The 115,343-nt window shown below is 49.0% G+C and carries 97 protein-coding genes (2 of these 97 running past the window's edge); 29 read left to right on the top strand and 68 right to left on the bottom strand.

Going from position 1 to position 115,343, the window contains the following annotated elements; translation table 11 throughout:
- The 3 genes in view from pstB to M0415_RS02120 are tightly spaced (at most 59 nt apart) and all read right to left on the bottom strand, a layout consistent with a single transcriptional unit that may run on beyond the window.
- A protein-coding gene (pstB, locus tag M0415_RS02130) for a phosphate ABC transporter ATP-binding protein PstB (protein ID WP_011623310.1) crosses the window boundary here: on the bottom strand, positions 1–185 show its 5' end (the start). Its footprint begins 634 nt before the window's first position; the window shows 185 of its 819 coding nt (coding positions 1–185); its start codon is at positions 183–185; its stop codon lies off the left edge, out of view.
- A 33-nt stretch (positions 186–218) separates the two neighbouring features.
- Entirely contained in the window at positions 219–1,877 is a 1,659-nt protein-coding gene (gene pstA / locus M0415_RS02125; RefSeq protein ID WP_011623311.1) for a phosphate ABC transporter permease PstA, read from the bottom strand.
- A gap of 59 nt (positions 1,878–1,936) precedes the next feature.
- Complete coding sequence (locus M0415_RS02120; protein ID WP_249555838.1) at positions 1,937–4,195, bottom strand: ABC transporter permease subunit; 2,259 nt, start codon at positions 4,193–4,195, stop codon at positions 1,937–1,939.
- A 199-nt stretch (positions 4,196–4,394) separates the two neighbouring features.
- Between M0415_RS02120 and M0415_RS02115 the strand changes: the two genes are divergently transcribed.
- Positions 4,395–4,895: a glycine cleavage system transcriptional repressor gene (locus M0415_RS02115; protein ID WP_011623313.1), complete on the top strand. Its 501-nt coding sequence runs from the start codon at positions 4,395–4,397 to the stop codon at positions 4,893–4,895.
- Positions 4,896–4,955: 60 nt separating this feature from the next.
- Here M0415_RS02115 and M0415_RS02110 read toward each other — a convergent pair whose 3' ends face one another.
- Both M0415_RS02110 and M0415_RS02105 read right to left on the bottom strand, forming a co-directional pair.
- Positions 4,956–5,843: a DMT family transporter gene (locus M0415_RS02110; RefSeq protein WP_041408810.1), complete on the bottom strand. Its 888-nt coding sequence runs from the start codon at positions 5,841–5,843 to the stop codon at positions 4,956–4,958.
- A 94-nt stretch (positions 5,844–5,937) separates the two neighbouring features.
- Positions 5,938–7,098: an alpha/beta hydrolase gene (locus M0415_RS02105; RefSeq protein WP_249555839.1), complete on the bottom strand. Its 1,161-nt coding sequence runs from the start codon at positions 7,096–7,098 to the stop codon at positions 5,938–5,940.
- 245 nt (positions 7,099–7,343) lie between these two features.
- Between M0415_RS02105 and M0415_RS02100 the strand changes: the two genes are divergently transcribed.
- Together M0415_RS02100 and M0415_RS02095 are read left to right on the top strand one after the other, a co-directional pair.
- Complete coding sequence (locus tag M0415_RS02100; RefSeq protein WP_249555840.1) at positions 7,344–8,168, top strand: DUF2797 domain-containing protein; 825 nt, start codon at positions 7,344–7,346, stop codon at positions 8,166–8,168.
- A gap of 246 nt (positions 8,169–8,414) precedes the next feature.
- The gene (locus M0415_RS02095; protein ID WP_249555841.1) at positions 8,415–8,987 is read left to right on the top strand and encodes a hypothetical protein; all 573 of its coding nucleotides are present in this window, start codon (positions 8,415–8,417) and stop codon (positions 8,985–8,987) included.
- A gap of 125 nt (positions 8,988–9,112) precedes the next feature.
- Here the strand turns inward: M0415_RS02095 and M0415_RS02090 are convergent, their stop codons facing one another.
- Both M0415_RS02090 and M0415_RS02085 read right to left on the bottom strand, forming a co-directional pair.
- Positions 9,113–9,511: a VOC family protein gene (locus M0415_RS02090; protein WP_249555842.1), complete on the bottom strand. Its 399-nt coding sequence runs from the start codon at positions 9,509–9,511 to the stop codon at positions 9,113–9,115.
- A gap of 230 nt (positions 9,512–9,741) precedes the next feature.
- Entirely contained in the window at positions 9,742–10,344 is a 603-nt protein-coding gene (locus M0415_RS02085; RefSeq protein WP_249555843.1) for a DUF4136 domain-containing protein, read from the bottom strand.
- A 315-nt stretch (positions 10,345–10,659) separates the two neighbouring features.
- Here M0415_RS02085 and M0415_RS02080 point away from each other — a divergent pair, with 315 nt between their 5' ends.
- Together M0415_RS02080 and M0415_RS02075 are read left to right on the top strand one after the other, a co-directional pair.
- Entirely contained in the window at positions 10,660–11,253 is a 594-nt protein-coding gene (locus tag M0415_RS02080) for a LysE family translocator (protein WP_011717623.1), read from the top strand.
- A 27-nt stretch (positions 11,254–11,280) separates the two neighbouring features.
- Positions 11,281–11,829 carry a DUF1415 domain-containing protein gene (locus M0415_RS02075; protein WP_249555844.1) on the top strand — a complete coding sequence of 183 codons (549 nt, stop codon included), beginning with the start codon at positions 11,281–11,283 and terminating at the stop codon, positions 11,827–11,829.
- Between the two features lie 73 nt (positions 11,830–11,902).
- Here the strand turns inward: M0415_RS02075 and M0415_RS02070 are convergent, their stop codons facing one another.
- Positions 11,903–12,376, bottom strand: a complete 474-nt coding sequence (locus tag M0415_RS02070; RefSeq protein WP_249555845.1) for an NTF2 fold immunity protein — start codon at positions 12,374–12,376, stop codon at positions 11,903–11,905.
- Positions 12,377–12,744: 368 nt separating this feature from the next.
- Here M0415_RS02070 and M0415_RS02065 point away from each other — a divergent pair, with 368 nt between their 5' ends.
- A complete protein-coding gene (locus tag M0415_RS02065) occupies positions 12,745–14,310 on the top strand; it encodes a S8 family serine peptidase (RefSeq protein ID WP_249555846.1) in 1,566 nt (521 codons plus the stop codon).
- A 68-nt stretch (positions 14,311–14,378) separates the two neighbouring features.
- Here the strand turns inward: M0415_RS02065 and M0415_RS02060 are convergent, their stop codons facing one another.
- From M0415_RS02060 to M0415_RS02030, 7 genes are all read right to left on the bottom strand, one after another.
- Entirely contained in the window at positions 14,379–15,209 is an 831-nt protein-coding gene (locus M0415_RS02060) for an SseB family protein (protein WP_249555847.1), read from the bottom strand.
- A gap of 230 nt (positions 15,210–15,439) precedes the next feature.
- Positions 15,440–16,726: an acetyl-CoA hydrolase/transferase family protein gene (locus M0415_RS02055; RefSeq protein ID WP_249555848.1), complete on the bottom strand. Its 1,287-nt coding sequence runs from the start codon at positions 16,724–16,726 to the stop codon at positions 15,440–15,442.
- A 237-nt stretch (positions 16,727–16,963) separates the two neighbouring features.
- Complete coding sequence (locus M0415_RS02050; RefSeq protein ID WP_249555849.1) at positions 16,964–18,085, bottom strand: ABC transporter permease; 1,122 nt, start codon at positions 18,083–18,085, stop codon at positions 16,964–16,966.
- Positions 18,075–19,016, bottom strand: coding sequence for an ABC transporter ATP-binding protein (locus tag M0415_RS02045; RefSeq protein WP_249556610.1), 942 nt, complete (start codon positions 19,014–19,016; stop codon positions 18,075–18,077). Before M0415_RS02045 ends, M0415_RS02050 begins: the two co-directional genes overlap by 11 nt.
- Positions 19,017–19,111: 95 nt before the next feature.
- Positions 19,112–20,053 (bottom strand): HlyD family secretion protein, encoded by a 942-nt coding sequence (locus M0415_RS02040; protein WP_425383138.1) that lies wholly within the window; start codon positions 20,051–20,053, stop codon positions 19,112–19,114.
- Between the two features lie 71 nt (positions 20,054–20,124).
- Positions 20,125–20,823 carry a TetR/AcrR family transcriptional regulator gene (locus M0415_RS02035; RefSeq protein WP_249555851.1) on the bottom strand — a complete coding sequence of 233 codons (699 nt, stop codon included), beginning with the start codon at positions 20,821–20,823 and terminating at the stop codon, positions 20,125–20,127.
- 167 nt (positions 20,824–20,990) lie between these two features.
- Entirely contained in the window at positions 20,991–21,338 is a 348-nt protein-coding gene (locus M0415_RS02030) for a hypothetical protein (protein WP_023267442.1), read from the bottom strand.
- A gap of 498 nt (positions 21,339–21,836) precedes the next feature.
- Between M0415_RS02030 and M0415_RS02025 the strand changes: the two genes are divergently transcribed.
- From M0415_RS02025 to M0415_RS01995, 7 genes are all read left to right on the top strand, one after another.
- On the top strand, positions 21,837–22,694 hold the full coding sequence (locus M0415_RS02025) for a lipase family protein (protein ID WP_088210687.1): 858 nt from the start codon (positions 21,837–21,839) through the stop codon (positions 22,692–22,694).
- 10 nt (positions 22,695–22,704) lie between these two features.
- A complete protein-coding gene (locus M0415_RS02020; RefSeq protein WP_249555852.1) occupies positions 22,705–24,033 on the top strand; it encodes a DUF4785 domain-containing protein in 1,329 nt (442 codons plus the stop codon).
- A gap of 417 nt (positions 24,034–24,450) precedes the next feature.
- Entirely contained in the window at positions 24,451–27,702 is a 3,252-nt protein-coding gene (locus M0415_RS02015) for an nSTAND1 domain-containing NTPase (protein ID WP_249555853.1), read from the top strand.
- Between the two features lie 17 nt (positions 27,703–27,719).
- Complete coding sequence (locus tag M0415_RS02010; RefSeq protein WP_249555854.1) at positions 27,720–28,097, top strand: DP-EP family protein; 378 nt, start codon at positions 27,720–27,722, stop codon at positions 28,095–28,097.
- 335 nt (positions 28,098–28,432) lie between these two features.
- Positions 28,433–29,452: a sensor domain-containing diguanylate cyclase gene (locus M0415_RS02005; RefSeq protein ID WP_249555855.1), complete on the top strand. Its 1,020-nt coding sequence runs from the start codon at positions 28,433–28,435 to the stop codon at positions 29,450–29,452.
- A gap of 60 nt (positions 29,453–29,512) precedes the next feature.
- A complete protein-coding gene (locus M0415_RS02000; RefSeq protein ID WP_249555856.1) occupies positions 29,513–32,203 on the top strand; it encodes an FAD-binding oxidoreductase in 2,691 nt (896 codons plus the stop codon).
- 175 nt (positions 32,204–32,378) lie between these two features.
- Entirely contained in the window at positions 32,379–33,275 is an 897-nt protein-coding gene (locus tag M0415_RS01995; protein ID WP_249555857.1) for a DMT family transporter, read from the top strand.
- A gap of 128 nt (positions 33,276–33,403) precedes the next feature.
- Here the strand turns inward: M0415_RS01995 and M0415_RS01990 are convergent, their stop codons facing one another.
- Positions 33,404–34,996 (bottom strand): ABC-F family ATPase, encoded by a 1,593-nt coding sequence (locus M0415_RS01990; protein WP_083757913.1) that lies wholly within the window; start codon positions 34,994–34,996, stop codon positions 33,404–33,406.
- A gap of 475 nt (positions 34,997–35,471) precedes the next feature.
- Entirely contained in the window at positions 35,472–37,733 is a 2,262-nt protein-coding gene (locus M0415_RS01985) for a heavy metal translocating P-type ATPase (RefSeq protein ID WP_249555858.1), read from the bottom strand.
- Between the two features lie 137 nt (positions 37,734–37,870).
- On the opposite strand from M0415_RS01985, the gene M0415_RS01980 reads away from it, so the two are divergent.
- A complete protein-coding gene (locus M0415_RS01980) occupies positions 37,871–38,260 on the top strand; it encodes a MerR family DNA-binding protein (protein WP_011717642.1) in 390 nt (129 codons plus the stop codon).
- Between the two features lie 102 nt (positions 38,261–38,362).
- On the opposite strand, the gene M0415_RS01975 is transcribed toward M0415_RS01980, so the two are convergent.
- The 11 genes from M0415_RS01975 to M0415_RS01925 form a co-directional block, all read right to left on the bottom strand.
- The gene (locus M0415_RS01975; protein ID WP_249555859.1) at positions 38,363–40,396 is read right to left on the bottom strand and encodes a S9 family peptidase; all 2,034 of its coding nucleotides are present in this window, start codon (positions 40,394–40,396) and stop codon (positions 38,363–38,365) included.
- A gap of 58 nt (positions 40,397–40,454) precedes the next feature.
- Positions 40,455–40,697, bottom strand: a complete 243-nt coding sequence (locus M0415_RS01970; protein WP_011717644.1) for a hypothetical protein — start codon at positions 40,695–40,697, stop codon at positions 40,455–40,457.
- A gap of 207 nt (positions 40,698–40,904) precedes the next feature.
- Positions 40,905–41,663, bottom strand: coding sequence for an SDR family oxidoreductase (locus M0415_RS01965; protein ID WP_249555860.1), 759 nt, complete (start codon positions 41,661–41,663; stop codon positions 40,905–40,907).
- A 19-nt stretch (positions 41,664–41,682) separates the two neighbouring features.
- The gene (gene mmsB, locus M0415_RS01960; RefSeq protein WP_249555861.1) at positions 41,683–42,585 is read right to left on the bottom strand and encodes a 3-hydroxyisobutyrate dehydrogenase; all 903 of its coding nucleotides are present in this window, start codon (positions 42,583–42,585) and stop codon (positions 41,683–41,685) included.
- Positions 42,586–42,685: 100 nt separating this feature from the next.
- Positions 42,686–43,837 carry an enoyl-CoA hydratase/isomerase family protein gene (locus tag M0415_RS01955; RefSeq protein ID WP_220053462.1) on the bottom strand — a complete coding sequence of 384 codons (1,152 nt, stop codon included), beginning with the start codon at positions 43,835–43,837 and terminating at the stop codon, positions 42,686–42,688.
- Complete coding sequence (locus M0415_RS01950) at positions 43,837–44,610, bottom strand: enoyl-CoA hydratase (RefSeq protein WP_011623346.1); 774 nt, start codon at positions 44,608–44,610, stop codon at positions 43,837–43,839. Before M0415_RS01950 ends, M0415_RS01955 begins: the two co-directional genes overlap by 1 nt.
- A gap of 64 nt (positions 44,611–44,674) precedes the next feature.
- Positions 44,675–45,832 carry an acyl-CoA dehydrogenase family protein gene (locus M0415_RS01945; RefSeq protein ID WP_011717648.1) on the bottom strand — a complete coding sequence of 386 codons (1,158 nt, stop codon included), beginning with the start codon at positions 45,830–45,832 and terminating at the stop codon, positions 44,675–44,677.
- Between the two features lie 163 nt (positions 45,833–45,995).
- Positions 45,996–47,495: a CoA-acylating methylmalonate-semialdehyde dehydrogenase gene (locus M0415_RS01940; protein ID WP_249555862.1), complete on the bottom strand. Its 1,500-nt coding sequence runs from the start codon at positions 47,493–47,495 to the stop codon at positions 45,996–45,998.
- A gap of 132 nt (positions 47,496–47,627) precedes the next feature.
- Entirely contained in the window at positions 47,628–48,818 is a 1,191-nt protein-coding gene (locus tag M0415_RS01935) for a thiolase family protein (RefSeq protein ID WP_249555863.1), read from the bottom strand.
- Between the two features lie 404 nt (positions 48,819–49,222).
- Positions 49,223–50,164 carry a homoserine O-acetyltransferase MetA gene (gene metA / locus M0415_RS01930; RefSeq protein WP_089067435.1) on the bottom strand — a complete coding sequence of 314 codons (942 nt, stop codon included), beginning with the start codon at positions 50,162–50,164 and terminating at the stop codon, positions 49,223–49,225.
- Positions 50,165–50,233: 69 nt separating this feature from the next.
- Positions 50,234–50,668, bottom strand: a complete 435-nt coding sequence (locus M0415_RS01925) for a YbaY family lipoprotein (protein WP_109285326.1) — start codon at positions 50,666–50,668, stop codon at positions 50,234–50,236.
- A gap of 117 nt (positions 50,669–50,785) precedes the next feature.
- Here M0415_RS01925 and M0415_RS01920 point away from each other — a divergent pair, with 117 nt between their 5' ends.
- Positions 50,786–51,529 (top strand): SDR family NAD(P)-dependent oxidoreductase, encoded by a 744-nt coding sequence (locus tag M0415_RS01920; protein WP_039978355.1) that lies wholly within the window; start codon positions 50,786–50,788, stop codon positions 51,527–51,529.
- Positions 51,530–51,614: 85 nt separating this feature from the next.
- On the opposite strand, the gene ompW is transcribed toward M0415_RS01920, so the two are convergent.
- The 7 genes from ompW to phhA form a co-directional block, all read right to left on the bottom strand.
- Entirely contained in the window at positions 51,615–52,271 is a 657-nt protein-coding gene (ompW, locus tag M0415_RS01915; protein WP_249555864.1) for an outer membrane protein OmpW, read from the bottom strand.
- Positions 52,272–52,737: 466 nt separating this feature from the next.
- Positions 52,738–53,334 carry a nucleotidyltransferase family protein gene (locus M0415_RS01910; RefSeq protein ID WP_249555865.1) on the bottom strand — a complete coding sequence of 199 codons (597 nt, stop codon included), beginning with the start codon at positions 53,332–53,334 and terminating at the stop codon, positions 52,738–52,740.
- 98 nt (positions 53,335–53,432) lie between these two features.
- Positions 53,433–54,083: a maleylacetoacetate isomerase gene (gene maiA / locus M0415_RS01905; protein ID WP_249555866.1), complete on the bottom strand. Its 651-nt coding sequence runs from the start codon at positions 54,081–54,083 to the stop codon at positions 53,433–53,435.
- Positions 54,084–54,167: 84 nt separating this feature from the next.
- On the bottom strand, positions 54,168–55,154 hold the full coding sequence (locus M0415_RS01900) for a fumarylacetoacetate hydrolase family protein (protein WP_011717657.1): 987 nt from the start codon (positions 55,152–55,154) through the stop codon (positions 54,168–54,170).
- Positions 55,155–55,492: 338 nt separating this feature from the next.
- Positions 55,493–57,031, bottom strand: a complete 1,539-nt coding sequence (tyrR, locus tag M0415_RS01895) for a transcriptional regulator TyrR (RefSeq protein WP_011717658.1) — start codon at positions 57,029–57,031, stop codon at positions 55,493–55,495.
- A gap of 275 nt (positions 57,032–57,306) precedes the next feature.
- Positions 57,307–57,645, bottom strand: a complete 339-nt coding sequence (locus M0415_RS01890) for a 4a-hydroxytetrahydrobiopterin dehydratase (RefSeq protein ID WP_069454624.1) — start codon at positions 57,643–57,645, stop codon at positions 57,307–57,309.
- Between the two features lie 82 nt (positions 57,646–57,727).
- On the bottom strand, positions 57,728–58,543 hold the full coding sequence (phhA, locus tag M0415_RS01885; protein WP_249555867.1) for a phenylalanine 4-monooxygenase: 816 nt from the start codon (positions 58,541–58,543) through the stop codon (positions 57,728–57,730).
- 323 nt (positions 58,544–58,866) lie between these two features.
- Here phhA and galU point away from each other — a divergent pair, with 323 nt between their 5' ends.
- From galU to M0415_RS01855, 6 genes are all read left to right on the top strand, one after another.
- Positions 58,867–59,775, top strand: coding sequence for a UTP--glucose-1-phosphate uridylyltransferase GalU (gene galU, locus M0415_RS01880; RefSeq protein ID WP_011717661.1), 909 nt, complete (start codon positions 58,867–58,869; stop codon positions 59,773–59,775).
- Positions 59,775–60,788, top strand: a complete 1,014-nt coding sequence (gene galE / locus M0415_RS01875; protein WP_249555868.1) for a UDP-glucose 4-epimerase GalE — start codon at positions 59,775–59,777, stop codon at positions 60,786–60,788. The genes galU and galE overlap by 1 nt, the downstream gene beginning before the upstream one ends.
- A 74-nt stretch (positions 60,789–60,862) precedes the next feature.
- Complete coding sequence (gene napF / locus M0415_RS01870; RefSeq protein ID WP_249555869.1) at positions 60,863–61,348, top strand: ferredoxin-type protein NapF; 486 nt, start codon at positions 60,863–60,865, stop codon at positions 61,346–61,348.
- 93 nt (positions 61,349–61,441) lie between these two features.
- Positions 61,442–61,885, top strand: a complete 444-nt coding sequence (locus tag M0415_RS01865; RefSeq protein WP_249555870.1) for a bactofilin family protein — start codon at positions 61,442–61,444, stop codon at positions 61,883–61,885.
- A 155-nt stretch (positions 61,886–62,040) separates the two neighbouring features.
- Positions 62,041–63,018 (top strand): LysR family transcriptional regulator, encoded by a 978-nt coding sequence (locus tag M0415_RS01860; protein ID WP_249555871.1) that lies wholly within the window; start codon positions 62,041–62,043, stop codon positions 63,016–63,018.
- 424 nt (positions 63,019–63,442) lie between these two features.
- Positions 63,443–65,731, top strand: coding sequence for an OmcA/MtrC family decaheme c-type cytochrome (locus tag M0415_RS01855; RefSeq protein WP_249555872.1), 2,289 nt, complete (start codon positions 63,443–63,445; stop codon positions 65,729–65,731).
- 93 nt (positions 65,732–65,824) lie between these two features.
- On the opposite strand, the gene M0415_RS01850 is transcribed toward M0415_RS01855, so the two are convergent.
- The 9 genes from M0415_RS01850 to M0415_RS01810 all read right to left on the bottom strand — a co-directional run bounded on the left by M0415_RS01850 (position 65,825) and on the right by M0415_RS01810 (position 78,955).
- The gene (locus M0415_RS01850) at positions 65,825–66,520 is read right to left on the bottom strand and encodes a DUF2982 domain-containing protein (RefSeq protein ID WP_249555873.1); all 696 of its coding nucleotides are present in this window, start codon (positions 66,518–66,520) and stop codon (positions 65,825–65,827) included.
- A gap of 4 nt (positions 66,521–66,524) precedes the next feature.
- On the bottom strand, positions 66,525–67,223 hold the full coding sequence (locus tag M0415_RS01845; RefSeq protein ID WP_249555874.1) for a YdcF family protein: 699 nt from the start codon (positions 67,221–67,223) through the stop codon (positions 66,525–66,527).
- A gap of 143 nt (positions 67,224–67,366) precedes the next feature.
- Entirely contained in the window at positions 67,367–68,287 is a 921-nt protein-coding gene (gene mak, locus M0415_RS01840; protein WP_011623368.1) for a fructokinase, read from the bottom strand.
- 62 nt (positions 68,288–68,349) lie between these two features.
- Complete coding sequence (gene cysQ / locus M0415_RS01835; RefSeq protein WP_249555875.1) at positions 68,350–69,156, bottom strand: 3'(2'),5'-bisphosphate nucleotidase CysQ; 807 nt, start codon at positions 69,154–69,156, stop codon at positions 68,350–68,352.
- A gap of 347 nt (positions 69,157–69,503) precedes the next feature.
- The gene (locus tag M0415_RS01830) at positions 69,504–70,613 is read right to left on the bottom strand and encodes an SDR family oxidoreductase (protein WP_425383155.1); all 1,110 of its coding nucleotides are present in this window, start codon (positions 70,611–70,613) and stop codon (positions 69,504–69,506) included.
- A 37-nt stretch (positions 70,614–70,650) separates the two neighbouring features.
- Positions 70,651–71,409 (bottom strand): phosphatase, encoded by a 759-nt coding sequence (locus tag M0415_RS01825; RefSeq protein WP_249555877.1) that lies wholly within the window; start codon positions 71,407–71,409, stop codon positions 70,651–70,653.
- 75 nt (positions 71,410–71,484) lie between these two features.
- Positions 71,485–74,733 carry a DEAD/DEAH box helicase gene (locus M0415_RS01820; RefSeq protein ID WP_249555878.1) on the bottom strand — a complete coding sequence of 1,083 codons (3,249 nt, stop codon included), beginning with the start codon at positions 74,731–74,733 and terminating at the stop codon, positions 71,485–71,487.
- Between the two features lie 184 nt (positions 74,734–74,917).
- Positions 74,918–76,741, bottom strand: coding sequence for a DUF885 domain-containing protein (locus M0415_RS01815; protein ID WP_249555879.1), 1,824 nt, complete (start codon positions 76,739–76,741; stop codon positions 74,918–74,920).
- Positions 76,742–77,008: 267 nt separating this feature from the next.
- On the bottom strand, positions 77,009–78,955 hold the full coding sequence (locus tag M0415_RS01810; RefSeq protein WP_249555880.1) for a monovalent cation:proton antiporter family protein: 1,947 nt from the start codon (positions 78,953–78,955) through the stop codon (positions 77,009–77,011).
- Positions 78,956–79,125: 170 nt separating this feature from the next.
- On the opposite strand from M0415_RS01810, the gene dgcS reads away from it, so the two are divergent.
- Complete coding sequence (gene dgcS, locus M0415_RS01805) at positions 79,126–80,016, top strand: diguanylate cyclase DgcS (protein ID WP_249555881.1); 891 nt, start codon at positions 79,126–79,128, stop codon at positions 80,014–80,016.
- A gap of 50 nt (positions 80,017–80,066) precedes the next feature.
- Here dgcS and tilS read toward each other — a convergent pair whose 3' ends face one another.
- The 17 genes from tilS to rpsB all read right to left on the bottom strand — a co-directional run bounded on the left by tilS (position 80,067) and on the right by rpsB (position 99,897).
- Complete coding sequence (tilS, locus tag M0415_RS01800; RefSeq protein WP_249555882.1) at positions 80,067–81,464, bottom strand: tRNA lysidine(34) synthetase TilS; 1,398 nt, start codon at positions 81,462–81,464, stop codon at positions 80,067–80,069.
- Between the two features lie 77 nt (positions 81,465–81,541).
- Positions 81,542–85,018: a DNA polymerase III subunit alpha gene (dnaE, locus tag M0415_RS01795; RefSeq protein ID WP_011717679.1), complete on the bottom strand. Its 3,477-nt coding sequence runs from the start codon at positions 85,016–85,018 to the stop codon at positions 81,542–81,544.
- A 117-nt stretch (positions 85,019–85,135) separates the two neighbouring features.
- The gene (gene rnhB, locus M0415_RS01790; RefSeq protein ID WP_249555883.1) at positions 85,136–85,765 is read right to left on the bottom strand and encodes a ribonuclease HII; all 630 of its coding nucleotides are present in this window, start codon (positions 85,763–85,765) and stop codon (positions 85,136–85,138) included.
- Positions 85,765–86,922, bottom strand: a complete 1,158-nt coding sequence (lpxB, locus tag M0415_RS01785) for a lipid-A-disaccharide synthase (protein ID WP_011717681.1) — start codon at positions 86,920–86,922, stop codon at positions 85,765–85,767. The genes rnhB and lpxB overlap by 1 nt, the downstream gene beginning before the upstream one ends.
- Before the next feature lie 116 nt (positions 86,923–87,038).
- Positions 87,039–87,809: an acyl-ACP--UDP-N-acetylglucosamine O-acyltransferase gene (gene lpxA, locus M0415_RS01780; protein WP_011717682.1), complete on the bottom strand. Its 771-nt coding sequence runs from the start codon at positions 87,807–87,809 to the stop codon at positions 87,039–87,041.
- Positions 87,806–88,270, bottom strand: coding sequence for a 3-hydroxyacyl-ACP dehydratase FabZ (gene fabZ / locus M0415_RS01775; RefSeq protein WP_041412686.1), 465 nt, complete (start codon positions 88,268–88,270; stop codon positions 87,806–87,808). Before fabZ ends, lpxA begins: the two co-directional genes overlap by 4 nt.
- A 32-nt stretch (positions 88,271–88,302) precedes the next feature.
- On the bottom strand, positions 88,303–89,328 hold the full coding sequence (gene lpxD, locus M0415_RS01770) for a UDP-3-O-(3-hydroxymyristoyl)glucosamine N-acyltransferase (protein ID WP_086902376.1): 1,026 nt from the start codon (positions 89,326–89,328) through the stop codon (positions 88,303–88,305).
- Between the two features lie 3 nt (positions 89,329–89,331).
- Positions 89,332–89,829, bottom strand: a complete 498-nt coding sequence (locus tag M0415_RS01765; protein ID WP_011623384.1) for an OmpH family outer membrane protein — start codon at positions 89,827–89,829, stop codon at positions 89,332–89,334.
- Positions 89,830–89,894: 65 nt separating this feature from the next.
- On the bottom strand, positions 89,895–92,375 hold the full coding sequence (gene bamA / locus M0415_RS01760; RefSeq protein WP_249555884.1) for an outer membrane protein assembly factor BamA: 2,481 nt from the start codon (positions 92,373–92,375) through the stop codon (positions 89,895–89,897).
- 31 nt (positions 92,376–92,406) lie between these two features.
- Positions 92,407–93,777: a sigma E protease regulator RseP gene (gene rseP / locus M0415_RS01755; RefSeq protein ID WP_249555885.1), complete on the bottom strand. Its 1,371-nt coding sequence runs from the start codon at positions 93,775–93,777 to the stop codon at positions 92,407–92,409.
- A 50-nt stretch (positions 93,778–93,827) separates the two neighbouring features.
- Positions 93,828–95,018: a 1-deoxy-D-xylulose-5-phosphate reductoisomerase gene (gene ispC, locus M0415_RS01750; protein WP_249555886.1), complete on the bottom strand. Its 1,191-nt coding sequence runs from the start codon at positions 95,016–95,018 to the stop codon at positions 93,828–93,830.
- A 4-nt stretch (positions 95,019–95,022) separates the two neighbouring features.
- The gene (locus tag M0415_RS01745) at positions 95,023–95,880 is read right to left on the bottom strand and encodes a phosphatidate cytidylyltransferase (protein WP_011623388.1); all 858 of its coding nucleotides are present in this window, start codon (positions 95,878–95,880) and stop codon (positions 95,023–95,025) included.
- A 20-nt stretch (positions 95,881–95,900) separates the two neighbouring features.
- Positions 95,901–96,728 carry a polyprenyl diphosphate synthase gene (gene uppS, locus M0415_RS01740; RefSeq protein WP_011623389.1) on the bottom strand — a complete coding sequence of 276 codons (828 nt, stop codon included), beginning with the start codon at positions 96,726–96,728 and terminating at the stop codon, positions 95,901–95,903.
- 82 nt (positions 96,729–96,810) lie between these two features.
- Positions 96,811–97,368, bottom strand: a complete 558-nt coding sequence (gene frr, locus M0415_RS01735) for a ribosome recycling factor (RefSeq protein ID WP_011717689.1) — start codon at positions 97,366–97,368, stop codon at positions 96,811–96,813.
- 30 nt (positions 97,369–97,398) lie between these two features.
- Positions 97,399–98,127, bottom strand: a complete 729-nt coding sequence (pyrH, locus tag M0415_RS01730) for a UMP kinase (protein WP_089067413.1) — start codon at positions 98,125–98,127, stop codon at positions 97,399–97,401.
- 70 nt (positions 98,128–98,197) lie between these two features.
- Complete coding sequence (gene tsf, locus M0415_RS01725) at positions 98,198–99,049, bottom strand: translation elongation factor Ts (RefSeq protein ID WP_011623392.1); 852 nt, start codon at positions 99,047–99,049, stop codon at positions 98,198–98,200.
- Between the two features lie 119 nt (positions 99,050–99,168).
- Entirely contained in the window at positions 99,169–99,897 is a 729-nt protein-coding gene (gene rpsB, locus M0415_RS01720; protein WP_011071784.1) for a 30S ribosomal protein S2, read from the bottom strand.
- A gap of 308 nt (positions 99,898–100,205) precedes the next feature.
- Between rpsB and map the strand changes: the two genes are divergently transcribed.
- The 4 genes from map to M0415_RS01700 all read left to right on the top strand — a co-directional run bounded on the left by map (position 100,206) and on the right by M0415_RS01700 (position 105,076).
- Complete coding sequence (gene map, locus M0415_RS01715) at positions 100,206–101,003, top strand: type I methionyl aminopeptidase (RefSeq protein ID WP_041408815.1); 798 nt, start codon at positions 100,206–100,208, stop codon at positions 101,001–101,003.
- A 68-nt stretch (positions 101,004–101,071) separates the two neighbouring features.
- The gene (gene glnD, locus M0415_RS01710; protein WP_089067412.1) at positions 101,072–103,657 is read left to right on the top strand and encodes a bifunctional uridylyltransferase/uridylyl-removing protein GlnD; all 2,586 of its coding nucleotides are present in this window, start codon (positions 101,072–101,074) and stop codon (positions 103,655–103,657) included.
- 18 nt (positions 103,658–103,675) lie between these two features.
- Entirely contained in the window at positions 103,676–104,500 is an 825-nt protein-coding gene (dapD, locus tag M0415_RS01705; protein ID WP_011623395.1) for a 2,3,4,5-tetrahydropyridine-2,6-dicarboxylate N-succinyltransferase, read from the top strand.
- A gap of 222 nt (positions 104,501–104,722) precedes the next feature.
- A complete protein-coding gene (locus tag M0415_RS01700; RefSeq protein ID WP_089067411.1) occupies positions 104,723–105,076 on the top strand; it encodes a DUF3718 domain-containing protein in 354 nt (117 codons plus the stop codon).
- Between the two features lie 152 nt (positions 105,077–105,228).
- On the opposite strand, the gene M0415_RS01695 is transcribed toward M0415_RS01700, so the two are convergent.
- From M0415_RS01695 to M0415_RS01680, 4 genes are all read right to left on the bottom strand, one after another.
- Entirely contained in the window at positions 105,229–107,157 is a 1,929-nt protein-coding gene (locus M0415_RS01695; RefSeq protein WP_342190447.1) for an HD domain-containing phosphohydrolase, read from the bottom strand.
- Between the two features lie 208 nt (positions 107,158–107,365).
- The gene (purU, locus tag M0415_RS01690) at positions 107,366–108,181 is read right to left on the bottom strand and encodes a formyltetrahydrofolate deformylase (protein WP_023267379.1); all 816 of its coding nucleotides are present in this window, start codon (positions 108,179–108,181) and stop codon (positions 107,366–107,368) included.
- A 216-nt stretch (positions 108,182–108,397) separates the two neighbouring features.
- Complete coding sequence (locus tag M0415_RS01685; RefSeq protein ID WP_249555888.1) at positions 108,398–109,879, bottom strand: PTS transporter subunit EIIC; 1,482 nt, start codon at positions 109,877–109,879, stop codon at positions 108,398–108,400.
- Positions 109,831–110,295, bottom strand: coding sequence for a flavodoxin (locus tag M0415_RS01680; RefSeq protein WP_249555889.1), 465 nt, complete (start codon positions 110,293–110,295; stop codon positions 109,831–109,833). The genes M0415_RS01685 and M0415_RS01680 overlap by 49 nt, the downstream gene beginning before the upstream one ends.
- A gap of 123 nt (positions 110,296–110,418) precedes the next feature.
- On the opposite strand from M0415_RS01680, the gene M0415_RS01675 reads away from it, so the two are divergent.
- Positions 110,419–110,592: a hypothetical protein gene (locus M0415_RS01675; RefSeq protein ID WP_086902369.1), complete on the top strand. Its 174-nt coding sequence runs from the start codon at positions 110,419–110,421 to the stop codon at positions 110,590–110,592.
- Positions 110,593–110,724: 132 nt separating this feature from the next.
- Here the strand turns inward: M0415_RS01675 and truC are convergent, their stop codons facing one another.
- Both truC and M0415_RS01665 read right to left on the bottom strand, forming a co-directional pair.
- A complete protein-coding gene (gene truC, locus M0415_RS01670) occupies positions 110,725–111,579 on the bottom strand; it encodes a tRNA pseudouridine(65) synthase TruC (protein ID WP_249555890.1) in 855 nt (284 codons plus the stop codon).
- Positions 111,566–111,886 (bottom strand): YqcC family protein, encoded by a 321-nt coding sequence (locus tag M0415_RS01665; protein ID WP_220056133.1) that lies wholly within the window; start codon positions 111,884–111,886, stop codon positions 111,566–111,568. Before M0415_RS01665 ends, truC begins: the two co-directional genes overlap by 14 nt.
- 146 nt (positions 111,887–112,032) lie before the next feature.
- On the opposite strand from M0415_RS01665, the gene M0415_RS01660 reads away from it, so the two are divergent.
- Both M0415_RS01660 and M0415_RS01655 read left to right on the top strand, forming a co-directional pair.
- Positions 112,033–113,046, top strand: a complete 1,014-nt coding sequence (locus M0415_RS01660; protein WP_249555891.1) for a DUF3549 family protein — start codon at positions 112,033–112,035, stop codon at positions 113,044–113,046.
- On the top strand, positions 113,043–113,429 hold the full coding sequence (locus tag M0415_RS01655; protein WP_249555892.1) for a DUF3301 domain-containing protein: 387 nt from the start codon (positions 113,043–113,045) through the stop codon (positions 113,427–113,429). The genes M0415_RS01660 and M0415_RS01655 overlap by 4 nt, the downstream gene beginning before the upstream one ends.
- 1,654 nt (positions 113,430–115,083) lie before the next feature.
- Here the strand turns inward: M0415_RS01655 and M0415_RS01650 are convergent.
- Positions 115,084–115,343, bottom strand: the 3' portion of a protein-coding gene (locus M0415_RS01650; protein ID WP_089067401.1) for an Mpo1-like protein. 46 nt of this gene lie beyond the right edge of the window; only the last 260 of its 306 coding nucleotides appear in the window; its start codon lies off the right edge, out of view; it ends in the stop codon at positions 115,084–115,086.

Here is a 115,343-nt window from a genome sequence, read left to right as displayed (position 1 = left end):
CAACCGCTGGGGCCGATAAACGCCGTAACTTGCTTCTTCGGGATCTTCATCGACACGTTAAACAGCGCTTGCTTGTCGCCATAGCGCAGGTCTAAGTTGCGGATCTCCAGTGCGGTATCGTTCTGGCTCAAGTTTGCTAAGTCAAAGTTGTTGGTTTTCATGGCTGTCGAATCTATAGAAATCATATTCAGTCCTAATACTTTCAGGATAATCGCTGATTAATGCTCAAGCGAACGATATTTTTCACGTAAGTGGTTACGCACACTAATCGCGGTTAAGTTCAGTGCCACAATCACTGTTACCAGCAAGAAGGAGGTGGCGTATACCAGAGGACGTGCCGCTTCAACGTTAGGACTCTGGAAGCCCACATCATAAATATGGAACCCTAAGTGCATGAATTTACGTTCTAAATGCACAAACGGGAAGTTTAAGTCCAGTGGCAATGTCGGTGCTAATTTCACGACACCCACCAGCATTAACGGTGCCACCTCACCCGCTGCGCGGGCCACGGCTAAAATCAGACCCGTCATGATCGCAGGGCTTGCCATCGGGATCACAATCCGCCACAGGGTTTCGGCCTTAGTCGCGCCCAGTGCCAAACTGCCTTGACGCACTGCGCTAGGAATACGGCTTAAGCCTTCTTCGGTCGATACAATCACCACTGGCAGGGTCAGAATCGCTAATGTCAGCGCCGACCAAATCACCCCTGGTGAACCAAAGGTGGGTGACGGTAAGGCTTCGGCGTAAAACAGTTGGTCAATCGAGCCACCCATCATGTATACGAAGAACCCTAAACCAAACACCCCGTACACAATCGATGGCACACCCGCTAAGTTGATTACCGCAATGCGGATCATCTTAGTGATTGGGCCTTTCTTGGCATATTCGTGCAGGTAGATTGCGGCAATCACCCCGAATGGCGTCACGATAATCGCCATCAACAGCACCATAAACACGGTACCGAAAATCGCAGGGAACACGCCGCCCTCGGTGTTGGCTTCGCGTGGGTCGTCGCTGACAAAGCGGCCAAGCCCGACAAACCATTTGCCGATTTTACCCATCAAGCCTAAGTGGTTGACGTAGGTGACATCGAGAACCGAATCCAGCTTAAGTTCAACCTCAACACCACGCATATCGCGCACGATAACAGAGTCGCGAGCCGCTTCATCACGCAGGGCAAACAGCTCTTTTTCAAGCACATGGTATTCTTTTTGGAGCGCTTCCTTCGCGGCCGCTAACTCCAGCTTACGACTATCGGTCAGCTCACCATCTAACTCGTAACGGCGCTCTTTTAAACGCAGTTTCTCGATGTTGTAGTTAATCGCACCAATATCTTGTTTCTGCAATGATAACGCTTTGTCAGACAGGGCAACGGCACGATCGATATGCTCCATTAAAGAGGATTCAAGCGCATCGTTTTTCAGCTCTAAGCGTTTACCGTTTTCAATTACGGCCACTGGGTAGCCATAAAAGTTACCGTTTTTAGCACGCTCGAGCATGGCCACATCGGCAGGCTCGCTACGGCTGATAATGTCTGTTGCTAAAATCCAACGGAAATCTAAGCCCACAAACTCACGGTTACCGGTTTTCACTAAGTAACGCGTCACAAACTCACCGGGTGGCTGTTTAAACACGTGGCCCGCGGCGGTTAAACGTTCGGTCGGCACTTCTTCCCTATCGTAAATCTCACCGATTAAGGTTGAACGCGCACCTGTGTTATCTTCGAGTTCCCATTGATAAATCGTTGCAGGCCAAAAGTAGCTTAATCCGCGCCATGCAATGAGCAGTAACAGGCCTAATACTGCAATCAAACTGATGCTCACCGCGCCACCTGTCATCCAAATCCATGGCGAGCCTGATTTTACCCACTTACCCATTGCACAAACCTCTCAAGGTCATTGGCGAAATAGTATTTAGTATCATTATCTTATCTCCATTACAGCGAGCTATAGCGGTCACGCAGACGCTGTCTTACCACTTCGGCAATCGTGTTAAAGAAGAAGGTAAATACGAACAGAACGAAGGCCGCGAGGAACAGCACACGGTAGTGCGAGCTGCCAATCGCCGACTCTGGCATTTCCACCGCGATGTTAGCCGCCAGCGTACGCATACCTTCAAACACGCTCCATTCCATGATGGCGGTGTTACCCGTTGCCATCAGTACGATCATGGTTTCACCCACAGCGCGGCCAAGACCCATCATGACCGCAGAGAAAATCCCTGGGCTTGCGGTCAACAGCACAACACGAGTCAGGGTTTGCCAAGGCGTCGCACCCAGCGCCAAACTGCCGTTGGATAAATGGCGTGGCACAGAGAAAATCGCGTCTTCGGCAATCGAGAAAATCGTTGGAATAACCGCAAAGCCCATGGCGATACCCACTACCAGCGCGTTACGTTGGTCGAAGGTGATGCCTAATTCGTTAGTAATATATTGACGAGTGTTGCCATCGAACAGCGCCACTTCGATCATCGGGCTGATGGCAAAGGAGAACCAACCCACAAAGCAGATAACCGGAATGAGCATCAGCTCTTGATAGACTTCAGGCAGACGTTGTTTCCAAGTACCGGGTAATTTGCTCCAAGAGTAAGCCGACACCAGAATCGCCGTCGGCAGCAGTACCAGCAGCACTAAGATGCCCGGCAAGTGCTCTTCAATCAGCGGTGCTAACCAAAGTCCGGCGAGGAAACCTAAGATAACCGTTGGTAAGGCTTCCATAATTTCAATCGTTGGCTTAACAATGCCGCGCACCTTTGGCGACATAAAGTAAGCAGTGTAGATGGCGCCCGCAATCGCTAATGGCACGGCGAACAGCATGGCGTAGAACGCCGCCTTCATTGTGCCGTAGGCCAATGGCATTAAGCTGAGTTTGGCTTCAAAGTCATCGCTACCCGAGGTGGATTGCCACACAAACTTAGGCTCAGGGTAACCTTCGTACCACACCTTATTCCACAGCGCGCTCCAAGACACTTCTGGGTGCGAGTTTTCCACGTGGAAGATATTCAGTTGCTTGTTCGCTTCAACCACTAGGCCGTTAGAACGGGGGCTAAAGCCCATCACACCTGGGTTTTTAAGGTCAAACTTTTCATCAAACAGTTCGCGCTCACTGGTGGTGTACAGGAGTGATAACTCACCCTCTGGGCTCACCACGGCAAAGCTTTTACGGTAGAACTCAGAGGCAATCGAGGCCACTGGCGCTAAGTCGGTAAACTCACGGATCTCTTTGTATAAACGGCCTTTTGGACCATTCACTTGGAAGTACTGAGTCACCACACCAGAGTCGTAGCTCACCAGAATCGAGCTGGCACCGGCAAGTAAGGCAATGTTGTTAACCTTAGACTTTTCGTTTTCCGCATCAATCACCTGCATTAAATCCAGGCTCTCAACATCACGGATATTGTAGATAAACACCTTGTTGCCCATTTGCAGCATCAATTGGCGTTGGTCTGGCGTCATCAACTGGTGTGCAACTTTTTTAGGTGCATCGGGCAGTAGTGCGCCAGTGGTCGTCCATTCCACCTCTTCGGTCATCATGTTTTCTTGACCTTCGAGACGGCTTAAACGCCAAGCACCATTATCATCTTGGTAGGCGAAGCTGATTTTATCGTTGCTGTAACTAAAGGCTAAATGATGGATAGCGCTGCCCGATTCATCGATAGTGATCGGCGCTTCACCCGCGCTGTAACGCAGTTTTGGGGTAATGAGGCGCTTGTTATTAGGGTAACTTAAGCCAAACTCAATCCCTACGATTAAGGCTTGACCGTTACTTAACCCCAGTGCGAAGCGTTGCTCACTCGGCGCGGCAATCGCGGCGCTGGTTACGCTCACACCCGCAGGTAATGGCGGTGTAAAACTGGAGAGTAAGCTGCCATCGGCAACAGTGTAGAAATCCACCTGGCCATCGGCGGCCACGCGATACATAACCTCATTTTGCTCGTCGGCGCCAACCATCAGGGTCGCGACTTCAGCATGTTGATAACTCACGCTTTTTACGGAAGTCACATCCGCGCTGTCGAAAATGGGTTTAATCACGTACAGCAAATAGAAGAAGATCAACAATAAGGCGACAAACACCATAGTGCCGCCAATCGTGACCCCAATTTGAGCCGCTTTATCCTTAAATGCCCTGCGACTTGAACGTCCGCCTTTCAGCATACTTTGCGGCGCAGAACCAGGTTGAATGACCTGACTTTCCATTAAGAACCTCTATTATTAAAGCCTGTGAGTTTTTTCGCTAGGAATTGCGAAATGCTATGCTTACACTGTTTGAGCATAAACTGAGCAATAACAACACCCTTCATTCTAAGTGCGTTGAATTATATGACGCAAAGATGACAGTTGTGTTACACCCGATTTTAAAACAGGTGCCTTTTACAAAAAATAGGAGTCAGTCGCCATGCTACGATATTTAATCACGCTTCAAGCACCTGATAGAAAAGGATTAGTCGAGCAAATCGCCCATGCCGTGAGTCGCCATGGCGGCAACTGGTTAGACTCAGAGTTGCGCCATATCGACGGGATCTTTGCCGCCATATTGTTACTCGAGGTGCCTTCCCTGAAAATGGATGAGCTGATTGAAGCCTTGGAATGTATCGACGGCCTCACCCTCACCTATTCAAAAACCTCGGTCGCCCTCAAACCCGTTAAGCGGCTCACCTACAGCCTAGTGTCCTACGACAGACCCGGATTAGTGCTGGATATTTCCAATCGCATCACCGCACTTGGTATCAATATCGAACAGTTTAGCAGCCAGTTTGAGACAGCAGGCCATACAGGTATCGCCCTGTTTCGCGCCACCATTGGCTTGGGCCTAACCGATCTTGCCCAAGAGGAACAGTTAGTGCAGTCTCTCTACTCCCTCGGTGATGACTTAGTGCTGGATAAACTCAGCCGTTAACCCTCAACCCCTTCAACAAAAAACGCCGCGGGCACTCCCAGCGGCGTTTTTTATGGCAAGCTAACTGACTTTCTGGTGCCGAGACTTTATTAAATAGCGCAGCGGCACTTGGGAAATCAACATCCCCAGCAGCATCAAGCCGCACCCAAACAAGGCGCGCAGTCCTAGGCTTTCACCAAGGAACAGAATACCGCCGATGGCGGCAAACACGGTTTCTAAACTCAAAATAATCGCCGCGTGCGCAGGATGAGCATGCTTTTGCGCCAGCACCTGTAAAGTGTAGGCAATACCCACTGAAATCAGCCCCGCGTAGGCCAGTGAGCCCCAAGCAGCAATCACCTTATCGACAGTCGTGACCTCAATGGCCGCCGACACCAGCAGGCTTAATACGCCGCATACCAAAAATTGCATCATGGCGAGTAACACGGGCGAAATCCGCTTGGCAAAATGATCCACCGCCAAAATATGCATTGCCCAAAACAGTGCGCCAATCAATTGCAGCGTATCGCCATAACCGAGGTGAAAGCCGTCTTTAATGCTTAAAAAATACAGCCCCACCACGGCGATACCACAGCCTACCCAAGTATTGGCGCCGGTAGCATGTTTCAGGGCTAAGCCCAATATCGGCACTAACACGATATAAAGCCCAGTGATAAAGCCCGCGTTAGCGGCCGTGGTATAAAGCAGTCCTACCTGTTGTAGCGATGCGCCAGCAAATAACAGTCCGCCCACCGCAACACAACCAATGGCAAAATCTTTGGGCGTACCGAGATGAATTTTCCCCTGCCGAGCCAAGTACCACACCAGAGGAACGAGTGACACAGTACCAATTAAGAAACGTAGCCCGTTGAATGCAAAGGGCGATAAATGCTCCATCCCTAAGGTTTGGGCGACAAAACCAAAGCCCCAAATGGCGGCGGCGAGCAGGAGTAAAAAATTGGCTGGCAAGATACAGTCTCTATGATTAAAAAGGATGACAAGATTACCCAGATGCCGGGCGCTTGTCCAAATCTGTTGCGATACTGTTAGCGTTTAAACCGTGCTACTGGCGAGTCTTGCATTGTAGGCTTTTGGCCTGACTCAAGATTTCATTTAAAAACACTGAGTCTGATTGCTTTGCCAACAGCACCGCTTTATTGGAAGCATCAATCGCGAGGGCGGTTTGACCATCAAGATCGTAGGCGGTTGCTAAGCTATCCCAGAGCACCTCAGACATAGGAAACACCTTTGTCCCTTCCAGTAAAATCTCCACACCCCACGCCGTTTTTTGCTCATAGCTGGCCTTGAGACCATAGACATTGTACTGCTGGGCAGAGAGCGGAAACTCATAGCCGAAGACCGCCGTTTGCTGGTGATAGAACTGCTTTAATGCCTTTAGCGGCATCACCGCGATTTCGGGCACCGCATTCCAGCCCGCAAACAGCGTCTTTAAAGCCGCAACATTGCCGATAAGCGGGGTGCTGTCATGGGTTTCTTCGGGGAAGCGTTTATCAAACCATTGCAACATTTGGGTTGAAGGAGGCTTCACTGACGGGCTATTTCCCAAGGTATTTTGCAATTGGGTGATTTGGGCTGCAAAGGCGCTGGCCATCTCATTGGGTTCACTGGCGATACTCAAAAACCAGCGCATGGGTTTTGTCCGTTTGGCAACGGCTAGCTTAGCGGACTCCTGTACGAGCCAATTATTGTCCCACCAAAGGCTCGGGCTGATGGATATCGCCGCATTAAACCGAGTGTCAGGCGTCAGAGCCACATAACTGCTGAATAGCCCAGCCATAGAGTGTCCCGACAGTATGTGGTAATCGGCAATGCGATATTTCTGGCCCAAACTGCTGAGTAGTTCTGTTTCTAAAAACTGCCTGTAGTTCTCTGCTCCACCACTTCGGTCTTTGAACTGTTCTAATTGGGTCGGCGTAAACGACTTTAAGCGATTATTCGAGCTGACACCCACGACAATCAGTTCAGGGATAATGGCATAGCTACTTAAAAAGCCGACATTCGCGGCAATATGCTCAAATTGTGTTGAGCCATCCAAGACAACTAAAACGGGATAACGAAAATCGTTGGAATGGCCATAGGTATCGGGGAGTTTGATTTGTAAGTTAATGGCATCATTCAATATTTCAGAATGGATCTGCATCTTGTCTGCCTGCGCCATCACCTGCATCGACAGGAAAAAAATCAGTCCTAATACCATCCGCATCGTTAACCTCCCTGAATAATGGCTGCTAAGTTACTGGTTTTTATCAATACAATCAATTTATTAACATAATTACGCCTCCAAAAAGCCCTGATTAGCCACATATTGCAGTCAGGCTCTCAATCGAGAATTCCTATCTAAACTCGGCGGGATAATCTTGTATACTGCACACCACGCAATGACGAATGCATAAGTGCGCTGGGATGTCTTACCAACTCCAGTGACACCATAAAAAACTAGGAACACCTATGTTAGGAACGCTAAAAAAGCTGTGCGCACACTTAGATGAGGCGCAACAAGTACAGTATCAACTGGTTGTTGGCGACGACTTGCTGCCACTGAATCCCTTAATTGGCAAGCCGCTGACCCTGACCCACACAGGTAACATCTTCTGCTGTAACTGCGGCAAAAAGACCAAAAAAAGCTATTCGCAAGGCCATTGTTTTGTGTGCATGCAAAAGCTCGCCAGCTGCGATATGTGCATTATGAAGCCCGAAACCTGTCACTTTGACCAAGGTACTTGCCGCGAGCCAGAGTGGGCGCAAAGCCATTGTTTTGTGCCGCATTATGTTTATCTATCCAATACTTCGGGCATCAAGGTCGGTATCACTCGCCACACCCAATTGCCTACTCGCTGGATAGATCAGGGCGCGACTCAAGGGTTACCGATTTTCAAAGTGTCGACACGACAAATCTCGGGTTTAGTGGAAGTGGAATTAGCCAAACTCATCAACGATAAAACCCACTGGCAAACCATGCTTAAGGGCCACGCCGATGATATCGATTTAAATGCTAAGGCGGCGGAACTGATCCCGCAAATTGAGGCTAAGTTGCACGAAATCGGCATGCAAAAAGGCGATTACAGTATCGAACGATTGCAGGAAGAGATCCAGTCTATCCATTATCCGATTGAGACCTTCCCGAAAAAAATCACTTCACATAATTTTGATAAGGAAGTCGTGGTCAGCGGCGTATTGCAGGGTATTAAAGGCCAATATCTGATCTTCGATACGGGCGTGATTAACATTCGTAAATTCACCGCCTATGAAGTCAGCATAGCGTTAGCTGACTAATATAAGTTAAAATTCCTGTCAAATGAGTGTGTTGAGCGCCGCTATGGCAGTCAGTACACTCATTGCTAAACCGTTAGATGACAGTAGTGAAACGTCTAAATCGCTTAGGTAGAACCTCGATATACTCATACCTAAAGCATTATGATCACCCTTATCTTGCAATCACTCAGTCGTACCCAGCATCCCACATGGATAAAATGGCGCTCACCTTCTCCAAGGTAAAAATCTTTATATGGAATATATTTTATGAAACAAGGACCTCAAAATTTTATCCGTCGCTGTGCATTCCAACAAAAATTACGTAATAAGCAATCTGGGATAATGTTGCTCTTAATAATCCCGCTAATAATAGCAAGCGGTCCTTGGAAGGAACTGACCGCATCGCTATCGACAGAACCATGGGATATAGGATTTACAATTGTTGTCGTTTTAGCCGTTGTGGTGGCATTTTTCTTCGCCTTCATGATCATTTCTGAATCGATAAGACTAGGTAAAGCCGCTAAAAATGAACAAAGGAAATTAGCCGAAGCTGGACCTGATGGCTATTACATCGATATCTATCAAGAAGGCCTTATATTTAATCTCTACGATGCCGAGTTTCATCTTTTTGATATGAAACAACAGTTTGTCCCATTGGATGAGATTGCCAGTACAAAATACTTTAAATACAGAGGCACACGCCGCTTGACGATCAACTTTGTCCAGATTTCCGGCCAAGTGTCGTTCACGAATAGGGAAATAAATATGGATAATTTTGATTTTCTGAAGGAGTTTCTCGAAACTCATGTAGCTAATCAAGAGAATAAGGCAAGAAAATAAGCCAGCTTAAGCTAGCTTGATTAGGCATAGCGGCGTTGTGTAAAGCATAAGCCCCACGCAACGCTCGCCATTCTTGGATAAGCCTGATTTTGAAGAGATTAAATCAATCGAGCAGAGGCTTTGCTCTAACTTGGTTGCGCAACCATATAAACAAGTTCCCAGATATGTCCATCGGGATCTTCAAACGCGTGGCCATACATAAATCCTTGATCCTGCGCTTGACGATAGGCTTTGCCGCCATGCTGCTCGGCAAGCTTAACCAATTGGTCGACACGTTCTCGACTGTCGCAGTCTAGGCAATTGAGCACTTCTGTCGTGGTACGAGCATCGGCAATCGGCTTATCGGTAAAACCCGCGAAAAAAGGCTTCGCCAGCAGCATCACATAAATATTGTCGGCGATGACCACGCAAGCAGCCTGCTCATTGCTGTATTGCTCATTGATACCAAACCCTAGGCCAGCGTAAAAAGCCCGTGATTGTTGAACACTTTCAACCGCTAAATTAACAAAGATACTTTGTGCCATCATAATCTCCCTTTAAAAATCCCTGCGGACGTCACATCCTGTCCTGTAAAAATACCTGTCATCTGTAGATAGTTAAGTTAACAATGAAGTAAATAGCTAAGTGAACAGTCTAGTCAATCATTGCGGCATCCTGAACTCATGTTCCTGCAAGAGCATAAGGCGAGTATCTTACTCGCCTTATGACTGTACTGCCTTATGACTATACAGATTACTGCGCCAAGATAACCGCGCTATTGCACTGAGTGAGTGGCGGGCAGCGATAACAGCATTTCATCGATTAAACCATCGAAGCGGGCTCTAACTTCGTCCATATCTTTAATGTTGGCAAAGCCTTGGGCAAGGACTCGCCAGACCATTTCGGTAGGTTGCCCCGCGATACCCGTTGGTTTAAAAAAGCTAATCAGCACTGAGCCTTTATCGTACTTTTTAGGGTCAACGCCTTGGTTCGATAAGCCCGGCACTAAGCCTGCGGCGGCGAGTATCTGCTCATCCGACATTTGTGTGCCCATGGCGACGCCAAACCCGACTTGAAAGTCCGCCAGCTGCGGATCTTCAACCCAACGATAACCTTTCGTCAGCAGCACTTTTTTCAGTGTATCTTGCATATGCTGTTGGACTTGTTGTTTGTCTAATCGACTGTCGACAAAGATTTTCTGGAGTGTTGGGTGCCAACTGTAGGTCATGGCGCTCGGCGGTAATTGGCTCAAATCCCCCGAAGTCACAATTGTGGTTCGCAGCGCCTGCGAATCATCCACACTCACACAGGCCGTCAGCGCGGCAAAACCTATGGTTAATAGCGTCAATAAACGCCCAATAGTTTGTGGTAAATACATACTTATTCCCTTATTGCGATTTTTACAGCTTAAGGATAGTTGCTATTTCCAAGACTGAAAGTCGATATGCATCATAGTGTTAAATCATCGCTCTCGACAAGCCTTGTGGCTAAATTGCACTCAGGCATTCATGGCTTCCCAATTCGTTATGATTTGTTACTTTATTATGCCCGCAGGGCGTATAGGCGCGGCTCAATTTACCCGCTAGAATGCCTCGCCGAGCGACTGCAACTTGCATAATTACGGCGCAAAAATTGAGGGAATATGCCCTTATCACAATGCCAATAACGACAACAAAAGGTGTGAAATAGATCTATGGAGTTAATACTCGCTATCGCGTTGTTTGCCTTCTCATCGGGGATCACCCCTGGGCCTAACAACATTATGTTGATGACCTCTGGGGTCAACTTTGGCGTTAAACGCAGTATTCCACATCTGATGGGGATTAGCCTTGGCTTTCCCACTATGATCCTCGCCATCGGCCTAGGCTTAAGTGCCCTATTTCAAGCCTATCCGATTATCCACCAAGTGATTAAAATCATTGGGATTGTCTATCTCCTGTACCTATCTTGGCTGATTGCCAACAGCAGTAGCAAGATGGAGGGCAAGAGTATCGCTAAACCCTTTAGTTTTTTGCAGGCCGCCGCATTTCAATGGGTTAACCCTAAAGGCTGGATTATGGCTGTCGGCGCGATTGCCACTTTTACCTCGGTGCAACAGGATCTCACGCCGCAAGTGGTCACCATTGCCACAGTGTTTTTATGTGTGGCCTTTCCCTGCGCCGTAGTGTGGCTTGGGTTTGGCGTGGCGCTTAAACGTATTTTGAAAAACGAGCGCCAGCAGAAGATCTTTAATATCACTATGGCCATCTTGCTTGTGGCGTCTATCATCCCTATGATCGCCCCCTAATTTTGGCCGTAAGAGTTAAGCACTAGCATGAATGAGATAGAACTGATCACTCAACAAACCGATAACTGGGTGAAAAAAGTGATCATGAAATACAATATTTGCCCCTTCGCCAGACGTGAGGTCGAGCGCGGCAGTATTCGCTATCTCGTTGTTGAACAAACCAAAGTCAAGCTAGTGCTCAAGGCTCTGATTGAAGAATGCCAATACCTAGATGCGCATCCCGAAGCCGAAACGACGCTGTTTATTCTGCCGCGGGGTTTTGAGGGCTTTTACACTTACCTCGATCTCGTTGATATGGCGAACGACGCCTTGTTCGACAACGACTATGAAGGCGTGTATCAGCTCGCGCATTTTCATCCCGATTATTGCTTCGAGGATGAACCACAGGATTCTGCGGCCAATTATACCAACCGCGCGCCCTACCCAACCCTGCATATTATCCGCGAGGCCAGCATGGAGTTAGCCCTTGCTAACTACAACGACCCCGAATCGATTCCCGAGCGCAATATTCAATTTTGTGAGCGTAAAGGCAGCGAGTTTTTTATTAATTTACTCGCAGAGTGCATGGGGAAATAGTTTTTATTTCAAAGCAATAAACCTAACAACTCCTAAGTTTAGGCATGGGGAAAGGTCGCACTGTTTACACCAATCACAGGATTTGTGTGCTCCATTTCTCATTGCCATAGCGACGATTCTTATAGCTATCGATACGCCATTCATCGGCCTTCTTAAGGACGATAAACAGATACTCATCTTCGAAGTGAGTGTTGGTTTTGATATAGATTTCTGCTCTGCCCTTATGTTTTAAGTTAACGAGCAGCTCAAGGGGATGGTCACAACCATTAAACTTTGAGGGAAAACCAAAGGAGTTGCGAACTTTACCGCCGTACACAAGGGGCTTATCGGTACAAAACCCATCGAATAAGGGGGAGATTTGTTCATTGAGCAGTGCAAACCAATCGGTTCGCTCTGCATAGTGGAACTCAGTTTCGGGCACGGCTTTGCTTAAGGCTTCTTCCTCTGCTTGCCGTTTGGCATAGAGATTATTTTCGATCTCATTCCAACTTTGGCTGAAAGATAACACACGCTGTGTTAAATACGCTTTTAATTCAATGTCATCCATGTCGATTATCTCGTCCTCTCCTAGGAATACTTACGGCGGACACTATAATCAAACGGCCCGTCGGTCACAAGCCAAGCTCTCTATCACATCAATAAAAAACATAATGATAATTCATTAGCTTAGGGTGAATTAGCCAGCATATTCTCCCCTACATGGCTTGGCTGTTAACTGTGTCATGATTATCATTCTTTGTTTACAGCTCAAAATGTTTACAAATTGCTACCTTTGTTATTTATTTGTTAAAAACAAATTCCTGTGTTAGGTTGAAATCGCCTAAGTCAGCAGACGCCCGTCTGTCCATAGGAGCACAAGTAGATGCTCCGTGTCGCTTAGGTCTTACAACCTTGATAACAAATGGAGCAAGCACAATGAAATTAACCAAAATTGCCAGTACCGTTATAGCCTTATCTGTGGGCGTTATTGCACAAGCCCATGCCGACGACAATCGTTATGTCATTCAAGTCGAAGCGGGTCATAAAGGCATTGTTAAAGCACTGGCCAAAAAATTGGGCGCAGAAATCAATCTTGAAGGGGATGAATTTATCGCTGCGACTTTTACCGGCAAAGATCTCGCCCAAGTAAAAGGTCTGCTGAACAACCCACATATCACCCTGATTGAAGAAGACGTTCGCCGTCATCCTATGGCGCTGTATAACGACGATGCGGGCAATCCAATGACCCAGCAAGTCACGCCCTATGCGGTATATCAATCCCATGCCAACGAAGTGACCTTTAACCCAAATGCGGGCATGAAGGTGTGTATTATTGACTCGGGTTTAGATAGCTCAAACCCAGATTTTAACTGGAACAACATCACTGGCGATAACGACTCTGGTACTGGTAACTGGAATCAGAACGGTGGCCCACACGGCACCCACGTAGCGGGTACTATTGGTGCGGCGGATAACAATATCGGTGTAGTCGGTATGGCGCCTGGCGTACCTATGCATATCGTAAAAGTATTCAACGCCTCGGGTTGGGGTTACTCCTCTGACTTAGCCTATGCAGCCAACAAATGTAGTAATGCTGGCGCTAAGATCATCAGCATGAGTTTAGGTGGCGGCGCAGCCAACAATACCGAAAAGAATGCCTTCGACGCCTTTACCGCGGCGGGTGGTTTAGTGGTCGCGGCTGCGGGTAACGACGGTAACTCAGTGCGCTCCTATCCAGCGGGTTATCCATCGGTGATGATGATCGGTGCTAACGATGCTAACAATAAGATTGCCGACTTCTCCCAATACCCAAGCTGCGTGAGCGGTCGTGGTAAAAAAGCCGTCAACGATGATGGCATCTGTGTTGAAGTGACCGCAGGCGGTGTCGATACCCTTTCAACCTACCCTGCTGGCATGGCAACGGCCTCAACCTTAACTGCCGATGGCGCGACAGTCGCCTCATCAGCAATGGAGAACCCAGGTTCAGCCTCAGGCAACACCTACTTTATGGGCACGGCTCAAGCTGTGGATTCTGGCGCGAACGGTAAGATTTGTGTTATCGATCGCGGCGTGATTTCCTTCCACGATAAAGTGCTTAACTGTGAAAACTCAGGCGGTGTCGGCGCAATCGTTATCAACAACGTTGCGGGAATGCTCTACGGCACTTTGGGTGATACCAACGCCACAACTATTCCTGCTGTTGGCGCGGCGTTTGAAGATAGAGCCAGCCTACTTGCCGCACAAAACGCAACGGTTTCAATCGATTCGGTTGACTACGGCTTTATGAGCGGTACTTCAATGGCCACACCAGCAGTATCGGGTATGGCGGCACTGGTATGGTCTAACCATTCACAATGTACTGGCACACAAATCCGTAACGCACTCAAAGCAACGGCAATGGATGCGGGTACTGTAGGTAAGGATAACTACTTCGGTTATGGTATCGTCAACGCGAAAGCGGCAGATGCTTACCTCACTACCTATGGCTGCTCTGGCAAATAAGCTTTCGCCAAAATAACACCAATAAAAAACCAGCACTTGTGCTGGTTTTTTTATTATCCATTGGGAGATTACTTAAACCAACCTTTGATACTGGTCAGCAGTGAGCGGCTGTAAAAAGGCACGCTCTTAGCTTGGCAAAATGTCGCGATAGGCTCGACGCTGTCGCCATGTAGATGGTGCACTTTGATAGGCCAGCTGTCCTGCCCCAGTTGACGTTCGAGCAACTTCACATCGCCACGAATACGATTAATATCCTCTGAGTTTTCAGCGGGTAACTGGATCACTAGGCTTAAGGCGTGGTCCGAAGAACTACGAATAAAGTCCAAGCGTGACGATTCCAGCAGATAGGCCTTCTCGACAGTTTTATAGTTCGACAATAACCCTTTGAGCTGGGCGAAATGGGGATACTCATGGGACTCAATATTACCAAATAACGAGAGTGCGCCCCTGTGCTCCACCAACTCAAGCTGCGATGACAGCATCAAGCGCACTTCGTGTGCATCCAAGGATTTCGACATATTGCTGTTAGGATTCAGCGCCATATCGCTCCCCGATTGTAGCAACACTTGGAATAGCGTTTCGGCATCGAGCGTCATCACCCCATGGTGCGCAGTGCCTTCGCTCTTCATCAATTCGATGGCCTTATCGACGGCGGTTTGAGATGTGAAAATCGGCGTAAAAGGATGATCACTACCATCCTCGAGGGGGACATACCACTGGGTGATGCCGATAGCCATCGCACCTTCACCCGCCTCGGGCGCCTCAGTGCTACTCTCACTCAAGATAAACAGGGTTGATTGACTAAGTTGTTGATAAAACTCGGCCGCATAGAGATTGTCTTGGAGGGCCTTCACAAAACTGTGTTCGAGTGGGGTTGTCGCTTCTAAGGTGTACAACATTGGCAAACTTCCTGTTATTAAGCGGTTCAGTCCTTTACTATCAAAGAGTTAAAAATAATTTTTAGCCATTCGATTCACACTGACCTGATTAAGTCGCGTTGGCATGGTAAAACATTGAGGGCGTCGAATCGAGCAAAACATCCCACAATTAGAATCAGAGCAGGCACTTAGCATTGTACCGAGCCTGCGTAGTCGCAAACTCGGCACTCAGGAGTAACTGACTGATAGGGTTACAGACTTAATCCCCACACCTCGAAGGCATCGCGGCAAAGTTGCTCACGAAAATCCGGATGAGCAATATTGATCAAGGCCTGTGCCCGCTCGCGCAGGGAGCGACCACGCAGGTTCGCCGCGCCATACTCGGTCACTATGTAATGCACATGGGCACGCGTCGTCACCACCCCAGCACCGGGCGATAACACAGGAGCAATGCGGGAAATCGCGCCGCCCGAGGCAGTACTTGGCAAGGCAATCACAGAGCGGCCGCCTTCGGATAACCCCGCGCCGCGAATAAAGTCCATCTGCCCGCCAACACCCGAATAAATCTTAGTGCCTATCGAATCGGCGCAAACTTGGCCCGAAAGATCGACCTGCAATGCCGAGTTAATCGCCATCACATTGGGGTTTTTACGGATAATAGAGGTATCGTTGACTTGCTCGATATCCATAAAAATGACCGCAGGATTATCATCCACATAGTCGTATAACTTCTGGCTACCTAAGGCGAAACCTGTGACCAGTTTTCCGGGGTAAAAACGCTTCTTGCTGTTGTTAATCACGCCCTTTTCGACCAGCTGCAAAATCCCGTCGGAAAATAGCTCGGTATGCACGCCTAAGTCTTTGTGCTCGGTCAGGCAAGACAACACCGCATCGGGAATCGCGCCAATGCCCATCTGCAAACAATCGCCATCGCGCACTAACTCGGCCACATTTTTACCTATCGCCAAACTCACGGCATCGCCGGTGGCAAAGGCATGGATGGGTAAACTGGCGCTCTGTTCATACACAGCGGCGAAACGGTCGATATGGATAAAACCATCGCCGTGGGTGCGGGGCATTTGCGGGTTAATATGGGCGATGATTTTACCCGCCACTTGGCAGGCGGCTAAGGTGGCTTCCACCGAAATTCCTAAGGAACACATGCCGTGTTTATCGGGCGGCGACACTTGGATAATCGCGGTATCGATTTTTTGCTCGCCGCTGCGGAACAATTTAGGCACTTCCGAGAGGAAAATCGGCACATAATCGGCATCACCACTTTGCAATAACGGCCGAGTCGGCACCCCGCCAAAGAAACAACGATGGCGCAGATGACCACGCAAATCGGGATGACTTAAAGACTCGGCGCCTTCGGTATGTAGCTGTAATAAGGTGAGATTTTCAAGAGTGAGCGCATGTTTTGCCAGCGCATCCAATAAGACTCTGGGGGTCGCCCCCATGGAATGGGTCCACAGGGTTTCGCCACTTTGAATGAGCGATACCGCTTCGAGGGCACTTTGACACACAATCGCAGGCATACAGAATTCCTTCGCTTAGCTGATCCCCATTCCTTTGCGCATGTTGTGGCGAGGATGCGCCACACGCTTTGCGTCTCCACTCCCCCAAGGGTTACGCAAAGCCAATACCGCAAAGGAACATTTTATTAGCAGCAGTGTAAGCGAGTTCTAAAGTAACTAACATCCATTTCAACGACTTAGTCCGATTCTTTACCAATACTTTGCGTTAAGTCAAAACTCGCGCCCAAAGCGAGAGCCTTAATCCAAACGTTTGGAGAATCGCAGACTGGCCACCAGCAGGCCTAGGCAGGTAAAGCCAATCATCCACAGCGCATCAAATTGCAAGTCACTCACCTGGGCATCTCTCAACACAATCGCGCGGGACATGCGCATAAAGTGCGTCGCGGGTAACGCCTCGGCAATCCACTGCGCCGCCACGGGCATGGCCTCGTAGGGGAACATAAAGCCCGACAACAGAATCGACGGCAGCAGGATAAACACCGTCATCTGCATCGACTGCAACTGGGTTTTCGCTATGGTCGAAATCACTAGGCCTAAGGTCAAACTTGCGCAGATAAACAACATGGCCGCCAGCGCAATCGAGTCCAAACCGCCGCGGATCGGCACTGCAAACAGCAAATGTCCGGCACTAAGAATAATGGCCAATTGCACGAAACCCACTAATACATAAGGGGTGATTTTACCTAGCATTAGCTCGAGCGGCCGCACTGGTGTGGTGATTAAAAACTCCATATTGCCCTGCTCACGCTCGCGCACAATCGCGGCCGAGGTAAACATCACCATGGTCATAGTCAAAATCACCCCCAAGAGGCCGGGGACGATATTCACCACAGAACGCTGCTCAGGGTTAAAGTATTGCACCACCTCAAAACTGGGGGGATTCGATTTGACCGCCCTGCCCGCGATTTCATCGAGCGGCATTTGTCTTAAACTGCGAATGGTGGAGGCGACCACTGTATCCGAGCCATCCACTAACCATTGACCCACGGGCTCGGCAAAATAGGCCTGCCCCGCAAAGGCGGGATGCCGCACTAAACGCTCGTCGAGATCGGCGCCTAAATACAGCACGGCTTTCACTTCGCCCCGTGTAATGGCTGCATCCGCTTCGGCGGCGCTCAAATAGCGATGTTTAAAATCAACAACTTGAGTCGCTTCTACTGCCTTAACCAAGGCGCGGCTATAGGCAGAATCGCTTAAATTCACTAAACCTGCGGGCAAATCGCGCGCATCGGTATTGATGGCATAACCAAACAACATCAACTGCACTAAGGGGATCATCACTATCATGCCGAAAGTCATGCGATCCCGCGATAACTGCCTGAGTTCTTTGACCACCACGGCCCAAATTCTACGTAGCATCTTGAGCCTCCACGGTAGTGGCCTGACTGCCGTTTGGCGGCGTTAGCTGGGCACGCCCACCCGTGCAGGTGACAAACACATCCTCAAGGCTGGGACGCACTTCGGTCAGTGGCCGCCCCGCAACCCTTGGGCTTAACCAAGCCAGCGGATCTGCAATCGAACTTTGCACTAATACCCGCAAGCGGCTGCCAATCTGCGCCGCCGATAACACGTTGGCATCGCTGATGAGTGATTGTTTAAGCTTGCGTAAATCCTCCCCCGACACTTCAATGACCCGAGCGCCCATGGCCGCCATGAGTTGTTGCGGCGAGCCGTCGGCGCGTTTTATCCCGCGCTCTAAAATCGCCAGACCATGGCAACGCTCGGCCTCATCCATATAGTGGGTCGAGACTAAAATCGTGGTGCCTTGAGCGCAAAGATCGAACAGCCGCTCCCAAAACTCGCGGCGGTTTTCAGGGTCGACCGCCGATGTCGGCTCATCGAGAAATAACAGCTCGGGGTGATGCAAGGTCGCGGCGGCTAAGGCTAAACGTTGCTTTTGCCCACCACTCATGGAGCCCGCCATTTGCTTCTCGCGCCCCGCCAAATCGTACAAGCTTAATAACTCGGCCAAACGCGCCTTGGTTTGGCAACGATTCAGCCCATAAATTTGCGCCACAAACTCGAGGTTTTCCCGCACCGACAAATTGTCGTAGAGGGAGAATTTTTGCGTCATATAGCCAATGCGGCGACGCAGTTTTTCCTCGGCGCCGGGCAAGGTTTCCCCCAGCACCCGAATATCCCCCGAGGTCGGACTCAGCAGCCCTGTCAACATCCGAATGGAGGTCGATTTACCGCAACCATTAGGGCCTAAAAATCCATAAATCGTGCCCTTAGGGATTGCTAAATCGAGGTTTTCGACCGCATTGATGCCGCTAAAGGCGCGGGTCATACCACGGGTTTCGATAGCAAACTCAGAAACCGTGCTTGATGTTTCTGCCGCTGATGTCCCAGCGACTAATCTCCCTGCTGAAGCCTGTTGAGCACTCATGGCAGCTGTACCTCAAGGGCCATTCCCGTGGGTAAATCCTGCCCCTCTGGCGCAATATCAATATCGGTGAGATACATCAGTCTCGCCCTATCGCGTTCATTTAAGGCATAAAAAGGAGTGTAAGCCGGTTGACTGCGAATATTACGCACTGTGCCTGCAATAGGCTGCGCGCGGCCATCGACAAGGATCTTCACTTGGCTCCCCGCTTTAACCCTATCGAGCCAAGTTGCTGGCAGATACACCCTCACATAGGGATGCTCAATTGCCAATAGACCAATGAGTTGGCTACCTGCGGCCACCCTGTCGCCCACCCGCCAAGGTAAGGTATCCACTACTGCGGGTCTTGCTGCCACTAGGTTTAAATCCTTGAGGGCTTTTTGCTCCTGCGCCACGCCAGCCATGGCCGCCTCTACCGCCGCTCTGGCTTGTTCTAGTTGCTCGCTACGGGTGCCGTTTTGTAGCAGTCTTAGGCTCTGCTCGGCTTCGGTCTGCTTGGCAAGGCTGGTATCACGCGCCGCGCGCGCCGCATCTAAATCCGCTTGGCTAAGCACCTTAGTCTTAAATAACCGCTGCGTGCGCTCAAAATTCTGCTGCGCCTCTTTCACGCTGGCATTTGCGCCATCGAGGGCGGCGCGGGCTTTATCTATATCTTCCGAGCGAGCCCCCGTCACGGCTTCTTCCAGCTTGGCCTGCGCTTGCTTAAGCTCGGCCTGACGTTGACTTAAGCGCGCCTTAGCGGCTGTGCTATCTAGCTCGAGTAACACCTCCCCCGCCTGCACTTGCTGGCCTTCGACCACATTAATCCGCTTGATCAGCTCCCCCACGGGTGCGGTGAGGGTTAACCTGTCGCGCTCGACTGTGCCCAGCACGCGGGGGGATTCATCACCGCAAGCCGTCAATTGCAGCAACAATGCCGCGCCCAAAAGATTCGCCAACATCTTGCCCCATCTTTGAGGGGAAAGTCGCCGCGCCATAACCGACATCACTGTTAACCTATTGGTTAAAATCATCATTCACTCCTAGGTTCACGTAATACACCCTGGGTAAACACCTGCATATTGTGCAATGCTAAGCGTTGTAAATCCGCAGCATTGGCACTAAACAGGCCAAACTGACGCATTAAAACCGGGGGCGCGATCAGCGGAAACACCATCAAACTGATAAAACTCAGGCGCACTAAATTGGGATCTAGCCCTTCTTTGAGTAATCCCGCGTTTACTAATGCCGACTCGACCCATTGGCGCGAGAGGGACAGAATTTGCTCAAACACCGACAACATAATTCGATAGGCCTCGGTGCCATCGCCTTCCTGCAACACACGTACTATTAATCGGGGTAATCCAGGATTGGGTGCCATCACCCGATAATAGGTCTGCATCAGTTCACCTATATCATTGGGTGCTTGAGCGCTGGAAATTTCACGTAAACGCGCAATCACAGGCTCTAGGGTTTCCCGCACCATCTGCTCAAATAAGCCAGCCTTAGAGCCAAAGTAATAGCGGATAAGCGCCGCATCCACTTCGGCTTCACGGGCTATTTCACGGGTAGAAACAGTGGGATAACTGCGTTCACTAAAGAGCGTCACCGCGGCGGCGATCAGCCGTTGGCGCGCATCAGAGTTGCCTTTCGGGCGACCCGCTGTCATGGACTGCCCAGGTTGGGCGGCAAAGGGAACCACGCCTCTTGGGCGACGGGGAATAAGCGACATAAGCCACTCCAGCAGAATTCATCTACTGATGAATATACTGAAAAGCTGCTGGAAAAGGCAGCAGTTAAATTCCTCATTTTGATTAAAATTGAGGAATTTAACCTAAAAGGCTTAAGCCTAAGATATCAGACGGTTAAAACCATTTTTAAGGCTGGTATTTTGAAATCCTAAGTCCCTTTCACGATGGCGCTTAAACGTGCGATAAATTGCTGCACAGCTTCAAGGGTATCGAAACTAAACGCCAATCCGTAGTGGGTTTCGTTCAGGCTCTTATGTAAGCGCTTGGGAAAACGCGTCATTTCCGCATTGTGGTAATAGTCATACTTGGCATGTACGCCCGCTAAGGTGGCTAACTCGCTGGAAAACACCTCAAAGGCTGGGCGGATAATCAGCTGCGCGGTTTTGCCCTCCATATGCAGATAAAAAGCTTCCTTGGTTTCCGGCAACATATATTCGGTAATGCTCTTCACCGAAAAATTGCTGCGACAATGCAGCTCGGTTAAACAGCGGCTCATTTCCTGTTGTGTTATAGCCAAAAGTGCCTCCTGAAAGTGTAAACATCTTGATATACAGAACAATAAACTGATTAGCGGTTCAGTGTTAATAAAAATAATTTCCCACAGCTTTAGGTAAATTTAAACAGCTTAATACACCATGCGTTTTATTAGCGTTTACTGATCAAGTAATTAGCGTGTCCCTTACCCCTATTAAAACACAGTCAAAAGATTGTCGCTATGTCATTAAATTGTATAGTGAATTTTTGCTTGCCAGCAGAAAATGTTGCGACTAGGTTAATAATACAGAGTGGAAGTCGGGCCAGTTTAGCCCCGATGCTAAAGCCAAAGCGGTGATGTGTTTTAGCTGCCACTCCCAAGGTTTCGCCGTATTGATTTAAACCTGACGAATGATTGCCATGCCGAACGCTGCGACTTAACGCCATTCACCCGACACTCAATGGCCGTTAGCAATGGACTGCAAGGCCGTGCTCAATCACTAAAAGATGAGAAACACCCATGAAGATAAAAAACACCTTAATGCTCTTGGGTCTGTTAGCTGTCAGCCCCGCAGTATTTGCTGCAACAGGTATCGCCTTTGTCCACGGAACGGGGCATCAAACCAATGCGTTAGCCGACTATTGGACATCCGAGTTTGTTAACTCGGTGCGCCAAGGGATCCCCGTCCCCAATAATTACACTGTCATCAACTGTGACTTCGACCAATATATGTGGGAAGAAACAGCCGCAGGCTGCCTTGCCACTCAGCTCAATAGCTTTATTCAAGCGAAGAATATTGATGATTTAATCCTGCTCACCCACTCCAATGGCGGCAATGTGGTGCGCTGGATTTTATCCAACCCAACCTGGGACAGCCGCTATCCTGCGGTGATCAACGCCACCTCCAGAGTCATCGCCCTTGCGCCATCGAGTGGCGGCACGCCGCTGGCCGATGCGGTCAATCAAGGCAATGTGTTCGAAACCAGCCTAGGTTGGCTCTTAGGTTATGGCAGCAATGCGGTCAAACAGCAACAAGTCGGCTGGATGGCAAACTACAACAATACCTTGCTCTACGGCACAGCTGGTCGCCCGAGTTTAGGTAAACCCTTCGAGGTGGTTGTCGGCTCGGATGTGGATTCCGCCATTTGGGATAGCGACAGCTACTGCGCAGGCTATCAGTATCAGGTCGCCCTCGAAACCACCCAAAACTGGCTCGATAGCTGCTCCGACGGCTTCTTAAATTGCAGCTCCCAAAAAGCCGCAGGCACAGTCTGGTTTACCGATAAACAAAAGACCCGAGGCCAAGAACCGCTAAGCCATCAGCAGAGTCGCCGTGCCTGTTTTAACTTAGACACGCTGATCCGCAACCATATTTAAGGAGCTAACTATGCAACCATTGACACTCCGCACCTTAAGCAAAGCGGTCAGCTTGGTCATCTTCGCTGGCCTGCTCGGTGCCTGTCAGGATGAATCGACCACGCCTGAGCCACAAAAAGAAACCAGCCCAATGTATGCCAAGGGCTTAACCTTATCAGCGCCAACGGATAGCGATCTTGTCGATATCAATATCGCCGCGCCAACCCTCGCGCCGATTAACACCAGTACCGATTATGTCAGCTTTATCACCCCGCTCTACGGCGAATACCAAGCCAGTCAGCCCGTGCTTGAGCAGGCAAGCCAGAGTGATGAGTATTGGCTTAATGTCACCGGCGCCGAGCTGAATGCCGGCGTGCAACTCAACTTAAGCCAAGCGGGTAGCTTAGTGCGGATTGCGCCCCGCGGCGATGTCAGCACAGGCGCCTTAATGCATGCCGATGCCGTTGCCCCCGAGCGAGTGCAAATTCAGCGGATAGGCCACACGCCGCAGGGGAAAAACGCCAGCCCGCAAGCAACGGAATCTTTGGTTAAGTCGCTGGTAAGCGCCGAAGCCTTAGCCAGTGCGGGACTCGCCGATGACTCCAGCGCACTGCAAATGTCTGAAAAGGCCACGGCCGGAGAATATCGCCTACAAGTCAGCCAGCCCTTGGTCGCTAAGGCCAACTATCTGGTCAACGTGAAGGAAAAAGGCTCGCCCTATCAACTGAGCATCAAGGCACCCAGCGCGATTGCGGCCGATGCCCAAGCGGTTGGGGTAAAACTCGCCTTAAGCCAAAGCGATAATCAATTTGCGCCTCAGGCCAAACTCAAACAAGCCGATGGCACAGAGCAAGCGCTGGCAATGGTGAAACAGGGGGATGAATGGCAGGCTTTAGTGCCCGCAGACTTGCCCCTTGCCAGCAGCAATGCGGGGCTGAGTGAAATCGAAGTCACAGTCCAGACTCAGGTCGATGGCCGCCCAGTGCAGCGTACGGTGAAAACCGCCTTTAAGTCCTATGTGAATTCGGCCAGCATCAAGCCCGAAGTATTGACCGTTTGGGACAAAGGCGTGCCGAATCAAGTCAACTTTGAGCTAAATGTCGCCGAGGCGGGACGCTTTGGTTTGAGTGGCGTGCTCACGGGCACCAGTACCGAAGGCCAAAAAGTGGCGATTATGCGCACCCAAGCGGCGACTTGGTTAACGCCCGAATCCCCCAAACTCAAGCTGATGTTTGACCCAACACTTATCCAAGCCTCGGGTCTGCAACCGCCCTTTGAACTCAACGAGCTTGAGCTGCAAGACCAAGGGCAAATGGCGCGGTTAAGTTTTCAGGCCAACGCACTGGTACTTAGCCGCTAACGACTGTGTTTAGCCGCTAATTCACTTTTCATTTTTCACTTCTCCCTTCCCAACCGTTTTGAGTGCCCACCCGGGCACTCTTTTTTAGCTTGATGCAATCAGCCTCAGTTAAAGCCAGACAGAAAAGCACAAGACAAATTCCTAACAAAGGTTTCCAAAATGCCGCATGAGATCACAAATGAGTGATAAAGCAGGTGCCTCAGGACGCAATATCGTCACAATGACGATATAAAATTTACATTGATTACCGAAGGTTATTCCTTTTAAATAACAAAGTGTCTAGGCATAATGTCAATGTTTTGACGTCATGCAAATTGATGACACTCAATGTTCAATACGCGCTACCTATAAAAATAACAATGGCTAATGGCACCGCGATTCCCCCGCCTTAGTCGATGCTCAAGCAATGGAAATCCTATGAGTGACAGCACATTTTTTTTTGGTGAATGGCAAGTCAATCCCAGCGCCAACAGCCTACTCCTTGGTAAACAAGTTAAACAACTTGAACCTAAGGCGATGGATGTATTGTTGTTTCTCTGCCGGAACGCCGGTGAAGTGGTCAGCAGCGACGAAATTGTTAGCCATTGTTGGCCGGGGGTCGACACGGGCGACAATCCACTGCACAAGATTATCAACCAGTTACGTCGAGCACTTGGCGATAGCGCCACCGAATCCCGTTATATTGAGACCATTCGCAAACGTGGCTATCGCACCTTAGCCGAGGTTCGCTTTCCCGTCGGCCATGAGGCCAGCGCCACGCCACAGACTTGGCAAGGCGGCTCGCCGTTTCCGGGCCTGCAAGCCTACAGCGCCAACTATGCCGACGTATTCTTCGGCCGCAGCGAGCAAATTAGCACGCTGCTGAATCGCATTAGTCAACAAATCCAATTTGGCCGCGCCTTCTGCTTAATTTTAGGCCCCAGTGGTAGCGGTAAATCCTCCTTAATTAATGCAGGTGTATTGCCTAACCTCATGGCCGCCAATGGCTTTAATGGCGTTGGGGTTGTGGCCTACAGCAGCCTCGATTTTGCCGATGTCAGCAAGGGACAACTGCTCACCGATTTGGCCAGCGCCATGCTCGACTGGGAGCTAAACGACAGCCCTGTATTTGAGGGAATGAGCGCCGATACCCTTGCCACCAAGCTTGAGCAAGATCCACAAAGCATTGTCGATACGTGTAAACAAAGCCTTAAAAATCAGACCTATGCTACACCGCGCTTTGCCTTATTTATCGACAGATTAGAGGTATTATTATCATCGCCGCTGTTTAGCGACGCCGAGCGCAGCGCCTTTATCGAGCTGTTAGAGCGTCTTGCCACTTCCCATGCAGTGTTGATTCTAAGTGCCTGTCGCAACGATTTTTATCCGCTGCTAGTCAATTACCCCAGTCTGATGGCGGGCAAAGCGCGTGGCGCACATTTCGACTTAGCACCGCCCACTCGCACCGAGTTGTTGCAGATGATCCGCCTGCCAGCCGTTGCCGCCAATTTAGCCTGGGAAATCGATAGCGACACCGCCATGCCGCTCGATGAAATGCTCTGTAGCGATGCCGCCAGCAACCCAGATGCGCTGCCTATGCTGCAATACACCTTGCAGGCGCTGTACTTACAACGCAGCGACGACGACAAGCTATTGGTCTCTGTGTATCGCACCTTGGGCGGTATCGAAGGCGCTATTGGTAAAAATGCCGAGCAGGCCATCTCCCATTTAACCGAGGCCGAAAAAGCCAGTCTGCCACGGATTTTATCCCTGTTAGTCACCCTGCGTGAGGATGAAAAATCCATCACCAGCCGCACCGCCCGCTGGTCACAGTTGCAAAGTGCGGCCGAAACCGCCCTGGTGCAAGCCATGGTCGACAGCCGCTTATTTGTGTCCCATCTGCAAAATGGTGAGCCCTGTTTTAGCATCGCCCACGAAGCCCTGCTGCGCCGCTGGCCAAGGGCGACGGCGTGGATCAGCGAGCATAACGACAGCCTTAGCATTAAGAGCCGACTACAGCATTTATCTCAACGCTGGCTCAGCGAAGCCAAACACAGCGCCTATTTGCTGGCCGAGGGAAAACCCTTAAAAGAGGCCCAAAGCCTTAGGCAAAACCCCTTATTTGACTTAGACGAGCGGGAAACCGACTTTATTGCCGCCTCCAGCAAACGCGCCACTATGCTGCGCTGGACGAGGCGCGTTACCGTCGCCCTGCTGTGCGTACTCACCTTAACCTCAGTCATTATGAGTGTTCGCAGTATCGAAGCCGAAAAGCTGGCCCAGCAAAAACGCCTCGCCGCCGAAGATCTGCTCGGGTTTATGGTGGGTGACTTCGCCGATAAGATGCGCGGCATCGGCCGGATGGACTTACTCGACGGCATCAGTAATAAGGCATTGGAATATTTCACGGATTTCTCCAGCCAAGACGATGAGAAGTACTTAAGCTTCGATGCCCGCTTCCAGCATGGGCAAACCTTAGAGGCCATGGGCGAAGTCGCCTATTCACGTAATAAAATCGATGAAGCCCGCAGCGCCCTACTCGCCGCACAGGAAAAAATGCTGCCGCTGCTCGAATTGCAGCCCGAAAACTTAGCCCTGCTAAAAACCTTAGGCGCCAACGCCTTCTGGTTGGGGCAGATTGAATACGATGATAGAAAGTGGGAATCGGTCGAACCCTTTTTTGAACTGTATTTGCAATACAGTCAAAAGATGTATTCCTTAGCGCCGGATGATAAGGATGCATTGATGGAACTGTCATATGCATATAACTCCCTAGGTTCGCTTTCTATGCAACGACAACAATTCGTTGAAGCAAAGAATGGATTTCAGGAGTCTCTGACATTAAAACTTACTGCTCTAGAAACAGATCCTCGTAATACTCAACTTTTATCTGATGTAGTAAATGCACGGTCTTGGTTAGCCAGTGCCTTAACCTCATTAGGTGAAGTTACTTCTGCAATTAATATTCATGAAAAAATACAAACTGAACTTTCGAATGAAAAATTAGAGCAACAACCCTATCTTCTTGAAAGGCTTTCAAGTAGCTATCAGCTATCATCAACTTTGATTAATTATAGAAATGATACTGAACTAGCAGTTGAAAAGGCTAAACTTAGTTTTTTAACTATAAAAAAAGCATCAGACAAAGACTCCGAAAATAGAATAATTAAAATGCAGAAAAATTATTCATACTTAAATCTAATAAGCCTTGGTTATGGTGACTTTAATCAAGATGAAAAGCTTAAACTCGAACGTTTAATTGAACAAATAAAAATCAACGAAACAGCTTCAAAAAAGGATAAAGAATTATTAGCAAAATACTATCTAGCTCTTGCAAAGCACATGGAAAAAATAAAAAATTACAAAAGCAGTCTAGGCCTTTCTAAAAAAGCAAAGGCTATTTTCATGTCCTTACAAGAATCTAGCTCCAACTCTCAAGACAATATCACACCATTTTCAGAAAGCTTATTAATAGAAGCATCTTCATTGAAAAACTTAAATGAAAACGATAATTACATTGAAGTATGTAAAGATATAAAGTCCTTACTAACACCTTTTGTAAGTAAAAACAAAAGTCCAGGAATCACAATCCCATATATAAAATCATTGAAATGCTTAAACGATAAAAACACAGGAATAGAATTAATTGAGATTCTTACTAAATCAAAAATTAATAATCTTGAATTTTAATCAAAAAGGAGTAAGAAATGCAAAATGTACAAGGTCACGCTCACTTTATCAAAGTGATTGTTAACTTAGATAATAATGAACCCGTTTTTACCTATGTCGACACGACTGGTGAGCCGTGCCAAGGTGATGTAACAATTACAGAGGCAAGCACTATCACTTATCAATTAGTGGATAATACTGGAAAAGGATTAAAATTTGCTGGCGTTGGTTTCATCACTCCTTTTGATGAAATTATTGACGCCGTAACAATTAGTAGTGATGGACAGTTAGTACAACTTGTAGATTTGGACCACACAGCTGGTACAACAAAGTTTCAGTTTGTATTAACAAACACGACAAACACACTAATGTTATTGAGTCCTGATCCAGAAGTGGTTAACCGTCCTGAAAACTAATCTCCATTGAAATGGGACTGCTGAGCAGTCCCCTTTTTTCCTCTTCCACACTCCCTCTGCTTGCCACAGCCAAACGCCTTAGCTAGCCAATTCCCTCTACTTTTAACCAATTCTGCTTCGCAAACTTGCGCATTAATTCACCTTTATACGATATAAATCGCACCAAGTCGACGTGAAGATTGCCCTAAACCATTCGGAAGCTAATTTTTTATTCATTTATAAACAACAAGTTAAACCAGAAGGTAAGCAGAAGGTATCTTTTCTTCCACCAGAATAAAGTCATCCTCAGAAAAGCGCCTAGCGCAGATGATTAAAGTTCACGGAGAAAGATAACAATGACAAACTCACCGAAACTGGCACGCCAACAACCCGCCTTATCCATTGTCGATGATGCTGCATTGGCCGCAACTCAGCATGCAAAGGCTGCCGAGCTACCGCTGAACTTTTTCGAGCATTCTTCCCTCGAGACCATTGAACTCTTTATTCAACATTTAACCGAGCCAGTGATCCTAGTGAATGCCAATGGCTTTATCCGTTCGTGCAATCAACGTAGTGCCGAGCTGCTCGATTGCCCGCAGGCGAGTTTAAAGGGCCAAGACTGGCGCAATTTTTTGACCGAACATCATCAAGCGCGCTATGACAATCTCCTGAGCCACGATGTGCAACTAGGCACTAATTGTGGTCACCCCGTGCAGCACCCTGCGCAGGAAACCACGCTGATCTGCGCCTCTGGCAAGGCCAAAGATGTTGAATTGTCTATCTCTTATATTCCCAGCCATGAACCCGTGTTTGTGATGGTGATGCACGATTTAACTCAACATAAGGCGGAAAACCTCAAGCTGCGTAAGTTGGCCGCCACCGACTCCCTCACCCAACTGGCGAACCGTCGCTATTTTGATGAAATGCTGCAACAGCAATGGGAAGAATGCACAGCTAAACTGCGCCCCATCAGCGTAGTCATTATCGATGTGGATTATTTTAAGGTGTTCAATGACCAGTTTGGTCATATCCAAGGTGATGAATGCCTTAGAAAAATCGCCAAAGTAATCGCCAATATTGTGCCTATCGACATCGGTCTTGCGGCCCGTTACGGCGGCGAGGAGTTTGCGCTGATCCTGCCTAATCACAATGCCAAAATGGCGCTGACCATAGCGCAAAAAATTCAGCAAGGAATTAATAATATTCGCTTTACTGACCAAGGGCTTAGGGATTATGTCTCGGTAAGTGCCAGCCAAGGGATTGCCAGCGAAGTTAATGGCCAATTCCGTACTTCACTCGCCATGGTGTGCGCCGCCGATACCGCGCTTTACCGCGCTAAGGCCGATGGTCGTGACCGGATAAACGCCTCTCTGTAGGCAGTGGTGATTGCAGCGTAAGCAATCGTAAGGGAATGAAATTAAACAAGGATGTTGCCCATGAAAACGCCGAATACACCCCATAACACTTCGGATACCTCGACTAACACTGTGGCTCAAGCACAGGGTCAAGAGACAGCAGCCTCAATGAATTCACTTTCCTTAACGCCATTTTCTCTCAGTCAGACCCTAGATGTGTTTACCTTCCAAGCTTGGGTTAACACTCAACAGGGCGGGACGGTATTTCAATATTGCAACCAAGCCAATAATCCCTGTTTTACGGTACAAATAACGCCACTTGGGCATATCGATATTCGAGTAAACAGCCAGTTATTACAGATTGACACTATATCCACCTTAGGCGGCTTAAATGATGGTTATTGGCATTTATTATCTATCACTTATCAATACCATGAATTAAGCTGTTTTATCGATGGCGATCAAATCCATTTACAGCAGCATACAACGCCCTTAACGGATGAGGCTAAATTAAAAACCGAAAAACAGGCTGCTGCGACTTTCGATGGAGAAATCGTTAATATTAATTTGATTGAAACCTGTTTAACCAATACTGAAATTTTAGATTGTTATTTACATCCACAGCAACAAGCGGCGCTGATTGACAGCAACCTATATATTTATCCCAAACAACATTCAAAGCAGACTCTCAACTTAATGCCAGCTCAATTGGCAAGACAGGAAGTCATGCTGATTATTTTTAATGATACCGAATATAATTTTAGTAAGCAGAACTTAAACAGCAATAACTTTAACAAGCAGCTACCGAGTATTATCCCCGCCCATGAACGCTGCGCATACATGATTGAATCCAGCAGTAATAACTGGCCACATTTTATTTACAAGGCGAACTATCAAGCCAAAGAAAGCACCGATATTAAACTGAGCTTTGATATTTTAAAATCCCTCACGCCCCATCGTTCACAGATTGATTTACAGCTGAGCAATGAACTGGAATTTGATTGCTTTATCAGCCAATCAACTTCAAACCGATTAACGGCCGAGATCCGTATCAGCGAAAATGTGGTCACCCGCCAAGCCAAGCATTTTATGCGTTTTATTAACGAAGTGCGCAGCCACATTGCCAGCGACAATATCATTACCGATGGCCAGTATTATGCCGAGCAGGATTTTTGGGTAAGCACGGGACAACAGATGCTGGCCTACGAAAATGCCTGCCAACTGTTTAATCGACGCTTGCAAAAAAGGCCCCTCGCCATCATCAAATGCCGCACCAGCCAAGAGGTCAAACTGGTCTACAAGACGGCGGTCGATTATCACTTAGCCATTAGTGTGCGTTCTAGCGGCCATGATCACGAAGGGGAAAGTGGCGAGACCAATAGCATAGTGATCGACCTCTCCTTGATGAACAGCATCGAACTCGACCCCATCAGCGGCATTGTCGCCGTTGGGCCAGGTTGCACTATGCAAGCCTTAACCAGTTATCTGGCGCAAAAGGGCTTAATGCTGCCCCACAGCACCAGCGCCTCCCATGCCTTAGCGGGCTTTATTATGGGCGGCGGTTGGGGACCTTGGTGTCGTAAATACGGCATGTGCTGCGAAAGCCTAATGCAGGCGGAAATAGTGTTGGGCGTAGGTGAAACCCAAGTGGTGTCGGCGGCCAATAAGCCCGAACTCCTCTGGGCGCTCAAGGGCGGAGGCGGTTTAAGCTACGGTATTGTCACTCGTTTTTTTATTCAAACCTTTGCCCTGCCCCCAAGCCTGCTGAAATTTGAACTGGAATGGAACCCGTATCAGCAGGATAGCCAACAGCTACGAGAAACCACCCCAACCTTAAGATTATTGGAGCGTTGGGAGCAGATTATTCTGGCCGATAATTTGCCGTGTTTGCTGGGCACCAACCTTAAAATTCAAGCCAAACCCACCGTATTGCCTGGGGTAAAACCGCCATTAAACACTGGCGTGCAGAATCCCCAAGAGGCTAAACATAACTGCATTATGTACGGCTATTGGGAGGGAAATCCAGCAAGCCTTGCGCACTTTATCAAGACCCAGTTTAGTGAGGTCGGCTTAAAACCCAAAAGAGTGCAAATGGCGGCCATGGGCGGCTTAAGCCAATCCTATGGCGATGAATTGATGGAGAGCTGGAACCGCGAAGCCATTCGGGATTTACAACCCGTCTTAAACCATAGAATGGCCGAACTGCTTAATGATACGGATATACAGCTGTATAAAAATCAGCGCCAACATTCGCAGGATTTGCTCAAGCCCGCGCCCCATAGGGTGACATCGCGCTTGGCCCATGCACAGGGGCTAAAACAGGGGCATATCGCGCTTATCGACAGCCTCACCTCATCTCAACTGATTGATGGCAATCGGCAATTAGGCTTGTTTACCTATGTCACCCTAAGTGCCATTGCCGGCGATTTTTATCGCACGCTTGGTGAAGTGCAAAAAAGCCAGAGCGCCTTCCCTTACAAGGAGCAGGCCTACATTATTCAGTATCAGGCATGGTGGAACAGCGAACTCCAAGAGCAAGCCTTAATGCAGGTGAACTCTGTGTATCCCCGAGTGAATAAAGCGCTCGACTGGATAGACACCTGCCGCGATGCCAGCATTGCCAATAGCTCAGGCGCCTTTATCAGCTTTAAGGACAATACCATCCCTACCGCACGCTACTTTGGGCAAAATTATCAAATGTTGCAGCAGGTTAAGGCCAGTTATTGCCAAGATCCCTTGAATCATTTTCGCTCGCGCAAATCGATTGTGTAGCAGAGGATTGATGGCTTGCTAGCGCAGTCAACTCATCAATCTCTGCTGATGTGGGCGGTCAGCATCTTTGCAACACCACGCCAACACGGCGTTCGCAATAGCGCTCGCCTAGGCGGCATTTTTAAGGCAAACTCAGCTTCCTTCGTCGTTGAATTATTTGCATTAAAGGTGATACATGACACCGCCACCCGCACTGGCCATAGTGCTTGCCCTGCTGGCCGCGAGCCTAATGGGCACCATCGGCGTATTCGCCCGTTTTGCCGCCCTGCCCGCCGAACATATTACCTTTTACCGCCTGCTACTCGGTGCGCTGTTTTTAATGGCCTATATGCTGTTAACGGGTAAGGGACGGCAAATTCGCCACAAACCAAGCAAGCGCACCTTGATCAATGGCGCTATGTTGGCGGGATTTATGGCTTTTTATATCGAGGCCATTGAATACACCCAAATGGCAACGGTGATCATGATTATCTATCTCGCCCCTGTGCTGGCGTCACTCTTTGCCCATTTTGTGTTTCACGAGAGGCTTAAGCGATCCAGCATCGCCAGTGTGGTGCTCGCCTTGCTAGGCTTTATGTTGATGCTGCCCGTGACCTCGAGTCAGTCACTCTATGACAATGAAATTATGGGGTATTTTTATGCCCTGCTCGCATTGCTCACCTATTGTGGCTTCATCTTAATCAACCGTAAACCGAGCGCCGCCTCGCCCTATCAAAGCACCTTAGTCCAGCTCAGTGTCGGCGCCCTCTGTTTACTGCCCTTAGTGTTAACGACACCCTTAGTACCGAGTCTGGATCAATTTGCTTGGCTGCTGGCGATTGGCTTCTTTCCGGGCTTTTTAGCCATTCTGTTTGCGGTAAAAGCCCTCGCACAACTGCCTTCGGTCACCTATGGCACCCTCTCCTACGTCGAACCTGTGGTGGTGGTCGCACTGGCTTGGTGGTTATTTGATGAGGCGCTCACAACGCAGCAAATGCTGGGGGTAACGCTGATTATGCTGGCGGGCATGGCACAGGGCTACTTAAGCCAGCGCCACACGGCCAGCAAAACCTTAAAGGATTGCCCGACTTAAGCGTACAGTTAAGCGCATAGTTAAAGGTGAAGTTAAACGCAAAATTAAGCGCGCAATTCAAACCTCAGCAACAAAAACGCCGCTAATAAGCGGCGTTTTTATCTGAACCCTTAAGGCAAAACCAGTGATTAGCCTTCGATACCTTTGCTCACAAGGAACTCATCGTAGGTGCCCTTGAAGTCATTCACACCATTTGGGGTGATTTCAAGGATACGGTTGGCCAGTGACGATACGAATGCGCGGTCGTGACTCACAAACAACAAGGTGCCTTCGTATTTTTCCAGCGCGTTGTTTAATGATTCGATCGATTCCATATCCATGTGGTTGGTAGGTTCGTCGAGCATCAGGATATTTGGTTTTTGCATGATGAGCTTACCAAATAACATACGACCCTTTTCACCACCCGACAGCACTTTAACTGACTTTTTGATGTCGTCGGCGCTGAACAGCATACGGCCTAAAATACCGCGAACCGCTTGGTCGTCGTCTTCTGGTTTACGCCATTGGCTCATCCACTCGAACAGGGTCATATCGTTTTCGAAATCTGACTCATGGTCCTGCGCGTAGTAACCGATGTTGCTGTTTTCAGACCATTGGATCAGACCTTCATCCTGAGGAATATCATGGATTAAGGTACGCAGTAGTGTGGTTTTACCCACACCGTTCTCACCGAGGATGGCGATACGCTCACCCACTTCGACGATAAGGTTTAAGTCTTTAAACAGCGGCGTGTCGTAACCTTTGGCTAAGTTTTCAACCACTAATGCGTTACGAAACAGTTTCTTTTCCTGATCGAAACGAATGAATGGGTTAACACGGCTAGAGGCTTTAACTTCTTCCAGCTTGATCTTATCGATTTGACGCGCGCGCGAAGTCGCTTGTTTTGCCTTAGAAGCGTTTGCAGAGAAGCGCGCCACGAAGGTTTGCAGCTCAGAGATTTGCGCTTTCTTCTTGGCATTGTCGGCCAGCAGACGCTCACGGGCCTGAGAGGCCGCTTGCATGTATTCGTCGTAGTTACCTGGGTAAACGCGCAGTTCACCGTAGTCTAAGTCTGCCATATGGGTACAGACTGAGTTTAAGAAGTAACGGTCGTGCGAAATGATGATCATGGTGCTGTCACGCTGGTTCAGTACGTCCTGTAACCAGCGGATTGTGTCGATGTCCAAGTTGTTGGTGGGTTCGTCGAGCAGCAGTACGTCTGGATCGGAGAACAGCGCCTGCGCCAATAACACCCGCAGTTTTAAACCTGGAGCGATTTCAGACATCAGGCCGAAATGGCTTTCGATACCAATACCCACACCGAGCAAGAGTTCACCCGCGCGAGATTCGGCGGTGTAACCGTCCATTTCGGCAAATTCCATCTCAAGGTTTGCCACGGCAATGCCGTCTTCTTCGCTCATTTCTGGCAGAGAATAAATACGGTCACGCTCTTGCTTCACCTTCCACAGTTCACGGTGGCCCATGATCACTGTGTCGATGAGGGTGAATTCCTCATAACCGAATTGGTTCTGGCTTAACTTACCCAGACGCTCGTTGACGTCTAAGGATACGTTACCGCTGCTCGGCTCTAGATCACCGCAAAGGATCTTCATGAAGGTTGATTTACCGCAGCCGTTCGCACCGATAAGACCGTAACGGTTACCGCCGCCGAATTTAACTGAGATGTTTTCAAACAGTGGCTTAGAGCCAAACTGCATGGTGATATTCGCTGTAGTGATCAAAATGAACTTCCAAATCGAGTTAGGTTGGCCGGACGTCTGGCAAGGCAACTAAGTATAAACCTATTTGCAAAAGCCAAGTTGTCTAACCTGAGGGGGTAAAAATAAACGTGGCACTATAGCAGTTTGGGCTAAATTATCAACTAAAAAGGCCTACTTAGCCGCGAATCGTCAAGCAAAATAACGAGCTAGAAGGCTTATTTAAATGCTGATATGAATCTAAGCTCACAGCTTATTTCAGCAACATTTTTACCGAATGATTCAAGCTAATGGAATTGGATGACAGCAGGATGAATCCACTCAAGTGATTAGCTATTTAGATGTGAGGGAAATGTAAGGTTTGTACAGGTGTTTAGGATGAAGTATAGATTTATGTTCAAACAATCCAGCCCGCAAAATGCGGGCTGGATCGGGAGTGCTTACTCACTGCCTCACGATTTAACGAGGCAAAGTGTTAACACTCATGCGAGCGCAAGCGTTATAACTTTTGCTGTCTTAACCGGTTCGCATTGGTGACCACAGTTAGGGAAGACAGCGCCATTGCCGCCCCGGCAATCACTGGACTTAACAGCATCCCCGTGAGCGGATACAAGACGCCCGCCGCCACTGGGATACCTAAACTGTTGTAGATAAAGGCCCCAAACAGGTTCTGCTTAATATTGCGAATGGTCGCGCGGGAAAGTGCCAATAAGTTAGCAATCACTATCAGCTGCTGGGACAGCAGAGTCATATCCGCGCTTTCGATCGCTACCTCTGTGCCCGATCCCATGGCGATCCCCACATCGGCACTCATCAATGCGGGCGCATCGTTGATACCGTCCCCCACCATGGCAACCACATGGCCTTGCTGTTGTAAGGCTTTAATATGCTGCTGTTTTTGCTCGGGTAACACGCCCGCAATCACTTCTTCGATGCCCACTTGAGCTGCCACCGCCTGCGCCGTTTGCGGATTATCTCCGGTCAGCAGCACTACGCGAATCCCCTGTGAACGGATGGCGCTGATCGCTTCTTTAGCGTCGGCCTTGATCGGATCGGCAATGGCGATAGTGGCCACTAACTTGCCCGCCTTGGCAACATAAATCGCCGTCTTGCCCTGTTTGGCAAATTGCGCGGCGGCTTTTACCACAAAGCCTGAGTGGTTGCCTGTCACGCCCTCCGCTGACTGCACATCAAATGCCACCATTAAGGCTTGATTGCCCACTAAAAAGTCGGCGCCATCGACTCGCCCTTCGATGCCCTTACCTTGATGATTGCTAAAAATCTCGGTCACGGGCAATGGAATCGAGGCTTGCTTAACATAACTAACCATTGCGCTGGCCAGCGGATGCTCCGAATGCTGCTCAAGACTGGCGATAGCGCCAAGTAGTTCGCGCTTGTCTTCATCACTGAGCGCTTGGTTATTAGCCTCAATCCAATGAATATCAGTCACTTGGGGTTTGCCCTGAGTCACTGTACCGGTTTTATCCAGCACCACACAATCGACCTTACTGGCGCTTTGCAGTGCCTCACCATTTTTAACCAAGACGCCCATTTGAGCGGCGCGGCCAACGGACACCATGATAGACATAGGTGTGGCTAAGCCTAAGGCGCAGGGACAGGCGATGATCAGCACGCTGGTAAGCACCACAAGAGCATGACTGAGCGCAGGTTCTGGCCCAACAAGATACCAAATCGCCGCCGCGAGTAAGGCGATGACCACAACTGTTGGCACAAATACCGCCGAAATTTTATCGGCCAGACGGCCAATTGGCATCTTAGAGGTTTGCGCCTCCTGCACCAGTGCGATGATTTTGGCAAGGCGCGTATCCTGCTGCCCAGCGGTCACTCGGTAGACTAAACTGCCGTTACCATTGACAGTTCCCGCACTGAGATTATCCCCAACATGCTTGGGCACAGGAATAGGTTCGCCCGTCAGCATGGCCTCATCGAGTAATGACTGGCCGGACTCTACCACACCATCGAGTGCGACCCTGTCGCCGGGGCGAAGTCTGAGTTTATCCCCCAGTTTAAGCTGGTCGATTTCCACCTCTTCATCGCCATTGTCGCCAATACGAATCGCGGTAGAAGATTGCAGGCCGAGCAAGCGCTGCACCGCTTCGCTGGTCTTGCCCCGAGCTTTAAGTTCGAGGGCGTGGCCTAAGTTAATTAAGCCTAAAATCATCACGCTCGCCTCGAAGTACACGTGGCGAGTGTCCATGGGAAACGCACTCGGGATAAGCACCACCAGCATGGAATAGAGCCATGCCGTGCTGGTACCTAACACGATTAAGGTATCCATATTGGTGGTTTTGGCTTTAAGCGCGCGCCACATTCCCTGATAGAAATGGCGCCCGGTACTGACTAAAAGTGCTAGGGTAACTAAGCCCATAATGCCCCAGCCAAGCTGCATGCTAGGGCTATTAATCATCATTTCACCGCCCAGTAATCCCCATAACATCATAGGGATACCGACAGCGAGCGCGGCGATAGCCTGACGCATCCGCAGGCGATACTCAGCCGCATCTTCGACCCGCTTTTCCTCTGCGGCCGCCTTTGCGTCCACAATCAACTGGGCGGGATAACCCGCCTTATCCATCACTGCCAGCGCCTTATCGCTGTTCATCTTGCCATCCACAGTCACTTGTTTATCGGCGAGATTGATACGGGCACTCACATTCGGCTCGGCCGCAAAAGCCTTTTCAATTTTGGCCACACAGCCTGCACAATTCATGGTGGCAACATAGAGTTTTATCTGCGACATGGAAGATCCCTCACTTGAACTTAACCGCTATAGGATTAAGATAAAGTCTCCCATCACGGGAGAGTCAAGGGTGTTTTTGTGGCAAGTATCACACTTGTCTGCACGAGTCTTTAGAACAGATAAGAACCGAGGTCAGTATGAAAATTGGTGAAGTCGCGAAGCACACAGGGTTAAGCGTCAAAAGCATACGCTATTACCACGATATCGGCCTCGTCTGCGGCGAGCGTAACGAGGCGGGATATAGGGTCTATCGCCATCGGGATATCGAATCGCTGAAATTTGTGCACCAGTGCCGCGACTTAGGTTTTAGTCTCGAGGATTGCAAACTCCTGCTTGGCCTTCGCAATAACGATAGCCGCAATGCCGAAGATGTGAAGCAACTCACCCGCAACCATTTGGCCTATGTCGAGGAGCAAATTGGTAAATTGCAGAATCTTCGTAGCCAGTTACAGCAAATGGTCAGCGAGTGCCAAGGCGGTGAGCAACCCCACTGCGCCATTATTGATAGCCTTAATCACCAGCACTAAATACTTAATCATCTGCATTAACACACATCCATAAAAAAGCCTGCTTGGATGCAGGCTTATTTATGGGGTTATCGCGAGCTCTGAGGCGTTATCACCAAGGCTTTAATGCTTCAGCGCCATCACGTTATCGAGGGCTAATGTGGGTAATTTACCCGCTGGGGTAAAGTGAAACACTTTGCCATAAAAGGCTAACTCGGTTTCTAAGCCGGCGGCTTTATGCTCAGGTGTTCGCCCCTCGTCGGAATCATCACCATAGTCGATATAGGCTGTCGGCACGCCTTTGGCTTTCAGCGCCTCATAAATTTGCCGCGACTGCGCCGTTGGCACTATCTTGTTTCTCAAGCCTTGGAAAATCAGCAGGGGTTCATTCAAGCCATCTAAGTGATTGAGTGGCGATAACTCGCGATAACGTTGCTTCATCTCGGGATAGGGGCCGATAAGCTGATCTAAATAGCCAGATTCAAACTTATGCGTACCCTTAGCGAGCTGCTCAAAATCGCTGATGCCTTCATAGCTCACGCCCGCTTGAAACACATCATAAAACGCCAGGGACGACATGACGGTTAAACCGCCAGCGCTGATCCCACGGATCGCCAGTTTATTGGCATCGACCCAGCCCTTAGCCACTAAATACTTAGCCGCATTGACCGCATCTTCCACATCGCTTTCTCCCCATTTGCCATACAGGCTCTGGCGATAGGCGCGGCCAAAACCACTGCTGCCACGGAAGTTTAAATCCAACACGGCAAAGCCGCGGCTGGTCCAGAATTGGATCTCGCTGCGATAGGCAAGTGAAGCGCGCGCCGTCGGCCCGCCATGTAACATCACGATAAGCGGCGGCCTGGTGTCGTGGGGCGCGATGTAATTGGGATTCACCGGGCCATAAAAATAACCATAGGCTTGCTGATTTTTACCCGTCGCGAAGGCAATATTTTTCGCCCGCGACACGTAATTCGGGTCAAGATTCGGCAGCGCAGGGGCATAGACTAACTCAGTGCCACGGCCGACAACTCGATAAATGCCCTTCTCTGGCGTCGCCTTAGCGCCGACAAAATAAACCCCATCTTCGCCCTTCACCACCTGAGTAATCTCAGCAAAATCAACGGCAAGGGATTCGGTCAATCCCGTATCTAAGTGCATACGCAGCAATGCCGCTCGATTGCCTTCGACATAGCTGGCTATCAAGGTCGAGGCATTTTCGAAGGCGTAGTTATGATTGCCTAAGCGCCAATCGGGCACGGCAAACTCGGCATTTTTACTCAGCACTGGCACTAAAGTTTGTTGTGGCGTCACGCGGTAGATGTTCCACCAGTTACTGAGATCGGACACCACATATAAGTTGCCATCTGGGCCGAATAAGGGCTGAGTCACCGAAGAATCCTTGGGCGTATTCACCTTACGAATATTTTTTAACTGACCCTTACGGTCAAGATCCCCAAGCCAAAGCACGCTGTTATCCCAAGGCATATAGGGATGTTCCCAAGTGATCCACGCCAATTGCGTGTTATCGGGGGAAATTGTGGGGGAAGCAATAAAGTCATGGCCAGTGACGAAGGTATCACCTTCACCGGCAAAGTTAAGATTGATGGTCACTAGGCTGGCTTTCGGTTCGCCGCCCTGACGATGGTCTTCACGCACACAAATAATCCGTGAGCCCTTGGGATACGCCACACAATCGGCATGGCGAGTACCATTGGGAGTTAACGGCAATGGCGGTTGATTCGGGGCGAAACGGTAAAACAGCTGATCCTGCAATTTAGTGGCAAACAAGCTCTGACCTATACCTAAGAATGCGGCGCCGCCATACTCATGCACGGTTGATCTAACATTAAAATCGGGGGGAACCACTTCGGTCACTTTGCCAAGACCATCGAGGCGTTTAATGCCAACTTTGCCCTGTGCGCTGCCACTGGATTCGGCAAAATAAATCGCGTCGCCAACGCTTTGCAGCTCGGCAATATCATCGGCCTGTTCAAACACCTCGGCCGCAGACAAGGGTGATTGCCAGCTGCCATAGGGTGCCACTTTAATATCGCCATTTTCCTTGGCGGGTAAATCGTGTGTATCCGTACGCTCACACCCGCCCAGCAGCAAAACTGCACTCAGCAGATACGGTAAATAGCGTCCTAACCCCATTGTATTCCCCAAGTTTGCCAACTAAACAAACCGAAATATGCCACTGCCCTTTGCGGGCTTATTTTTTTACTTTTTTGATAAACCACTTGATGACATTGGCCTGCTGCACTTGCGTGAGACCAAAGTAAATACAAATCCAAGGCGATAGCAGAAAAAACCACGGGATCACCTCGACCGAACGACCTGTGAAAAGAAGAAAGAAGAAGCCGCCGTAGATCACTATGACACCTAAGACACCGACGATTAACATCATGCGCTTAGTGATTTTTTCAAGCCAAAGGGCCTTATCCTGCCATGACATTCAGATAATCAACTCCATCACTATAATGTCAACCCTATTTGTAAAGTTATGTAAAAAAAGTGGAGTGCGATTGTTGAAGGATAGCCAGTAAATGTCAACTCCGATCCACCAATCCCCTGAGCTAAAATCGCTTTTAATACGCTTATCTTTACCCAATAAAAAACCGAGCAAATGCTCGGTTTTGTTTAATATCAATAAGATACCATATTACAGACGGATACCGCCATCCACTTCAAAGACACGACCATTTACATAATCGTTTTCAATGATAAAGCGTACGGTAGAGGCTATCTCCTCCGCTTGACCTAAACGACCAACGGGAACAAGTTTCTCTAAACGCTCAAGCGCTTCTGGCTTCATCGCCGCAGTCATTTCAGTGGCAATCACCCCAGGGGCTACCGCTGCGCTGCGGATATTGTAACGGGCTAACTCTTTTGCCCAACCCACAGACATGGCCGCCACACCCGCTTTAGAGGCCGCGTAGTTAGATTGGCCTACGTTACCCGCTTTGGCGAGGCTAGAAATGTTGACAATCACCCCAGCTTGACCCGATTCGATCATCGCCGCAGCCGCCTCACGGCCACAAAGGAAGGTGCCAGTGAGGTTAACATTGATCACCGATTGGAATTGGTCGAATGACATACGGTCAGTCACTTTGCCATTTTTGGCTTTGACTAACATGCCATCGCGCAGGATGCCGGCGTTATTCACTAATACATTGATTTTGCCGAAATCTTCCAATATGTAAGCAAAACCTGCGACCACATCTTCTTCGTCGGTAATATCTAACGCATAACCTTGGACTTCGGTGGCTGAGCCTAAATCGGCACAGGCGCGTTCGAGTTTCTCTTGATCTACATCGATCAGCGCCAACTTAGCGCCCGCCTGCGCAAAATTGTGCGCCATTGCTAAGCCTAAACCACCCGCGCCGCCAGTGATGACGACAACCTTATCTTTTAAATCCATCTGGTTATCCCTTGTTTATCTATTTTTTAAGTGGTGCAAATTGTTCAAAAATACTGGAGAAGTCTCGGCGACCATTGCCTTGTCTTGCATGATTCACATACAAGCTGCGCGCGAGTGAGCCCATAGGTGTACTCGAATTGCTCAATAATGCGGCTTCTTGGGAGAGGCCGAGATCTTTAACCATCAAATCTACCATAAAGCCGCCTTGATAGCCCTTAGAAGAAGGCACATTCTCCATCACGCCTGGGCAAGGATTGTACTTCTCTAAGGTCCAGTTACCGCCGCTGCTGACCTTCATAATGTCCGACAGCACTTTAGGGTCGAGACCATGGTCAATCCCCATTTGCAATGCCTCTGAAGTGCCGACCATCATCACAGATAGCAGCATGTTGTTGCAGATTTTAGCGACCTGCCCCGCACCGGCGCCGCCCGCGTGGAAGATATTCTTGCCCATGGCGTTAAGCACAGGTTGTGCCCGCTCAAAGGCGATGTCAGAACCACCACAGATAAAGGTCAAGGTGCCTGCCGCCGCGCCCGCGGTACCGCCGGATACTGGCGCATCGATAAATTCGATACCACTCTTAGCCGCTTCGGCCGCCACCAATTGGGCGCTTTGGGCATCAATGGTCGAGCAATCAATCAGCAAGGTATCGCCAGCGACAACGTCGAGTAGGCCTTTCTCGCTACCATTGCCTAAGTATAAGTTTCTAACATGCTTGCCCGCGGGCAGCATAGTGATCACCACATTGGCTCCCGCCGCAGCGCCGCATGCCGTGCTCGACACTAAGGCGCCTTGGTCGGCCAAGGCTTGCATGGCGGCTGGCACTAAGTCGAAGACACGTACCGTCATGCCCGCTTTTAATAAATTGGCCGCCATTGGGCCGCCCATATTACCTAAACCGATAAATGCTACTGTACTCATGCCATCACTCCTGTGTTCTGGTGTCTTTATTATTCCAGATAGTTGTTATTCCAGACAAAAATGGCAGGCAAAGCGCTCGTTTTGCCTGCCATCGATTGGCTTAGCTTAATTGGCTTAAGGGATGTTCTTCTCCCCAAGGTGAGGTCAAAATGTCCTCGATAACGCTATTTGGCACGGATTGCACATCGGCAAATTGCCATTTTGGCTGTCTGTCTTTATCAATCAGCAGTGCCCGTACGCCTTCACAGAAATCCCCCTTAGCGCAGGTGTTAACGCTGACGGTTAATTCCCATTTAAAACATTGTGCTAGGCTGAGTTTGGTGCCGAGTTGCGTTTGGATATACGCCAAATGCCAACTGATAGGACTGCCCGCGAGCATGGTCGCACAGGCTTTATTTAACCAGGCTTCTTCGGTGCTTAAGGTTGACATACGGCTGACGATATCCGTCAAGCTGCCCGCCATCAGTCGGTCGATCATCTCTTGACTCTCGGCCAGTAAACTATCGCCCTTAGGGATGTCCACTTGGTTCGACAGTTCGTTGATCATAGAGTCGAGTCTTTGATGGTTCAGCGCTGGCGTATCGCTCCAATCGAGGGTCGCCATGGCATCGAACATCAGCTCTTTGTCGTCACGATTCAGATAATGATCGGCAAGGCCAACGTAACAGGCATCGGCGGCGTTCATTTGATAGGCCGTTAGCCCTAAAAACAGCCCCATTTTGCCCGGCATGCGGTTGAGGAAATAGCTGCCGCCCACATCGGGATAAAGCCCAATGGTGACTTCGGGCATGGCGATACGGGAGGTTTCAGTCACGACTCTATGACTCGCGCCCGCCATCAAGCCCAAACCGCCGCCCATCACTATGCCATCTCCCCATACCAGCACAGGTTTGCCATAGGTATGCAGTAGATAATCGAGACGATATTCTTCTTCGAAGAATACTTTAGCGACCTCAGTCACTTGTCCCTTAGCGGCAACAGACGCGTGGTATAACGCCCGCACATCGCCACCCGCACAGAACGCCTTTTCTCCGCTGCCATCGAGTACCACACAGGCGATTAACGGATCTTTTTTCCACAAATTGAGCTGCACCGTCATGGCTCGAACCATATCGAGATCCAAGGCGTTGAGGGCTTTTTCAACATTGAGCGTCACCACCCCAACTAATTTACCCGAGGCGGTTGCTAAGGTTTGAAAAACCACATTTTGTGTGGTGGACGTGTGTGCAGCCTTATCTACTAAATGTGTCATTAGCGGTTCTTCCAATCAGCTTTACGTTTTTCCAAAAACGCGTTCACGCCTTCGGCCTGATCTTCAGTATCGAACAATCCGACGAACAGTTCACGCTCTATCGGTAAGGCTTGGCTGCGTGGCATTTGACGCCCAGCTTGGATGAGTGTCTTACAGGCGGTGACGCTGCTTGGGCTCTGATTCGCCACTTTAGCGGCCAGTGCAATCGCCGCATTTAAGGCTTCACCCGTTTCGACCACTTCCTCGACTAAACGCAAATTCAGCGCTTGGGCGGCATTCACACGCTCACCGCAGAGGATCATCCGCTTCGCCCAACCTTCGCCCACTAAAGCGGTCAGGTTTTGGGTACCGCCCGCACAGGGCAGCAGGCCAACGGTGGCCTCAGGCAGTGCCATCACGGCTTGGGTCTCGGCAATACGAATATCGCAAGCCAGCGCGACTTCTAAGCCACCGCCCATGGCATAACCGTTAATGGCGGCAATCGACACGCCGCGGAACTGGCTTAAGGTTTCAAATGCTTCGCCAAAGTGTTTTGCCATGCTCGCCGCATTGCCCTTATCACCGTCGCTAAACAGTTTTAAATCGGCACCGGCGGAGAAAAACTTGTTGCCCTCGCCAGTTAACACCAGCGCATAAATGTCCTTATTGGCATTAAGCTCCAGCACTTTGGCCTTGAGCGCCTGCAAACTCTGGGCGGTCCAAGTGTTGGCCGGCGGATTGTTCATCGTCAGAATGGCCGTGTGGCCTTCGATACGCTCAACTAAATATTCCATCTGTTTCGGCTCCCTAATATTTCCAATCTGTTATCGCCAAATCCTACAGTCCCATCTGGGCAGCTTAGAGGATTTGTCCGGCATTTTCGTCGAGTAAACGACGGGCGATAATGAGGCGCATAATCTCGTTAGTGCCCTCTAAAATCTGGTGTACACGAACATCACGGAAGTGACGCTCTAAGGGGTACTCCCTGATATAACCATATCCGCCATGAATTTGCAGCGCGGCATCACAAACTTGGAAGCCCACATCGGTGGCAAAACGCTTCGCCATCGCGCAATAGGCGGTGGCTTCAGGGTCGCCACTGTCGAGTTTAAAGGCGGCCAGACGCACCATTTGACGCGCGGCCACTAATTCGGTCGCCATATCGGCAAGCTTAAATTGCAGGGCTTGGAAGGCTGCCAGCGGCTTACCAAATTGCTGACGCTCATTCATGTACTGAGTCGCACGCTCAAGAGCCGCCTGCGCCGTACCGACAGAGCAAGTGGCGATATTGATACGGCCACCATCTAAGCCTTTCATCGCAAAGGTAAAGCCTTGGCCTTCTTCGCCGAGCAGGTTCGCAACGGGTACACGCACGTTATCGAAGGTGACTAAACGCGTCGGCTGCGCGTTCCAGCCCATCTTGTCTTCGGCCTTGCCATAGATAATGCCTTCACTGTCGGCAGGAATGGCAATGGCCGAAATACCCTTTGGCCCGGCTTGGCCAGTGCGGCACATTACGACTAAAAGCTCAGTTGAACCTGCGCCCGAGATAAACATCTTAGAGCCAGATACCACATATTCATCACCCTCACGCACCGCTTTGGTTTGCAGTGATGCCGCATCAGAGCCCGCACCTGGTTCAGTTAAGCAGTAAGACGCCAGCATTTGGCCCGTGGTCAAGGGCTCAGACCAAGCTTGACGCAGAGTATCTGTGCCCCAAGTGGTAACCATCCAAGTGGCCATATTGTGAATCGTCAGCATGGCTGTTGTGGCTGTACAGCCTTTCGATAGCTCTTCGAAAATAATCGAGGCATCTAAACGCGACAGGCCCATGCCACCTTCCGATTCGGGGGAATACAGGGAGCAGAAACCCAGCTCACCGGCTTTTTGGATCACATCCTTAGGGAAATGATGTTCTTCGTCCCATTTGGCGGCGAAGGGGGCGAGTTCATCCGCCGCGAACTGGCGGGCCAGATCGGCAAATTGGCGTTGGTCTTCGTTGAAATTAAAATCCATTTGGCTCTCCTATGACTCTTTGGCCATTTCTTTCGTCAATATCTTTTGCGTAATACACAGTGAATTTATCGGCAGGCTTATCATCAATGGGCGCCAACTGGCGCCACGTTTAGACTGAAAAACCTGCTGTTTCACAATGCGTTGAAACTGTTCTTAAAACCGCTTAGCGCAAGTTAATGCTCATATTTGGACCTGCGGCCACGGCAATGTCCGACTCGAACCAGCGGGAAGTAATGGTCTTAGTTTCAGTGTAGAAACGTACCGCTTGCTTACCGTAAGCGTGTTGGTCGCCGTAGAAACTGCCCTTCCAACCTGTGAATGAGAAGAAAGGTAATGGCACAGGGATTGGCACGTTGATACCGACTTGGCCAACTTCGATTTCGTGTTGATATTTACGGGCGGCGGCGCCGCTTGCGGTAAAGATAGAAGTACCATTGCCGTAAGGGCTGGCGTTAACGAGCTCGATGGCCTCTTCTAATGAATCGGATTCCATACAGCAAAGCACTGGGCCAAAAATTTCTTCTTTGTAGATGCTCATATCGGTCGTGACCTTAGTGAACATGGTCGGTCCTACCCAGTTACCCGACTCGAAACCTGCCACGCTAAAGGCGCTGCCATCGAGTAAACACTCAGCCCCTTCTTCCTTACCTTGGGCGATAAGTTTGAGCACGCGCGCTTTAGCGGCTGGGCTAATCAGCGGGCCGTAACCTGCTTCTTTATCGTCCCATAAACCTGGGCGAACCTTTGCCAGCGCTTCTTTAAGCTCTGGGATCCACTCTTTAGCCGCGCCAACAAATACCGCGACCGAAATCGCCATGCAGCGTTGACCCGCTGCGCCAACTGATGCGCCAACTAGGTTGTTGATCACTTGCTGCTTATTCGCATCAGGCATGATCACGCAGTGGTTTTTTGCACCAGCAAAGGCTTGCACGCGTTTTAAGTTATCGGTACCGGTTTTGTAGATGTATTGACCGACAGCCACAGAGCCGACGAAGGAAATGGCTTTCACCGCAGGATCGGCCAGCAGAATATCGACCGCCGTTTTATCGCCATGCACCAGTTGTAATACGCCCTTTGGCGCGCCCGCTTCGACAAACAGCTCAACTAAGCGCTGCGGCGTCATTGGGTCTTGCTCTGATGGCTTAAGGATAAAAGTGTTACCGCAGGCAATCGCCAGTGGGAACATCCACAGCGGGATCATCGCTGGAAAGTTAAACGGCGTGATGCCCGCACACACCCCCAAAGGCTGAGTGTAGCTGTAGGTATCGATTGAACGTGCGACGTTCTCAACGGTTTCGCCCATCAATAATGAAGCAATGTTGCAGGCATGTTCTGCCACTTCAATTCCGCGCCACACATCGCCCTTGGCATCTTCAAAGGTTTTGCCAGTTTCTTTGGCTAGGATAGTCGCCAGTTCGTCGTGGTGTTCTTTTAACAAGTGTTGGTAGCGCAACATGACACGGGCACGCTCAGACACGGGCACTTCTTTCCACGTCTTAAAAGCCGCCTTGGCACTGGCAATGGCCGCGTGCACTTCATCGGCCGTAGCGCTGTTGATAAGGGCGATTGACTCGTTATTAGCGGGATTGGTCACCACGATTTGTGATGTACCTGTGCCTGTGATGAATTCGCCATCAATGTAATGCTTAACTTGTGTGGTCATGTTGCAATCCTTTTCCTTGTTTAGGGTCGAGCTGGCGGTGCGATATTATGTTTATCCTCAGCGGGATGCTTGCCCTTGCCAGCTCAGTCTTGGTCTTGTTGATTTAGCAGTTATTCGCAATTAAGCCTTTGATTAGACTTCGATAGCCATAGCAGTTGCTTCACCGCCACCGATACAGAGTGAGGCTACGCCACGCTTAAGCCCACGGGCTTTAAGTGCATGGATTAAGGTCACCAGCAAACGTGCACCCGAGCAACCGATAGGATGACCTAAGGCGCAGGCGCCACCGTTCACGTTCACTTTGGCCATATCTAAACCTAATTCAGAAACGGCCAGCATAGTCACCATGGCAAAGGCTTCGTTGATTTCGAACAGATCAACCTCATCCTTAGACCAACCCACATTGCTCAGCAGTTTTGCCATAGCGCCAACGGGCGCTGTGGTAAAGAGTGATGGCTCCTGCGCATGGGTTGTGTGGCCCTTGATGGTGGCCAGCACAGTTAAGCCTAACTGCTCGGCATTGGCGCGCGTGGTTAACATCAGCGCCGCCGCACCATCGGAAATCGAGCTTGAGTTTGCCGCCGTAATAGTGCCGTCTTTGGCAAAGGCGGGACGCAGTGCGGGGATTTTTTCAGGGCGGGCATTACCTGGCTGCTCATCGGTATCGATAGTCACATCACCACGGCGATCGCTTACCGTGACAGGCACAATCTCCGCCTTGAAGGCGCCAGAATTAATGGCCGCGTTGGCTTTTTCCAGAGAGCTTAGGGCAAAGGCGTCCATTTGCTCGCGGGTTAAACCGTATTCATCGGCGGTTTTCTGGGCGAATGTGCCCATGGCTCCGCCGGTGTAGGCATCTTCTAAACCGTCGAGGAACATATGATCTAAGACCTTGCCATGGCCCATACGCATGCCTGCGCGCGCTTTATCTAGCAAGTAAGGGGCTTGGCTCATACTTTCCATACCACCCGCAACCACCAACTTAGCACTGCCCGCTTTGAGTAAATCGTGGGCAAGCATCACGGTTTTCATCCCAGAGCCACAAACTTTGTTTACGGTCGTAGCACCCACAGAGAGAGGTAAACCTGCCCCTAAGGTCGCCTGACGCGCTGGCGCTTGACCCAGACCCGCTGGCAATACGCAGCCCATTAACACTTCATCGACCTTATCAGGCGCAACTTGGGTATCGGCTAACAGGGCTTTGATGGCGGTGGCCGCTAAGCTCGGAGACGTTACGCCAGACAAACTGCCTTGAAAGCCACCCATTGGGGTGCGTTTAGCGGCAACAATAACGATCTCTTGGTTAAATTGTTCAGTACTCATGGGGACTCCAAGCTAAATGTGCCTTGGCGGTAACACTCGCCAGCGGCGGATAAATAGTGATAATGAAACCACTCTGACGTTTACGCGAACGTAAAGCAAGTATTCCTTGGTCTAATGTGTCGAGAAAATCCCACAAAAATTGTCAGTCAGGATTTACAGTCAAGGGAGTGAAAAGCAGCGTTAACACGGTGAGGCAGAAGTTGCCAAACCCATAATCAATTTAAGCCGAGGTAAAATCGGTGGGAGAAAAGGGGGCTTATAAAACGATATAGCGAGCATCGCTTGATAAGCAGAGTGACCTTGGTTAGCCAAAGTCACTCGATTTAAGAGAGTAGTAAAATAAACGCCAAAATAAACTCTAAAACAAACGCTAAAACAGTACTACGCCGAATGTTAAGAGGGAATTATTGCGATTCCCACGGCGTGACAGCAGACATATCGCTTAAGTCATAGGGCGTTAATTGGTAAACGTAATAGTTGAGCCAGTTGCTGACGAGCAGGCTGCCATGACTGTGCCAACGGGCAATGGCATCAGCCTTAGGATCGTCGTTACGATAATAGTTTTGCGGCACATTGGGATTTAATCCCTGCGCTAAATCCCGATGATATTCATCGTTTAAGGTAGATTTTTGGTACTCAGGGTGCCCCATCACAAACAGATTGCGATTGTTACGACTGAGAACTAAGTAGGCCCCTGCCTCATCGGATTCTGCCAGTACCTGCAGCTCAGGATGCTGTTTAAGTTCCTCGATATCCATCTCGGCAAAGCGGGAATGCGGCGCAAAGAACTCATCATCGAATCCGCGCAGCAGCGGGAAATGTTGGCAAGTGCGGCGATGCACAAACACCCCAGAACGCTTTTGCTGCAGGATTTTCCGATTTAAGCCGTAGAGATGATAAAGCCCAGCGTGCGCCGCCCAGCAGAGGAATAACACTGAGGTCACATGTTGCTGTGACCAATCGATAATCTCGCGGATATGGTCCCAGTAAGTGACCTCTTCGAAATCGATTTGCCCAAGGGGCGCGCCCGTGATGATCAGGCCGTCGTAGTTTTTATGGCGCACGTCCTCAAAGTCACGGTAGAAGGTGTTCATATGGTCGATTGAGGTATGCTTCGACTCTTTATCGTGAATACGTAGTAAATCCACATCCACCTGCAAAGGCGTGTTACCTAATAGGCGTAGAAGCTGGGTTTCTGTCTCGATTTTATTGGGCATCAGATTCAGGATCAGCACCTTCATCGGTCTGATATCCTGATTAGCTGCCCGGGTCTCGGACATGACGAAAATATTTTCAGATTCTAAAATCCCTGCTGCAGGCAGATGATCTGGAATTTTAACTGGCATACCGCGCCTCTTCTATTCAACAATCAAAGGTTCCGGCGCGCGTATGCCACTCATCAAAGAGCAAACAAATTAGCGACCGACTTTCTCAAGCAGTATCGTCATAGGCTCAGTCGAATTGAGGTCGACATGATAGGCTTGAGTATTAATAAACAATAACTTATCACCGAGCATTATCCTTGCCCCAATGGCATAGGTATGCCCCGCTTCAAACTGATCACGCCCCATCGAAAAACTGAACGGCGTTGGGGTTTTCGCCCCTTGGGAAACGCGCTCTGCCATGACCACGGCGGGCACATCCATCTTAGAGACATCAAGCAACTGCACTATCAACTTGGCATCGGCGGGCAATGCGATACGCTCGCGGTACATGGCCTCACCTTTAATCTCGACAATCGCATTAGGTGTGGCACAACCTGAAATCACCGTGGTGACGGCGAGTAACACCATAGCCGCTAATTTTTGCCATGCAGATGTCAGTCCGCTAATCCTTAACCCTTGTCTCATTTCATTTCTCCTAATCATACATAAAGACTTCTGGATGTCTATACGCCTAAGCTATAAATGTTGTCATGCTGGGCATATCTTCCTATGATAAGCCACCATTTCGTTGCCGAAAAATTTATGACCCAAGCAACTGCGATAATTGTGGGCGCTAGCTCACATTTAAGCCGCGAACTTGCCAAACAATTGGCCGATCAGCAGGTTGAATTAGCCCTTTTTGCCCAAGATGTCGAATCACTCCGCGAATTTGCTTCGACACTGCCTACGAAAGTTCAGGTCTTTTCTCTGCAAATTGAACAGCCAAGCGCCATCATCAAGCAACTCGAAAGCGTTTGGCACGACTTAGGCGGCGCCCACTTAGTCTTAGTGAATACCGGACTCAATAGCTACGATCCTGAGCTGCCATGGCTACCTGAGCAGGACATTATCGATGTCAATGTGCGGGGCTTTGCTGCTATCTGCAATACGGCGTTTAGATTATTTCGCGAGCAAGGTTATGGCCAACTTGCCGCCATCAACTCGATTGCCGGTCTGCGCGGCGGCCCAAGTGTGGCTTACCATGCCTCTAAAGCCTTTGCGCAAAACTATTTAGAAGGCTTAAGCATGCATGCCCAGCGGCTTAAGTTGCCCATTACCATTACCGATATCCAACTCGGTTTACTGGATAAGGCCGCCATGCAACAAAGTACGCTATGGCTTGCCCCGCTGCCGCAAGTGGCGGCGCAGATCATTAAGGCCATGCAGCAGGGTAAACGCCGCGTGTATGTGACCAAGCGTTGGCGCTTAGTGGCTTGGCTCACTAAATTGCTGCCGGAGTTTATCTATAACACTCGCCACTGGAAGCCGAAAAAATCCAAAAAGTAGTGTTATGCCGCGTTTAGCTTTATAAAACGGCAAAAAACAAAAAAGGAGCCACTGGCTCCTTTTTTGTTATTTTAAAATCAGATGATTAGAAAGTGTAACCCACGCTGACCATATAAACCCATGGATCGATATCGGTTTCAAATACGTATTGGTCTGTACCCGCAGTGAATTTCACATCTGTGCTAATTTGTGCATACCAAACAGAGGCGTTCACTAACCAGTTTTTATTGAATTGGTAATCTAGACCCACTTGCGCCGCTAAGCCCCAAGAGGTACTCATACTTAAATTGCTTAAACCGAGTGATTTACCATGAGCATTGAAGTCGTTATCGAAGAAGTTAGTGTAGTTCACACCAACGCCCACATAGGGACGTAATTTAGATTGAGCATCACCAAAATAATATTGAGCAACTAAAGTTGGTGGTAATTGCTTAGTTTCAGCGATTTCACCAACACCAGGTGCTGGTAATGAAACTGAATGGCTAAAAGGTGTTGCCGCTAATAATTCGATACCAAAGTTATCGGTCAACATATAACCGAAGTTCAACCCCAGTTGGGTATCATTATCAACCGAAAACTCACCTAAATTTAATACGTTTGCACTTGATTCATTTGGCGCAACAGTCACAGCACCAGCACGAACAATAATATCGCCCGCTTGATGGGCAGCAACAGAAGCAGAGAAACCAGCGGCTAACAGGGTGGCGGCGATCAGTGTAGAAACAGTAGTTTTATTCATCATCATACTCCATATGTACAACATAGGTTTTTGTTTTACATTACATCCTTAACAATTGACGCCTACACTGCCAGATAAATTCGTTTACCTTATTGATCCAAATCAAGATTAAGTGGTGATACTTATTTTGAGGTATAAGCCATGGGATCTGAGTCACGCTATCTAAACATTTATTGACAATGCCAGTTTATTTTTTGTGACTCGTCGCATTAATTAGCCATCACTAATAACCTCCACAAGGAGTAATAAGGAATAAATAGCCAGGTTCGCCATTTACATTTCAGTTACATGGATTGAAATCAAAACACGCTGGAATTGGTGTCGTTTGACAGCAAAAAAGCTGAAGAATGAAATACAGTCGGTAAAGAAAATAATGAGGAAACGATGGAGACGGTGTTAATTAAGAATCCGATACTTATCTACAAACCAGAGAATAAATCTCAACACTCATATTGATGAAGTAACTTAATTAGCTAAGGTCATTAGCCAAACTCAATCGCGGATATTGTTTAAGCCAATTCTTTGTGGCAATTCGCTGCTCAAATACCGCCAACGCACGCTTGGGATTATGGGTTAACTGCAAGGCAAATAATGAGCTTAAACCGAAGGGAGCGATGAGTTGCAAATTATCGACGACGGAAGATTCTGTGTTAGGCATATGTTCAAGATACACAGCGACAGCCGTTTCCTGCTCAGGCCAATAACACATTGCATCCTGTGTCGATTGATAGGGATTATCCTGATTATTAAGGTGCATACGCGCTTGGTTTTTTACCGACCAAGGTAAGTCTGGCGCCAGTGTTTGCAAGTATGCTTCTATCGCCCTATCGCGCTCAGGACGAGTATCCAAGGGGCAATAGTAAATAAGATCGATATCGTTTAACGGGCGCGACTTAATATCATGCAATTTGTCCCACACCAGATTGCGGACAAACCCCGCTGCCAAGCACCACTGCGGCAAACTATGCACTTGGGCGCATTGCTGCGCCAATTCAAGCGCCCTCATCCGCCCCCGATCTTGGCTTAGCCAGGTGCGTAATAGTGCAGCTAATTCCGTTTCAGTCATGCCTAAAGTCTACTGTAATATCAAACACATAAAACATGATATCGACTCAAACTACTTTGTAATCGGTTTCAGAGCACTTATTTACAGTTAATCACGGGTTATACCGCGTCGGCTTGGCGCTCTGGCGCCGCATCCGCAAAGGCCGGCAACTGATTACACTCAGCCCATACCCGCATGATATTGGGGTACGGCGTTAAATCCACATTAAAACGCTGGGCGTTGTACACCTGCGGCACTAGACACAGATCCGCCAGCGTCACGTTGTCACCAAAACAATAGCGGCCACTGTGGCGCGCAAGTTGAGTTTCGAGCGCCGCGAACCCGCTCGCCACCCAATGGTGATACCAAGCGGTTTTGGCTTCTTCGTCGACGTTCAGCTTCTGAGTTAAATACTGCAATACCCGCAGGTTATTGAGTGGATGAATTTCACAGGCGATGGTTAACGCCATGGCTCGGACATGGGCACGTTCAAGCGCCGATGCGGGCAGTAGCGGCGTCTTAGGGTAAAGCTCATCCAGATACTCGATAATCGCTAAGGATTGGGATAAGGCATTACCCTCTTCTTCATCACCTAAAACCAATGTTGGCACCAGCTCCTGTGGGTTTAGGGCGATATAATCCGCCTTGTGCTGCTCGCCACCATCACGCACTAAATGCACCGACAGCGGTTCGGCGCTCACGCCTTTAAGATTGAGGGCAATACGCACACGATAGGCGGCGCTAGAGCGCCAATAACCGTATAGTTTCATCTCACTCTGTCCTTATGTCTTCCTGAAAAAAACGGGGCTAAAAGCCCCGTCCATATTATCTGTCACTGTGTTCGCACAAAAGCCTTACGCCTTGTACTCAACCACTTTTTGATCGATAGAGCCAAAAATAGAGGCGCCATTATCATCGAGCATTTCGATGCGCACTGTGTCGCCAAAACGCATAAACGGCGTGCTAGCTTTGCCGTCAGCGATCACTTCGAGCATACGTTTTTCAGCTAAGCAGCTCGAACCAGCACTGCGGTCATAGTTAGAAATCGTACCCGAGCCAATAATCGCACCTGCGCCTAATGGGCGGGTTTTAGCAACATGAGAAACTAACTGACTAAAGTTAAAGGTCATATCCACACCCGCATTCGGGCGACCGAATAGTTCGCCATTTAGATGGGTGATAAGCGGTAAATGCACCTTTGAATCTTCCCAGCGGTGGCCTAACTCATCTGGCGTGATAGCGACAGGTGAGAAGCTGCTCGAAGGTTTGGATTGGAAGAAACCAAAGCCTTTCGCCAGCTCTGCGGGGATCAGGTTACGCAGTGACACATCGTTCACTAACATCAACAGCTTAATGTGCGCTGTAGCATTTTCAACGCTCACACCCATAGGCACATCATCGGTGATCACGGCGATTTCCGATTCGAAATCGATACCCCAGTCTTCGCTTGCCAGCGGGATATCCGCCTTTGGTGCAATAAAGCTGTCAGAACCGCCTTGGTAAAACAGCGGATCGGTCCAGAAGGTTTCTGGCATTTCAGCGCCGCGCGCCTTACGCACTAATTCCACATGGTTAACATAGGCGCTACCATCGGCCCACTGATATGCACGTGGCAAAGGTGATAAACATTTGGCTTCATCGAAGGCTTGCGCGTTCGGTAATTTGCCTTCGTTGAGCGCATCATACAGTTCTTGTAATTGCGGCTTGAGCAGATCCCAACCATCGAGTAATTGTTGCATCGTGTGGGCAATCGCGGGTACGGCAACCGTTTGAGTAAGATCGCGGCTCACTAACATCAGCTGGCCATCACGGCGACCATTGTTATAACTGGCAAGTTTCATATCTGCTCCTGTGCTTCTACGGCTCGGCGTACTGCGCTTTTTATCTATTTATGGTTAGCCGATACGCTCAGCTAACGGGAATGGGTGACAACGAGTGCGGGCAATCTAGCCTTTTTAGACTCGCCGTATAGGGTTTGCTGCGCGTAGAAATACCCGAAGCGACGACGGATTCCTATAGCGTGAGCAAAATCACATTTCACCCTGTTATTTCACATTTTGTAAACTAATCATTACGTTTCATACCCTGTTGCCGCTTGTCACTATTTCGCAGAACGATATGGTGAAAAAGTCGGCAACAAAGTGGAACGATACTGTTACATCCTAAGCTTAAAGCAAGATTACTTTGGCTTGGCTATCTTGTATTCCCTGAGTTTGTTGGCGATGGCCGTGTGGGACACCCCTAATTTTTTCGCCAATTGGCGAGTACTGGGGTAAGCCGGATATAAGCGGCGCAGCAAGCTGGCCTCAAACTGCTTCATCGCATCATCGAGATTACCTTCGAAGGCATTATCGAAATAGCCAAAACCTTCGGCGTAGGATGGCAACTTGAGTTGCTCAACGGTCAATTCCCCCGAGCCATCCCACATAGATACTGCTCTAAAGACCGCATTCTTAAGCTGGCGCACGTTACCCGGCCAAGCGTAGGTTAAGAGATGATCGCGACATTGGGCCGAAATTCGTCTTACTGGGCTCGAGAGTTGCTGACTGTAATGCTCGAGGAACATCTCCGTCAGCGGAATGATATCGACCTTGCGCTCGCGCAGTGACGGAATATGGTAGCTAAGCACATGGATGCGATAGTACAAATCTTCCCTAAACTCACCGGTTTGGCAAAGCTCGGCTAAGTTTTTCTGGGTCGAGCAGATGATCCGCACATCGGCGCGAACTTCTTCGTCGCCACCAATGCGTCTAAAGGTGCCATCCTGTAATAACCGCAGCAGTTTAACCTGTGCTGCCTTAGACATTTCGGCCACTTCATCGAGGAACACTGTGCCGCCCTTCGCTTCTTCAAAAAAGCCGCGCTTAATCACTTTACCTTGGCTGACGTAGCCAAAGAGTTCCTCTTCGGCGGCGCTATCGGGCAGTGCCGCACAGTTAATGGCGATGAAAGGTTTCTCGCGGCGCATGCTGGCATCATGGCTGGCTCTAGCCATTAGCTCTTTGCCCGTGCCAGTCTCGCCGGTAATTAATAGCGGCGCATCGAGCTGCGCCATCCGGCGAGCTTGTTTTAACACTTCTTTCATCTTGTCGCTGCTGGCTAACACATTTTCAAAGCCCGCGGTTTGATTTTGCAGTGCATTGAATTGCTTACCGACCCGCGCAGGCGATTTAAGCGATACGACTGCGCCCACGAGGATGGTTTTATCATCCTCATCGGGTAAGTAAATCGGTAACATTTCGGCCAGATATTCGTTTTGGCCGATATTGACCCGCGCCGCCTGTGGCAAGACTTGGCTCTCACTGAGCCAGCGGCTGAAGTTAAACCCTTGCACCCAATGGTTTAAGGACTCATCGAGCACTTCGTGCTCTCCCATGCCCATATTGAGTAGCGCCGACTCGTTGACGATACGAATGCGCGCCTTCACGTCGATGGAGAACACTGAGTCAGGGAGGGTTTTAAGTAGGGTTTTTAAGGCGTAGTGTTCCTGCTCCGAAGGCATAAACGACACAGTTCGCACATCGTGAACACTCTCCACTTTGCGGATCTGCGGCATCAAGGCACTTAAGGTATCAAAACTAACCTCGGCAAATTGTAGGTAGAGAAAGCCCTGGTTACTGGCATCGATGGCGATGAGATTAATGCCATAACGTTCTAACACGACTAAGATGTCTTTCGCTAAACCCACGCGATCTTGACAGCTAACTTCCAAGCGCATAATGACTGATATTCCCTATTTTGATTCGAATTTTGGGATAAACCGTGCAGAGCTATTATCTCAAGGTTGACGCCCTCAGGCTTAGCCTCGTAAGACATTCGTTTGACGAAGCCTCTATAGTTTACGCAAACGTAAAAGGCAGGATTAATAGCTGGGCGTGTATACGTTAGAAGGTTACGCTCAAAGTGGCAAGTCTAGTTTACAGCGTATTTGTAACAGGAAGAAAAAATCAGCGCTTAGATACAATTAAAGCGCTGATTTTAAAATTGAACTTTTTAATCTAACAACTGGTCGGTCTTGGCTGCCATGATGAAGTCATTCTTATGTAGCCCCTTGATTGAGTGTGACCACCAAGTCACAGTCACCTTGCCCCACTCGGTTAAAATGCCTGGGTGGTGGAATTCCTCTTCGGCCAGATCCGCTAACTTATTGGTAAACGCCATCGCTAACTTAAAGTTTTTAAACTTGTAAACCCGTTCCAATTGCATGATGCCATCACGCACTTGCACGCCCCAGTCGGGGATCATGCGGATAAGTTCGGCCAATTCTGCATCGGTCACTTTCGGCGCATCGGCTTGGCAAGCTTCACATTTCATTTGGGTTAACGCTGTCATACATACTCCTCTTGGCAACATTAGGGGATCAATCCGTTGCCCTTATTACGCTTTATTCAATTCGTTTTTTAACAGTCAGCCATTAACTGGCTTTCTTGGTCTTGGGCGGATACTTAGGGGCAAACAAGCCTAACTGACGCGCCTTAGCCACATAGGCCATGATGTCCATCTTGGCAATTTCATCCAGCATATCAATATGTTCAATCACATAATAAATCGGCTGCATAATATCGATACGGTAAGGTGTGCGCAGTACATCTAAGAGATCGAAGGGCTTACGCTCTGGCACTTGGCTTTCCATGGCATACAAGGTTTCGCCGGGAGAGCTTAAAATACCGCCGCCGTAGATACACAATTCGCCATCTTGAGGTTTGAGTAAGCCAAATTCGACGGAAAACCAATACAGGCGCGCTAAAAAGACGCGGTCTTCCTTGCTGGCATTTAAGCCCAATTGACCATAGATATGGGAAAAATGGGCGAAAGAAGGATTGGTCAGCAAGGGGCAATGGCCAAAGATCTCATGGAAAATATCCGGCTCTTGCAGGTAATCAAATTCTTCCTTGCGACGGATAAAGGTCGCAACCGGAAATTCCTTGTTGGCTAATAACTCAAAGAAGCGGCCAAAGGAAATCAAGGCCGGCACGGCCGCGGTTTTCCATCCCGTGGTGGCTTGCAATACTTTGTCTATCTCCGCCAATTGTGGAATGCGGTCCTTCGGCATCGCCAAGGCATCGAGCCCTTGGAGATATTCCTTACAGGCACGCCCCGGTAGGTTCACCGCTTGGCGAGCATATAATTGGCTCCAAATATCATGTTCTTCCTGCGGGTAATGGATATACCCTGAATCATCTGCACTTCGCGCAACATAGGGCGCGGTGTGCGCTATCTCTTTAGTCATAAAATTCACTTCATGGCTGACGCTAATGCCTCCATAGTGATCTAAGCCTCGATTTTTGTTAACTCCCTCACAGTTTATTGTTTACGCGATAATGTGAAGCAAACGTAAAGCAAATATTACAAAGCATTTAAAACCCTTGGTGAATCCAAATCGGATCTGAGCCTGACTGCTAGCAAACCTTGACACTGCCGCTCAAAAATGACGACGATAGACTGATAATATGCAGAAAAACCGACAAATTTCGGTGTTTGCAAATGGCTTTTCTGCGTGGGTCATTTACAATATTGCCCAATAACCGCCTCTCCTTAATCTGAAGGTTCGCAATGAAACAACATCAAATTCGTAAAGCCGTTATTCCCGTCGCTGGACTTGGCACTCGTATGCTTCCTGCGACCAAGGCAATTCCTAAGGAAATGCTACCCGTTGTTGATAAACCCTTGATCCAATATGTGGTTAGTGAAGCCATTGATGCGGGGATCAAAGAAATCGTCCTCGTGACCCACGCCAGTAAAAACTCTATCGAAAACCATTTCGACACCAGTTTTGAATTAGAAGCGCAATTAGAGCGCCGCGTGAAGCGCCAATTACTCGAAGCGGTACAATCCATTTGCCCGAAAGACGTGACAGTGATTAGCGTGCGCCAATCCCAAGCTAAAGGCTTAGGTCATGCGATTTTATGTGCCAAATCCGTCGTCGGTGATGCGCCGTTTGCCGTGTTGCTGCCGGATGTGATTATCGATGATGCTAGCTGCAACCTGAAAACAGACAACCTAGCCGCCATGGTGAGCCTGTTTGATGAAACCCAAGTGGGCCAAATCATGGTTGAAGGCGTGCCACATCATCTAGTGAACCAATATGGTATTGCGGATGTGAATGGCCATGATCTACAACCTGGTGAGTCAGAGCCATTGGTCGAACTCGTTGAAAAGCCACCGGTTGACGAAGCACCGTCTAACTTAGCCGTTGTGGGTCGTTACGTGTTGCCCGCAGCCATTTGGCCACTGCTGGCTAAAACCCCAGCAGGCGCGGGTGATGAAATCCAGTTAACTGACGCCATTGCGATGTTAATGAAACAAGAAACCGTAAACGCTTACTACATGCAAGGTAAGAGTCATGACTGCGGTAACAAGCAAGGCTATATGCGCGCTAACGTGGAATACGCCCTGCGCCACAGCGAAATCGGTGAAGATTTTGCGCAATATTTAAAAACAGTCGTAAAAGGAATTAAATAATGACGATTTTAGTGACCGGAGGCGCCGGTTATATCGGCACTCATACCGTAGTGGAATTACTCAATGCGGGGAGTGAAGTGATTGTATTAGACAACCTGTCTAATTCAAGCATCGAAGCCCTTAACCGTGTCGAGCGCATTACCAGTAAATCGGTCACCTTTTACCAAGGCGATATTCTCAACAAGGCCTTACTGCAAAAAGTCTTTAGCGACCATAACATCGATGCCGTTATCCATTTTGCAGGATTAAAAGCCGTTGGTGAGTCAGTTGCTAAACCGCTGAAATACTATGAGAATAACGTGACTGGCACCTTAATTCTTTGCCAAGTGATGGCAGAGTTTAAGGTGAAAAACCTCGTCTTTAGTTCTTCTGCTACTGTGTATGGCGACCCTGCCAGCCTACCGATTACCGAAGATTTCCCCACGGGTGCCACTAACCCCTACGGTCAATCTAAGTTGATGGTGGAACATATACTGGCGGATTTACACCATAGCGATCCGAGTTGGAATATCGCCCGTTTACGTTACTTCAACCCTGTTGGCGCCCATGCCAGCGGCTTGATTGGCGAAGATCCTAACGATATTCCAAATAACTTGATGCCATTTATCGCGCAGGTAGCAGTCGGTAAACGCGAAGCGTTAAGTGTGTTTGGCAATGATTATCCAACCCACGATGGTACTGGCGTTCGCGACTATATCCACGTGGTGGATTTAGCCCTTGGACACCTCAAAGCCATTGAAAAACTGACCACTAAACCAGGACTTGTCACCTATAACCTAGGTACAGGCCAAGGCTACAGTGTGCTCGATATGGTCAAGGCCTTCGAAAAGGCCTGTGGTAAGTCAATTGCCTATCAAATTGCGCCGCGCCGTCCAGGCGACATTGCCGCCTGTTATGCAAACCCAGATCATGCTAAAACCGATCTGGGCTGGCAGGCGACTCACAGCCTAGAGGATATGGCGAACAGCAGTTGGCATTGGCAATCAACCAATCCAAATGGTTATAAAGGCTAAGCGTCTAAATGGCTTGCGGTAACTCCCAAGCCATTTTTATTATCCCTTAATCACAACTAAACTCCGTAAGACCTATGACAGAAAGCATCAATCACAGCCGCCGTAATCTCTTTAGCCGCCGTAAATCCTCGGCCATAAGACCGCCTTGGGTGCATGAAGGCATTGAGTTTACTGACATCTGTACCCGATGCACGGCCTGTATCACAGCCTGCGAAACAAAGATTATCTACAAGGGAGATGGCGGATTTCCCGAAGTCTCCTTTAAGGACAATGAGTGCACTTTTTGTCGCCAATGTGCCACCGTCTGTCCAGAAGATAAGCTGTTTGATTTGACCCAAACTCCTTGGCAACACAAAGCGGTTATTCATGATAACTGCTTAACATATCAGGGCATTTGGTGCCAAAGTTGTAAGGATGCCTGTGAGCCTCGCGCGATTAACTTTACCTTAAGCGTGGGTAACGCGCCGATGCCGAAGATTGATAGCGAGCTTTGCACTGGCTGCGGTGCCTGTGTCGCCCCCTGTCCGAGCCAAGCCATCAGTATTAAGCCTGTAGAATAACCCTATAGCGTGAGTGTTACTGGGCTTCACGGCGTATTTAGGTTAGTATTTCACGGTCACTATCTCCTCTAATCATCTAGGTTTCTCATCAGCATGTTTGGCAAAAAGTTCACCTTTACCCGAAGCGCCTCCCCTGCACTAAGCTTTATCGCCGAGGGGACTAAACTTACGGGCAATATGGAATTTACCGGTGATGTGTTGATTGGCGGTGAAGTGCAAGGACAAATCCTGTCACAGGCCAATGTGATTGTAGAGCGGACAGGTAAGCTTCATAGCGAGGTTAAATGCCGTGAACTGATTATTGATGGCTACTTTAAAGGTCGATTGATTTGCGAGCGCTTGGTCATCCAAGGCCATGGTATTGTCGATGGCGATGTGGCTTGTACCTCGATGCAGATCAGCGAAGGCGGCCAGTTTATTGGGTTAAGAATTAAAGAAGACCATCAGACTATCCATGCCCATCCGCTCCCCTCACCCGGCTCTGCAAATGTATTACTGGCAACCTCAGCATCTCTTGTGCCGGAAAGCCAAGACTAAGTAAAGACGCTGGCTGCCTTTACTCTTGTTACATTCACGTCATTGGTTACACATTTGTTAATTTAACGATTAGATCACAGTTAAGCCGTATGGCAACTGTTAACCTTGCCTATCAATAATGTCTGCATATCGGGCGCACAGGCAAGGCAATCCCCATGAGCAATCCCTTACTAAAACAAATCTGTGAACTCGACGTCTTTACCCTGCTCGTCTTTAAAAGCATTTTTGATACAGGCCATGCTAATAGTGCGGCTAAAGCGTTAAATGTATCGGCTCCCAAGATTAGCCGTTGCCTGAATGCCCTGCGATTAACGTTTAACGATGAGCTATTTTACCGCCGTCAACAGGGGCTCAAACCCACCCCTTTAGCCGAGAGCCTCTATTTTGCTATCTGCCAGTTTACCGATTCGGTATATCACTTAGAGCAATCCGCGCTACAAATTCAAAATGCAACGAGCCATGTTGAGCGGCCGCTACAAATAGCGGTGACTAATGGGTTGCTGAGTTTTTTAGCGCCGCAGCTCAGTTCCCCCGAAGCCGTAGATGAGTTAGGGCAAGTCAGGTTACATAAGTGGCAAGAAAACAGTGCCGAATTAATCCACGCCGGAGAATTAGATTTTGGGATCTCACTGGAGAATACAGAGAGCAAAGAGTTAACCGTCAGTCGCTTGGGTGGGATCTCGATGATTTACGTGGTCGCCGCTAAGCAGCATCCCATATGGCAAGTTCAAAACCATATTAGTCTAGAACAGATATGTCGCCATCCCTTCTTGTGCATTGAACTCAAAGGATTTAACAGCAGAATCGATCCCCTCGAGCTCTTCTGTCAGCGCCAAGGGATCTTATTGCCTTCGCTCGAAAAGGTACTCGATAGAGAAGAATGGTACGCTCATCTACTGACCATGCAGAGTGTGGCCTTCTGCTCAGGTATCGATATGCACACGGTCAAACATATGCCGGGGCTCAAATTAGCACCGCTACCGCTCACCGAACTGCATCGCCTGCACGATACTATTATGCCGCCGCAATATTATTTAGTTGAAAAGCCTCGCAGCCACCGACGTTACAGCCCTGCCCAATGTGAACTCGTTGTCAGTTCCTTACTGACGGCGCTTAGCCAAACTTACGCCTAAATCCCGCCCTATTGTGATGGCATGCAGATGCTATTCGCTTTGTTGCAAATCTGCTCCTGAATGTTAAATCCCACCAAAAGAGGGATAGAAATTGGCTCAACGCAAGAGTCATTTTTATGCCTTTTTACGGCCAAAAAGCAAATGGCATACAAGCTTCACTACTATCACCCGATAAAATTAATTGAAAATTAATCCACTTAAAACACTAAAACCAAAGTAAAAAATCTGCGAGATACCTCATACATTTCCCATCAAATTTCAACTTTTAAAATATTGATTTTCAGATTTTAGAATTGCCGTTTTGGTGTGTTAAATCATCGTTCACATATCAGATACAAACTTATAAATACCACTTTATAAGTAGGTGAATCGACCTATAGTAGAGTCACTGCACACGCAGTCTTATAGAAGAAAAAGGGACGCGATGATGAAAAACTACAATAAATCTCTACTGGCACTGGCGCTCACCAGCGCCTTGTGTCTAACCGCCTGCGGGGACGGCAAAGACGGGCAAGATGGTGCACCAGGAACCCCTGGCACACCAGGTACCCCCGGCACGCCAGGAACACCCGGACTTCCTGCAGGCTCATTTGCTAAAACCGCTGACTCCATTACTGATCTGAAATTCACCCTCAGCCCAGCCGACATTAAAGTCACCAGTAGCGAAGGCTTTAGCGTTAAGTTCAGCTTAACCGGAAAAAGCTCAGGCAAAGATGTGCCCTTTATGGGACTCGACAAAATTGCCCTCTATTCGTTAACGGCGAATGAAAACACCTCGGGCACGGGCGCTCCCATTGAATGGCAAAACAATGCCATGGCAAACAATGCAGGCACCTCTTTAACTTGTACACTCAATGGCCTTAACGGTACTAAAAACGCGTGTACATTAACCGAGGACACTGCAAATCCAGGCACTTACACTGCCACTTGGACCTATGATGGCGCAGCGCCAATCATCAATCCAAATGACAATCCTAATGCGGTACACAGAGTCTTTTTACGCGCTTACAATATCGTCAACGCTGCGGGCGTAGCCTTGTCTGATAAGGTGCTCTCAGTACCTGTTGACTTTATCCCAGCAACCGATGAGTTAGCTGCATCAGGTAAAGACACAGTATCGAGCGCGGCTTGTAAAAACTGTCACGGTGAAGTGGATGGCCATATCGCGAAGATTGAAGCCCACCATAACTACCAAGACGTTAAAAACTGCGTAACCTGCCACAACCCAGACCAAGTGCCAAGTGATGCACAACTTGCTGAAGGTTGGGTATTCGACTTTGCACCTATGATCCACCGTATCCATGCGGGCGAACATAATGCGGACTATCTGTCTGGCGAAGCCAAAGAGTACTTCGGTGAAATTGGTTTCCCATCAGACTTGAAAGAATGTAAGTCTTGTCACGATGGTGAACCAAGCTATAACACCAATATCTACGCTCAGGCCTGCGTGGGTTGCCATATCAATGTTAACTTCGCAACCGGTGAAAACCACTCTGAGTTTGGTTTAGCTCAAGCCGATGACACTCAATGTAAATCCTGTCACGGTAGCGGCAGCTTAACGCCTGAAGCAGTCCACAGTGTCGGTAAACGTGCTGAATACGCGTCATTAATGACTGTCGATTTTACCAGCGCGACACTAGGCACTTCAGCAGTTGCGGGCATGCAAAGTCTAACAATAAAAGCTAACGTCACACTCAATGGCGCTGCCATTGCCGATGGCACTAGCCTGAAAACCTACAATGCCACCAGCAACCCAACAGCGATACTTGCTGCTAACGGTTTGCTACTGGGTAATGTGGCCACCGATGGCACTGTATACTCATGGCGTGACGTTAAACCTACTGCCGTTAGCCTGAAACTGGAAAACGGTACCCTGTCAGGTGGCGTATTAACCTTCGTGAAAGATATCCCTGATGCACAAGCAACTGGCACTATCTACGTCGGTTCTGAAGCCAACTTCTGTGCCAAAGCGGGTAAAGTGGTTAGCTGTAATACTGAAGGACTTGAATATGGTCCAACTAGCCCTGTAGGTAACACTTCAGCAGTGAAATTCTTTAACTTAAGCGGCGGTACACCTGCGGTAGCCCGTATGAACGACCCTGCTCGCATCACAGTTGAAGAAGCGAAATGTAACGCATGTCATGGTAGCTTAGACTATGCGAAAGGCTACAGACACGGGGTTTACACCTTCGATCAATGTATGAACTGTCACAACGATACCACTGGTGCTTCTGGCCATGGCGCGACAGGTTACAAAGGCGAAGATGGCAAGTTAGTGGTAAATCCAGACGTCACCTTTAATAACAAAGACCTATTCACCGTTGCTCACCGTTTCCACAGTGGTAACTTCGGTGTTGTCGAAGGCATCTTCCGCAATGCAGCAGGCGAATTAGAAGGTTATCCATCACCAGAAACCGCATGTTCAGCCTGTCACAAAGATGGTGCAACCCTGTTCGCAGCTGACGGTGGTTTAACTTCTGGCAAACGTGCTATCAAAGTGGGCAGCAACTACATTAGCCCTGTTGCTGAATCATGCCGCACCTGTCACGCTCACTCAGATGCAGCAGCAGTAGCTCACTTTAGAAGTAACGGTGCGATTGTCGAAGCCGATGCTGTAACCGATCCTAACCTACCAGTAGAATCATGCGCGACCTGCCATGCTGAAGGTAAAACCTATGGCATAGATAAGGTACACGCAGAGGTAGCACACTAGTACTAGTACCTTCGGGTTGCCCCCTGCACAACCCGAGTCTCCTCTCTGCAACTTATTGGGGCCCCTACGGGGCCCCTTTTTTATGCATAGCGATTAATTCGTTGTCGTATCAACTTGAGTCGCACTTTGTGCGATACGTTGCCTTAACAGCTTAATAAATTCTCTCGGGTCACGGTCTAAACTGTCATGGGGAATATAAAGATGATAACCAAGGTGAGTATTGAGCATCACGCAGCGATGACCAAACATCGCTAATACCCCACGGTAGCGATCGCCATCGACCACTAAAGGGCTAAACTCGGCGCCAAGGTAGGTTTCTAAGGTTGCCAAATCTTCCTGCTGTGAGGCTGCTGTCACCAGTAATGGCCGCTGCTCAGTCAATAATCCCGCCGCAAGACGCAATGAAATGTTATCGAGGATAGGATTCAACTGTTTGAGCTTAATGCCTATATAGGAAAGCTCAATGGTATCAACACCCTGAGTGACTCGCGGAATATCTACCCGTTGAATGTTGCTCCAGCTTACCGCCACTTTGCCGCGGCGATGAAAATAGGTCAGCCCCTGCTCATCCATGCTTAAGGTGGTCTCAGGCTCGTACACTTTGGCTAAGCCCAATATCAAGGCAATTGCACCTAAACTGAAAAACACTAAGCCCACGGCAAATAGCTCGGGAAATAGCACAAATAAACCAAAACCTAAGACGAAGGCGCTGGCTCCTATAATGGTTAAAGTTAAGCCATTACGTTTAGATAGCGGGCGAACCGAGACAACATCGGACTCTTGCGTCATATTTTTATCCCTGTTTTATCCAGAGCCACAAACGGCCTATATATTCGTGTATCGCCCGTTGCGAGGCGAGTAAGTTATCCGCAGTCAAGCGCCAGTAGAAACTGTCTCTTGCCCTAAAATCCGTCGGCGCGGCGCTCGCCGTTAATCCTTGACCGCTAAAGATCGCCATCGACCTTGGCATATGGGAAGCAGAGGTAACTAATCGCACAGCTTGATTGCCAAAGTGTTCTTTAAAATAGTGCGCCTCTTCAATCGTGTCGCGCGGGAGGGGGAATTGAACGATACGTGTCGCATCAACGCCGAGCTCAACCGCCGCCTTTGCCATCACTTCAGCGTGGGGGCGCTGCGTTAGCTCGCCCTCCCAACCACTGACCACTAAGGTGCAATCTTGACCTAATTGGAGTTGCCTTAGTCCTTCCGTTAGCCGCGCTAAGGCGACCGTCGATAAAGATTGCACCGCCGTAGCACCTAGGATATCGGCATGCCCAGAACCCAGCACCATCACCACACAGGTACCCGCAATAGGAGTGGAGTTAATGGGATATTGAGTTTCTAAAGGCTTGACCAAGTAATCGACACTTAATTGACTGCTAAGCGCTAAAAGCAATGTAAATGCAGCGCCAATCGCCCATTTGGCTAACCGAGGTTTGCGCCAAATCAACAAAGACAGCAGTAATAACAACAGGATAAATGGAATAGGCATGATTGCCTGAGAGACAACTTTCTTAACCCAAAACATGCGTTAGAGCCCAATCGTTCAAAGGAGCGCAATCATAACATCAAAAGAAAGCAAAACGCATCGCCAAGGCGATGCGTTGTCACGACTGAAAACGTAACGTTACTGTGTTATTTTTCCCATAACCAAGCGGCGCCGCGCACACCCGAAGAGCAGCCATAGAGATTCTGCACCACTGGGGTACGGCATTCACGCCCCACAACATAACGAGTTAATAATGCAGGTAATCTTGGATAAATCGCTTCAATATTAGACATGCCGCCGCCGAGGACAATCGCATCCGGGTCGAGCATATTAATCACATGGGCGAGTGAGCGCGCCAGTCTGTCCATGTAACGGTCAAAGGCCGCGATGGCCATTTCATCACCCGCATCGACTAAGGCCATGATCTCTGTGCCAGATTTAGCGGGCGCAGCTTGGACATTCACTGCACGGCTGAGGGCCTCGTTGTAATCGCGAACAAAGCCGGTGCCAGAAATAAAGGTCTCGATACAATCGGGATTCCCGCAGAAACAACGGGTAGTATTAAACTCTTCCTTGGTCATCCAAGGCAGCGGATTATGGCCCCACTCACCGCCAATACCATTGCCGCCAGCGTGTACTTTACCGTTAATGGCCACACCCGCGCCGCAGCCCGTGCCAATGATCACCCCAAACACCACAGATTTACCCGCAGCAGCACCATCCACAGCTTCGGATACCGCAAAACAGTTGGCATCGTTAGCAACCCGCACTTCACGGCCGAGCAGCTCCCCTAAATTCACATCGAGGGGATGACCGTTGATCCAGGTCGAGTTGGCATTTTTGACTAATCCTGAATAGGGAGAAATGACTCCCGGGATCCCCACGCCAACCGTGCCCTTTTCACCTAAGGTCGCTTCGGCCTCATTCACTAAATCGACGATGGCATTCAGTGTGCCCTGATAATCCCTAGGGGTATTGATACGCTTACGAAACAGTTCATTACCTTCCTCACTTAAGGCGACGAGTTCTATTTTTGTGCCACCTAAATCGATGCCCATGCGTATCATGAATGACTTACTCCACTGTTATTCGACCAAGGCGTCAGTACAGATGCCCTTGGCATTATTCGTTATTCTGCCCAGCCTGGCGCCGTGGCAATAAAATAAGGGTTTAATATGTCAGGTTTTTGATTGTAGGTTAAGGGTAAACCTGAGTCATAACACACCACTTTGCCGCCTGCGCTTTCCAATACGGCCTGCGCGGCTGCCGTGTCCCATTCGCTCGTAGGCCCTAATCTTGGGTAGAGATCGGCCTTGCCCTCTGCCAACATACAAAACTTCAGCGAGCTTCCCACGCTTAACATCTCGTGTTGACCGAAATCCTTTAAATATTCCGCCACATCAGGGCTTAAATGCGAACGACTGCCCACCACAATCGGTACTTGTCTTGGCGTATTACAGCCCTGTAGCACTAGCTCTTGTTGCCCATCTTGTCGCCAAGCACCTAAGTGTTTGGCGCCAAAATAAACGGTATTGAGCACAGGCGCATAAACCACACCAGCAATAGCAACTCCTTGGTGGATAAGCGCAATATTGACGGTAAACTCACCATTTCGCTTAATAAATTCCTTAGTGCCATCCAAAGGGTCAATCAGCCAATAGGTCTGCCAGTGTTGACGTTCATCCCAGGCAATATCCGCTGCTTCTTCCGACATCACGGGAATACCCGCAAATTGCTCGGTAAGCTGGGCCAAGATAACTTTGTGAGCCGCCAAATCGGCCGCCGTCATCGGGCTCTCATCACGCTTTTGCGTAACGGCAAAATCCTCTAGGGCATAAATTGCCATGATGGCGTCGCCTGCCGCATGGGCAATCTTTACCACCCGCAGTAAATCGGCCTTCGAAAAATGCGCTGCCATCGCTGTATTATCTGTCACTTAGCCACCTGTATTCGATTTGCTTTTCGGCATTATGCCACTGGCAGCAATTGATAATTAAGAACAAATTCATCATTCATCGAGCAAAATCGACTAAGGCACAGACTAATTCACTTAGGCGCAAGGCTTAGGCCACGGGCATAAATGCTAAATAAGTCGAGTCTAAGCCAAGCAGGATACGCTGAAAAGAGTCATTGCCTAGGCTGCATTCGTATTCACAGCCTTGAAAATAAAACGGGTTGGAAAAATAAATCAGTAGCTTGGGTGGAGCACTTCGGGCATTCAACTTATCTTGTATTCAAAGGAACTGAACGTCATTCACAACCACTTATGGTTAGAGATAATGGCTAAGGGCATTTTTCGGCATAATCTTCAAGCATAGCCTTAAGCTGCCACCGCCAGTGACGCCACAGCTCGGGGCAATGGGTTAATGCCAAATTCTCCCTAGTTAAGTACTGGCGAACTCTATCGCTATTTAGCGAGCTGTAACTGGGTCTTGGTGCCAGTTTATTGCCTTTCTCAAGCGCCTTTGCCGCATAACTTAGGCTATCTATGGCGCTAATCGGCAGGGCTTTATCTAATAACTTCAATGCCAAGGCTTGGTGCTGGATTTCGAGGGCAAATTCATACCAACTGCATTGCCCCTGCCCGGCATAATGGAATAATCCAGATCCGCAACCGACGCTTAACGGACTCGCTATCAACTGCCAAATAAGATACGCAAGTGCATCTACCCATGTTGGCGAACCTATTTGGTCGTTTATCACGGTAAGTGGCTGAGCATCTGACGCAGTGGCCATCAACCTCAGCATGGTTTTCACAAAATTATGTCCATCGACACCGTAGAGCCATGCGGTGCGAATAACCATCGCGTGCTCAGCCAAGATGCGCAGCACCGCTTGCTCACCCGCAAGTTTACTCTGGCCATAGACAGATAAGGGCGCAGGCGTGGCGCTTTCGGTTAACCCGCGTCCAGTTAAGCCACTTTCAATTAAGCCGCTTTCAGTTAAGCCACTATGGGTTAAGATGCTATCGGTTAAGCTGTTCTGATTTAACGCCAGTTCCTCAATGCCCACTGGCTCGCAGCTAAACACATAATCGCTGGAGATATGCACCAAACGCGCGCCCGTGAGCGCACATTCGCTTGCCAATAACTCAGGTCCAAGGCTATTGACACGATAAGCCTCATCCGCCGCCGTTTCTGCCCTATCGACCGCATTGTAGGCGGCGCAGTTAATCACCCAGTCAGGTTTAACGTGGGCAAAGGCAGCGGTAACGCTCTGTTTATCACCAATATCTAACTCGGCATGGTTAAGCGCGTGCACACGAAAGGTGCGACCATCGAATCGATAAGCCGCCTTGGCAAGCACTCGTAATAGTGCTTTCGACAGTTGGCTATCTGCGCCAGTTAACAATACAGTTACTGTCGATTCTGACTCGCCATTAGGCGCATGCATCGCCTTGTTATCCTTTCGCATTCTTAACGTCGGCGCCTCAAGCGATATCGTCGCTAAATAGCGGCATTAAATCGGCAACGCTTTGATGCCCCCGCTGAGTTAAGAAGTTAAGCAGTGCCATCGGGGAGCGGTTGAGCAGCTTATCCTTTGGATAATCAACCGCTTCAATAATACTTAAGGCACGGTCAAACCCGCCGAGACTAAAAGCCACATGGGAATCCGAGCCCATCACTAAAGTGGCCCCCAATTCTTTTGCCGCTTTGGCAATCGCGGTGCAGTTAGCTTCGCTGCCCTTGCGAGAGACTTCAAAGGAGGAGTTATTGATTTCAAGCGCCACCCCATATTCAGCGGCAGCGGTGACGACAGCTTCAATATCAATGGGATAAGCAGGGTTACCCGGATGGGTAATAATATCGACCTTGCCACTTTTAATGGCATTAATCATCGCCTCGGTATGGGTGGCCTTATCCGAGGGCGGAAATACTGGCTCATGTAACCCTGCCAACACGATATCGAGCTGAGACAGATAATCGCCAAAGTAATCGATTTCACCTTCGCGGTTTTTAATATTGGCCTCGATGCCGCGTAAAATCCCCACGCCATCGACTATACGCGGGAGCACGCGTAAATTCACAAAATGCCAAAAATGCGGTGCATCCGCCATCGCCGGGCCATGGTCAGTGGTGGCAAACAGACGGATCCCCTTTTGCTTCGCCACCGCTAAATAATCGTGGATAGTGCTATAGGCATGGGTAGATGCCACGGTATGGGTATGGGTATCGACTGGGTACTGCATGGGTCACCTCTGTCTTGTCACTATTGTGTTCAGTATGGTGTTAACCATTAGTCGGTTAACGTCCCTTAGGCTCAGCTAGTGGAAAAGCGAGAGCAATTCATCGGCACTGCCTTGCCACGCGCCTTTGCCCTTTCCTTCGAGAATACTATCCGCTAAACCTTGCTTATGCTGTTGCATTTCTTGGATTTTCTCTTCGACCGTGCCTTCGGCAATCAGCTTGTAGACGAACACTGGATTTTCTTGACCAATCCGGTGCGCCCTGTCCGTCGCTTGCTTTTCTGCCGCCGGATTCCACCAAGGATCGTAATGGATAACCGTATCCGCCGCAGTGAGATTAAGCCCAGTGCCGCCCGCCTTTAAGCTGATTAAAAATACCGGCGTATCGCCTTCTTGGAACTTATCAATTTGCCCCTGACGCAGCCGAGTTTGCCCCGTCAGTTTGCTGTAGTCGATGCCAAGGGATTGCAGCAATTCCTCAATTAACAGCAACATACTGGTAAATTGGCTGAAGATTAAAATCTTGCGACCTTCCTGCACCATTTCCGGCAGGTTTTGGCTCAGCCAGTTTAGCTTGGCATTATTCTTAACCTTTTGCGCCTGTTCGAGTTTGACTAATCGCGGATCGCAGCAGGCTTGGCGCAATTTGAGCAAGGCATCTAAAAACTCGATATGGCTGCCCGCCACACCTTGGCTTGCAAATAATTCTCGAATTTTTTTCTCCATACTCAAGCGAATACTTTCGTATAGATTACGCTGATCTTTCTCAAGCTCTAGGGTTTGGTAGATCTCGGTTTTAGGTGGCAGCTCAGTCACCACCTCGGCCTTGGTTCGCCGTAATACAAAAGGAGCAATACGTTGACTCAGCACCTTAGCCTGCTCGCCATCGCCATAACGCTCAATCCGATAGCGAAACGCCTTATTGAAATAGGCGGTTGTACCCAAGAGTCCCGGTAAACAAAAGTCCATCAATGACTTGAGTTCACCTAAATGATTCTCAAGGGGGGTGCCGGTAAGACAGAGTCTAAACGGCGCTTGCAACGCCTTAATTTGCTGACTCACTTTGGCTTGGGCGTTTTTAATCTGCTGCGCCTCATCGAGCACAATATGCTCAAACGGCTGAGCCTGGTAATAATCGTAATCCCGCACCATAAGGGGATAGGTTGTGACAACGACATCAAACTCGCTTAATCGCGATAACAAGGGCCCACGCTGGGCGCCATGGATCACCGCCAAGGTTAACGACGGCGCAAACTTGGCCGCCTCCTTAGCCCAGTTTCCCACTAAACTGGTTGGGCAAATAATCAGGCTCGGCAGTCTTGGCTGCCCAACGGATTTTGCCTCCTGCTGCTTTAACAGAAATGCCAAGGTTTGAATGGTTTTCCCAAGCCCCATATCGTCAGCTAAGATGCCTCCGAGTTGATATTCCTTTAAAAAACAAAGCCAATTTAAGCCCTGCTGCTGATAAGCCCGTAGCTGTGCATTCAGTCCTGTCGGCGCGCTGACCGCAACCACACCATTAAATTCGGCTAACTTTGTCGCGAGCTGACGCACCCTTTCACCATTGAGCAGGCTAATCTCGCTTTCGGCTAACTCATTGAGTAAATGCGCACGGTACTTAGGTAAGGCGATACTCTGGCCGCGATGCTGTTCAAACAACTCTTGAATAATGCTCATTAAAGGCTTGATAACACTGGCCTTAATTTTAAGCCATTCGCCAGAGGGGCTGGGTAGCAATAACTCGGCATCATCAGCCGGCTCGCCATGTTGTTTTAACCAAGTGGCCACCAGCGGCAACATAGGCAAGCGTTGACCATTGATATCGGCATGTAACGATAGGGAAAACCAGCCTTCTTGACTGTCATCCAGCTCAACCGTTAACGGCGTATCGACCACCTTAAGGCTAAACTCTGGGGCAAATCGCACCTCGATGCCTTGAGTTTGTAATCTTGGGACTTCTTCATCGATAAACGCTAGCCATTCCCGAATCGCATCGGGCAAGTGACCTAAGCTCCAGAGGGAAGCCGCATTGGTTGCCCCCTCCAAGCTAAAGCGACTAAAGCCAAGGGTTTGCAGCTTTGACACGGCTTGCAGCTCTTCTTCAAGCGCGCGGTTAATTTGATAGGTGGTGCCGCCCTGAGTCACTAGGGTTAATGCTTCTTTGGCGGCATTGCCACTTAAAACGAGATCCCCGTAGACAAATTCCAGCGCGAGATACGGCTGGGCGATGCGAGTATCCAGTGCAGACGGCTGCGTGCTGCCAAGTGGCATTGTGCCTGCGGGGATTGCCTTAAGCGTCAAACGAAGCTGTAACTTATCTCTTAGCTCGACAAAATCAATCGCACTTGGCGGCGGCACAGTGCGCGCCGAAAAATGCTTGATCAGTCGATGGCTCACCAATTCAACCTGAGTGCTCGGCACCGGCGGCATTTGGCTGAGTAGCCGAAGCTTATCGACACTAATATCGGTATTGATAAGACCGATGTGAAAATAATCCAGCTCGATATAGTAAGGCGGTTCAGTCGGCACCAGCTCCCAGTTATCCCGCTCGGGCAAGACTAGGCGCATTTGCTTGTGTTCGCTGTCAATATCCTGCCAAAGAAATTGCGGTGTAATGGCCTCACCCGCGGTTAATGCGAGGCGGCTCTCCTCCCAGAAACAGCGCTCAGTGGCGAGCATTTTCTCAATCGCCACCGCCCCCAACTGCGCCTTAAGATACAAACGCGATGCGCCGTGGCGTCTGGTCGACATGATAAGATTTAAGATCAGCACATCCTCGGCGCCAATCCAAGCGGGCATATAATATTGCACGTCCGAGAGCGCAATCTTAGTGCCCTTATTGTAACCGCCCTTTTTGCCAAGCTTGCCGCGTCTCAGCTCAATAAACACCCCGTTATCGTCCTTTGAGAGGATATACAGCACCCTGTCATCGTAGAGGGATTCGACATCATTCACATTGGGATCATCGGCTTCATCGAGTAGGTGTAACCACTGGGCGATACGTTGATCTTCAACGGTTTTATCCGTAAGCAGGCTATAGAGCACCGCGGCCATATGCTTGCAGTTGCCGCTAGCGGGGCAAGAACAGAAGCCATTCATCACGAGTTTATGATTGACACTGACTAGACGAATATCCTGACGATAGGGCGTAGTTTCCGTGCCTGTGACTGTGCCTTCGATATGGCGAAAATCGGCATTGGCTTTCGCGCTTAACACCCTCCCCTGCATCACATAATCACGGGCGCGCATCAGTGTCGGCGGCGTGAATAAGGACTCAATAGCCGTTTGAGTCAATTGGATTGGCTCTTGGGGGGACAAGCGATTCATCTGCAAAACCTTGAAACTCAAAAATACCTCGACGGACAATAACCCATGATTGTCTAAGGCATTTATCAACGTGTAAGGGAGAATTGTATTGAAACCGAATGGGGAAAGCCAGAATAGGACTCACATACGAGAGCCGGATAACATACCCGCAGGGCTCGCCTGCGGGTCGTTAGCTCACGCAAGCTTAGGCTTGGCTGCGCTTTTCGGCGATATAACGGTCAACTAATTTTTCTAGAATATCTAAGGGAACCGCACCATTTTTTAGCACCACATCGTGAAAATCCCGTAAATCGAATTTATCACCTAGGGCTTGTTTGGCTTTTTCCCGCAGTTCGAGAATTTTCATCATGCCCACCTTATAAGCTGTCGCTTGACCGGGCATAACGATATAACGCTCGATTTCTGCCGTCACGTCGCGGTCGGACATACCGGTATTTTGTTTCATATAGTCAATGGCTTGCTCGCGCGTCCAGCGACTATGGTGGATACCCGTATCGACAACCAGACGCACCGCCCTAAACAGCTCCGCCTGTAAGCGACCAATATTGTCGAAGGGATCTTGCTGAAAACCGAGTTCCCAAGCTAAACGCTCAGAATAGAGTGCCCAACCTTCGATATAGGCCGTAAAAGGCGCCATCTTGCGGATCAACGGTTGCCCTTCAAGCTCCATCGCCACCGCGATTTGGAAGTGATGCCCAGGGATCCCCTCATGGTAAGCCAAGGTACGCATGCCGTATTTAGGCGTCGCTTTGATGTCGAACAGGTTGGCGTAGAAACGCCCCGGACGACTACCATCAATCGCCGGCTGCTGGTAATAAGCGCCCGGTGCAGTTTTCTCTTTAAATTCAGGAATGCGCACCACTTCCATCCCCGCTTTAGGACGAATACGGAAGGCGTTATCTAAGCCCGCATTCACCTCGTCGAGGATTTTTTGGTAATCCACTAAGATCTGCGCTCGGCCCACATCTGAGTCTTCATAATAGAACTTAGGATCGGCGGCCAGCGCTTCGATTGCCACCGAGAATCCTTGGCTGGTGTCGTATCCCTGCGCGGCCAAAATCGTCATGATTTCGTCCTGAATACGGCTCACCTCGGCTAATCCCTTGGCATGGATTTCATCAGCACTGTAATTTGTGGTGGTAAAAAACTTCAGCAACTGCTCGTAGGCCACATCGCCATTCGGCAAGGCCCAGTAACCATCGTCCGTACCCGCTTTGGCCTGTAACGCCGTGAAGTAATCGATAAAGAGTCGATATGCCGGTTTAACGTCGGACTCGATATTGACTTTTGCCTCAGCAAGCAAACGCGCCTGCTCATCGGCACTGATTTGCGTGTCGGCAAGCTTAGTCTTAAAGGAGCTGTAGAGAATATTGTCTTCGACGGGCGCATTGATGAAGTCATTCATCTCGGTTAGCACCCGCTCAATCACAAACTTAGGCGGAATAATGCCCTTAGCTTCTCGAAGCTTTAATCCTTCTAAGGTTTGGCCAAATTTAGTCTTCACCGCAATTAAGCGTGATAGGTAGTTTTCGGCATCTTCAACCGAGTGCACTTGGTGCTGCGCCTGCATAAAGCTCGGATAACCATTTTGCACACCAAACAGCTGATTGACAGGATAATTGTGGTAACGATAGGGTTCAGATGCCAAGGCAAAATCCGCCAGATACAGTGCAATGTCCTTCGAAATGCGCTGATTATCATCCAGATCGGCATCTTGGTAGCTGAGTAAAGTATCCCTTAGGGCACGGACTTGGGTAAAGGTTTTATCCATGGCCGCAGGGCTATCATCGTCGAGCAAGGCATTGTGGCCTGTAATGCCAACGGATTCTAAAAATCCCAAGGAGGTTAAGGTCTCGGGGCTTTCGAATGCCATTTTGACCATGCTTCTATCTAAAAATGCGCGGAAGAAAAAAGGCTTTTTCGCAAACCATTCATGGGCGGCGAGCGCCCCGAGCAACAGCACTAAGGCCAGAGTGCCCAGTCCAATTCGTTTTAATACCGTTTTCAATATTCACGCTCCTTGCCATTGTCGGGACCATACGCCCAAGATAATTTGGCAGCGAGAATATCACCATCACAGTTAAGCAACAATTTTATAACGTAACGAATCATTGCAATTGGTGTTTGCCAGCATAGCGCCTCAGCCCGGCAAAAACTCTCAGAAGAATAAGCGGATAGCGAACGGTTAACCCAATGCGCGCGACCAGCACATCTAAAAGTTAGGATTGCGGCTACTTTTGCCAGTCGTGATGTCACTACCTAAGCAACCATACAGCTATCCATGCAATAGCTTGGCCTCGGCTTTTTCAAGCCTTCTGGGCTTACCCACAATCAGTAAAATATCACCCGCGCGAAATACCCAATCCTGCGCAGGATGTTCAACTTCGGCGCCACTGCGGCGGATGGCTCTTAACTCTACCCGAAGCAGCTCCCAATCAATATCCACCACTTGCTTACCCACGGCATCCGCACCGCGGTGTAACAGCACGGCATGGAGCGACTCTAAGGTAAAGTCAGTTTCGGTACCGGAGAAGAAACCGTGTAAAAATTGATAATGGTTGCGCCGCTCCGACTCCAGTCGCTTAAGGATCCGCGCCAACGGTACACCGCATTGATGCAGCACCTGCGAGACCAACATCAAACTGCCCTCTAAGGTTTCGGGGATCACCTGATTCGCCCCCGCCTTTTGCAGCATGTCTAACTCACTGTCGTCGCGGGTTCTGACGAGGATTTTGGCGTCGGGTGCCAACTGCTTACACAGGGGTAAGGCTTCTTCTAAACTGCGGATCTCGCAGAAGGTGATAACGATCATTTTGGCGTGTTTAATCCCTACCTGCTTAAGGATTGCCCGCTTACACACATCGCCAAAGTAAATCGGCTCCCCTGCCCGGCGCGCCTCAGACACCCGCGTAGGATCAAGATCGAGTACTAAATAGGGCACGGCTTCAGTCTTTAAAAATCGGGCTATGGTTTGACCAACACGGCCGTAACCTAAAATCACCACCAGATCATGATCTTCGGTAATTATCGGCACCACTTCATCCACATGCCCCGACTGGCGGATCCCTAACAGCCACTTGGCAATATCCACGCTATGGCGCACCAACCAAGGGGCAATGCTCATCGACAATACCGCGACCATCACCAGCATAGTGCTGAGCTGATTGCTCAATAACCCATAACTGACCGCCAGGGCTAATACCACAAAACTGAATTCACCGACCTGCGCCAGACTCAAAGCCGTGCTGATAGCAATCCGAAAAGGCTCGCCGACCAGTCGCAATAAACCATGGACAATCAGCGCCTTGCCAACCACAACAGCAAGCAAGATCAGTAAAATCTGCCACCAGAACTGCATCACCAGTGCGAAATCGAGCATCATGCCGATGGAGATAAAAAACAGCCCCATGAGTAAATCGCGAAACGGCCGAATATCCGCCTCTAGCTGGCGGCGGTACTGACTCTCACCGAGCAACATTCCCGCCATAAAGGCGCCTAGCGCCATCGACAAGCCTAACCACTGGGTAAAAGCCCCCGTAACTAAAGCCACCACCAGCGTCGAGAGTACAAAGAGTTCATTGGAGCGGGATCTTGCCACCTCATCAAACAGTCGAGGCAAAGCCCATTTGCCTAAGGCCATCAGTAAAAAGAAGGCAAGAATGCCCTTAAGTAGCGCTAAGGCAATCGCCGCTAACATCAAGGGCTCATCATTCTGCCCGAGTAATGGCAGCAAAATAAGCAGAGGAACGACGGCTAAATCTTGAAATAACAACACACTGACCGACAGCTCGCCATGGCGACGCCTAAGCCAGCCCTGCTCGTTGAGCAGTTTGAGCACAATTGCGGTGGAGGAAAGGGCTATCGCCGCGCCTATGACTAAAGATTCTATGCCATTCAAGCCACAGGCTAAGGCAACCAACATAGTGAGTACTGTGGTGACAATCACCTGCGCGCTACCTAATCCAAATACGGTTCTGCGCATGGCCCACAATCTTGGCACCGAAAACTCGAGTCCCAGCGTAAACATCAAGAGCACAACCCCAAGTTCAGCGACGGACTGCATTTGCTGCTGGGTAAACCAATGGAACCCACTGGGCCCACTCACCACACCCGTTAATAAATACGCCAAAATCGCCGGCAAGCCGATACGCCGCAGCAAGGCAATCGCAACGATGGCGATCAGCAACATAAGGAGAACTTGGATCAAGAAACCATGCTCCATAGGCTCGATAACTCCTGTCAAATAACTGGCGTGTCAAAAATATGGGAGTGCGCTTTAAGCTTAACTGAGTGACATACAAAGACAAATTTTATTAGTAAACAACACGGCACATATATTGCTTAATATGGACAATAGTTCCAATTGCCATTTCATTTGCTGGGGTAAACATAATGGACTTTGGCTTAGCGACAACCTTATATCCTGATGAATATAACTATCAAACAGAGGCATACAGTCCTGTATCCACGCCTCTGGATTTGGTGCAAGTTATTCAGCAACTGCACGCTAGCTTAGATCCGCGGACAGTCTTTGCCTGCTACGGCAAAGTGCTAGGACAACATCTGCCCGTCCAAGGTGTTCGCCTGCAAGCCGAGCAACAAAAATTAAGCTGGGGCAAACGTTATGGGATCAGTCTGAAACGACAGATCATCTGTGGCGACACCCCACTTACACTGCAGTATCAACTGCTGACACCGCTCACACCTTCGCAAACCATTATCCTGCAAGAGATTGAGCCCTTGCTGCTGCAGCCATTATTAAATGCCATGCAGTATCAAGAGATGTCGATGCAGGCGATGTTCGATTCCCTCACCGGCCTTGGCAATCGTCATTATTACACTCAAAGTTTGAAAAATGCGGTGGCCAGAGCCCACAGAAAACAGGGTGCGGTATCACTAATCGTATTGGATTTGGATAATTTTAAGCAGCTTAACGATAGGTATGGTCACAAATGTGGTGATTATATTTTGAAGGAGTTTGGAGACATTATCCGTAGCAGTATCCGTAGTACCGATCAGGCCTTCCGTATTGGAGGCGACGAGTTTGTGGTGATAGTGCAAGGCAATATTCATGCTGCGGGCTTACTGTGCGAACGTATCGTCACAGCGACCAATGCCCATGCGAGTTTCCATCAATTTGGCGTAAGCAGTAGCCTAGGTGCGGCTGAGGCGAGCGATACTATGGAAGCCGAACAACTCTATGAGCAAGCGGATAAAACCTTGTATCAAGCCAAAGCCTCGGGCCGTAATTGCTACAAGTTAAGCCCTACCCAACTATCTTAATCGAGCATGGATGCTGCTCACTTGCGATAAAGCATGGCAAATACACTCTGCTATCCGATTGCTTGCCCATCAAACTTAAGCCCAACATCATCCCCTTGGGCACAAAATGCCTTTTCGACCCAGAGTCCCAGCGCCATCACTAAACGCTCGTTATAGAACAAGAACCCTACATCAGCACGTAACCATGGCGGCACAGCGCATTCTTGCCAGAGTTTTTTAAGCTCGCGTCCCTTATCTCGAAAATGCGGCTGACAGCGAAATTGTCCCGGCAACTGATAACGCAGGCTCACCACCTCACCTGCCTTGGGTAAACGCAGCCGAGGACCCGTGGTAGCTAAGGTAAATGGCGCAATTTTATCTTCAAGCCTTGTTGATGCTTGAGTGAGTAAAGCCAGAATATCTTGATGCAGTTCGCGCGTAGTGATGCGTGGCGCGCCAGATGCGGTGTTTACATTATCCAGATAAAGCATGCCTGCAAAGCGGCGCAGCACACAGTCACCAATCTGGAGCTGCACTTTGGCATCCTCTTTGGCACCCATTAACTGCTGCAGAATTTGCTGTAACTGTACATAGGAAGGCAATCCAAAGCCTTGGGATTCGATAAAGCCCCGCAGCAGTAATCCTTGCCATTCACTGGTTTGTGCAGCCAGTTCATCGAGCTTAAGCACGGTTTGCAGGGTAAAGGGTGCCTCGGTTAACAGCTTAGGTAAACGCTCACTCACCTCGGCATCCACTATGGCCTGCTGCTCGGCGCAAAGCTGAGCGCTGCGACTTGCGGTGGTGGCGATACTGGGCCAACGTGCTTTTAGGCGTGGGATAATCTCGAGGCGTAAAAAGTTACGATCGTATTTATCGTCTTGATTACTTTCATCTTCGATATGCACTAGCTGCCGGGTTTGGGCGAAAGCTTCAATCTGCTCACGGCTAATATCGAGCAAGGGACGCACTTGCAGGCAAGCTCCCTTCTCGCCGAGTGGGAGCATTTGGATTGGCCCCATGGCGGCTAATCCTTTGGGGCCCTGACCGCGTTTGAGGGCGAGTAGAATCGTCTCGAGTTGGTCGTCTTCATGGTGGGCGGTCAGCAGTACATCCTGAGGCTTAAGGTGCTGCAATATCGCCTGATAACGCATTTTTCGCGCCTCGGCCTCAACACTCACTCTCGGCCCTAGGGTGAGTTGTACTCGTTCCACCGTGATTGGTAAACCATAGTTGGCGGCGCGAGTTTGGCAGTGCTCGGCCCAAGCATCGGCATTAGGGCTCAAGCCATGGTGCACATAAATCAATTGATAATGTAACTCGGGGTGATGTTTGGCAAATTCACTCAAGCCGTAGGCGAGCACTTCGGAATCGACGCCACCGCTGTAAGCGAGGACTAACTTGCTCCCCGCTTGCAGTGGTAAGCTCGCTAAAAATCGCGCTATATGGGCACAAAGTTCCACCGCCGCCATTGCACTCACCCTATAAAATCCATCACTCGCTGATGCTCAATAATCCCCCAACCCCAAAGTCTCTTTCAGGTTATCGATTAGGGGAACAGGATCCGCACCTTATTAGGCCCAAGCAGGCTCTCAAGGGCAAACACCAATTCATCACTGGGGTTGACTCGCCAATTTTCCGCCAACCTAAATTGGCCTTTGGCCTGGGCTTGACTGTAGTTAATCACCACGGGCACGGCACCATTGCGCCATGGGCTTATTGACTGCTCGATGCTTTCTAGCACGCTTGGCGTTAACTGCGAGGCGTCTAAATCGATTTCTAAGGCGCTGGCAAAGTGGCTGCGCGCCTCGCTGATATCGATAATATTACGCGCCGTCATGCGGTTGCCACCGGCAAAATCATCGAAGCTGACTTCACCTTCGCAGATCAGGATCCTGTCCTTCTCGAGCAGATGGTTAAACTTCTCAAAGGCTTCGGTAAAGAGCATCACCTCGAGGCGTGCACTCTTGTCATCTAGCGTCAGCAGACCCATTTTTGAGCCACGCTTAGTGAGCATCACTCGGGTTGCCACCACAAGGCCTGCCGCCTTCACCGTTTTGCCGCGATCGGTTGGATGCACGTCCTTTAAGCGTCCAGAGGTGTAATGCTTAAGCTCTTTCAGATATTGATTAATCGGGTGACCGGTTAAATACAGGCCTAAGGTCTCGCGCTCCCCTTCGAGCCAAATTTTATCGGGCCACGGAGTGCATTCGACAAACTGCTGCTTGCTGTCTTCAGGGTCGCTATTAAGCAGACCAAACATATCATGCTGGCCGATGGCCTCGGCCTTCGCATGCTGATCGGCGGCGCTTATGGCCTCGGGCAAGGTGGCCATCATAGAGGCGCGGTGCGGCCCAAGCGCATCTAAGGCGCCGGCGCAGATAAGCTTTTCAATCACCCGCTTGTTGAGCTTTTTAAGATCGATACGGGCGCAAAAGTCGAATAAATCTTTAAAGGGGCCGTCCTTACGCGCCTCAAGAATCGACTCAACCGGCCCCTCACCCACACCTTTGATGGCGCCGATGCCATAAACGATGCGTAGGTCATCATCGACGGTAAACTTAAACAGACCTTTGTTCACATCCGGCGGAATAATGGTCAGTCCCATGCGCTCACATTCATCCACTAGGGTGACGATTTTGTCTGTGTTGTCCATATCGGCGGACATTACTGCGGCCATAAACTGCGAGGGAAAGTGAGTCTTGAGCCACAGCGTTTGATAGGACACAAGCGCGTACGCGGCGGAGTGGGATTTGTTAAAGCCGTAGCCCGCAAACTTTTCCACTAAGTCGAAGATTTTCATCGCCAACTCGCCGTCGACGCCGTTCTTAATCGCCCCTTCTTTAAAGGTACCGCGCTGTTTGGCCATCTCCTCAGGCTTTTTCTTACCCATAGCGCGGCGCAGCATGTCAGCGCCGCCTAAGGTATAACCCGATAGCACCTGCGCAATCTGCATCACCTGCTCTTGGTACAAAATAATACCGTAGGTGGGCGACAACAGCTCCTTTAAGGATTCATGCTGGTATTGAGAATCGGGATAAGAGACCTCTTCACGGCCATGCTTACGCTCGATAAAGTTATCCACCATGCCCGATTGCAGAGGCCCCGGGCGGAACAGTGCCACGAGTGCAATCATATCTTCGAAGCAGTCGGGTTGCAGACGCTTAATCAAATCCTTCATACCACGGGATTCGAGCTGGAATACCGCAGTGGTTTCATAGCGTTGCAGCAAGCGGAACGAAGCTGGATCGTCTAGGGGAATCGCCTCAATCCGCACTGGTGGACGGCCGTTTTTAACCTCCACCTTGTTGATCATCTCCAGCGCCCAGTCGACGATGGTGAGGGTTCTTAATCCCAAGAAGTCGAATTTGACTAAGCCAGCGGTTTCCACGTCGTTCTTATCGAACTGGGTTACCGGGTTTTTCCCTTCCGCATCGCAGTAAAGCGGCGAGAAGTCGGTGATCTTGGTGGGCGCTATCACCACGCCCCCCGCGTGCTTACCCGCATTACGGGTCACACCCTCGAGTTTGCGGCACATGTCGATAAGATCTTTCACATCCTCATCGGCATCGTAGGACTCCTGCAGCGCAGGCTCCACCTCAAAGGCCTTGGCGAGTGTCATGCCAGGCTCTGGCGGAATCAGCTTCGAAATACGGTCCACAAAGCCATAGGGATGGCCGAGCACACGACCCACGTCGCGGATAACCGCCTTGGCCGCCATGGTACCGAAGGTAATGATCTGCGATACCGCCTCACGGCCGTAGAGTTCGGCCACGTGGTCAATTACCTCATCGCGTCTATCCATACAGAAGTCGACGTCGAAGTCGGGCATAGATACCCGCTCTGGGTTGAGGAATCGTTCGAACAGCAGGTCGAATTCGAGGGGGTCTAAGTCGGTAATTTTAAGGGCATAGGCCACAAGCGAGCCCGCGCCCGAGCCACGGCCTGGCCCCACGGGAATGCCGTTATCCTTACCCCACTGGATAAACTCCATCACGATAAGGAAGTAACCGGGGAAGCCCATCTGGTTGATAACCTTAAGCTCAACATCGAGACGCTCGTCATATTCACCGCGGCGCTCGGCGCGCACTTGTGGATCGGGGAATAAGAACTCTAAACGCTCTTCGAGGCCCTTCTTAGAGCAATCAACCAGATAATCCTCAATCGACATATCGCCGGTGGGGAAGTTCGGTAAGAAGTATTCGTATAAGCGGATGGTAACGTTACAGCGCTTGGCAATTTCAACGGTATTTTCGAGCGCCGCTGGAATGTCGGCAAACAGCTCGCACATTTCCTCTTCGCTGCGAAGGTACTGCTGCTCGCTGTATTTTTTAGGACGGCGGGGATCGGCAAGCGTAAAACCGTCGTGAATCGCCACACGGATCTCATGGGATTCAAAGTCTTCAGGTTTTAAAAACACCACCTGATTGGTGGCCACCACTGGGATGCCCTTTTCCTGCGCCAGTCCCACCGCCATATGCAGGTAACGCTCCTCATCGGTGCGCCCCGTACGCAATAACTCGAGGTAATAACGCCCTTCAAAATGCTGCTGATAAAACTCGCATAAGGACTCAACTTGGGTATTGTTGCCCTTAAGCAGCGCCTTACCCACGTCCCCTTCTCGACCGCCAGACAGCAGCAGAATGCCTTCGTTGTAGGTCACAAGCCACTCTTGGTCTATCACCACGCGCCCTTGAACATGGCCACGTAAATAGGCTTGGCTGATGATTTGAGTGAGGTTTTGATAGCCATCATTATTCATCGCAATGATGGTTAAGGCACAAAACTCACCATCAAACCCCGGCACTTGCATCCAAAAGTCCGCGCCGATAATCGGCTTGATCCCCGCCCCGTGGCAACCACCATAAAACTTGACCAGACCACAGAGGTTGTTTTGATCCGTTAAAGCCACCGCGGCCATGCCCTTCGCCTCAACTTGGGCGAGGATGGGTTTGACCTTAGCCACACCATCGGACATAGAGAAGTCACTGTGGACACGAAGATGCACAAAACGAGGATCGGACATAATTAGAATTATCTTTGAATAGCAGGTTAACAATCACTAAAAAAGCAGACTAACAAAGTCACAGCCCTTGGGCTAGTGACTTTGCTCTCAAGCTGAAGTGAAAACACTCAATCGGTGTTAACGCTCCAGTAATGCCTTGACGGGTTTGAAACTTTTACGATATTGGTCGAACACGCCGTGCTCGGCGATGGCGTCAAAATGCGCCTTAGTCGGATACCCCTTATGCTTAGCAAATCCATACTGGGGATAGGCCGCATCTAGGGCATCCATTTCCCGATCGCGGGTCACTTTGGCAATAATCGACGCCGCACTGATACTCGCAATCAGGCCATCACCTTTGACTATGCTATGACTGGTCAGAGACAGCCCCTGGTGCGTAAACGCTGGGCTGCGATTACCATCGACTAAAACTAACTCGGGCGCACGAGCAAGCCCTGCTACCGCGCGCTGCATCGCCAGCATTGTGGCATGGAGGATATTCAGCTCATCGATTTCCAAAGGACTGGCCCGCCCCACATGATAGCTTAAGGCTTTTTCACAAATCTCATCGAACAAGGCCTCGCGGCGCTTCTCGGTGAGTTTTTTAGAGTCATTTAAGCCTGCAATGGGTCGATTGGGATCGAGGATCACCGCAGCGGTGACCACATCGCCAACAAGCGGGCCACGGCCAACCTCATCCACACCCGCCACTAAACCTGTTGAGAAGGTGGCGATATCGGCGTCGGTCAACGTCTTAAATACCGCCATTAGTTCACATCCTTAGCATCGACAAGTGCAAGCACCGCCTCTGCCGCTTTTTGACTGGCATCACAGCGCAACATTTGGTGTAAACGCTCAAACTCGGCTTTGATTGGCGTAAAGTCACGATTCAGCTCAACGCCAACCGCTTCGGCAATCTTTTCTGGGGTGCAATCGTGCTGGATAAGCTCTGGCACCACATCTCGCCCCGCTAACAGATTCGGCAGCGAGAAACGGTTCACTTGCATCATGGTTTTCGCGATCTGATAGGTCAGCGGACTCACGCGATACGCCACCACCATAGGGCGTTTGATCAGCATGGCCTCAAGCGTTGCCGTGCCCGATGCCAGTAAAATGCCATCGGCGGCGGCCATCACTTCGCGGGATTTGCCTTCCACCATGTGGATTTCCAGATCCGGCGCATGCGCTTTTAATGCTTGCTCAAACTGCTCACGGCGCTTTTGATTCACTAAGGGCGTCACAAAGCGAATATCGGGAAATTGCTGCTTGATAAGTAGCGCAGCCTTCACAAAAGGCTCGGCCAATTGCTTTAATTCGCCACCGCGTGAGCCGGGTAAAATCGCGAGGTATTCGGCCTCAGGATCGAGTTCGAGCAACTGACGAGCGCTCGCCTTATCACTCTCTAACGGAATATCGTCAGCCAAGGTATGGCCAACAAAGGTACAAGGTACCTGATGCTTATCGTAAAAGGCTTTCTCAAAGGGCAATAATGACAGCACCATATTGGTGGCCTTAGCGATTTTAAAAATACGCTTAGGGCGCCATGCCCATACCGAAGGGCTCACGTAGTGAACTGTTTTAATTCCCTGCGCCTTTAACTTAAGCTCAAGACCAATATTAAAATCCGGTGCATCGATACCGATAAAACAATCGGGCTTAAGTTCGGTGATGGACTTAATCAGGGATGAGCGCACATGGAGTAAGCGTGGCAGACGTGATAGCACTTCGACTATCCCCATCACGGCTAATTCTTCCATCGCGAACAGGGATTCGAAGCCTAAGGCTTCCATACGAGGTCCACCAATACCGACAAAACGGGCGTTGGGGTGTGTTTTTTGCAGTGCAGCCATTAAACCTGCACCTAAAATATCGCCGGAGAGTTCTCCGGCGACCATTGCAAACACTAATTGAGATTTTTTGCTCATAAACCAATCATATCTGACAAGTGAATGGCACCGCAGCGTATCTCTGCCATGGCATTGTCTAAAGCAGAATAGTACGAGCAGTGCCTATGAATGGCATAGTGTAGAGTCTAAGACTCTTAACGAATAATGCCGCGACCCGATGATTTAACAAACTCAATGAACGACTTAACTTGCTCATCGTTCTGCGCATCTTCGGCAAGCGCTTCAATCGCTTCATCAACAGTTAAACTGCTGCGATATAAGGTTTTATAGGCACGGCGCACCGCTAATTGGCTCTCCTTAGAGAAACCACGGCGTTTCATACCTTCGCTGTTTAAGCCACGAGGAATCGCAGGTTGTCCCGCCGCCATCACAAAGGGGGGCACATCCTGTAGCAATAACGAACAACCCGCAGTAAAGGCGTGGGCACCGATATGCACAAACTGGTGAACCCCAGTCATACCACCGAGAATCGCCCAGTCACCCACATGCACATGGCCTGCGATAGAGGCATTGTTAGCCATAATCACGTTATTACCGACCACACAGTCATGGGCGATATGCACGTAGTTCATAAACAAGTTATTAGAGCCGATACGGGTTTCGCTATTGTCTTGAACCGTACCACGGTGAATGGTCACATGCTCACGGATAACGTTGTTATCGCCAATAATGAGTCGAGTTGGCTCGCCAGCGTATTTCTTGTCTTGGCATTCTTCACCCACGGAGGCGAATTGGAAAATACGGTTGCCTTTACCGATAATGGTTGGGCCCTTCACCACTACGTGGGAGCTTAACCAACAATCGTCGCCAATCTCGACACCCGCCCCCACATAACTCCATGGGCCTATGGTGACGTTTTTACCAATTTTTGCATCGGGATGCACAAACGCTAATGTATCTATCACTGATTAATCTCTCTGCGGGCACACATGATTTCAGCGGAACAAACCACTTCACCATCCACTTTGGCCTCACCATAGAAAACGCCAATCCCGCGGCGCTCTTTAATCATTTTGACTTCAAAATGGATTTGATCGCCAGGCTCAACCACACGTCTAAAACGCGCGTTATCGATACCAGCAAAATAGTACAACACACCAGGAGGCGGTACATCGTCACTCATGGTCTTAAACGCGAGTAGACCCGTGGCCTGTGCCATGGCTTCTAAAATCAGCACGCCAGGCATCACAGGCTGAACAGGGAAATGTCCCTGGAAAAAGGGTTCATTAATCGTCACGTTTTTAATCGCATGGAGACTCTCACCTGGGGTGTAATCCAAAACGCGATCGATTAATAAAAATGGATATCTATGGGGTAGATACTTAAGGATCTCCGTAATATCCATAGTGTTCATTTGATTAGACACGAACCTAGTTCCTCAAAATTGCCTTGGGGCAATTACTCTGGTGTATTTGAATTCTTTTCCAACGTTTTCACACGTTGGAACAGTTCATCCAATTGACGGAAGCGAACTGTATTTTTACGCCACACTTTGTTTTCCATTGCCACTGTCGCAGAAGAATACAAACCAGGCTCACGCATGTTACCTGTAACGTTTGTCGCGCCAGAAAGATGGACACCGTCGGCAATGGTCAAGTGGCCTGCAATCGCGCAGTTACCACCAATAATACAATATTTACCAATGGTTACACTGCCAGCAATGGTCGTGCTGCCAGCGATCGCGGTATTTTCACCAATAATATCGTTGTGGGCAACCTGTACTTGGTTGTCGATGATCACACCGTTGTGGATCTCGGTATGACCTAAGGCGCCACGGTCGATAGTTGAATTCGCACCGATTTCGACGCGATCGCCAATACGTACACCACCGGTTTGGGGAATTTTAATCCATTGTCCACGCTCGTTGGCGTAACCGAAACCGTCGGAACCAATAATTGCGCCGGAATGAATAATACAATCTTGGCCTAAATGGACATTATGATAGAGGGTCACATTGGCCCACAGACGAGTGTTAGAGCCTACGATGGAGTCTTGACCAATCACAGAGCCCGCACCAATCTGCACGTTTTCGCCGAGGATCACATTCGCGCCAATCACCACATTGGCACCAATTGCTACGCCTTCGCCTAACTGGGCTGAAGAGTCGATTTGTGCCGATGGATGGATACCCACGGCCGCCTTGGGCGTGGTATCTAAAAACTGAGCCACACGGGCAAACCCCACATAGGGGTCTTTAACAACTAACGCAGTGCCTGAATAGTCCTGCGCGTCTTTAGCCGACAATAACACCGCACTCGCTTGAGTTGACTCAAGCTGAGCACGGTATTTGCTGTTGGCTAAAAAAGAGATTTGGCCCGATTGGGCATGTTCAAGTGTTGCAACGCTGTTGATCACTAACGTTTCATCGCCTTGGACAACGCCGTCTAATAACAGGCTTAGCTCTTTTAAAGTCACACTTTTCATTAATTACTTGCCTTTGCTTAAGGCTTCAACCACTTTGCCACTGATGTCAGCATTTGGCTTAACATAAATGACGGCACCGCGCTGTAAAACTAAATCGTATTTTTCTTTTTCAGCGATAGTGTTAATGGCTTTTTGAACCTTAACTAACAGTTTGTTTTGCTCTTCACCTTGGCGACGACGTAAGTCTTCATCCAACGCTTTACCTTTTAGCTGATATTCAGATTTTAACGCTTCCATTTTACGAACCAGCTCAGTTTTTTGCGTGTCATTCATTAACGCGCCGTCACGTTGCTGCTTCTCCATCAGAGAGCGCATTTCTTCTTGCATTTTCTGAACTTCAGCCATGCGATCACCAAACTCTGATTTCAGAGATTGGGAGATTTGCTCACGTTGAGGTAACTGTTCAAACACAGCGCCCATATCAACAACAGCAATATTTTCTGCCTGCGCCGCTAAAGGTGCACCTAATAAAGCCAACGTCACCAGGGCACGGTTTACCATCTTGTTCAAAATAGACTCCTTGTTACCTTTGTTATATTCAGCAAAACCTGCCGAGTGTATGCCTTTTAAAAAGTTTTGCCAATATTGAACGAGAAGATCTCTGTTTGATCGCCTTCGTATTCTTTAATCGGCCATGCCAAGCTGAATACCATTGGGCCCATAGGAGATAGCCACTGTAAGCTTACCCCCCAAGACGCTCTGATACGGCCAGGATCACTGTAGTCCTGTAACTTATCAAATTCTTCCGCTGGTAGCGTTTGATACTTAGCGAAATCGAACTCAGTATCCCATACGTTACCCGCATCGACGAAGAAGCTGGTACGAACAGAATTAGTGTAGGCCTCATCCAAGAATGGCGTTGGTACAATCAACTCCATACTGGCGGTTGCAATCGCGTTACCACCAATTGAACGACCTGAACTGACCTGAATACTGTTTGGATCGCCCGGTAAGCTACAACCATCACCCGATGGATCCGGCGCACAAGGCTCGCTACCACGGAAGAGGTAGAATGAACGTGGACCGACCGAGTTAGACTTAAAGCCACGCAGTGAGGTACTACCGCCCGAGTAATAGTTTTCCCAGAATGGCAGGATCTGGTCATTATCATTAAATTGACCATAACCGTTGCCATAACCTAAACGACCACGCGCTAATAACACAAAACTGTGGCTGCGGTTGATAGGGAAATAATAGTTAGTATCGAAATCGGTCTTAAAGTACTGCAGATCCGAGCCTGGTACTGTCATCTTACCGCTTAAACGCTGTGACGAACCGTCCGTTGGGAAGGTGCCACGGTTTAAGGTACTGCGGTACCAGCCTAAGCTCAGCTCAAAGTTATCGAAGCTTAAATCAGCATTTGGATCATCGTCGCGGTAGATATTGTAAAAACGCAGCGCCTGCTCGTAGGCGGAGATTTCTGAAATCGTGTTATGACGATAGCCAATACCACCGTTGATACGGTTGTATTCGTTAATAGGGAAGCCTGAGTTTAATGCCACGCCATAGGAGCTGTTCTTATAACGTTCAAGGTTAGCCTCATTCGCATCGAACTCGTTCCAGTAAACACTGCCACCTAAGCTCACACCATCTTTGGTCCAATAAGGATCTGTGTAAGATAAGTTAACGTTCTTAGAGTACTTGTTGGTGCTTAAACTCACGCCCGCTTGGTTACCCGTACCGAGGAAGTTATTTTGCTGCACACCAAACTGCAGACTTAAGCCCGATTCAGTACCATAACCCACACCTGCGTTAAATGAGCCCGATGGCTGCTCTTTAACTTTCACCGCCACATCGACTAAATCGTCGGTGCCCGGAACTTGAATGGTTTCGGTATCAACGGTCTCGAAGAAGCCTAAACGGTTTAGACGGGCTTTAGATTGCTCAACCTGCGCCGAGTTTAACCAAGCACCTTCCATCTGACGCAGTTCGCGGCGCATCACTTCATCTTTAGTAACTGTGTTACCAGTGAAGTTAACCGAACGCACATACACACGTTTACCCGGTTTGATATTGATGTTTAAGGTCACTTCCTTAGTTTTATCATCAATTTCAGGGTAGGTTTTCACTTCAGGGTAAGCGTAACCGAAACGGCCTAAGTATTTGCTGTACATCTCTTCGGTGAAGGTCACATCACCGCCGTTGTACATATCGCCCGCCTTAATTGGCAGAATCGATTTCATTAACTCTTCGCGGCCCATTAAGTCGCCAGTGAGGTTAACATCTTTAACCTTGTACTTCTCACCTTCGTTGACGTTGATGGTGATATACAAACCTTTACGGTCAGGCGTCATCGCCACTTGAGTCGAGGTGACTTCAAAGCGGATATAACCCTTGTTGTGGTAATAGGTTTTAATGGTTTCAAGGTCAGCTTGCAGCTTTTGCTTCTGATAGCGACGCTCACCGAACAGATCCCACCAAGCCACGTAGTCTTTGAGTTCTAACATGCCGATAAGCTCAGCATCGGTAAACTCTTTGTTGCCAACCACGTTAATTTGGCGAATTTCAGCCGCTAAACCTTCGGTGAACTTGAATTTTAGTTCGACACGATTACGGGGTAAGTTAATCACCTGCGCTTCGACTTTCGCGCCGTATTTACCCACACCGTAGTAGAAGTCTTGTAATCCCTTCTCGATGCCCGTCAGCATAGTACGGTCTAAGGACTCACCGACTTTCACGCCTGAGCCGTCCAGACTTTCCTGTAACTGCTCATCTTTAATGTCTTTGTTGCCTTCAAAGGTCACGGCGCTGATCGTTGGTCGCTCAGTGACTTTGACAATCAACACACCGCCATCATGACTGACTGAGATGTTCTCAAAGTTAGTCGATGCATACAGGCTTTTAATGGCTTGTTGAATTTTTAACTGGTCAACAGTGTCACCCACTTTCACTGGTAAGCTTAACAAGGCAGCACCCAGTGCGACTCGCTGCAAACCTTCAACTTGGATGTCGGTCACTTCAAAGGGTTGGAAAGTATCCGCCAACACAGTCCCTGAAAACGACGCACCGACGAATAACATCGAGGCAAAAAGTTTATTCAATCTCATAGAGCACTTCTAATTATTAGTCTGTCCTTGCTCAGAGTCGGGCAAAGTCATTGAAGAGCGCGATGCTCATCAACATCAGCAGCAATGCTGCCCCAAATCTGAATCCTATTTCCTGTACCTTTTCAGACACAGGTTTACCAGTGATTACCTCAACGAAGTAATACAGCAGGTGTCCCCCATCGAGCACAGGCAATGGCAGCAGGTTAATGATGCCTAAATTGACACTGATAAGCGCGAGGAAACCGAGAAAGTAAACCAAGCCATAGTTTGCACTATTGCCCGCACCCTGTGCGATTGAGATAGGTCCACTTAAGTTTTTCACTGACACATCGCCAGTAAATAATTTGCCAATCATCTTAAAGCTCACAGCAACAAGTTGCCATGTTTTATCCACTGCGATAGCGAATGAATCGATTGGGCCATATTCGAGTTGTAGGCGCATATTCTCGGGCCATTGCGCCTGAGCTGGGCTCACCCCAAGCACACCTATATCTTTGCCATCGCTATTTTTAACACTCGCAGGTGTCACAGAGATGGCAAACTGCTCGCCATTACGGCGCACAGTTAACTCAACAGGCACATTGGCAGAATGTTGAATAATGTCAACAAAAGCTTGCCAATCCGTGTAATTTTGCCCATTGATGGCAACCAAAGTATCGCCGACTTTCAGGTCACTCTTAGCCGCCGCACTACCTTCGCTGATAAGCGCTATTTGTGGCTCAATCGCAGGGCGATACACACTCAAACCCAACGCCGTAATCGGCGACTCTTTTTCTGTGTCGAAACGCCATTCGCGGGTATCAAGGGTATAAGTGCGAGCCGTGGTATCTAAACCTTGCAAGCCATTTAGCGGCGCGAGGGAGACGGTTAAGCTGTCATCGCCGATATGGCCCACTAGTGCTAAATTCACTTCTTCCCAATTGCGTACAGGCTGGCCTGAAATTGCCGTCACTTGCATCGGCTCATTCACTTGGATTTGCGCTGCCGCAGTGCCAGGTGTGGTTGAGGTAATCACAGGCTTGAGCGATGGCACGCCAATTAAATACATTAAATACAGTGCGATAATCGCAAAGATAAAGTTTGCAATCGGACCTGCGGCTACAATCGCAATCCGTTGCCATACACTTTTACGGTTAAAGGCTTTGTCCTTTAACTCATCGGGTACGTCTTCTACTCGCTCATCGAGCATTTTGACATAGCCGCCTAACGGGATCATGGCGATGACGTACTCAGTGCCATCTTGACCCACTTTGCGCCAAATCGCCTTACCAAAACCAATCGAGAAACGTTCAACCTTCACGCCACAGCGGCGTGCAACATAGAAATGGCCGTATTCGTGGGCGGTGATCAGCAGCCCAAGCGCAACGATAAACGAACCTAAGTTCCACAAAAAATCTAACATTCCACTCCTTATGTCATCGTCAAATCCGCTTAAGCCACACTAAATGAGGGTTAAGCAAATTTCGCTAACTGTTCGCGGGCATAAATCCGCGTTTGTGCATCGAGGGCGATAATATCATCGATGCTGGTCATCGCCCGTTTAGGCACAGAGGATAAACAAGCTTCATTCACCTTGGCGATATGGGTAAAACCAATCTGTCCCTGTAAAAATGCCTCGACGGCGATTTCATTGGCAGCATTGAGTACCGTAGTCGCTTCTTGACCTTGGGCACAAGCGGCGATCGCTAACGCCAAACAGGGGAAGCGATTAAAGTCTGGCTCACAAAAGCTTAACTGTCCGACTTTGAAAAAATCCAAAGGTTCAACGCCAGAGCGAATTCTTTGTGGATAGGACATACAATGTGCAATCGGTGTACGCATATCCGGGTTACCCATTTGCGCGATCACGCTACCATCACGGTATTGCACCATCGAATGGATAACGCTCTGCGGATGGATAACCACCTTTAATTGGTCTTTCTGGGTATTAAACAACCAGCGCGCTTCAATAAACTCTAAGCCCTTATTCATCATAGTGGCGGAGTCGACTGAAATTTTCGGGCCCATCGACCAGTTTGGATGTTTACAGGCCTGTGCTGGCGTCATCGACGCAAGGCTGGCAAGCTTAGCGGTCAAAAAGGGGCCGCCAGAGCCTGTCAATAAAATATGGGAAATGCCGGATGTGGCTAAATCACAACGGCCTAAATTGTCCTGCACCTCTTCGGGTAAGCATTGGAAAATTGCATTGTGCTCACTATCGACCGGCAACAGAGTGGCGCCCGATGCTTTCGTGGCCTCAATAAAGAGTTCACCTGACATCACCAAGGCTTCTTTATTGGCAAGCAATACCCGCTTACCCGCCTTGACGGCGGCTAAGGTGGGCACTAGCCCAGCCGCGCCAACAATAGCGGCCATCACAGTATCCACTTCGGTGGCTGTGACTAAGGCGATGAGTTCATCCTCACCGCTGCTCACTTGGATATTAAGCTCAGGGGGAAGCTTAGCTTGTAGCGCTAATGCGGCCTGACTATCGACCATATGGGCGACTTGGGGGCGATGGGTCACACACAGGGCGAGCATCTTATCGACACTCGCATTCGCCACTAAAGCGTAAACACGATAAGCATCGGGATTAGCCGAAATTACACTTAAAGTGCTGGCACCAATCGACCCGGTTGCGCCCAAAATCACCATATTTTGCATAGCGTTACATCCAAAATGCAATGTAGATTAAGGTAAACACCGGCAGGGCCGCAGTGAGGCTGTCGATGCGATCGAGCACGCCACCATGCCCAGGCAGAATCGTGCCCGAGTCTTTGATGCAGGCGGCACGCTTAAACATACTCTCGGATAAATCGCCAAGCGCCGAAATCAGTGCCACGAAAATGGTCACCGCAACCACTAACCCTAATTCCTGCTCAGGCGAAATATACATCACGCCAGCGACAACAATCAGTGTTGTCATCAGGCCGCCCAATAAACCCTCTAGAGTTTTAGCAGGGCTCACCGCAGGCATCAGCTTGGTCTTGCCGACCGCTTTACCGACAAAATACGCGCCCGAATCCGCCGCCCAAACAATCAGCATCACCAGTAATACTAATGATGCGCCATAGTAAGGCGATATTTGCGAACTAATGGATTTGAGTGCAATCAGCGCCACAAAACACGGCACTAAGGTGAGTTGTCCAAACATGGACTTTAGCATCGGGTTCTTTTGCCAGAGTTTGGCGCTTTTAGGGTAAGTCACCACCAACAACAGTGACACTATCCACCAGAATGCACCGATAGCAATCACGGCAAGATAGATAGGATGAATTTGTCCCCTAAGCCAAATTGTGTCGGCGGGAACAATTAAATTCAACGCGATTAGTAAAATACCGACGGTGCAAGTAAAACTCCATTGAGTCACATCACATTGACTATCGATGATCCTGCCCCACTCCTTAGCGGCGATCAGAAACACGGCCACTAAGGCCCAAGCAAAGTACTCTACGGGGAGTAAAAAGATCGCTCCCAAAACTAATGGAATTAACCAAATTGCTGTTATTATACGTTGTTTTAGCAAAAAAAATCCCTCATGACGTTTTACAATGCGCGCATCTCATCAATTTGACTTCCGGTCAAACCAAAACGGCGCTGGCGACTGGCAAAAGTAGCAATCGCTTCATGAAAAGCCTGTTCATCGAAATCAGGCCAAAGGGTGTCCATAAACACCAATTCAGCATAGGCAGCCTGCCAGAGCACAAAATTGCTGATCCGGTAATCCCCACCCGTACGGATCATTAAATCAACTTCACTCTGATTTTGCATGCACAAATGTTCACTCAGGGCTTCTTCGGTGAACTGACTGCTGGTCATTTCGCCATTTTCCACCTTTTCAGCTAACTTTTGCGCTGCTTGCAGTATGTCCCAACGGCCACCGTAATTGGCCGCTACATTCAATATCAATCCACTATTGCCTGCAGTTTTTTCTTCTGCGGCACGAATTTGTTTTTGTAAACGCGCAGAAAAACGGCTGATATCGCCGATGATATTCAATCGGACTTGGTTTTTATCGAGTAACTTAATTTCCCGTTGTAACACGGTAAAAAACAATTCCATCAGCAAGCTGACTTCTTTATCGGGTCTACGCCAATTCTCGCTGGAAAACGCAAATAGCGTCAGCGATTGTATCCCTAACTGACTGGCCGCACTCACCGCACGTCTCACCGCCTTTACGCCGGCTTTATGCCCCATCACTCGTGGTTTGCCCTGGGTTTGGGCCCAACGCCCATTACCATCCATAATAATCGCAACATGTTTAGGTAATGACTGTTTAACGAGTTCGGGTAATACCTCCGGTAAGCTTGTCTGAGCACAAGCATCCTGCTCAGTTGACCTAGATTGCGGATCAAATTCCACTGTGGATGACATCTATTACAACCCTTTAAAATAGACAAACGCCGTGTAGTATACCCCTACACGGCGTAGCAACTCTAGCTTATAGCGCCTGAGATTAGACTTCCATCAACTCAATTTCTTTGGCCGCTAAAATCTCATCGACCTTCTTAATGTGAGCATCGGTGAACTTTTGCACTTCGTCTTCAAAGCGGCGAACATCATCTTCAGTACATTCTTTGGCTTTTTCGAGTTTCTTCACTTCAGAAATCGCGTCACGACGTACGTTACGAATCGCCACACGGCCGCCTTCAGCTTCTGCACGAACCACTTTGATGAAGTCTTTACGACGTTCTTCAGTCAGTGCGGGTAATGGAATACGTAAGGTTGCGCCCGCTGACATTGGGTTTAAGCCAAGATCTGAGCTCATAATCGCTTTCTCAACCGCTTGGATTGCACTACGGTCGAATACAGTCACAGACAGGGTACGCGCATCTTCAATCCCCACGTTCGCCACTTGGTTCAGCGGGGTCATAGTGCCGTAGTAAGACACTTGGATAGAGTCCAGTAAGCTTGGGTGTGCACGACCTGTACGTACTTTCGCCATTTGGTTCTTAGTCGCTTCTACGCATTTACCCATGCGCTCTTGAGCATCTTTTTTAATATCTGCAATCACGTTAAATGTCCTTCTTGGTCATTAAATAACTTATTTCGCTCTGATCAATGTGCCTTCTTCTTCACCCATGACCACGCGGCGCAGAGCACCTGGTTTGTTCATGTTGAATACTAGGATTGGCATGTCATGATCACGCGCCATCGTAAAGGCTGCTAAGTCCATTACTTTTAATTCTTTGTCCAGTACTTCAGTGTACGATAATTCATCGTACTTCACTGCTTCTGGATTTTTCATCGGGTCGTCAGAATAAACGCCGTCAACTTTAGTGCCTTTTAGCACGACTTCTGCTTCGATTTCAATGCCGCGTAAGCAAGCAGCAGAATCGGTAGTGCAGAATGGGTTACCAGTACCCGCAGCAAAAATCACTACACGGCCTGATTTTAATAAGCTGATAGCTTCAGCCCAATTGTAGTCGTCGCATACCCCTTTTAACGGGATTGCCGACATCAGACGAGCATTAACATAGGCACGGTGCAGGGCATCACGCATGGCCAAGCCGTTCATAACCGTTGCCAGCATACCCATGTGATCGCCCACCACACGGTTCATGCCAGCTTTTGCTAGGCCTTCACCGCGAAATAGATTGCCACCACCAATGACCACACCCACCTGAATGCCTAACTCTACCAGCTCTTTCACTTCTTGAGCCATGCGATCTAACACTTTAGGGTCGATGCCGAAGCCTTCGTCGCCCATCAGTGCCTCGCCACTTAATTTTAGAAGAATGCGTCTAAATGCAGGTTTTGGATTGGTGCTCATAATTTTTATATCCTGGTCATAACAAGACCGCAGCCATTGCTGCGGTCTTGGGGGTATTTAGCGTTGGCGATTAAGCCTTTTTAGAAGCGGCGATTTGAGCAGCAACTTCAGCTGCGAAATCTTCTTCTTTCTTCTCAATACCTTCACCCACTTCTAAACGAATGAAGTTAGTGACTTTAGCGCCTTTCTCTTTCAAGAATTCGCCAACAGTTTTCTTTGGTTCCATGATGTAAGCTTGACCAGTCAGAGAGATCTCACCGGTGAACTTCTTCATACGACCAACAACCATTTTCTCTGCGATTTCAGCAGGCTTGCCTTCATTCATAGAGATTTCGATTTGCAGAGCTTGTTCACGAGCGACTACGTCAGCTGGAACGTCTTCTGGGTTTACGTATTCTGGCTTAGAAGCAGCAACGTGCATTGCTAGGTGCTTCAGAGTTTCCTCATCCGCTTCACCAGTAACTACAACACCAATACGCTCACCGTGACGGTAAGAAGCTAATTGAGTGCCGTCGATGTACTCAACGCGACGAACGTTGATGTTTTCACCGATTTTAGCAACCAGAGCAACACGGGCTTCTTCGAATTGGGCTTTTAAGTCTTCTAAAGACACTTTAGACGCTGCAGCAACGTCTAAAACAGCGTTAGCAAAACCTAAGAAGTTCGCATCTTTAGCAACGAAGTCAGTTTGGCAGTTTACTTCTAACAGTACTGCGAAACCTTCACCGTTTTTGATCAGGATAGTACCGTCAGCAGCGATGTTACCTGCTTTCTTAGCAGCTTTAGCAGCACCAGACTTACGCATGTTGTCAATTGCTAACTCCATGTCGCCGTTGGTTTCTTCTAACGCTTTTTTACAATCCATCATGCCTGCGCCAGTACGCTCACGCAGTTCTTTAACTTGGGCAGCAGAAATTGCCATTGTTAAATCCTCTCTAAAAATTCGACTAATTTGCAGATATAAAACAGGGGCCGAATGGCCCCTGTTAACCAATCAAAATCTTGGTTAATAAGGGTGATGAGACTCATCCCGCCTTATTATTATTCGGCTTCTACGAAACCGTCTTGCTCAGCTTGAACAGCTAAATCTTGACCACGGCCAGCGTTAGCAGCTGCAGCAACAGAAGTAGTGTACAGGCGAATAGCGCGCATTGCGTCGTCGTTACCAGGAACGATGTAGTTAACACCGTCTGGAGCAGAGTTAGTATCAACAACTGCAACAACAGGGATACCCAGGTTGTTAGCTTCTTTAATAGCGATATGCTCGTGGTCAGCGCCGATAACGAATAATACGTCTGGCAGGCCGCCCATGTTCTTAATACCGCCTAAAGATTTTTCCAGCTTTTCAAGCTCACGAGTACGCATCAGCGCTTCTTTCTTGGTCAGCTTGTCGAAAGTACCGTCTACTGATTGGCTTTCCAGTTCTTTCAGACGCTTGATTGACTGACGAACGGTTTTCCAGTTAGTCAGCATACCGCCTAACCAGCGGTGATCAACGTAGTACTGATCGCAAGAAATAGCAGCTTCTTTGATCGCTTCGCCAGCAGCACGTTTAGTACCAACGAATAATACTTTACCTTTCTTTGAAGCAACGTTGCTGATGAAAGCCAGTGCTTCATTGAACATTGGCACAGTATGCTCTAGGTTGATGATGTGAACGCCGTTGCGAGCACCGAAAATGAATGGCTTCATTTTTGGGTTCCAGTAACGGGTTTGGTGACCGAAGTGGACACCGGCCTGGAGCATATCGCGCATTGAAACTGTAGTCATTTCTATTACCTTAAAATTTAGGGGGTTAGACCTCCACGTATCCCATGTCTTCGACCCCGCAGTTAACAGCTGAGGGCACCCCGAAGAATGTGTCGACACGTGTGTGATTTAGTATTTAGATAAATTGCCATGTATAATGGCCGCCATCTTTAGTCTTGCCTTGGGTTAAGATAAGCAAAAGCTAACCTTAAACAACCTGCAAGACTTAAACATAACGGCGCGCTTTATACCATAAATAGCCCTAAAGCACAAATTTTTGCATCGGGTGGATGGCGCCAATAGACATCGAAGACACAAGAGAAAACGCAATGAGTATAGTCATTAAGACAGCAGAAGAAATCGAGAAAATGCGCGCAGCGGGTAAGCTGGCCGCACAAGTATTAGAAATGATCGCACCTTATGTTAAGGCTGGCGTGAGCACTAATGAACTAAACGATATCTGCGCCAAATATACCGAAGAGCAAGGCGCGATTTCTGCCCCGCTCAACTACCATGGTTTTCCTAAGTCGATTTGTACTTCGTTAAACAACGTTATTTGCCATGGTATTCCGAGTGACCGCGTTCTCAAGGATGGCGATATTCTCAATATCGATATCACAGTCATCAAAGACGGTTACCACGGTGATACCTCTAAAATGTTCTTAATCGGTGAAGTCAGCCCTAAGGACAAACGCCTGTGCCGTATCGCGCAAGAGAGTTTATACCTGGCCATTCGTAAGGTTCGCCCGGGGTTAAAACTGGGAGAAATCGGCAATACTATCGAAAAATTCATCAAAGCCAGCAAAACAGGTCTTGAGAAATATTCCATCGTGCAAGATTATTGTGGTCACGGTATTGGTGCCGGTTTCCATGAAGAGCCGCAAGTCATGCACTACCGTAATGGCGATAACACCATTTTACGCCCTGGCATGTGTTTTACCATTGAGCCAATGATCAACGCCGGTCGCCACACCACAGTGTTAGACCGTGACGATAAGTGGACTGTCACCACCTCCGATGGTAAAAACTCTGCCCAATGGGAACATACATTATTAGTGACCGAAACCGGTGTAGAAGTCCTGACTCTACGTGATGAGGAAGACTTCCCGCGTATCATTAATCACTAAGCGACATACTTAGTACGTTAGGACTCAGAGGATTACTGAACACCTAACTCATCCAAACAAGGGACTCGATGAATACAGCTCTGCTAGCTAAACAATCATTAATCGAACAGAATCAAACGCTTTTAGCAAGATTCAAGGCCAAAAACCCGATTGAAGAGCTAGTGACGCAGCGCTGTCAGTTCGTCGATTCCCTCGTCAAGCAGGCCTGGCAACAGCACGGTCTGGACCAATATCCTATCGCCCTGATTGCCGTTGGCGGCTATGGTCGCGGCGAGTTACATCCGCACTCGGATGTCGATTTATTATTCCTGTTCGAAGGCGAGTTATCGCAGGCGGCTGAAACCGCACTAAGCGAATTTATCGCCTTTTTATGGGACGCCAGCCTTGAAATTGGCCACAGTGTTCGCACTCTCAGCGATACTCTAAATCTGGGTCGAGAAGACATTACCATCGCCACAAACCTGCTCGAGGCTCGGCTACTCTCAGGCCCAGAATCCCTGTTTGATCAACTCTATGACGCCATCCGCCAGAGCGACTTTTGGACGTCGAGCCAGTTCTTTATCGCCAAACGTGATGAACAAACGGCCCGCCATGCCAAGGCAAGCGCCTTCGACCTTGAGCCCAACATCAAAAGTTGCCCCGGCGGCCTACGGGACATTCAAACCATCGCCTGGGTTGCCATGCGCCACTTTGGCGCCTCACGCCTAGAAGAACTGGTTCAATACGAATTTTTAGAACCCGCCGAGTTAGAAGAGCTACTCGAGTGTCAGCATTTTCTGTGGAAGCTGCGCTTTGCCCTGCATATGGCGGTCGGGCGCGATGAAAATCGCCTGCTGTTCGATGTTCAGCGCCAAGTAGCCGAGCTGATGGGTTATGAAGACGCCACTCAACTTGCCGTTGAGCAGATGATGAAACGCTACTATCGCACGGTACGCCGCGTGATGGAGCTGAACGAAATGCTGCTGCAACTGTTTAAGCGGGCGACACTGGGCCAAACCAAGGCCTTAGAAATCCAAGCGATTGACAATAACTATCAACGCCGCGGTGCCTTTATCGAGGCCCTAAGGGACGATTTATTCGATAGCGGCGAAGAAATTGTACGCCTCTTTGTTCATGTCGCTAAAAACTCCAATATCAAAGGCATTTATGCGCCGACACTAAGATCCCTAAGACGCGCACGCCGGGCACAGCTGCAACCCTTGCAGGAAAATCCGCAGTGCCGCCAAGCCTTTATGGAAATTTTAAAACATCCTCGTGGCATCGCGGCCTTATCGCTGATGCACAAACACGGGGTGCTGTCGGCCTATTTGCCCGCATGGCGCAATATCGAAGGCCAAATGCAGTTTGACCTGTTCCATGCCTACACGGTGGATGAACATACCCACAGATTGCTGCTCAATATCGAGCGCTTCTCACAGCCGGAGCAGAAGGAAGAGTTTCCTTTAGGCTCAGTGCTGATCAATCAGTTACCGAAAAAAGGTTTGTTGGTTCTCGGCGCAATTTTCCATGATATCGCCAAGGGCCGCGGCGGCGATCACAGCAAGCTTGGCTCAAGCGATGCCCTCGCCTTCTGTAAGCTCCATGGCTTGAACGACCACGATGGCCGCTTAGTCGCTTGGCTGGTCGAAAATCACTTAGTGATGTCGGTAACTGCTCAGCGCCGCGATATTTCCGATCCCGATGTGGTGGCCGACTTTGCCAGCAAGGTGCGCGATGCGGTGCATTTAAGTTATTTATATTGCTTAACCGTCGCCGATATCTGCGCCACCAACGAGAAGACCTGGAACAACTGGAAAGGCTCACTGCTACGCGACTTATATTTTTCCACCCAAAGGGTGCTCGCGCGCGGCAAAGAAAAACCCGTCGATATTCGGGCCCGAGTGCGTGAATACCAAGCCAAGGCCAAAAAAGAATTACTGCGGCGCGGCATAAAAGAAAAAGACTTAGATACTCTCTGGCAACGCTTTAAGGCCGACTACTTTTTGCGACACCAGCCGAATCAGGTTGCTTGGCATGCCGAAGCCATCCTTAAGCATAAACAGTTGGACGAGCCGCTAGTGCTAGTGTCTAAGCACACGACGCGCGGCGGCACTGAACTCTTTGTCTACTGTCAGGATAGACCTAAGCTATTCGCGACTGTGATGGCGGTACTCGATAATAAAAACATCAACGTCCACGACGCTAACATTATGACATCGAAGGATAATTACGCCCTCGACACCTTCGTTATCCTCGAGCAAGACGGCGCCCCCGTGAGCCAGCTCTCACGTATTCAGAGTATCCGTAAGGCCCTTGAAAAAGCGCTTGCAAGCGATAACCCTAAGTTGCCGCGCTTTAGAAAACTGTCACGCAAGATGAAACCTTTTAATGTTCCCACTCAGGTGAGTTTCCTTGAGAGTAACCGTCATGGTACAAGTATGATGGAACTCATCGCCTTGGATACGCCGGGATTATTAGCTAAAGTGGGCGATATTTTTTATCGCTGCAACACGATCTTGCTGGCCGCCAAGATCACCACCATTGGCGAGCGAGCCGAAGACTTTTTTATTTTGCAAACCAATGATGGCTTGCAACTCAATGAAACCCAAGAGAATACGCTCAAGGAAGCCTTGATTAGCGCGCTGAGCGCCATCAACACAGAGTCAACCAATTAACCAAAACGGGAGAAGTAAATGGAGGCTTTACGCCAACGTATTGAGGCCGCATTTGAAGCGCGTGCCGACATCACACCAAGCACTGTTGACGCAAGCGTGCGTAACGATGTGCAAAATGTCATCAATATGCTCGATAAAGGTGAACTGCGCGTCGCCGAGAAAATCGATGGCCAATGGCATGTACATCAATGGTTGAAGAAGGCGGTATTACTGTCATTCCGTATTTTCGATAACGCGGTTATCGATGGTGCCGAAACCAAATATTTCGATAAAGTACCGTTAAAGTTCGCCGAGTATGACGAAGCCCGCTTTAAAGCCGAGGCCATCCGTGTGGTGCCATCGGCAACCGTACGTAAAGGTTCTTTTATCGGTAAAAACACTGTATTAATGCCCTCTTACGTCAACCTTGGCGCCTACGTTGACGAAGGCACTATGGTTGACACTTGGGCAACCGTTGGCTCATGTGCGCAAATCGGTAAGAACGTGCACTTATCTGGCGGTGTGGGCATCGGTGGCGTACTCGAGCCGCTGCAAGCGGGTCCGACCATTATTGAAGACAACTGCTTTATCGGCGCACGCTCTGAGATTGTCGAAGGCGTTGTCGTTGAAGAAGGCTCTGTGATTTCCATGGGCGTTTATATCGGCCAAAGTACCCGTATTTATGACCGTGAAACGGGCGAAATCCACTACGGCCGCGTACCAGCTGGCTCTGTCGTAGTATCGGGTAACCTGCCATCGGCTTGCGGTAAATACAGCCTATACGCTGCGATTATCGTTAAGAAAGTGGATGCGAAAACCCGCGGTAAAGTGGGTATCAACGAACTGTTACGTATCGTCGATTAAGCCATATTTACGCTGTACACCATGCCAAAATGCCACGCTAATGCTTGGCATTTTTTATGGTAAAAACACACTCCAAAGGCCTCAAAGACACATCAAGTTACACCGAGACACACTCTGTTCCCAACCCCACATTTAGATACACTTCAGCGGCCAAATCCCTCTGCAAGGCCGGTAAAAACAGACTTTACTCAAAGGGTCTACTCACCCGTCAAGGAGCTAAAGATGAAAGCAACATTGGTAAAATTGGGCGGTGCCGCCCTACTCTGCACTATAGGAATAGGCTCAAGCGCTTTTGCCGCCATGGATCCACAGTTAGAAAATACTTTAGTGGCGGTTTGTAAGGCTGGAGCCAGTAATAATCTGATCTCATTTAGCAACACTATGCAGGAATACCGCATCAACCAAGCTCGGATATTCCCTCGTTTAGTCTGTAACGGTGAAAGCTTCCATCAGTTCGCCCTCAGCCAGGGCGCCGACAAAACCGCCAAACGTATTGGCCGTTATGTACAAGGTACTGTCACCATCAAAGATATCGCCCAAAATTCAATGGATGAGGTGTATGCCGTTAATTTTTAATTTGAACGTCACGGTAAGATTAGGCGTCAATTTGACGCCTTTTTATTGCTATCGATTTAAGGGATGAACGATTAATGACGATTTGGAGCACATGCGGCAGACACCTTGGGTTCAGTTCATCCAACCAACGCTGGTAAATCAAACCTAAGATGTTAAATCAACCGCTCCGCCTCTTGGCGATCCTTGTTTGCCATGGCGATGGTTCGCCAACCAATCACACCTATCGCATGCTGAGCTTTATTCACCACGACCAAAAACTCAGTATCCATTTGGTTAAGCAGCTGCAATGCATCTTCAGAGGTGGCGACATCGCTAATCAAAGGCACTGAGTGCTCCATAATTTGATGGGCTTTTTTTCGCAGGAATGCCCTGTCGTGTTCCCGCTCCGCCGCTGTGCCAATCAAGGGGCTAAGCCAATAATCCACTAGGCGCTGAGTGATCACACCGATGATTTTATGGCTCTCATCGAGTACCACCGCCACCTTGGCATGGGCCGCAGTTAATAAACGTTTGATATCGGCAAGCTCATGGTCGAGTGTCACCGACACCACAGGATCCAATACCGCAGCGCCGACATGATCACTAATACTCAGTTCGCGATTGATTAAAATCTCTAAGCAAGTATCGACAATTTTCGCGTCAAACAAGCTGCCTCGACCCGCTTTTAATACCTCAGTCATTTTAGCCAACCCCATAGAGGGGCGATAAGGGCGATGGGACAAGATAGAGTCGGCCACATCGGCCACGGCAATGATCTTGGCCTCATAAAGGATCGCTTTATCCTTCAAGCCTAAGGGATAACCCGAACCATCGAGCCGCTCGTGGTGCTGCAAAATCATCTGCTTAATCGGCCAAGGGAATTCCACATCGGCAACAATTTCGGCTCCATGCAACGGATGGGTTTGAATTAATGCGTACTCTTCTTTGGATAATTTAGAGGGTTTAGTCAAAATCTGCGACGGTATCGCCAGCTTACCAATATCATGCACCAGTGCGCCGATTTTTAGCCCCTCTAAACGCTGCGGCTCAAGTCCGAGTTTCTCACCAATCAGGTAGCTTAATTGTGCCACCGACTTTTGGTGCCCTGCTGTATAGGCATCCTTAAGTTCTAACGCCTCAGAAATCGCGCTGATAAGCTGAGTTAAGGATTGGGATAACTGCTCTTTTTGCGCCTTGATGATTTTGGACTGGCGAGACACCGCCCTTAAACTTCGTGGAAGTTCAATCGAGTGCCATAAAATACTGGCAAAGGTCAGTAAGGAACGAGCATCGTTACGGCTATAGGGCTCATCGCGCCCCACCACACACACTATCCCCACTAAGCGATTATGGAAAATCATAGGCACAGCGAGATAGCGCTCGCCCAGCAGTAAGCGGTCAAACAGGAGATTATCGGAGCGATTGCTCTCTAACTTATTCTGAATAATGGGTTTGTAGTCTTTGACGCATTCTTGCCAGAGCTGACTTTCCAGCTCTGAGGCTTGAGTATTTTCTTCGACAAATTCGGCCTGGTTGACCTTAGGCTCGGGGTAGTCCGAACGGGCCGCGAGGGTAAGTGACTTAGATTTATCGTTATGCAGCAAAATGAAGCCGTAGCGGCTGTTCATCAACGCAATCGCCTTTGCGACGGCGACCTTAAACACTTGTTCCTGTGGAGATTGGATCACATCATCAATATGTTGCAACCAAGCATCGCTCGCTTGAATCGCTTGGCGATAATCGGCATGCAGCCCTTTGAGTGGCCATTCTTCGAAATTGATTTCAGAGAGGATGAGTTGCCAGCCCTGCTCAGGAATAGCGTGCAGGGCAAAATGCACCCGCATGCCCTGATTATCCCGCAGCACCAGCCCGATGTAGTTATCGGTACGTTGAAGAATATCACGACAAAGTTCGGCATTAAATTCAGTGAATAACTGGCAAATCGGCTGATTGATGATCTGTGCCGCCGAGCGCTGGCAACGCTGATAAAACGCCCGGCTCATGCACTGCACCCGAAACTGACTATCTAGCCGTGCCCAAGACAAAGGTAAATCCTCGGGCAGGTCTTTTATTCCTATAATGAGGCTACGGCTCATAGACATCAAACACCTCTTCCATGATGAATGCACTGGCCGAACAACAATCTCAAATCAAGTGCTTGAGGTTCGGCTCAAGGTGCAGCAACTAGGTGATAACGTCTTAAATATTGCAAGTAACCTTACTGATAGCAAGCCCAAAGCCGCGTGTTAATCCTAAAGTCTTAGTCGGCAAGTCCGCAGCTATATTTCAAGCTCATACAAAAAGTTAGCCTTAAAAAACAATGGTTTTATTACCATAAACCACCACTTGCTCATTCAGCACTAGCTGTAACGCTTTGCTAAGGACACTTTTTTCGACATCGCGCCCCGCTTTGGCCATTTCAAGCGCGCTGTAACTGTGATCGACGGGGATCACGTCCTGCTTAATGATTGGTCCTTCATCGAGGCAATTATTCACAAAATGCGCAGTCGCGCCGATGATCTTTACCCCTCGCTCCCAAGCTTGGCGGTAAGGGGCGGCCCCAATAAAAGCAGGCAAGAAAGAGTGATGGATATTGATGATACGGTTTGGATATTCGGCGACAAAATCCGGTGTCAGCACCCGCATATATTTGGCGAGCACCAGATAATCGGGCGCATATTGCGACACGGCGGCCAATAACGCCTGCTCATGCTGGATTCTGTCGAGCCCTTCATGACTCACAAGGTGAAAAGGAATATCAAATTTTTCAACCAATTCCCTTAACACGTCATGATTACCCACCACAGCAGCTATCTCAACATTCAAGCCGCCATAGTAGGCCTTCATCAGCAGATCGCCCAAACAATGGGCCTCTTTGGTGACTAATACGACGATGCGCTTCTTGCCCGCGCTGACCAAGGTCATATGATTTTGGGCGGGTAACACCTCACGCAGATCCTGCAGTAATTGCTCGCTGTTAAAGTGCCCCTCAAGCTCAGTACGCATAAAAAATCGCCCCTGAGCATTATCCACAAACTCACTGTTTTTAATGATGTTAAGCTGATGATTAAAACAAACACTGGTGATTTTGGCGATAAGCCCTTGGGCATCGGCGCAATCTGTCATCAGAATTTTACGTGCTAAGGCGGGTTGCGCGTTCGATACTACTTCATGCTGTGACTGCAAAATCTGCTCTCCTCTATGATCCCTCATTCGAGTGTGCCATAGCCAATCCACTCATACAGCATGAAAAGCTTATTTTTTGTGATAAAAAGTGAATTTATTGTGAGTTAACTTTATTAAACACAATAAATCAGCGATTAATTTCAATAAGATGTAATATTAACGCCGGGTATCTAAATAGCGCTGTAAGACTTTGCGTAGGGTTTCAGCCTTAGTGCCATACACCACTTGCACGCCTTTGCCCATCACAATCACGCCCTTAGCACCCAGCTGGCTGAGCCGCACTTTATTGACGAGCTCAGGGCTGTGCACACTCAAGCGTAACCGGGTAAGACAAGCATTGAGCTCAACAATATTCTCGCGACCACCCAATGCAGCAATGATGGCTCTTAAACTCTCTTTGGCGCCATGAGGTTCATCGGGTTCGAGTCGTCCTGGCGTCTTTAAATTAAATGCCAGAATACTGCCCCTAAACAGCAGGTAATAAATCACCGCCGTCAGCGGCCCTAAGAATGCAAACCAACCCGTATTGCGCGAGAGGGGAAACAGCAGCGTGAAATCCACCAGCCCATGGGAGAACACAATACTGTGGTGAATATCGAGCATGATGCAGACAAAATATGCCAGCCCCGACAGCAGCACATGGATAAGAAACAAAAAAGGCGCCACAAACATAAAGGCAAACTCAATCGGCTCTGTGACTCCGGTCAGCCAACTGGCCGCCGCCGCGGAAAGCATAATACCCGCAACCCGATTACGCTCTGAGGGATCGGCGCAGCGCCAAATGGCCAGCGCCGCCGCGGGGAGTCCCCACATTTTAATCAAATAACCGCCCGCTAAATTCCCCGCCTGCGGATCGCCGGCTAAATAGCGCGCCACTTCACCCCGAACCACTTCAGCGTTCTGTAACTGGTATTGGCCGACTTCTAAATAGAAAGGCGCATTCCAGATATGATGCAAACCGAGGGGAATGAGTAAACGTTCGAGCGCGCCATAAACCCCAAAGGCGATGGCCGGTTTTTGGTAAACCGCCCAGTCGGACACACGCTCGATGAGCAGAGATAACGGCGGCCACACATGGGCAAGGATATAACCTAAGCCCATCGCCAACGGAATAATCAATAAAGAGGCGCTACGTCGCCCCTCAAAAAAGGAGAAAATTGCGGGCAGGCGAATATATTGACTCCAGCGCACGGCAAAGCAAGTCACGCCACCAATCAACATGCCGCCGGCAATCCCTGTGTCTAAGGTTTCCATGCCGAGTAGTAATTGGGTCGGCAATTGGTAGAGATCCGCTAAGGCGGCTAAGGTGGCCGTCATCACCCCATAACCAAATACGGCAGTAAAAGCGGCGATGCCTTGATCACGGCAAAACCCTATCGCCACCGCCACCGCGAATAAAATGGGCATGATGGCGAAAATCAGCTTGCCAACCGCCAGCATTAATACGGTTAGCACCTCGGGCATAAAAGGGATTGGGCTCACAGTTAAGCCCAACATCACACCCGCTGCGGGCAAAATCGCAATAGGAATTAACAGCGCCTGACTTAAGCGCTGGGCAAATTTAAACCACTGCTGAGTAACGAAATGACCTAAGCGGCGCGTTCGGATTTGACGATTTGATTCCAGCTTTCCAGCCATTTTATCGCTTCGACCTCGGGTTCCATGGTTTCACAGGCATCAATTTCAAGACGCGCCACAACGGGTTTGGCGCCTAGCTCGCTGAGCAATTCATCTACCGATTTACCCGCACCACAAAAGGTATCGTAACTCGAATCGCCAAGAGCTATCACACTGTATTTCAGCTCAGGCAGATAAGGCGCAGTCTCCTTAAGATGATAGTACCAAGGCTGAATATCGTCGGGTAAATCCCCTTGCCCTGTGGTCGAGGTCACTACCACTAACAACTCATCCTGTGGCGGCGTAAATTGACTAATTTCATTCGGTTGCCACAATTTGGTGTCATAACCTAGTTCTGTCAGCGCTTTTTCTAAGGTTTCGGCGGTAAATTGTGCGCTACCATACACAGTGCCAAACACCAGATTAACTTTTTTCATGATATACTCCGTGCCACATGCGTAAACGCAACTTAGCTGAAGTTACTTTATTGTGAGGCTTTAAGGCAAGCAACAAGGTAAAAATTTTATAAATCAAGTTATTGAGCATGAGGAAGCGAACTGATGCGACAGAGCAATAGGCAAAAACACCTCAAGCACCAACATAAAACCACCCAAATTAGACGCAAACATTACTTTCACGCCGCCCAGCAAAATCTGCAATTCCCGCTAACCGTTCCGGCGGAATACGCCAACTTAGCCAGCTTGATATCCAGTCTCAAACCAACCAGTAGTTAAGACCGCCGGATGTTGCAACGAATTGCATGCCACTAAGCAGATAGCCAAGATGCAAGCTTAAGTGAGCACACGCCTTAGGCTAGGAGTCACCTCGAGCAAACACTCGCCTTTAGTGACTAAACAAGCATTGCCTTAAACGGTCGTCGTTTGCTCTGCAATCAACACACTTGGTTCGCAACAAAGCGTGGCATCGTCCCAGCCCAGTCCTGAAAACACGGTTTCCCATTCTGGCTCAAGCTCGGTTTCAATACTTAAGCGCTCAAGTGTCACCGGGTGACTAAAGGTTAACTTCTTCGCAATCAGCCACAATCGATTGATATCGAAATGCGCGCGGAAAAACGCATTTTGCTTCCCATCGCCGTGGGTGGTATCGCCAATAATCGGATGGCGTAAATGCGCCATATGGCGTCTCAGTTGGTGCTTACGCCCCGTTTTTGGGCTCAGTTTCACTAACGCGAAGCGGCTGGTTGCATAACGCCCCGACGGATAAGGAATTTCGGTATTTAATAGCGGCTCATATTGAGTCACAGCATCCTGCGCGGCTTTATCTTGATTGGCAAACTTGTCAGCTACTTCATCCAATTCGACTTTAAGCGCATAATCCAAAATGCCACTCTCGTGCATATTGCCACGCACCAGTGCCAAATATTGTTTTTCAATACTGTGGTTGGCAAATTGCTCGCAAAGGGCGTTGGCCACCTCACTGCTTTTGGCAAATAACAACACGCCCGAGGTGGGTCTATCTAAACGGTGTACTGGAAACACATGACAACCAACCAAGTCACGAGTCAGCTGCATAGCAAAAAAGCGCTCACGCCGTGCTAAGTAGCTGCGATGAACCAATAATCCCGCGGGTTTGTGGATAGCCACCAAGTGCTCGTCTTGATACAAAACACACAGTTCAGGCGCAGGCTCTGACTGCTCGTCGCTCTCGCTTGGGTTGTATTTATCCTCTGGCATATCCAGCCAATCATCATCTAGGTTCATTTAACAACATATCCAATTCATTCAAGACACCGATTAAAGGCGCTAACGCCGCTTGTTCAGACCACACATGTTCCGCCATCGGGGCTATCGCAATTTTGCTTGGCAACGGTTGCCCCGCATCGATAAGGGCTTGCATGCGCGGAATAAAGATAAACTGCAACCATTGCTCTAACGACATCAGATCGCAGGCAAAAGGCGCCGTACTGGCCATGGCTTCATCACTGGGCGCACGAGTAGACCAAAGCCCGGCACTTTGTAGCTCGTGGGCAATTTGGGCTAGTTTGGTTTGAGTTTGGCTGTAAAGCATAGATATAAGGTCCATTAAGCCACAGTCATTCAACAATTAAGCGCTGCGACTGAGGCGATAAAACTGTGGCAATCATACCATCGCGGACAACTTCCCCCTATAATGTCGCCAATTTATTGAGCCTTTTTGATTGATATGGCAGCCAAATGACTGAAATTACCACGCTTAGCCAATTTTTAACGACAGCCAAAACCCAATTCCAAGTCTATGAATTAGGACGAAGAGTGCAGCACATCGATATGCTGGCCTTCCATCAAATCGAATCATTAGTCACGCCCTACCCTTACCCTATCCAAGGGCATGCCCAATTTGCCATCGTGTTTTGGAATGAGAGCCAACAGCACTTTATTTGGTTCCTAAAGCTACCGTTAGACGAACAAGGACTGCTCTCGCCTGCGCCGCGCTCACAGTTTATTGAAATGGTATTAACGGCACTGGGGCAAGATCCGACTCAGCCATTAACCGATGAACAGCAGGATCGCCTCGCTAACAATCCGTTTAGCTTTAAGCCCAGCCAAGAAAAACTGGCGGTATTTAACGCCTTAGTGCGTAAACAGTTAGGTTTAAGCGCTTCTATTCAATATGAATTTGCAGTGCAATATCTCTCGGGACATATTGCAACGAGTGAATGGCAGCATATTGGCCTGCAAGGTTTGAGCGACGTGTGTGTTCGCCTTGGCGAGTTAGATCACGAGCAGCAACTCCTTGCCAGTTTTGACAATAGTGCGATTGAAGTACAAATTGCCCTGTGCCAATGTCTCGAACACCTGCATTTAACAGAAGCGCTCGCCAATAAGCTTTACGCTAAGTTTGTGGCGGCTCCTCCCGAGTACCAAGCCTATTACTTGCGCGCACTCGCCTCTCATACCGAATTGAGTCAGCAAGCCCTCGCCCATCTTCAACAAACCGAGCGCTTAGAGGCCAATGAACTCATCAGCATCGCGGGCCGAAACTGGACCGTATTAAAGCAAGAGCTGAGTCGCAGTATTTATCTGGAAGCACTGGCACGACAACCCCAAGCCTTTTTTAATCAGATATTTGCTGATATTGTGGCGATTCCCAGTTTGCGTAACCACTTATTGGGTGAGTTAAGAAACCCCAATCGGAGTGTTCAACTATCACAGGCCATTGGCGGCTTGTTTAAGGCTACAAGTAAATGATGTCAGATCTGCTGTTAATTATTGCGCTAGTTGTGGTTGCGGCCTTCTTTTGGCAATTACGTCAAATGGCAGAATTGAGCCGTATTTTTGCTGAAAAAGAATGTTGCCGACAAAAAGTACAGCTCTTAGCCATCGCAATGGAAACGGCTCGCCCCAGCCTTGGCGGCACCACAGGGATCTGTTGGAAGGCAAAATACCTATTCGAATTCAGCACCGATGGCATCAATCAATACCGCGGTCATATTTGGATGCTAGGGAAAAAAGTGCAAAAGATTGAATGGCCTATTTTCCCAGAGCCAGAATGGCAAGAAGCACCAATGGCCAAAGGCAAGTTTGGTGGTTGCAGCAGCCAAAGTAGCTGTAGCTCGGGCAAGTGCCATTAAGCCACTACAGTGAACCTTTGACTGAATAGATAACGCCGAGCTGTATGGATAACACTAAGCCATAGTTCGGCTCTACATCCGCACTCAATCAGCTTAATCTGCACGAATACCAAAAAAGAAAGGGCGTGGTCATTAGACCACGCCCTTCTGTTCTCTGTTAAGCTATCCCGCTATTTTCGTGCTCCCTGCACCATCCATGCGTCAACTTGCATCCTGCATCATCCCTGTTCAATCCGTGATATTTCCCTGTACTCAACGTACTTCCCTATCTCTTGGCGTTCCTTTTACCAAGCTTGCTCTTTCCTGAGCGGTTCCAGCATCATCCGTGAAATAGGTTCAGTAGCATCCTTTCTATTGCACTCCATGTGCCATTGCAATCCTGTGCAATTAGGCTATCTATCCCTGATAGTCTTTCCTTCCGTGGTTCGCATCGCTTTCATCCTGAAAGTCTCTCCTTACCACTCCATCAGTGTTTATTCCTTAAACACTGTCCAGTCATCCTGACTGCTAACTTCCTGTTCGCTGTAGTTCCGTCTACAAATGAATTCTACGACAGCTATGGCAGGCAAGCTTTCGCAAAAGATAAAAATGTAAGCCGCCATATTAAGTTCATAATGGAAAAAATTTCTTAACATATTGATTAGATGTGACTTACCTAAAACTAGGTAGTCATTGTCAGTCAAAAAACTTACAAATCACTTACAGCCTTGTGAGATATATCTCACAAGAAGTCGGGCAATTTATGCCGTTGGAAGGCACAAACATTGATTTATCCCGAGACGCTTAAACACATCAAAGGAAATAGCGACTGCATAAAAGAGTAAAAATCGTTCGATAGATTTTATTTTAAGATATACCGCACGTAAAAGTGGACATTATGACATATTGTAAAAATAGGCGTAGGAGAATAGAAAAAAGAAAGGGGCGCACTATGTGCACCCCATTTATCCTCTGCAAGCCATCCTGCTTGATTGTGCTCCCTGCACCTTCCTTGCGATCGTTTGCTCCCTGCAAGCGTCCTTTAATCCCTTTATTTCCCTGTGCAGTGAAGTCTCCACTACACTCAATCCTTTGACCCGAATATCCTATTTCGGCTCCTGTCACATCCAGTGACTCATCCCAATCGCGTCCTGCTGAATCCTTTCCTCACCATAGTACAAGCTGTTCACCCTTATACTTATCCTTTTACTCGATACTTCCTGCATCCAGTAACGCTTAATCCTTAAGCTTGTCCTTTTCATCCTGAAACCTGCTATCCCAGCAGATACAACGTCCTCTATCATCCATGAGAAAGCAGCCTTGCTTTTCCTTAGCCTATCCTAGGCAGATGACAGTTTTCCTACTGTCAGTGGTTCAAATCCAAGAACCTGAATTCGTCGCTTCTTGCGTCCCTCTCGCCTGTATTGCAATCCCTGCTGTCCATTTGCTTTGGCGATGAGTTAATTCTACGTGGTTCTCGCTATTTTTGTTTCGGTTAAAGAACACACACTAGCGCACTTTTCATACAATCAAGCTTTATTAAAACATAACACTATGATTTTAAATACACTTTAAAAGCTGTGATTACAAAACAGTCAGTAAGAAAACATTTTATCCTACAGGCTTTGTAAGCGATCTCTCACACGGGTGTCAGCTTCTCACTGGTCAGGGATATTTAGCACTTCAACTTACCGGTGATAATTTGTGCAAACATCACCCAATCACCCATCAAACTGTACAAGGGATATTGGAATGTCGCGGGGCGATTATGCTCAAACACAAAGTGTCCCACCCAAGCAAAACCATATCCCACTAAGGGGATAAACAGTAAAAGCCAACCATTTGCGAAAACCAGCGCAGCGACGAATAACAGGAGCACTATAAAACTGCCAATAAAGTGCAATCGCCTGCAGCTCAAGTCCTGGTGCTGTGAGA

The organism is Shewanella sp. 10B (assembly GCF_023475885.1).
GTDB classification, from domain to species: Bacteria; Pseudomonadota; Gammaproteobacteria; order Enterobacterales; family Shewanellaceae; genus Shewanella; species Shewanella mangrovisoli.
This window is presented reverse-complemented; position numbering and strand designations above follow the sequence as displayed.

Coding starts and splice junctions, on each gene's coding strand:
- lpxB (WP_011717681.1), bottom strand. CDS start 86,922: ATGAGCAAAAAATCTCAATTAGTGTTTGCAATGGTCGCCGGAGAACTC.
- M0415_RS01910 (WP_249555865.1), bottom strand. CDS start 53,334: ATGACTGAAACGGAATTAGCTGCACTATTACGCACCTGGCTAAGCCAA.
- M0415_RS02100 (WP_249555840.1), top strand. CDS start 7,344: ATGTTAGGAACGCTAAAAAAGCTGTGCGCACACTTAGATGAGGCGCAA.
- M0415_RS01860 (WP_249555871.1), top strand. CDS start 62,041: ATGAGCAATCCCTTACTAAAACAAATCTGTGAACTCGACGTCTTTACC.
- M0415_RS01685 (WP_249555888.1), bottom strand. CDS start 109,879: ATGGCTGGAAAGCTGGAATCAAATCGTCAAATCCGAACGCGCCGCTTA.
- M0415_RS02075 (WP_249555844.1), top strand. CDS start 11,281: ATGAATGAGATAGAACTGATCACTCAACAAACCGATAACTGGGTGAAA.
- M0415_RS01825 (WP_249555877.1), bottom strand. CDS start 71,409: ATGCAGTACCCAGTCGATACCCATACCCATACCGTGGCATCTACCCAT.
- M0415_RS01975 (WP_249555859.1), bottom strand. CDS start 40,396: ATGGGGTTAGGACGCTATTTACCGTATCTGCTGAGTGCAGTTTTGCTG.
- M0415_RS01700 (WP_089067411.1), top strand. CDS start 104,723: ATGAAAGCAACATTGGTAAAATTGGGCGGTGCCGCCCTACTCTGCACT.
- M0415_RS02120 (WP_249555838.1), bottom strand. CDS start 4,195: ATGGAAAGTCAGGTCATTCAACCTGGTTCTGCGCCGCAAAGTATGCTG.
- M0415_RS02030 (WP_023267442.1), bottom strand. CDS start 21,338: ATGAGCCGCTGTTTAACCGAGCTGCATTGTCGCAGCAATTTTTCGGTG.
- dnaE (WP_011717679.1), bottom strand. CDS start 85,018: ATGTCCGATCCTCGTTTTGTGCATCTTCGTGTCCACAGTGACTTCTCT.
- ompW (WP_249555864.1), bottom strand. CDS start 52,271: ATGATGAATAAAACTACTGTTTCTACACTGATCGCCGCCACCCTGTTA.
- lpxD (WP_086902376.1), bottom strand. CDS start 89,328: ATGAAAAGTGTGACTTTAAAAGAGCTAAGCCTGTTATTAGACGGCGTT.
- M0415_RS01920 (WP_039978355.1), top strand. CDS start 50,786: ATGACCCAAGCAACTGCGATAATTGTGGGCGCTAGCTCACATTTAAGC.
- M0415_RS02050 (WP_249555849.1), bottom strand. CDS start 18,085: ATGCTACGTAGAATTTGGGCCGTGGTGGTCAAAGAACTCAGGCAGTTA.
- M0415_RS01855 (WP_249555872.1), top strand. CDS start 63,443: ATGATGAAAAACTACAATAAATCTCTACTGGCACTGGCGCTCACCAGC.
- galU (WP_011717661.1), top strand. CDS start 58,867: ATGAAACAACATCAAATTCGTAAAGCCGTTATTCCCGTCGCTGGACTT.
- pstA (WP_011623311.1), bottom strand. CDS start 1,877: ATGGGTAAGTGGGTAAAATCAGGCTCGCCATGGATTTGGATGACAGGT.
- ispC (WP_249555886.1), bottom strand. CDS start 95,018: ATGCAAAATATGGTGATTTTGGGCGCAACCGGGTCGATTGGTGCCAGC.
- dapD (WP_011623395.1), top strand. CDS start 103,676: ATGGAGGCTTTACGCCAACGTATTGAGGCCGCATTTGAAGCGCGTGCC.
- metA (WP_089067435.1), bottom strand. CDS start 50,164: ATGCCAGTTAAAATTCCAGATCATCTGCCTGCAGCAGGGATTTTAGAA.
- tyrR (WP_011717658.1), bottom strand. CDS start 57,031: ATGCGCTTGGAAGTTAGCTGTCAAGATCGCGTGGGTTTAGCGAAAGAC.
- M0415_RS01675 (WP_086902369.1), top strand. CDS start 110,419: ATGCGACAGAGCAATAGGCAAAAACACCTCAAGCACCAACATAAAACC.
- M0415_RS01945 (WP_011717648.1), bottom strand. CDS start 45,832: ATGGATTTTAATTTCAACGAAGACCAACGCCAATTTGCCGATCTGGCC.
- M0415_RS01820 (WP_249555878.1), bottom strand. CDS start 74,733: ATGAATCGCTTGTCCCCCCAAGAGCCAATCCAATTGACTCAAACGGCT.
- M0415_RS01665 (WP_220056133.1), bottom strand. CDS start 111,886: ATGCTTTACAGCCAAACTCAAACCAAACTAGCCCAAATTGCCCACGAG.
- tsf (WP_011623392.1), bottom strand. CDS start 99,049: ATGGCAATTTCTGCTGCCCAAGTTAAAGAACTGCGTGAGCGTACTGGC.
- M0415_RS01940 (WP_249555862.1), bottom strand. CDS start 47,495: ATGACCACACAAGTTAAGCATTACATTGATGGCGAATTCATCACAGGC.
- M0415_RS01995 (WP_249555857.1), top strand. CDS start 32,379: ATGACACCGCCACCCGCACTGGCCATAGTGCTTGCCCTGCTGGCCGCG.
- M0415_RS01890 (WP_069454624.1), bottom strand. CDS start 57,645: ATGACAGCGTTAACCCAAATGAAATGTGAAGCTTGCCAAGCCGATGCG.
- M0415_RS01965 (WP_249555860.1), bottom strand. CDS start 41,663: ATGGATTTAAAAGATAAGGTTGTCGTCATCACTGGCGGCGCGGGTGGT.
- M0415_RS02040 (WP_425383138.1), bottom strand. CDS start 20,053: ATGTTGGCGAATCTTTTGGGCGCGGCATTGTTGCTGCAATTGACGGCT.
- M0415_RS02045 (WP_249556610.1), bottom strand. CDS start 19,016: ATGACCCGCGCCTTTAGCGGCATCAATGCGGTCGAAAACCTCGATTTA.
- phhA (WP_249555867.1), bottom strand. CDS start 58,543: ATGACTAAAGAGATAGCGCACACCGCGCCCTATGTTGCGCGAAGTGCA.
- M0415_RS01925 (WP_109285326.1), bottom strand. CDS start 50,668: ATGAGACAAGGGTTAAGGATTAGCGGACTGACATCTGCATGGCAAAAA.
- M0415_RS02035 (WP_249555851.1), bottom strand. CDS start 20,823: ATGTCGCTTATTCCCCGTCGCCCAAGAGGCGTGGTTCCCTTTGCCGCC.
- M0415_RS02115 (WP_011623313.1), top strand. CDS start 4,395: ATGCTACGATATTTAATCACGCTTCAAGCACCTGATAGAAAAGGATTA.
- truC (WP_249555890.1), bottom strand. CDS start 111,579: ATGAACCTAGATGATGATTGGCTGGATATGCCAGAGGATAAATACAAC.
- M0415_RS02090 (WP_249555842.1), bottom strand. CDS start 9,511: ATGGCACAAAGTATCTTTGTTAATTTAGCGGTTGAAAGTGTTCAACAA.
- rseP (WP_249555885.1), bottom strand. CDS start 93,777: ATGTTAGATTTTTTGTGGAACTTAGGTTCGTTTATCGTTGCGCTTGGG.
- M0415_RS01955 (WP_220053462.1), bottom strand. CDS start 43,837: ATGACACATTTAGTAGATAAGGCTGCACACACGTCCACCACACAAAAT.
- galE (WP_249555868.1), top strand. CDS start 59,775: ATGACGATTTTAGTGACCGGAGGCGCCGGTTATATCGGCACTCATACC.
- purU (WP_023267379.1), bottom strand. CDS start 108,181: ATGACAGATTGCGCCGATGCCCAAGGGCTTATCGCCAAAATCACCAGT.
- map (WP_041408815.1), top strand. CDS start 100,206: ATGAGTATAGTCATTAAGACAGCAGAAGAAATCGAGAAAATGCGCGCA.
- maiA (WP_249555866.1), bottom strand. CDS start 54,083: ATGAAACTATACGGTTATTGGCGCTCTAGCGCCGCCTATCGTGTGCGT.
- rpsB (WP_011071784.1), bottom strand. CDS start 99,897: ATGACTACAGTTTCAATGCGCGATATGCTCCAGGCCGGTGTCCACTTC.
- M0415_RS01970 (WP_011717644.1), bottom strand. CDS start 40,697: ATGTCATGGCAGGATAAGGCCCTTTGGCTTGAAAAAATCACTAAGCGC.
- tilS (WP_249555882.1), bottom strand. CDS start 81,464: ATGGCGGCGGTGGAACTTTGTGCCCATATAGCGCGATTTTTAGCGAGC.
- M0415_RS02005 (WP_249555855.1), top strand. CDS start 28,433: ATGACAAACTCACCGAAACTGGCACGCCAACAACCCGCCTTATCCATT.
- M0415_RS01655 (WP_249555892.1), top strand. CDS start 113,043: ATGATGTCAGATCTGCTGTTAATTATTGCGCTAGTTGTGGTTGCGGCC.
- M0415_RS02105 (WP_249555839.1), bottom strand. CDS start 7,098: ATGCGGATGGTATTAGGACTGATTTTTTTCCTGTCGATGCAGGTGATG.
- M0415_RS02065 (WP_249555846.1), top strand. CDS start 12,745: ATGAAATTAACCAAAATTGCCAGTACCGTTATAGCCTTATCTGTGGGC.
- M0415_RS01985 (WP_249555858.1), bottom strand. CDS start 37,733: ATGTCGCAGATAAAACTCTATGTTGCCACCATGAATTGTGCAGGCTGT.
- bamA (WP_249555884.1), bottom strand. CDS start 92,375: ATGAGATTGAATAAACTTTTTGCCTCGATGTTATTCGTCGGTGCGTCG.
- M0415_RS02095 (WP_249555841.1), top strand. CDS start 8,415: ATGAAACAAGGACCTCAAAATTTTATCCGTCGCTGTGCATTCCAACAA.
- M0415_RS02010 (WP_249555854.1), top strand. CDS start 27,720: ATGCAAAATGTACAAGGTCACGCTCACTTTATCAAAGTGATTGTTAAC.
- mak (WP_011623368.1), bottom strand. CDS start 68,287: ATGATACGCATGGGCATCGATTTAGGTGGCACAAAAATAGAACTCGTC.
- napF (WP_249555869.1), top strand. CDS start 60,863: ATGACAGAAAGCATCAATCACAGCCGCCGTAATCTCTTTAGCCGCCGT.
- dgcS (WP_249555881.1), top strand. CDS start 79,126: ATGGACTTTGGCTTAGCGACAACCTTATATCCTGATGAATATAACTAT.
- M0415_RS01830 (WP_425383155.1), bottom strand. CDS start 70,613: ATGCATGCGCCTAATGGCGAGTCAGAATCGACAGTAACTGTATTGTTA.
- M0415_RS02015 (WP_249555853.1), top strand. CDS start 24,451: ATGAGTGACAGCACATTTTTTTTTGGTGAATGGCAAGTCAATCCCAGC.
- M0415_RS02085 (WP_249555843.1), bottom strand. CDS start 10,344: ATGTATTTACCACAAACTATTGGGCGTTTATTGACGCTATTAACCATA.
- M0415_RS01850 (WP_249555873.1), bottom strand. CDS start 66,520: ATGACGCAAGAGTCCGATGTTGTCTCGGTTCGCCCGCTATCTAAACGT.
- M0415_RS02000 (WP_249555856.1), top strand. CDS start 29,513: ATGAAAACGCCGAATACACCCCATAACACTTCGGATACCTCGACTAAC.
- M0415_RS01680 (WP_249555889.1), bottom strand. CDS start 110,295: ATGAAAAAAGTTAATCTGGTGTTTGGCACTGTGTATGGTAGCGCACAA.
- M0415_RS01980 (WP_011717642.1), top strand. CDS start 37,871: ATGAAAATTGGTGAAGTCGCGAAGCACACAGGGTTAAGCGTCAAAAGC.
- rnhB (WP_249555883.1), bottom strand. CDS start 85,765: ATGGCGGTATTTAAGACGTTGACCGACGCCGATATCGCCACCTTCTCA.
- M0415_RS02025 (WP_088210687.1), top strand. CDS start 21,837: ATGAAGATAAAAAACACCTTAATGCTCTTGGGTCTGTTAGCTGTCAGC.
- mmsB (WP_249555861.1), bottom strand. CDS start 42,585: ATGAGTACAGTAGCATTTATCGGTTTAGGTAATATGGGCGGCCCAATG.
- M0415_RS01935 (WP_249555863.1), bottom strand. CDS start 48,818: ATGAGTACTGAACAATTTAACCAAGAGATCGTTATTGTTGCCGCTAAA.
- glnD (WP_089067412.1), top strand. CDS start 101,072: ATGAATACAGCTCTGCTAGCTAAACAATCATTAATCGAACAGAATCAA.
- uppS (WP_011623389.1), bottom strand. CDS start 96,728: ATGTCATCCACAGTGGAATTTGATCCGCAATCTAGGTCAACTGAGCAG.
- M0415_RS01845 (WP_249555874.1), bottom strand. CDS start 67,223: ATGCCTATTCCATTTATCCTGTTGTTATTACTGCTGTCTTTGTTGATT.
- M0415_RS02020 (WP_249555852.1), top strand. CDS start 22,705: ATGCAACCATTGACACTCCGCACCTTAAGCAAAGCGGTCAGCTTGGTC.
- M0415_RS02060 (WP_249555847.1), bottom strand. CDS start 15,209: ATGTTGTACACCTTAGAAGCGACAACCCCACTCGAACACAGTTTTGTG.
- M0415_RS01765 (WP_011623384.1), bottom strand. CDS start 89,829: ATGGTAAACCGTGCCCTGGTGACGTTGGCTTTATTAGGTGCACCTTTA.
- M0415_RS02080 (WP_011717623.1), top strand. CDS start 10,660: ATGGAGTTAATACTCGCTATCGCGTTGTTTGCCTTCTCATCGGGGATC.
- pyrH (WP_089067413.1), bottom strand. CDS start 98,127: ATGAGCACCAATCCAAAACCTGCATTTAGACGCATTCTTCTAAAATTA.
- M0415_RS01900 (WP_011717657.1), bottom strand. CDS start 55,154: ATGAAACTTGCCAGTTATAACAATGGTCGCCGTGATGGCCAGCTGATG.
- M0415_RS01695 (WP_342190447.1), bottom strand. CDS start 107,157: ATGTCTATGAGCCGTAGCCTCATTATAGGAATAAAAGACCTGCCCGAG.
- M0415_RS02070 (WP_249555845.1), bottom strand. CDS start 12,376: ATGGATGACATTGAATTAAAAGCGTATTTAACACAGCGTGTGTTATCT.
- M0415_RS01950 (WP_011623346.1), bottom strand. CDS start 44,610: ATGGAATATTTAGTTGAGCGTATCGAAGGCCACACGGCCATTCTGACG.
- M0415_RS02055 (WP_249555848.1), bottom strand. CDS start 16,726: ATGCCTGCGATTGTGTGTCAAAGTGCCCTCGAAGCGGTATCGCTCATT.
- M0415_RS01660 (WP_249555891.1), top strand. CDS start 112,033: ATGACTGAAATTACCACGCTTAGCCAATTTTTAACGACAGCCAAAACC.
- M0415_RS01865 (WP_249555870.1), top strand. CDS start 61,442: ATGTTTGGCAAAAAGTTCACCTTTACCCGAAGCGCCTCCCCTGCACTA.
- M0415_RS01810 (WP_249555880.1), bottom strand. CDS start 78,955: ATGGAGCATGGTTTCTTGATCCAAGTTCTCCTTATGTTGCTGATCGCC.